Raw genomic sequence first — 90,791 nt, 5'->3', positions numbered from 1 at the left:
GGAGGAGGCGATACATCATGTGTTGCCCATTAAGCGAGAAGATCGAATATACCCGAGAGCCGTGAAGCCTAAGGCAAAGAAATACCCCAATAAAAAGAAAGCCAGTCAGCTTAACTGACTGGCATTACCCTTCCGGGCCTTTTTCGTTAGCCGGTATGAGGGCTTCACAGCGTCAGGGGCGAGATTGCGGTGTGATAATCCACGGCCATTGCAATGCTGATCGCGGTGATACTGACAATGGAAAACGCGAATACCTGCCTTGCCCAGCGCGTCATATCCACCCCGCGCTTGTACCCCCGCAGTGCCATTAACAACCACCAAAACCCGGTGCTGCAAGCTACCGCCATAAACGCTAATCCCGTATAGCCATTGATTGGCAACAGCAGCACAACCAGAGTGTAGAGCGCGATGTAAACCACGATCTGCCGTTTTGCGGAATCAATGCCCTGCGCCACAGGCAACACCGGAATACCGGCGTTTTTGTAGTCCTGATAGCGGAAGATAGCAATGGCGTAGGAATGAGGCATTTGCCACAGGCAGAACATGATCAGCAGGATAGCAGCACCGGAGTCAAACTGGTCGCTGACAGCGCAATAGCCAACCACAGGTGGAACTGCTCCGGAAAGGCTGCCGACAAGGGTGCCAAACACGGAATGGCGCTTCATGTAGAGGCTGTACACCCCAACATAAATCACAAAACCGAAGGCAGAAAAACCCAGCGCCAGTGAATTGGTAAACCAGGCCAGAATGCCAAAGCCAAGAATAGCCAGCGCAACGCCATGGGTGAGGGCAGCCAGTGGTGACATTTCCCCTGTGACGGTGACACGGCTTTTCGTCCGCGCCATCTTTGCGTCGATATCCCTGTCTATCACGTTGTTGAAGGCGCACCCTGACGCAACCACCAGTGACAGCCCGGTCAGCGTCGCCAACATCAGCGTAGGGTCAATCTGACCCCTGGAGGCCAGCAGGAATCCCCCGGCAGTGGCAATCAGGTTTCCCATGATAATGCCGGGTTTGGTTACCTTAAGATAACGGCGGAACATATGATTCTTTCCCTTGCTCAGTGCATCATCATGGCGTTGGACTCGTAGATAATCCAAACAGACAGACCCACTACCATCACGATAATCAATGCGCTGAACAGGAAAGATAAGCTGTTGGCTTTGCCTTCCTCCGTCACGAAGTTCAGGTGCAGGAAGTATTTCAGGTGCACCCAGATCTGGATGATAGCCATAGTGACGATAGTGGCCACCGTGGTGGGTTTTGTCAGCAAGCCCGTAGAAACCAGCCAGAACGGTATTGCGGTGAGAATGACCGACAGGACAAACCCAATAAGGTAATCCCGTGTGCCGGTTTGGCTATGGTCGCCTTGTTCCTGAAGTTCGAGTTCAAGAGATTGCGATTCATTGCTGCTCATTTATAGCGCCCCCATCAGGTAAACCACGGTAAATACACAGATCCAGACAATATCCAGAAAGTGCCAGAACAGGCTGAGACAGCTCAGCCGGGTGACGGTCTGCTTAGGCAATCCGCGGAACGAGACTTCGCCCATCATCACAGCCATCCAGATAAGTCCGGCTGTTACGTGCAGGCCATGCAAACCGACCAGCGAGAAGAAGGATGTCAGGAAGGCACTTTCCTGAGGGCCTTCACCATTGCTGATCAGGTGGTGGAATTCGTAGATTTCCATCCCGATAAACGTTGCTCCCAACAGGAAGGTGACAAACAGCCAACGCAGGGTTGTCAGCTTGTTCTGCCTGTTCGCTGCAATCATGGCGAAGCCAAACGTGATGCTGCTAAGGAGCAGGGCGGCGGTTTCAACCGCCACAAAGTTCAGGTCAAAGATGTCTTTGCCTGACACGCCACCAGCTGTGTTCATATACAACACGGCGTAAGTGGCAAAGAAAGAGGCAAACAACAGGCAGTCGGTCATCAGGTAAAGCCAGAAGCCAAACACATTGTTGCTGCCCGTGTCATGGTGCTCTTCGTGATGCGCGGCATCGGCACTGTGTGCGTCCAGTGCTGCCGAATGGGTGATACTCACGGGCGTCCCTCCGCGGTTGCATGGTTCAGGTGGGTGGACTCAATCTGGCTGATTTCGTCATTGAGCACGTAATAGTCCACATCAGACGTGTAACAGCGCTTGATAAACACGGTCACCGCGCCCAGCAGGCCGAATATCGCCAGCCACCAGATGTGCCAGATCATGGCAAAGCAAAAGGTGGTGAGTGCGGCGCTCATAAAGACGCCCGCCGATGTGTTTTTCGGCATGTGGATCGGTGCGTAGGAAGTTTGTGCCTGGTAGGCCAGTCCTTTCTCTTTGGCATCTGTCCATGCATCAATGTCTGTTACCACCGGAGTTTTGGCGAAGTTGTAGTATTGCGGTGGCGACGCCGTTGACCATTCCAGGGTATGGCCATTCCATGGGTCTCCAGTGGTGTCTTTCAGTCGCTCGCGGTTTTTGAAGCTCACAACAAGTTGGATAACCTGCGAAATCACACCGAACATGATGATAACGGCACCGATAAAGGCGATATAAAGCCAGATGTTCCAGTCTGGATTATCGGTATGGTTCAGGCGGCGGGTCATGCCTAGGAAGCCAAGGACATAGAGCGGCATAAAGGCGACAAAGAAGCCAACCAGCCAGCACCAGAATGAAACCTTGCCCCAGCGCTCATCCAGTCTGTAACCCATGGCTTTCGGGAACCAATAGGTGAAACCGGCAAGATAGCCAAACACGGCGCCGCCGATAATGGTGTTATGGAAGTGGGCGATAAGGAACAGGCTGTTATGCAGCACATAGTCTGCACCGGGAATCGCCAGCAATACGCCAGTCATGCCACCGACGGTGAAGGTGACCATAAAGCCGAGCGTCCAGAGAACCGGCGTGGTAAGGCGCAGCCTGCCGCGATAGATGGTAAACAGCCAGTTGAACAGTTTTACCCCGGTTGGCACGGCGATCACCATGGTCATGACACCAAAGAAGGCATTCACATTGGCGCTTGAGCCCATGGTGAAGAAGTGGTGCAGCCACACAATAAAGCCAAGGATGGAGATAGCACCACTGGCATAAACCATGGATTTATAGCCAAACAGGCGCTTGCCGGTGAAGGTTGAAATCACTTCAGAGAAAATCCCAAAGGCAGGCAAGATCAGGATGTACACCTCGGGGTGTCCCCACGCCCAGAAGAGGTTGATATACATCATTGCATTACCACCGGCTTCATTGGTGAAGAAGTGGAAACCCAGGTAACGGTCGAGCGTCAACATCGCGAGCACGGCAGTGAGGATAGGGAACGACGCTGCAATCAGGATATTGGCCCATGTGCATGTCCAGGTGAAGATAGGCATCTTCATCAGCGTCATGCCCGGCGCGCGCATTTTAAACACCGTCACCAGAAAGTTAACCGCCGTGAGCAGGGTACCCAAGCCCGATATCTGAAGCGCCCAGATGTAATAGTCCACCCCCGTGCTGGGGCTGAAGGAAAGCTCAGAAAGTGGCGGATAGGCAACCCAGCCGGTTTTCGCGAACTCACCCAAACCCAATGAGAGGTTTATCAGCACCGCACCGCCGGCAGTCAGCCAGAAGCTCAGATTATTCAGGAATGGAAACGCCACATCACGTGCGCCAATTTGCAATGGCAACACGATGTTCATCAGGCCAATCATGAATGGCATAGCCATAAAGATGATCATGATGACCCCGTGGGCGGTGAATATCTGGTCGTAGTGCTCAGGCGGCAAATATCCCGGATCGCCGCTGGTGGCCATAGCGAGCTGGGTTCGCATCATGATGGCATCGGCAAACCCGCGCACCAGCATGACGAGTGCGAGGGTGATATACATTACGCCGAGGCGCTTGTGATCGACAGAGGTGATCCAGTCACTCCACAAGGTGCCCCAAAATTTGTTCTTGGTGATAAAAACAACAAGCAGCAGCGCAGCAACCGCCACGACTGCCAAAGTGATCATGATAATCGGCTCATGATAAGGAATGGCGTCGAGAGACAGCTTTCCTAGCAAGTTCATAGTGACTCCTCGGCTTCACTTTCTTTATGGGCTGAATGCATGGCCTGGTGGGAATAGGCCATCTTTCCGTGGTCTTTCCCGTACTTCATGACAATGCTGTCAAACAGGCCTTGGTCGACGGAGCGAAAGTACTCAACAGGATGAAATTCGCTGGGTTTGGCGAGTTCAACATAGTCGGATTGCGTCAGCGGAGAACCGGAAGATTTCACCTTGCTGACCCAGGTATCGAACTCGTCGCGGGTAGTGGTGGCGACTGCATCAAACTTCATGCCGCTGAACCCTGAACCACTGTAGTTTGCGGAGAATCCTTCAAACGTACCTGGCTCATTGGCAATGAGGTGGAGCTGTGTTGTCATGCCCGCCATGGAATAGATTTGGCTTCCGAGCTGTGGAATAAAGAAGGAATTCATGGTGCTTTCCGAGGTGATTTTGAACTCAACCGGAACGTCGGTAGGGAACACCAGTTTGTTTACCGTTGCAATGCCCTGTTCTGGGTAGATAAACAGCCACTTCCAGTTAAGGGAGACCACTTCAACCGTCAGCGGCTTTCCTTTCCCTTCAATGGGTTTGTAAGGATCCAGTTCGTGGGTGGAGCGCCAGGTGATAGCGCCCAAAATCACGACGATAATGATAGGAATCGCCCAGACCGTGGCTTCAATTTTGGTCGAGTGCGCCCATTTCGGTGCATAGATTTCCTGGGTTCGGCTGTCTCTGTATTTCCATGAGAAATACAAGGTCATGACTATCACCGGAATAACAACCAGCAACATCAGAATGGTTGAAATAATGATGAGATATTTTTCGTCAATGCCTATTTGTCCTTTTGGATCAAGCACTCCGCCGCTACAACCGCTGAGTCCTAGAGTGAAAAAGATCAAGGCATGCGTTGTTAGTTTTCTGAATAACAAGATACTACCCTGTAACTGATGGGTTAATCCTAACCACGATGTGGCGCGAATTGGAATAAACGGCATGCTGTGTCGTTTAATTGCCAATTTTTCCCAGCAGCATTCGCAACGCCAGAATATTGATGGCGAAGTAAAACACTCAAGCTGGATTTATTTGGATTGGCTGATTGCTTTTGGTGAGAAATAGGCTGAATGCATAACTGGGTTATGAATTTCAGGCGCTAAAAATCTTCCGAAATAAAATGTGCAATCAGCAAATAAAGAGGGGCGGAGCGCGACAGCCGTGGGCTGATTGTATTGGCTGATCGAGGCTTAATGCCGGATATTTAATAGGGGTTTTGTTTTGGGTAACCCTGGCTAACCTGAACAGGAAAAAGTGAAGCAATAAAGCACAAAAACTTAAAACCAGCACTAAGGGTAGTTCAGATTGGGTTAAGGCTTGGCTGGCAAACAGGAAGTCGCTGGCGTGGCTGAGGCTTTGTCCAACAAGGGTTTCAATTTCAATAGCATCGAAAAATACATCATAAGAGAGGAAGACAAAGCTGAGTGCCATCAACACGATAGAAAGGCAGATGCTGCCCACGAGGGATTGGCGATTGGATACATCCGTGCAGGTCGGATGTATTGCCGATATTCCCTTGTGTGTGTTGGGTTGTGACACAGTGTTCTTCCTAAACGTTTATCAAACCTGATATGAAAAATTCAATGCCATTTGAATTCAACAACCGAGTATAAACTTCGATATGATTACTATCAATAAGTAAAGGGAGGGAAAGAAATTTAATTGTGGTGGTCGGAGTAGATATGCGTTCGTTGTTGTTATGAAACTTATTGAGTATAGAGTTAAGGGGTGGCGAATATATTTTCATGTAAGCAAATAATGTCAAAGAGGTATTATTTTTAGACTTGGTTAAATTAGCGATGAGTAATATTTTCATGCAATGCATGAGACTGTTAATGCTCCTCGAATATTTTTTTGCGTGTGAACTTGAGAGTGAGTAATTCTTTCCCCATATATCCTTTTTAGGAAGCACATTTTGGAAGAGTGATGGAACATTTGTTTGCTGTTGCGCTTTTTGCGATTTCTTCGTCAGTGACGCCAGGGCCAAACAACATCATGGTGATGACCTCGGGTCTCAATTTTGGTGTGAAAAAAAGTCTGCCTTTGCTGGTGGGGATCTGCATCGGTTTTACCGTAATGTTGCTTCTGGTCGGGATTGGCCTTTCAGCTTTGTTCGAATGGTTCCCGCCGCTACATTTCATCATTAAATGTGTGGGTGTCGCTTACTTGCTTTATCTGGCAGTTAAGATAGCCAGATCGGAAGGTGGGGTTGGCACCAATGAGCAATCTAACCCGCTTTCGTTTATGAATGGCGCGCTGTTTCAGTGGGTGAATGCCAAGGCGTGGGTTGTGGCAACGGGCGCCATCGCCGCGTTTACGTCTTCAGGAGAGTCATTCCTCGGCCAGAATCTGATGATTGCGATGACCTTCTTTGTGGTGTCTTTTCCTTGCGTCGGTGTCTGGCTGGTCTTTGGTTCTGTTCTCAGGCGTGTGCTTAATAGCCACGAGAGCCGACGTTGGTTTAATTACGCCATGGCTGGCCTACTTGTGTTGTCTGTTTTGCCAGTCTTGCAGGAGATTGCGGATACCTTGAATCCGTAAGTTTCCTGTCGACCCTTCGGGTTTAGGCAATCCATACAAAATCTTCACGAAGTTCATGGGTGTAACCAATTGAACGCCATTCGTCGCCGTTTTTCTCAACTAAAACCCCGCACCACCAACCATTGATGCAGGCAGCGAAGAAATGTGGGTCTTCAATGGGGTTATGAGCGCGGCTGTTTAGCAGGTCGGCGTAACTGTGAAAAGTGCTGGAGCTGATCCCTTGATATTGCGGCGCTTTAACGATGACCAATCCGGGGAAAGTGCGTCCATCGCTTTTTCTGATAAATTTCACATCTTCAGTTTGGCAGCTGGCTGCATCGGCATTTCGCCAAAAAGGTTCGACATACAGGGTGTAAAACTCATCGTAGGTTTTGTCGTGTTTTCTTAAATGCACAAAGTCACAGCCAAATATCGATTTAGCGACGTCCATCAGACCTTCACGACTGCCATCGTCGACTTCTTTCACTACGGAATAGCCCTTTACGCTCGCCACATAAGGCGGCTGTTTACTGATAAACATAGTGGCTGGCTCTATGTAATCTAGCTCGAAGAGTTTGAAGTAGGGCTTCATCATAGAATTAACCTCTTTGATATCAGTTATCTATAATGCTAGTTAAGGTTAAGGGAGAAATCCTTTGTATATCTGACTCTTTGTTTATTTCGTGCTCTCCACACGCTTTTTGGGAGACGTGTTAGGAATTACAGCCCAACCACAAAGGGTCGGGCTGTTGGTGAAAATCGATCAACGCAAGAGCTGCCATTGCTGCACTTGATAGCCGTGGCAGGAGAAGAAGTTCAGGTCTCCCTCCAGACACACACTGTCATTCACCGGGGCAATCAATTGCATGCTTGTGCCTGCAATCGTCCGGATATCAAATCTCTGACCTTGAGACGAAGTATGACAGTCATTGCTAGTAACTTTTGCAATGCCGCGGCCAAAGGTCGGGGCATTCAGGCAAACGGTTTGGCCATTTATTGATTGAGACAGTTCGCCGTTATTGAAATTCCAACCAGTGCCTTCGCTGTTGCAATCTGTCGTGGTGACATCACGGTTTCCGTCCAATGCCAGACACCTACCGCTGCGCAAGTTACGGAGCTTGAATTGATCTGAACCTGACAAAACTGTGCTGCTTGTCAGTGTGCTGGTAGATGACTCATTGCAGTTCGCTAATATTGCACCGTTGTCGCCAGCAGCATCTAAACAGAGCGCTTCCCTTTCTCCTGCGCTGTTAGTGAATAAGTACTCCAATTTTTGCGTACTGTCGTTAAAGTGCCATCGTGTATTTTCTGGCATGGTGGAGTAATGAGCCAGTGAGATGGAAGCACCAGCTGCATTTGATGAGGGAATCATTGCCAAAGTACCTTCGGGGTAGTTCGGGTTTAGCGAATACGCATAACGGGCTTTTGCGAGTGTGACAGGAAACGATGATGAACCACACACTCCCCAGCTGACGGAGTTATCACTGGCGGTATTCAGGCATTGTCCCGCACCGTTTTCGATGTATCCCGCAACAGAATATTGTCCTTCAGTCGCTTCATACTGTTTACATGCCCATGACTCAGGGTTGGTGGAAGAACCAATTGAGCAGGGATGGTTGGTGACAAATGACGATCCCCAATCGTGACTGAAATGATTGGCGACATCGCTGATGGTTTTCAGCGCTGTCTGCTCACTTAAGTTGGTTGGAAATGTATTGACGTTATACGTTTTGAAATATTTTACTTGAGATGGGTTAGAGGATGCGTAAGACGTGGCTCGAACTAATCGAGCAGCCATGATGTGGTCCGGATGTTGACCTTCCGCCGCATCGTCGCCAGGCAAACCCCAAGGGTCGAGAGTCAGTATTTCCGTTGGGTTCATCCAACTGATGATCTGGTTGAGTATTCCAAGAACGTTGTCCCACGAATAAACATTTTCAACCTGGAAACCGGTAATAGTATCAGCAACATTAATTGTTGTTTCGTTGTGGTCAGTATAAAGATGTGAAATGGTTGTTCCTACATCGGAAGAAGCAATAACATTACTTGAGTTAGGTAATCCCAACACCTGAACTTCTATTAATTGTCCTCCGGGTGTATTACCACTGAAGTCCCGGGAGAAAATATAGCGATGAACTTTATTGCCATTAATGTTATCCCATGATTGAGTCTGGTAAACGGAGGTGGAAAATTCTTGGCTTAAATAATCGGCATAAACAGCTTTTGCACCATTAATCCGGCCTTGATAATAGTAAGGGTCATTGGCGTTATAAGAAGGCGCACTACTTGGGGGCGTGATGTCAAAACCCGCATTAACATGAACGATTTTCAAGCATGCGCCATTATTTACGGCATCCCTGATATCCTCTCCCATAAAGTATCGGTCGTCATCAGCGTGTGCGACGACAATGAGCTTCCTTTCGTGCTGAAGACAGTAATTATAGTCAACCCATCTTCCGCCTATGTCTTGTGGCGAAAGGTCTGCAGAATGACTCGGAGAAGGGAATTGAGTCAGAAGAGTGGTGCCGGTAGGCAGTGTTTCACTCTGCACAGCAAAGGCTGACAGGAGAATAGGTAAAGCGATCGCATTCTTGTGCATCTACATTCCTTGGAACTTCTTGCTTTGAAAGAAGCCCTAAGAATTAATTCATAAACATCATGTTGCAATTCAAAATGATGCTGTAAAGTGGAAATTTTACACTTTGTCTCATTAATGATTCGTTCACCTCCATTTGATTAGTAGAGGTATGCTGTTAATTTATATGAATAAATTTGATTTATATGGTTTTAAACGGAAATAGCGAGTGGGTTGTTTTTCGCGTGGGAAGAGGGTGTTGCTTAAAATTGGACAAATGAAGCAAGTATGAGAATTTAATTTTCTAAAGCACAAAAAATAAAGGCAATGCTAATAGCATTGCCTTGGTATTTAAGTTAATTTAGTCGTCTTCGCACTCGATTTCACGTGCCACATGGTCACCGTTGATAATCACGCCTTCTACTTCCAGTCGGCAGTTGCCAATGCTGTCGAAGTTCAGTTCGTCGTCAAATTCGGTGTTGTTGTCGGTGTAAACTTTTACGCCGCCAATTTCAAAAGACAGTTCGGTGTCATCCAGGTTATCTGCATAGCCTTTCATTTTAAATTCGAACTTGTCCCAGTCACCATCAACGTCGCTGTCGTCTTCGAATTCAATTTCTTTGGCAAAGTTGCCTTTGGCGTTTGCAACATAGTCTACTTCAACTTCCATGCCCTCACGCAGCGAGTAGTTGTTGCAAATATCGCCATCTTCACAATCGTATTTGGTTGATTTATGAATTTCGAAGATACCACGGTAGTTCACTTCAAAACGGCTGTAGTCTTTATCAACCCAGGTTACGATGCCTTCAATTTCGCCGCGGCCATTTACACCACTGAAGCTTTTGATCATGATTTTTTCAGCAGTAACAGCTTCAACACCAAATGCATTTTCTTGTGTGCGGCCAAATACTTCTACCCATGCGCCATTACGTAGTTTTTTGGCATTGTTGATATCAGCGCCAGCAAACCAAACTTTCAGCGAGCTACCAACTTTGAAGCTCTTGTTGTTAAAGTCGATGTCCGAAATTCGGCCTTCAACTTCAACCATACCGTCCGCATCATATCCAAACTTTATAACAGACAGTACCTTGTAGCCTGCATTAGCGGTTGGCAGGGTAGAAACCATCACCCAGTCGCCGTTCTTGATTTGATTAGATAGGTTGCTGAAAGTCAGCGATACACCGCTGACTTTGAAAGTACCCAATTTGGGGTCGATTTCGGTGATTTTACCGGTGAAAGTCGGATCCAACTGAACATCTGAGCCACTTTTCGCGCTCATTGCTGCACGTGCGCCAGTGTTCAGGGAAACATTCATGTCAGCAGCCAGAATAGAAGCAGGAATAGATTGGTTGCGGTAGCTGACACTGCCAACCTGAAACTGCTGACCGTTAACGGTGATCGCAGAGCCAGAGACATTTTCGATTTTACCCTCTACAGCAGATAGAGCGCTTGGTTGCGTGCTGTTTTCACTGCCGCCTTCACCGCCGCCACATGCAGAAAGTGCCAAAGTAATAAGTGGTAATAGAGCGTAACGTTTCATTCAAAAGCCCTTACGAGAAAGAGTGCTAAAAGTGCCTGCGCAATCTAGCATTCCAATTGTTGGGAAATGTCTGGGATTTTGTCAGGTTTCTGTCAGGGGAGGTCCGTATGGCGAGAAAGTGGGCATTACACTCTCAAAGTGCCCGTAATATATGCGTTTTTTAAAAACAAATTGGACATTTTAAGCTATTGACTGTTTTGTTGGTTTAAATGTGAGATTTATATCTACTAATGAGAAAGGTGTGAATAATGACCGGATATCCATTGCTGTTATGTCCTGTGATGCATAAAACTGAGAGGAATTTCCATTGGTAGGACGAATACAGTATGTCGATGAGGCGAATAGCCTACAGCGCACCTTCAGGATTTGTGGCGGAGACCCGCCTAATAGATGGAGTTTATGTGGTCGAAAGACGCGCATTGCGTGATCGGCGAAAATTCAGTGCACGTCACCGTGGCTACGAACGCCGTAACAGTGCCGATCGCCGTGACTGTCCGGTGATTGACGAATTTATCTAAGATACCTAAACAACCTGAAGATTGAGGATTCAGCGAGCATCTTCAGGTCGTTTAGGTCTATTCCTTCCAGCTTAAATCTTGCCGCAATTGAACTGACCTGCGCACTCAGCCGTAATGGCTGAAAAAAGGGGACAGTTATGAAAACAAATATCCATGCCATTGCTGAACATACAGAGATCGAAAAACTCATCATTCACTCAATGGAGCAGAGTTTGTATCAGGCTTCTATTGTTGTTGGGGATGAAGAGCATTTTCTGTGTGATGTAAACGGTGAGCTACTCAGAACAAGATCGCTGGTGGAAATGCTGAACCTATGCCAGACGGTTAAAACAGACACCCGGGTACTCAGGCAAGACAGCGCCTACGATGAGATGGTAGGAACACCGCTGAAAGGCGAGAATCGTTTGGAGGTTGCGATTTCAGACATGCGCTTGTATTGAACAAAGCGCATTACTGTATCAAAACTGCCTCACCGTCGCGTTCCGCAACTTGTTAGGCTCTATAGCCATACTCGCTGAATCCTGTGTTTCAGGTAGTTTGAGTTGATGGGTCTTTACAGGGAGTGGCGAGATGCTAGAGCACGGTGTACGGAAATACGTGAGCGACAAACTGACGTCGATGGGGATAGACAGCGATCCTTACAGTACGGAGCCCACGCTTGTATTCCTGCTCGCTTCCATTGGTATAGCGGTGATCAGTTACCTCATCGTGCACAAGATCATCGTCCGCTCTGTAAACCTCATCATCAGCAAAAACAAAAACTCTTGGGCGAATAGCCTGACCAAATATGAGGTACTGGAAAAACTCGCGGCCTTGGTTCCTGTGATGATCCTGGATATATTTGTTCCGGTCATTCTTTCCCATCATCCATTCCTTTCAAAACTGACTGACCGTTGCCTTGGCATTACTGTGCTGGTGATGTTTGTCTGGATGATTTTTGCCTTACTGGATGCGCTGAACGACATCGCCTATAACCGGGGCATCAGCCGCCGGATGCCAATCAAAAGCTTCCTTCAGCTCATTAAACTTTTCACCTTTTTAGTTGCTATCGTTATCTCCATTTCGATCCTCGCTAACGAATCGCCGGTGATTTTCTTAAGCGGATTGGGCGTGGCGACCGGTTTGGTGATGTTGGTGTTCAGGGATACTATTCTGGGATTTGTGGCCGGTATCCAGCTTTCCGCCAACCGCATGGTCAGCCTGAATGACTGGATTCAGGTTGATGAGTATGGCGCCAGCGGTACGGTAGAAGAGATATCGCTGACGACAGTGAAAGTGCGAAACTTTGACAACACCGTCAGCATGTTGCCCGCGTATGCCTTGGTTCAGAATGCATTTATCAACTGGCAGGGGATGTCAGACTCCGGCGGCCGTCGGATCAAACGCTCGGTATTTATTGATGTCACATCAATCCGTTTCCTGACCGATGAAGAGATTGAAGCACTGAAAGAGATCCGCATTCTACGGGAGTTCTTGTTTGAACGAACCCGCGAGATCAACGAATTCAATGAATCGTTCAAAGATATTCCCCACAGCGCGAATCTGCGTCATTTAACCAATGTGGGTGTGTTCCGCGCTTACCTGGCAACCTACCTGCGTGCCAATAAAGATATTCATGACTACATGACCTGCATGGTGCGGCAGCTTGAACCAACGGCGCAGGGCTTGCCACTGCAGGTCTACGCATTTGTGAACAATACCGATTGGGTGTTTTACGAAGGGGTTCAGGCCGATTTGTTCGACCACATCTATGCCGTTATGCCCATGTTTGGTTTACGTCCGTTCCAGTCATTTGGCGGACACGATGCAATGAATATCGGGCTTGGGAATGTAGAGGCTGTCGGGCAAAAGCCAGAGGCTTAGTCGTAGGGTACAGATTGCCCGACAGCGAATTCGGTGAGCAGGATATCATCTAACCATATGAAATAAATCTTTATTCCAGATGATCTTCATTGGGATTTAAGAAATTTGCAGTGTACTGGTATTTCCGTTTGAGCTTATTGACGAAAGAGTCAAAATCAGACTCGCTGACTAAGCGCATATTAGTGTTATTTTGTGCCTGTCTCTCATCGCAATCAAAATCCGATTGAATCTTTTTCCGCACGATATACCCTTCAGAAAACAGATAGGAAATTGCCGCGCTTCAGTAGGTTACAGCTTAGGGTTGTCTATGACGATGAACGTTTTCTGGGAAAAAATTCAAAATTCGCTGTTACATTCACTCGACGATTTGATGGAGTTTCAAGAGCGTGTCTGGATAGTAAATATCCGCGAAAGCCAGATGAAAAATGAATCCTTTGTTGTCAGTGAAGATAGTTTCCGGGAACCCATGGAATGGATGGTCGATCAAGATTATCCGGACGATGTCCTTGAAGATCTGGAACTGCTTAAACCTTCCCAGTCTATCTGCTTTAAAGTTGGAAACGCTGAACACTGCATTATGCGTGTTAAGTAGCGCAATCTCTGATTTAAAGAAGGCATGGCGCGTATCGCCGTGCCTTTTTTGTGCAAGCTTTGCACCCTAATAGTACAGAAACCAAAAGTTATTATTAGACTTATCAAAATAAATTCCAATTTTTCATTGAGTTATAAAGTTGGCAATGGACTTGCAATACAGTAACTGTGCGTAGGTAGCATCGCCTACATACGTTACGTTTACTCCTTGCTGTCGTTGTTTGTTTCTCTATCCGGCCGGTAAATGCCTGGCCGGTAGAGAAACCTTCTTTTTCCTCAACATTCCGCTTGATTTTGCCCTTCCGATAGATACACTTCGCGCCTCAACGTGTGTCGAGAAAAGACTGAAATGAAAAAGGTAATGATGAGTGCCGCGCTGGCTTCAAGCGCGTTACTTTCGGGGTGCGTTACATTCCCGACGATCGAATCAGAACAAGTTAAAGTCGTCTGGGATGACGTCAATGCCATTCAGGGATGTGAACACAAAGGCACTGTCATCGGCTCAGAAGGTCACTTTTATGACTACTGGCTGCATGCAGACAAAGACATGGTTTGGGGTACCCTGAACCAAATGCGCGCGAAAACAGCAGAACAGGGCGGAAACGTACTTTATCTCTACAAACCTCTGGGTTTCCTCTCATCTGTCACCATGATTGGTAACGCTTACGCGTGTGAAGTGGACGCTGAGCCAGAAGCGGTAGAAGTGATCACTGAAACCAACGCTTCGCTGCAAGTCGCTGCGGGCGTACAGTAAACGCATCGTAAAACAAAACAGGCGCCTTTCACGGCGCCTGTTTTCTATCCAAATTTTGAGCGTTAATGGTGGCTAATCACGCCTGCATTGCTTCTGGTTGCGCCAGTTGTTCGCTTAGCCCTTTCGATAAACGTTTCACCGCCTCTTCCAGTTCGTCCGGCGTTGCATTGGTAAAGTTCAGACGCAGTGCAGAACTCGCCAGCTGGTGCTGTGGGTAGAACACTGGGCTTGGCACGACCGCCACACCGTTAGAAAGCAGGGATTTTGCCAGCGCGAACGTGTCGCATTGTGGCAGGGTTACCCAAACAAACATGCCGCCTTCAACCGGATTGATATCGCAGCCTTTCGGCAGATAAGTTGTCAGCGCATTGAACATTTTCTCGTAGCGTGTTTTATAAAGCGCACGGATGGTATCGATATGTGCGTCGAAATCTTCATGCTGTAACAGCCCCAGCAAAACCGCCTGCATCGGCACACTGGAATGCAAATCTGCACCCTGTTTGATTTTGATCAGCGGCTCCAGATAACTGCGTTTGCCGGTCACAATACCCACGCGCAGACCCGGTGAAGCAATTTTCGAAAATGAGCGCAATACAATCGAATGTTGCGGGCAAAAATCCGATACCAATGGCAAGGCTTCACCACTGAAACGCAGCTCACGGTAGGGCGCGTCTTCAATCAAGGCTACGTGGTACTTTTCACACAGCGCCGCTACCTGCTTGCGGGTTTCCAAAGACCAGCACACACCCGTCGGGTTGTGGAAATCCGGCACGGCATAGAACATCTTTGGTGCTTGCTCAGCAAAACAGGTTTCCAGCGCTACCAGATCCGGGCCGTGGGCATTTTGCGGCACGGTGACAATCTCAGCCTGAACCAGGCCAAATACCTGCATCGCGCCCAAATAGCTCGGGGCTTCCATTACCACTTTGTCGCCAGGGTTTACATAGGCACGGGCGATCAGATCCAGTCCTTGCTGCGAGCCGGTACAAGCCATCGCGATGTGGGTTTCTGGCAATTCAAAGTATCCGTTCAGGAACTCCAACAGTGGGCCATAACCGGCAGTCGCGCCGTATTGGAATACTTCGGGCATATCGCAAAGGCTTTCAAGCGTTGGCTTCATCAGCGCGATAGGGAAGGTTTTTTCATCCGGCAGACCGCCTGCCAGTGAAATGACATTTTTGTCAGACGCTGCCGCGAGAATTTCCCGGATGTAGGAAGAAGGGGTTTGCTGAAGCGCTGTTGCGATTTCCATGTTTGCACCTGAGTTATCTTTTTATTTTGTCTTTGCATCTTACAGCGCATTGCAGATTTTATGTTGTCCATTTATGCTCTTGAACATGTCCATTTATGCGATTTAAGGCCATGCACGCCCAGCATATTTCGCGCATCAATGATGTGCTGTATTTCATTCATAAAGATATCAGTCGGGATCTTCCTGCTAAAGAGCTGGCGCGGGTTGCAGCCTATTCAGAGCAGCACTTTCACCGCATCTTCAAAGCAGTGGTGGGAGAGTCAATTCACCAATATGTCCGTCGCACACGCATGGAGTTTGCTGCCAACCAACTGATGTTCGATCCGAAAACCTCGGTAGTGGATGTTGCCAGTAAGTGTGGATTCAGTTCAGTCTCCTCCTTTAGCCGCGCATTTAAAGCAACGTTCAATGTCGCCCCCGGCGAGTGGCGAAAGCACGAGTTTGATGACGGTGAGAAACCGTATTTGCGCGATCCGGAAGTGGCCGCGGGTTATCACCGCGTGGCTGGGCAGAGACTGCCGGAGCCCAAAATCATAGAAGTACCTGACCGTTTTGCTGCATATGTCCGCCATACCGGGTACAACCGCTCGATCAAAAATACCTGGCGGCTGTTGCGCGCGTGGGCAAAAACCGAAGGGCGGGACTTTTCAGCGCAGTTTGGCCTTCACCATTCCAACCCGGCTTGGGTCGAATTGGATAAATGCCGGTATGTGGCCTGCATTGCGATAGACAGCCCGGTAAAGGTGAGGGGAGTGGTGAATCAGTTGGTGATTCCCGGCGGTTTGCATGCGGTGTTCAGGTTAACCGGTGTGTATGGAGAACTTTTACCGCAAATCAGTAAGGTGCTGGAGCAATGGTTACCGTCTTCCGGATTCAAGCTCGGCGCGACGCCCGCTTATGTCCATTATCACCGGAATCACTTTATTGAAGAAGACGAGCGGTTTGAGCTCGATTTCTATTTGCCGATTGGGTTTTATTGATTGTTAGCGATAACCCCTCCCTAACCCTCCCCTTGAAAAGTGGAGGGGATCGAACAGAACACAAAAAAGCCTGGCGTCCAAGAACGCCGGGCTTTGTCTTTATAACGTGCTCTTACAGACCAACAATCAGGGAAACAGTTGTTGATACGATCAGCGCGCCAACCATTGGGATTGCAGTGCGTTTTACCAGTTCAAACGGTGATACGCCTGCCACACCTGCTACCGCAACAATTGCGCCAGTGATAGGCGACATTGAGCGTGCAATACCGGAAGCAAGTTGCATTGGCATCAGCATGGCGACTGCCGGTACACCCACTTTGCCCGCGATTTCCGGCACCATGGCGGCGAACGAGAAGAACGGTGCGTTACCGGAGCCCATCAGGATTGCAGCCAGCGTGATGATGATAACCATCAGGATAACCATGAGTGCTGGGGCAACGTTAGCGGCCAGTGCGCCTTCAATCACTGTGTCCAGCAGGCCAATGGTTTTCAGACCGTGTGCAAAGGTTTGACCCGCAATGACCAGAGTAACAACGCGCGCAAACTGGCGACCCATGCTGTCGAAGTAAATCAGGATGTCGGCAAAAACCTCTTTCGGGCTGCGACGGAAACCTTCGCACAGCATTGCGACGGCAATAGAAATCAACATTGAAGTCACAACGTCAATTTTCACTGTGTCCAGCATCATTGGGCTGAACAGCAGAATCAGCGCCAGTGGGATAATTGGCAGCAGGGCATACCAAGCTGGTGGATTCGCACCGTTTTCAGTTGCGTTGATATCTGTGTTTTCATCTGATGTTTCGCGAACGTCAAACCAACGCTGAACAAAGAAGTGCAGGATTGCGATGGTCAGCATCGTCGCGATGGCAACAGGAAGCTGATACGTGATGAAGTATTCGGTGACCGGCATGTCGGCGGTACGTGCCGCAAGGTTCACGTTGCCGGATGCAGGGCCCAAGTCCAAACACGCTGCAGTTGCGATTACCGCAGTCGCAGACATTTTACTCACGCCAAGGCGAACCAGAACCGGGTAGAGGGTTACCATCAAAAGCAGGCCCAGGCCAGATGCGCTTGGAATGAAAATGTTCAGGATTTGGCCAATGATGTAGCCCAGCGCCATTACCAGGTAAGGGGCTTTCAAGTAACCCAGTGGTTTGATTGCGATGTTAACCAAGGCACGGGAAGCGCCGATGTGGTCCATGTAGTGCGCGAAACCACCCACAGCCATGATGATAAGACCAAGGCCAGCCACAGTTTTGCTGGTGGTTTGTTTTACAAAGGTGAAAATATCGAGTGCTGCTGAACCGCTGGATGCAGATTCAGGCAGTGGCATTCCGGTATCAAACAAAATTCCGGCAGCCATCAAAACCATACCGCCTAGGAACAGCGAGGTTTGCGGGTTATAGCGTTTAACAATGAGGTAGCCTACGGCAAATATTACTATCAGGCTAATCAAGGTCGTCATGCATGCTTCTCCATAAACAAAATACGACACGAATACTTACCTGGCGTCTGAGAGAAACGCGGTCAGGTAACATGCCAATTTCCCTAACATTTCCAAGGAAATATTTGAGAGTCGATGGATATCTAACAGCACCCTTGAGATTGCACAACGGATTTCAGTTTGGTGAATTTTGCGATGATAGATTCATCAGTTGCGCTGATAAATGACATGAGCAGATAGCAATTGATTGCCATGTCAGTAACGGTAGGTTTCAAGGTGATGACAATCTTGTGATTTGTTTGGATGGATAATTTACTGATGGGTTGTGCGTTTGTGTGGTTTGGGTAAATGCTTACGGTGATGATTCACAATGTAGATTCGACGCTGGGTGTTAATGTCTTATTGGTTACACTGTAACGCCTTCCATTTGTCCCGACAATTATCCGGGTTGTGATTCCTCTCACAGCTGGCTTTTTTCAAAAGGAGTCTGGGTGGGTCGAGCAGTGAAAAAGATACATGCCAATAACATTCTCTTTGTGCCACAACAACATGAGAACCTGAATGCAGGACAAAAAAGGGGTGATTAAGCAAAAATCTAATCACCCATGGACACGCAGGATGCGCAATCGCTTGTTGCTCTTTTATGCCCCTAAAGGGGACTCGTTATTTCGGTGTTTCTTCTACAATTTCTTTATCCGGTTTTGCCATCCATTCCCGGCCTTTCAGCATGGCGAGGAAGTAAATCGGTGGCAGGATTTTCTCTTTCATATACCACGCCAAACGCGATGGACGGGTGCCGTCTATCAGCCAGGTCGGTAAGCTGGGTAGCAGCTTTCCGCCATAGCCAAATTCAGCAAGGATGATTTTTCCGCGCTCAACGGTGAGTGGACAACTTCCATAACCGTTATAAATAGCGCGGTCTTTCATCAACCCGCGATCGTGCAGCAGGTTTTGTGCTACCACCGGTGCCTGCATACGCGCAGCCGCAGCGGTTTTTGCATTCGGCGCATTCATTGCGTCACCTGCGCTATAGATGTTGGGGTACTTTTTGTGACGCAATGTGGACTGGTCAACGTCTATCCAACCTGCTTCATCAACCAGCGGACTGGCCCTGACAAAATCCGGTGGTGACTGTGGCGGCACGACATGGATCATATCGAATTCTTTGGTAACAAAGGTTTCTTTGTCGCCGTCCATCACTTTGAATACGGCAGTTTTTTCGTTGCCGTTGATGGAAACAAGCTGGTGACCGAAGTTCAGCTTGGTGCCATATTTCTCGACGTATTCCATCAATGCCGGCACATAGTCTTTTACTCCAAAGAGCACAGCGCCAGTATTGCAGAAGTCCACTTCAATGTCGGAAAGCACGCCTTCTTTATTCCAGTAATCACAGGAAAGGTACATGGCTTTTTGTGGCGCACCGGCACATTTAATCGGCATGGGTGGCTGGGTGAAAATCACTTTGCCTTTGCGCATCTTCTGCACCAGTTCCCAAGTGTAGGGCGCCAGATCGAAGCGGTAGTTGGAGGTGACGCCATTTTTCCCCAGCGTTTCTGTCAGGCCTTCAATCTTGTCCCAATCGAGTTTGATGCCGGGGCAAACAACGAGGTGTTCATATTGAACTGTCCGGCAACCGTCCAACAAAAGCTTGTTCTCTTCAGGCAAAAACGCCGCGACGGCTGACTTAATCCAATTAACGCCTTTAGGGATCAGTGATGACACTGTTTTTACCGTTTGATCCGGTTTAAAAACACCGGCACCCACAAGCGTCCAGCCTGGCTGGTAATAGTGAACGGATGCGGGGTCGACAATGGCTATATCAAGGTTGGGTGCGCGGGATTGCAGGCTTGAGGCAACCGCAATACCAGCAGCACCTGCACCTATAATGACCACTTCATGGGAAAAATCGACTTGGTCGGAGGGCGTTTTCCCACCGTTCAGTATCCGCTTTATGACGCCGTTCAGATCATAACCTGCATCTTTTGCACGGGTCAGGATCTCCTCAGGTTTGTAATTACCGGCATTTGAGAGCGCCCACAGCGTGATACAGCGGGTGCCTGTGCGGCAATACGCGAGAGTAGGGTGTGCCAGCGACTCCATCAGTTCACCGAACTGTTCAGCGTTCTCATCCGTAATTTTGCCGCTGGTGACAGGAAGGTAGTCGCAACTCATGCCCAGACGTTCCGCTTCAACACGGATTTCATCAAACACAGGTTGATCTGCCCCCTCACCATCGGGGCGGTTGCAGACGATGGACTTAAAGCCCATTTGTTGTATTGCTTCGAGTTCTGAAGCTTCTATCTGCGGGGCAACAGAAAACATCGGGGTCACTTTTCTAATGTCCATCGCTACCGCCTCCTTCTTACATGAGGTTGACTGGGATTTTGATGTATTGCTTGCCATTTTCTGACGGTTTGCCGAACTGGCCGTTTCTCATGTTGGCCTGCAACGATGGGAACAGCAGTTTGGGCACAGCCAGCGTGGCATCACGTGCTTCACGCATTGCAACGTAATCGGAAAGCGGCGTTTCGGGTTTGATCTGGATATTTTCTTTTTTCGCCTGACCAATGGTGATCATGTGCAGAGGGTCATCACCTTCTTTCGGGTAGTCGTGCCCCAAAAATACGCGGGTGCTATCTGGCAAGGTGTAAAAGCGCTGGATGGTGTTATAGAGCTGCTCTGCACTGCCGCCGGGGAAGTCGCAACGCGCGGTACCAAGGTGTGGCGCGAACATGGTGTCACCCACAAAGATGGCATCGCCAATCAGGTAAGTGGCACACGCTGGTGTGTGGCCGGGTGTATGCCAGACGCTCACATCCAGATTACCAATTTTGAACGTATCACCTTCATTGAACAGTTGGTCGTATTGTTCGCCGGTGAGTGGGGTGTCTTCTTCGTTATTGAACATTGGCACCCAAAGGTTCAATACCTTAACGATAGAAGACCCCATGGCAATTTTTCCGCCCAGGTTTTCCTGGAGGTAGTGGGCAGCGGTGATGTGGTCGGCGTGAACATGGGTTTCCAGAATCCACTCGCATGTCAGGTCATTTTGCTTCACGTACTCAATAACCCTGTCAGCACTGTCTGTACTGGATTTGCCCGCAAACTGGTCATAGTCCAGAACCGAGTCGATGATGGCGCAGTGTTTTGTCGCTTCATCGATCACGATATGAGTGAACGTAGCAGTTTGGTTGTCATAAAACGTCTCAATTTTCATCGCTTAACCTCTCTCGTTAAAGCAGTTCTTTAGTGATGATGACAATCGCAATGACTAGCGTGAAATACGCAAAGATCTTCTGAAGACTCTTACTGTCGAGCTTCGATGCAATCGAGGTCGACAGGAACATCCCGACAAAGGTGGCGACCAACATCAGAGGGATCATTGGCATTGCTATTTCAATGCCAGCCTGGATATCGCCGATAAAACCGATCAGGGATTTGAGGGCGATGATAAACAGGGACGCGCCAACGGCTTTTTGCATGGGCATGCCCATAAAGAGAACCAGCGCAGGAATGATCAGGAAGCCGCCGCCCGCACCCAAAATCCCGGTGACGATACCCACGACCGCACCTTCCAACATGATCAATGGCCAGTTGGCTTTGGCGTTTTCATCGGTAGCGTCTGGCGTTTCGCCCGCTGCATCCGCTTTTTGCTGTTTGTAGGCTTTTTTCAGCATTAGGGCGGCTGAGGAAAGCATCAACAGGGCAAAAAACACCATGATGGCGACGTTTTTGCTGATCACGAAAGGCGAAGTCATGAGTTGGTCGGGGATATTTGGCATTAAAAATGCGCGGGTCAGGTAGACGGCGGCGATAGAAGGGGCTGCAAAGGCAAGCGATGCAGGTACGTCTATCAATCCTTGTCTGAAATACCTAATGGCACCAAATGCGGCGGTAAGTCCAACAATCAAAAGGGAATAGCCGGTTGCGGTGTCCGGTGCTACCCCCATCAGGTAAACCAAAATAGGCACGGTCAGGATGGAGCCGCCTCCACCGATCACGCCCAGCACTATGCCCATTAAGCAGGCTGCTAAATATCCAATGAATTCCATGTGCTTCCCAATTTGGCCACTAAACTTAGATTAAATGCTCATGTCATATGTTCATTTACTATATTAGCGAAATCTAAAAAAGACAATATTGTTATATAAATGTGATTAAATGCGTGAGCTAAGCGTGTATATTTATTTCTCTATTGAACGAGGAAGGTCAGAATGAAAATCAATATATTCACAAACTTAACCTTCAGGGCGTTGATCTATCTTGCCCTTAATGAGAACCGGACAGTGAAAACGTCAGACATCGCAGAGGCCTACAACATCTCTTACAATCATTTAAAAAAGGTGATGTATGCATTGTCTGAAAATGGGTATGTGATTAGTGCGAAAGGGCGTTCAGGCGGATTCCGGTTATCCCGTCCAAAGGAAGCCATAAACGTGGGAGAGGTGTTCAGAACCACGGTTGAAGATGTGGCCATTGCAGAGTGTTTTGCGTCGCCGACAGATACCTGTGTGATATCTCCGGATTGCCGTTTTCGTCATATCCTGCAGGATGCGGCCTCCAAGTTTATTGGTGAGCTGGATAATTACAGCCTGGCAGATTTGGTACGCGGGCGGGAAGGCGCGTTGAGCCATCATTTGAACATCGAGATTCTCAGCGTGTAGCTGCCCGCGAGCAGCAACCTTCGCCCGGATGTTATAACCCGCGTTGGGTTTTCACTGTGTGCGACTGTGATTACACGTTGGGCAAACGGGAATTTTGCCCCAACTTTGGTACCCAATTGGCGTTTTATACCTCAGAACCACCGGATGCCGTTGAGATCTCCTTAGGTTCATTGGATGAGCCAGAGGCAGTTCAGCCTCAATATCATATTTGGTGTGAATATAAGGTGGGCTGGTTATCCATTGCCGACGGATTGCCGCGGTTTGACGACGCAGGGCCAGACGGTGTCTCGTCCCGTGAATAGCATCAATATCAAGACTTATTTTTGAAAACTTAAAAACAGGCTAAAAACGGCGAAATTGAATACACATACTGTGACCAGGGGGTAATAAACTGATTTCAGTTTGGTTAAGCTAGAAAAACAGATTTTTAGTTGCATTTCGGAACCTTACTTTGAATAGCGTCAAACGATTTTTCGGGCCACTTTACCCCATCGTGGCGACAGCCTTTTTAATCATCCTCCTTTTTACCTTTTCACGTTTCGCCCTCGCTTTCTGGCAACTCAGCAGGGTAAATGATGCCCAGGCGTGGAGTCATTTGTTCATCAGCGGCTGGCGTGTCGATATCGCGTCGGTTTGCTATTTGCTGATCCTTCCTGCACTCCTATCTGCATTGATTTCGGGCGACCATTGGCTTGGACGAATCTGGCAGTTTGTTCTGCGCTTATGGATCACCGCCGGGCTCTGGCTGGTAGTGTATATGGAAGTGGCAACGGTGCCTTTTATCATCGAATATGATTTGCGTCCAAACCGTCTGTTTATCGAATATCTGGTTTATCCCAAAGAAGTGTTCAGCATGCTGTGGAGCGGCTACAAGCTGGAGCTTTTCATTGGCACCGTCGTTTCTGTTGCTACTGTGGTGTTGGGCTGGCGTTGGTCGAAAAGCGTGGTCACCGGACTCTCGTATCCGAAATGGTACTGGCGTCCATTGATTGCATTGCTGGTGGTTGTGGTTGGCGTAGTGGGCGCACGTTCCAGTTTGGGACACCGTCCGTTGAACCCGGCGATGGTGGCATTTTCCAGCGACCCGTTAATGAATGATCTGGTGCTCAACTCGTCTTACTCGGTCATCTTTGCAGCCAAACAGATGAAGTCTGAATCTAACGCATTTGATTACTACCCGAAAATGGACAAGGACACCATCATCGAGGAAGTGAAGGCTAACATGACGGTACCCGCGCAGGATTTCGTTTCTGCTGAAGAGCCGACGTTAGCTATTCATCAGGCCACTTACCAAGGTAAACCGAAAAATATCGTCATCCTGTTGCTGGAAAGCCATGGTGCACGTTATGTAAAAAGCCTTGGTGGTGAGGACTTATCGCCGAATATCGATCAGTTGATACAGAAGGGATGGGCATTTACCCGCGCATACGCCACAGGCACCCGTTCTGTTCGTGGTATTGAAGCGGTCACCACGGGTTTCTCACCAACGCCTGCGCGTTCAGTCGTGAAGCTGGGTAAAAGCCAGACCCACTTTTTTACCATTGCAGATTTGCTGAAGTCCCGCGGTTACCACACCCAGTTCGTATACGGCGGTGAAAGCCATTTCGACAATATGAAAAGTTTCTTCCTGGGGAATGGCTTTTCGGATATGGAAGACCTTCCAACCTTCAAGGATCCGGAGTTTGTAGGGTCATGGGGCGCTTCGGATGGGGATTTGTATAACCACGCGGATGAACTGTTTACTGAACTGGAAAAACAGGACAAACCGTTTTTCAGCCTGGTGTTTTCATCTTCCAACCACACTCCGTTCGAGTATCCTGACAACAAAATCGTGCCTTTCAACGAACCCAAAAATACCGTTGAGAATGCGGTGGAATATGCGGATTTCGCGTTGGGTGAATTCTTCAAAAAAGCAAAGCGTTCAACCTACTGGGATGACACGGTATTTCTGGTTGTTGCTGATCACGATTCCCGTGCGACCGGCGACTTGCCTGTACCTATCGGCCATTTCAAAATCCCGGCGATTATTACTGGCGGCGGCATTGAGCCACGTATGGATGACCGCCTGATCAGCCAGCTGGATTTGCCGCCAACCGTGTTGTCTTTGGCCGGCATCAGCAGTACCAATCCAATGATTGGCCACGACCTGACTCAAGAAGTGCCCGCTGAAAAACAACGTGCAATGATGCAGCGGGACAAGAACTTTGGCTGGTTGACCGCTGACAACAAAGTGGTGGTACTTCGCCCTGAAATGGGAATTACCACGTACAGCTATGACCCTGAGACAGACAAGTTGCAGAGTGCGGAAGTGGATGCAGAAACAGTAAAGCAAGCCCACGCTCACGCCATGTGGGGCAGCCTTGCGTTTAACGAAGACTACTATAAAGCGCAAGCGAGCTACTGATAGATCGTCGTACCTGAAAAAAGACCGCCAATGTCAGGCGGTCTTTTTTTTGTATCTGTGTGTTGAGGCTATGCCATTTGCAGCAACTTCCCGCCGACATGGAAAGGATGTTCCGGGTGGTAACCTGCCAGACACATGGCATGCCAAAACATGGCCTGATTGGAGGTGACCAGCGGGCAACTTAATTCCTTTTCGAACATATTGATGTGTTTCATCACTTTCATGTTGGTGCAGGGGATGAAGATGGCGTCGGCCGGTTGTTTATCCAATAGCGCCTTTGCCCCATCCAGCAACGCTTGGACGCTAACCCGAGGAATGTTGGTGTCGTTATCAAGCTGGAAAGCACCGAACGCTGAAACGTCGAAACCTTCCCGATACATCGCCTGCCAAAATGGTGCGTTAACTTCTGTGGTGTACGGCGTCATCACGGCAACGTTTTGAGCACCCAGCGCTTGCAGTGCGGAGCAGCTCGCCCGCCAGGGGTTGGTAGCTGGTACGCCGGGGCGAAAATGGGTGAGTAAATCCTGAATGGTTTCGTCCCCAATCAACATGCTGGCTGATGTGCAGCCAAATGCCATGACATCCAGCTCCCAATCCGGTGCCACCATGGCGGCAGCATTCGCGATGCGCTGCTTCATGCCAGTCAGTTCGCTGACGGTCACCGTGCCACTGGCATACATTCTGGTGCTGTAAAGCTCAATTTCACCACCCACCAGCGGATGCCAGTCGGTTTCCAGTGTGTAGTCCGTGGAAAGCTGAACCAGGCCAATGCGGAGTGGGGCTCGCACGGTGCAAGGCTCAAAGGGGAAGGTTTGTTCAATCGCTTTGAAATCGGAAAGTGCATTCATAACCGAACCTCGTGCGGTATAAAGGGCGCAATTGCCCTTTAGCCATAACGATTAGAGACAGTGACGTTTAATCAGCCAGACGTTTTGCGGTGTAACCCGCAATGGCTGTGTCCTGCACGCCGGTGCCTGTCAGGTCGCACACAGTAATTTGCATGTCGTCCGTGCGCAGGTGTTTTTGCTCCGCAATCAGGGTGCCCAGCTCAAATATATGTTTGGGAAATTCGCCCTGAAAGTGGTGAAGCTCCCCAAGCGTCGCGGACTGTGACAGACGGTCGACGACAAAATAATCCGCCTTTTCCAGTATGTCGCTTTCCAGTTCCTGCTTGTGGGCATTGTCAGAACCCATCGCCGTGACATGAATACCCGGTGGTAAATCATCCCACGCCAGCAAAGGCTCTGTAGATGGTGTGGTGGTGACCACGATATGTGCTTCCGCGCAGGCTTCTTTGGCACTTTGGCAGACAATCACGTCCAACCCGTACTTTTCTGCCATCTTGGTGCGGTAGGCATTCGCTTTTTCTTCGCTTCTTGCAAACACGCGAACCTGACGGATAGGGCGAACCAGACGCAACGCGGCTACCTGCAATTCTGCCTGTAAGCCTGAGCCCATTACGGCGACCGTATTGGCATCGGCGCGTGAAAGCCATTTTGCGGCTAAGGCACCGGCAAGCGCTGTGCGGGTATCAGTGAGGTAGCCTTCATCAAGCAGAAGCGAATCGACCAACCCGGTTTTGGCAGAGAACAGCACCATCAGGCCATTCAGGCTTGGCAGACCAAGTTTCGGATTGTCGAAAAATCCCGGACTGATCTTGATGGCGAATGTGTCGTTGCCACGAATATGGGCCGTTTTAACATCGACTTCGCCATTGTTTTCCTCGATGTTCATACTGAGGATGGGCGGCATGGTAACCAATCCGCGACCCAACGCGGCAAAGGCTTCCTCAATCGCTTCCAACGCATCAAGATCCAACTGGGTGACCGATTCAATTTGCGCTTTGTTGTAGATTTTCATGCCTGATCCCCTCTCACCAATGCTTCCGCCTCTTTGTAGGTTTGCATGGCGACGTTCTGTCCACTCAGCACAAACACCACGTTTTTACCTGTCATATCCAGACCGTGTTGTTCAATGGCTGCCGGGCCAACGACTGCAGCGCCTTCCAGCAATTTTTTCTCTTCTTCAAGCATATACACCATTTCAGCGGCGATATGCTTTTCATCCACCAGAAAGGCTTCATCCAAGACCTGCTTCACCAACGGCAGGGTCAGGTTGTTGTTGAATCCAATCCCTCCACCAAGACTGTCGGCGAAGGACGGGTACTCGGTAACCTGAACTGGTTTTCCGGCTTCAAGGCTGGCGACCATGGCTGCGCCTTTTTCCATGGTGACGCCGATGATTTTAATGTCAGGATTAATGGTTTTGGCAACCAGCCCAATCCCACCAAGCAGGCCGCCCCCAGAGAGACCCGTGAAAATGACATCCACCTCCGGCAGATCTTCCAGAATCTCGATACCGATAGTGCCCTGACCTGCGACGATATCCGGGTGGTCGAAGGGGGAGAGATAAACCATGCCTTCTTCTGTTTCAAGGCGACCCGCTTCCATTTCAGCATCGTCCTGGGATTTGCCGATAATGCGCGCTTCTGCGCCAAGCTCACGGATGGCGTTTACCTTGTTTTCCGGCACCAGTTCGGACATGCAAATGATGGTTTTCACGCCCAGACGTTTACCGGCATAAGCAACAGCGCGGCCATGGTTGCCGGTAGAACAGGTCACGACACCGGCTTTGCGCTGTTCGTCGCTGAGCTTGCTCATGGCATAAGTGGCACCGCGCAACTTGAATGCACCGATAGGCTGGAGGGTTTCCAGTTTCAGGTAGGCGTTACAGTTAAAGCGTTTTGACAGGGCATCGGAACGCACGAGCGGGGTGCGTCTCACCCCGCCGTGAATGGCTTTCCGTGCCAAGTAGACATCACCGATGGTGACGTTAATCTTGTTTGTCATCCTTGGCTATTCTCCATTTTTGGTCAGATTACGCGGCTTTCCAGCTACCGCTGCTGACCAGATTGTCAGTGACTTTGTCAATGGCTTTTTTCGCACGGGCGACAATTTCATCAATGTCTGCGCGATCTACCACAAGCGGTGGCGCGAAGCCGAGAATGTCACCATGTGGCATTGCGCGGGCAATGAGACCTTGCTCCAGACACGCCGCGGCGATTTGTGGGCCGACTTTCAGGTTCGGGTCGAAATGCTCGCGTTTTGCCTTGTTGGATGAAAACTCCAGCGCATGCAGCAAGCCAATACCGCGGCTGTCACCCACCAATGGATGGTTGGCGAAGGTTGCCTGCATTTGCTGCTGGAAGTAAGCACCGGTGTCACGGGCATTCATGGTCAGGTTTTCGCGCTCGATAATGTCGAGATTGCACAGTGCCGATGCCGCCCCCAGTGGGTGACCGGAATAGGTGTAACCGTGGCCGATTGCGCCCCATTGGTCAGTGCCGTCTTCCAGCACTTTCCACACTTTCTCGCCAACCATCACGCCGGAAAGTGGCTGGTAAGCAGACGTCAGGCCTTTGGCGACGGTGATCAAATCTGGTTTCATGTCATACATGATAGAACCGAAATCCGCACCCAGTCGGCCAAAGCCACACACCACTTCATCAGAAATCAGCAACACATCGTACTTATCCAGCACTTTGCGGATTTCCTGCCAGTAACCTTCTGGTGGTGGCACGATACCACCGGTACCCAGCACTGGTTCGCCAATCATGGCAGCCACCGTTTCCGGGCCTTCCGCCAGGATCATTTTTTCCAGTTCGTCTGCGCAGTGTTTGGAGAACTCACGCTCTGTCATACCGTCATCTGCACGGCGGTAGTAGTAGGGCGCTATGGTGTGTTTGATGCGCTCAAGAGGCAGGTCAAAATGCGCATGGAACAGCGGCAGACCGGTCAATGAGCCAGACGCAATGCTGGAACCGTGGTAGCCACGATCGCGGGAGATGATTTTTTTCTTCTCTGGCAAGCCGCGTGCGTTGTTGTAGTACCACACCAGTTTGAGCTGGGTTTCGTTGGCGTCACTGCCGGACATGCCGTAGTACACCTTGCTCATGCCTTGTCCGGCCATTTTCAGAATGCGCTCAGACAGGGTGATCAGTGCCTCGTTGGTGTGACCCACATAGGTGTGGTAGTAGGCGAGTTTCTTCGCTTGCTCGTAAATCGCTTCGGCCATTTCTTCGCGGCCATAGCCGATGTTGACGCAGTAGAGTCCTGCGAAACCGTCAATCAGCTCAATGCCTTCTGAATCCTGAATACGGATCCCTTTGGCGCTGGTAATGATGCGGCCAGCCAAATCACCGTCGGCATATTGCTTGAGGTGGGTAGATGCATGAAAAACATTCTGGCGGTCGATTTCAAGCAGGGCTTTGGTATCAATTTGCTTTGTCATAATAAACTCCTTTTCGTTCTGTTTAGCATCCGCTGGCTGTATCTAAGCCGCCGAGACAGTAGTATTTGATTTCGCTGTATTCATCGAACCCATGACGGCTGCCTTCGCGTCCAAGTCCGGATTGTTTCATGCCGCCAAACGGGATGGGGTGGCCGGTCATTTTTACGCTGTTGACGCTGACCATGCCGAAATCCAGTCCGCGCATCAGTTTCCAGATATGGCGGATGTCGTGGCCGTAGATGTAAGCCGCAAGACCGTATTCGGTGTCGTTGGCGGCGATGATCACGTCATCCAGTGAGTCGTAGGCAATCACTCCGGCCACCGGGCAGAAGTTTTCTTCGCGGTAGACCGCCATGTCAGGCGTAACATTGGTCAGCAGCACCGGATTGAAGAAGTTTTCACCCGGCAATTTTTTCTGGTTGCCCACTACCAAAGTTGCGCCTTTTTCCAGGGCGTCATCCACCAGCATCTGCGCCTTTTCGACCGCCTGATGGTTTATCAGTGGGCCGATATCCACGCCGTTTAACATGCCATTACCGACGTTAAGTTTTTGCATACCGGTCGCAAAGGCTTCCACGAACTCTTCATAGTGTTCCCGAGGCACAAAAATGCGGTTAGCGGCAAGACAGTCCTGTCCGGAAGTCTGGAATTTGGCATCGATAGCCGCCTTTGCGGCTTCCTGAATGTCCATGTCCGGCAGCACGATAAACGGTGCATTACCTCCAAGCTCCATGGAGCATTTCTTCACTGTGTCCGCGCTTTGTTGCAGCAGCAGTTTCCCGACCCGGGTTGAGCCAGTAAAAGAGAGTGCCCGCACTTTGTCTGACGCACACAGGGTAGCGGAGATCATGGCGGCATCACCGGTGATCACGTTAAACACACCTGCGGGAATGCCTGCGCGTTCTGCCAGTTCTGCCAGTGCCAATGCTGAAAAAGGGGTTTCACTAGCGGGTTTCACCACCACGGTACAACCGATAGCAAGTGCCGCTGCGGCCTTGCGGGTGATCATCGCATTGGGGAAATTCCATGGCGTGATCAGTGCTGCAACCCCGATGGGCTCTCGAATGGTCGCCAGTTGCGCGTTAGCAATATGGCTTGGCATGGTTTCGCCATAAGCGCGGCGGCCTTCTTCGGCAAACCATTTGACGAACGATGCGCCGTAGTCGATTTCGCCGCGGGCTTCGTTCAGGGTTTTACCTTGCTCCAGCACCATTAAACGGGCTAGATCTTCACGGTTTTCCAGTAGCAGGTCGTGCCACGCCATTAATAGCTCCGCGCGTTTTTCTGCGGAGAAAGCACGCCATTTGCCAAAAGCGGCTTCGGCAGCGTTGATAGCGTTGTCTACCTGAGATTTCTTCAGCGCAGTGACATAGCCAATCACTTGGTCATCGGCGGGGTTGGTAACAGCAATATCTTGATTGCCTGCTACCCATTTGCCATTGATGTAAGCAAGCTGACGCAGCAGACGAGCATCTTCCAGATGCACCAATACAACGTCGTTTGCTTTTCCTTCATGGGGTAAATTCAGCGCGGCCATAACATGACCTCCCTTATTGGTTGAATCGTTGTCCTCAACTACAAGGTAAGTCTTTTTTTTGACATGAGTTTTCTGTTAGCCCGCTTCGCACTTGGTGTTTTTTTTATACCGGGGTGGTGGAAGTTGGTGTTTTTTCTGTTTCTGGAAATATCAGATTTTATTCAGTGTGTTAGAGAGGCTAACGGATAAGGTTTTCGTCGATTTCCAGTGCGTCACGCTGGTGTTTTATGGTTTTGGTGACGATGTAGGTGTAATAGCGTTCAATTTCCAGATCTGACATCAGCCAGCTATCTATCAAGCGCTGGTATTGGTCGATATCCTGCGCCATGACGCGAAGGATGTAGTCAACGCCACCACCGGTGGCAAAGCAGTCAGCCACTTCCGGGCACTCCTGCATCGCCTGTTCGAACCGTTTGAAGCTGGCGGCATCATGCTTACCTAGCGTCACTTCGACCAGTACAGGCGTTTTCTTTGAAAGGATGCTGGGGTTGATCTTCGCGCCATAGCCTTCAATGATCCCGGCCTCTTCGAGGCGTTTTACGCGCTCCCAACAAGGACTGATGGACAGGTTGATCGCTTCTGCAAGGTGAGACTTGGTGATACGCCCCTGTGTGGAGAGAATTTGCAGGATTTTGGTATCGTATCGGTCAAGTCGCATGGTTTCTCCGTGGGTCTTAAACAAGATGTCCCTCCCGCTTGACGGGAGGGAGTAGGTAGCAGGGTGTTGCTTCAGATGCTTTCTATAAGCGTGGCATAGTCTGCCGCTTATTGAAAATTCAGTGGCTTAATTACCGGAAAACTCTTCGGTGAGTGAGTCCAGTACCTCTTTACCGCTGTCACCTGTCATTTCAATGTATTGCTCGCGGATGTTCATGGAGGCTTTCTTGAATGCTTCGCGCTCATCCGCTGTCAGTTCAACCAGTTTGATGTCTGGCTTGGCCGCTTTGATTTTTTCCAATCGTGCAGCGTTGAACTCATCCTGGGTAGCGAAGATGTAGTCCGTCATCTCTGCCAGGGTATCATCCAGTGCTTTTTTCTTGTCGGCAGGCAGGCTGTTGTACCAGTCGTTGTTGGTGATCACCGTGGTGGTAAACTGTTGCTGGCCTGCCCAGATCAGGAAGTCGGACACTTCATAGAACTTCATTTCTTCGATCGCGAAGATAGGGTTGACCTGACCATCCACCATTTTCAGTTGTAGCGCGCCATAAACCTCTGAGTAAGGGAGTGGCGTAGGATCAGCACCAAAGGACTTGTAGGCTTCAACCAACATCGGTGAGGCCATTACGCGCATTTTGAAGTTTTCAAAATCACCCGGTGAGCGGATTTCCTTGTTGGTTGTCCAGACCATTTCGCCTTCCGGGTACATGGTCAGCAGTTTGAGGTTCTTGTCTGTCAGTTTGCCACCCAGAGTGCCATAAATGGTTGGGCTGCTGCTGAGGACTTTTTTGTTGACCTCGTTATCCTGGTTAAGCAGGTAAGGGATAGAGAACACCTGCATTTCAGGGACAAAAGAACCAAAAATACCCGGTGAGGCGTTGGCGAATTGCAGTACGCCGTTAGCTGTCAGTTCGGTCAGATCTTCCGATTGACCCAGTGTGCCGTAAGGGTAGACCTCTACCGTGACATCACCATTTGTTTTTTCTTCAATCAGTTTTTTGAACTGTTGCGCGTAAGCATCCTGCACTGAGCCTTGGATCTCTTCGAGGGCAAACTTCCAGGTATCTGCGATGCTTCCCGCAGAGAAGAGGATTGCCGCCAATGCTGCTGTGGCAGAGAGTGATTTCCAGCGATTGATTTTCCATTTCATGTCGTCACCTGTTTTGGTCAGGGATGAGTGGCAAACCAGACGTCCATCTGGCTCGTGATAAATCTGCGAGCGTGCAAAGGGTGCGGATCCGTCGTCCGCTACATTCACAGTCGTTTTAGCGCAAGGTTCTTTCGATCAGGTGACAGGTCTGGCGAGCACCGCGAAGGTATCGCCCAGCTCTACCTTTGCCAAATGCCGTCGCGCAGCAAGTATGCCGCCGGTGTCAGCAAAATATTCGGCTGGTGCCTGTCCTGTTCTTTCTGTTGAGTAAATACGGGCGATGAGATCTCCCTTTTGCACCTCATCACCGAGCGCAATGCACAGTTCCAAGATGCCGCTGTGCTCACTTTGCAGGTAACAACTGGCGTTGGGGATCTCAAGCTCTACCGGATCTGAGTCCGGCTCGATGTAGTTCTTTTTCAATATGCCGCTGTACACCAGAAAATTGTGAATGCCGGTGTCGGCCATTTTGATGGTTGCGGGTGAACTGGTACCGCCACCGTGCAGTTCGGTCGTGACGAAGACTTTTCCCTGACGCTCAACGGCAGTGTCATAGAGTTGGGTAGCATCCATCTCTTCCAGGTAAAAACAGTAGGGTGCACCAAACAGGCGGGCACCTTCAATACAACGCATTTCCTGGGCTTTGTTGTCCAGACGGTGCGCAGCAGCAAACGGAAGGATATCGAGGGTTTTTCCCCCTGAATGGATATCGAGTGCCACATCACAAAGCGGGATCAATACACGGTTGTAGTAGTCCGCCATTCTTTCGGTCATGGTGCCGTAAGGATGGCCGGGAAAGGAGCGGTTCATGTTGCCATTATCAATCGGCGAGACCCGGCTCCCCGCGACAACGGCAGGGTGGTTCATCATGGGGATAATGATGACCCGGCCCTGAATGTTTTCCTGTTTAAGTGTGCTACATAATTTGAGCAGGGAAGTGATGCCTTCGTACTCATCACCATGGTTACCGCCGGTCAGCAAGGCCGTCTGGCCTTCACCGTTTTTGATCACAGTGATCGGCGTCATGATTGCCCCCCACGCTGAACCGTCGTGGGAATACGGCAGTTTCAGAAAGCCATGTTGGGTGCCATCTGCATCGAAATCGACTGTCGCTGAGACTGAGCTTGGCGGTAATCTTTCCATGGTGCGCAGTTACCTTTCTCTTAGTGTTTGACAAACAGTTGCCGTGGGAAGTCACACAGGGTTTCTGCCCCGTATTTGGTGATCACAATGCTTTCCGTTGTCTCCATGCCCCAGTCATCCATCCAAAGACCGGGCATAAAGTGGAAGGTCATGCCTTCTTCGAGCACAGTGGTATCAGTAGCACGCAGGCTCATGGTGCGCTCGCCCCAATCCGGCGGGTAACTCAGCCCGATAGGGTAACCACAACGGGCACCTCCGCGGTCAAATCCGAATTTTTCCATGGTGGCGTTCAATGCGGCTGCAATGTCGCCACAGGTATTGCCCGGCCTGGCTACGGCCAACCCAGCTTCCAACCCTTCGTTGAGCGCTTCGTTAGCACGCTTGAAGTGGTCGGCAGGATCGCCAAGATAGATGGTGCGCGAAAGGGGGCAGTGATAACGGCGGTGAACGCCGGCCATTTCAATAAACGTCCCTTCGCCTTTCACGAAAGGACGATCGTTCCAGGTCAGGTGCGGGGCAGAAGCGTCTACACCGGATGGCAACAGCGGCACAATGGCAGCGTAGTCACCGAAATGACCATCATGGCCAATCACCGAGTGTTTATTGATTTCTGCCACCAGAATATGCTTCGGAAGGCCTGGTTCAATCAGTTCAAAGGCAACGCGGTGCATGTTTTCAACGATGCGGGCTGCTGCGCGCATGTAGTAAAGCTCTTGATCGGATTTCTGTGCTCGGCTCCAATTCACCAAGCCAGTGGCATCAACAAACGATGCGTTGGGAAGGTTTTCCTGCAGTGATTCGTAAGCCGTTGCGCTGAAGTAGTAATTGTCTTTTTCTACGCCGATGCGTCCGCGATCCCACAAGTGTTCCGGCAATACTGCATTTGCCAGATACTCCATGGGATGAAGCGGCGGATTCATCACGTAATGATCGGGGTAACCCACTACGTTTTTGTGGCTCATGTACACGGTGCGGCGTGCACCGTTTGCATCCTGATTGCGGCCAAACCACACTGGCTCTCCGCTGTGTCCAATCACAACACATTGCGGCACGTAAAATGACCAACCGTCGTAGCCGGTCAGCCAGGCCATGTTTGATGGATCGTGAACAATCAGTACATCCAACTCCCTCTTTTCCATGGCCGCGCGAACTTTCGCCAGCCGGACGCCGAACTCTTCAAGCGTAAAGTTAAGCACAACGTCACTCATGCCCCATATCTCCTAAAAATACCGCCCTAACAGGACGAACGTTGACACGACCAGAGTCATCGCCAGTCATCGGTATCGGAAAAAATTCGGGGTAGACATTTTTTCCAGAAAAATCGCGGTGACTGTTTTGCCTCCCAGCTTTTTTGTAATGTTCATTGCGGTGAGTGTAGTCCACTGACTTTCAAGCTATTAACATTACAAAGCAGTTCAATGTAAAACAATGTGAGTCAATGTAGCGAAAGTGTTTACATTTGAACTTACTTTACACTTACACTAGAGGTTAAAAATTGGTCAACAAAAATATTGAACTATGACAATCAAATTACACCTCGAATTAGCCCCTGGACTCCCGAAATACTTGGCGATCTCAAAAGCGATAACGGAGCAGATTTCTCAAGGGATTTTGATGCCTGGCACGAAATTACCCCCACATCGCGAATTAGCAGATCAATTGGATGTCAGCGTACAAACGGTGAGCAATGCCTATGCTCATGCTGAAAAGCAGGGGGCAGTGGAGGCTTGGGTGGGAAGCGGTACATTTGTCCGCAGTTTTTCCCAGGGTAAGGAAAGCGAGTTTATGCTGACGCAGGATGTGAAGGCCGATCAAAGCGTGTCAGACGTGATTGATATGTCCATTGCCCACCCGGTGTACACTCAGCAAATTACTCAGTTGTTCAATGAAACCCTGATAGACATTGCCCAGCAGGGAGATACAGCCCACCTTCTTGGGTCAGCCCGTCCGGTTGTAGGTCAGCGTCATCACATTGAAGCGGCGCAGATGTACCTTGCCAGCCAGAAACTCCATGCGGAAGCTGAGTGTATTCTGCTGACCAATGGCGCCTGCCATGGGTTGATGTTGGCGCTAGGAACCGCCATTTCCCCCGGTGATACAGTGGCGTGTGAAAGCCTGGTTGACCACGGCCTGATTGCACGCTCGAAGATCTTTAAATTCAAATTGTGTGGCATTGACATGGACGAGCAGGGGATTTTACCGGACGCTCTGGAAAGGGCGTGTCAGACCCGCACGATCAAGGCGCTGGCCTGTACCCCCAGCATGAATAACCCTACCAGTGCCCACATGGGATTGGCGCGCCGCGAAGCGATAGCGGAGATTGCGCGCCGCCACAACCTGATGGTGATTGAGGACGATGTCTACGGGGCACTTGAGCCAAATCGTTTGCCACCCATTTCCAGCTTGCTGCCGGAGCAGAGTTTCTACGTGACGAGCTTAACTAAAACCGTGGCACCGGGACTGCGTACGGGATTTCTTGTGGTGCCAAGACACCTTAAACAACATGCAGTCGGGCGTTTGGCGGCAACGAGCTGGATGGCGACGCCACTGCCTTTCGAGGTCGCAAGCCGCTGGATTGCTAATGGCTCAGTGGAGCGAATTACTGCTTTCCAGCGTCAGGAGTTTTCTTCCCGCCAACGGATGGCGGCCAGCAGCTTTTCTGACCTTTCCTACACGGCACATCCTTATGGACAGCACATTTGGATGACGCTGCCCAGTGAATGGCAAGCCGATAACCTGTTGGCAGCTGCACGGCAGGCGGGTGTGCAATTGACTGGCTATCAACCGTTTGCTTTGGAGTCTGAGCGGCAGAAAAATCATATCCGCATCAGTTTGGGGGCTGAAGCGAGTCGTTTCCGCATTAAACGGGGGCTACAGATCGTGGCTGACCTGATAAAAAGCGAGCCGCCACCTCCACATTTTCTGCTGTGAGGAGAAAATCAGAAAATATTCGCATTCATGACAATTGACTTGATTGACATGGCTGGATACGGTTTTTTACAACTATTTTACTTTTGGTGGTTGTAATTGCCGGGGTAAAGCCAGTCACTACAGGGAGGGGGTCATGCGCTTTTTCAAGCTGATCGACGACTGGATACGCAGACTCGAAGCGGGGATACTCATCGCCGCGATTTTGCTCATTGCATTGAACTCCATTATCAATGTATTTGGGCGATACATGTTTGGCCAGAGTCTCTATTTTTCTGAAGAACTCAATTACTTTCTCATCATCGCAGTGACCTTCATCGGCAGCAGCTATGCTGCCCGCCAGTCGCGTCACATCTCCATGTCTGCGTTTGTCGACACACTTCGTGGTAAGAGCCGCGCCTTCGCCATGATAGTGATCAATCTGGTTACTGCCTGCCTTTTGGCGCTGTTGGCCTGGTATGCCGTTGAATACCTAATGAAAGTCTCCTCCATGGGGCGTTTGTCGCCTGCACTGCGCTGGCCTCTGCACCTTGTCTACATTGTGGTGCCCATTGGTCTTGGCTTTACCTCCGTGCAGTTTTTGCGTCACACCATCGAATATGTTCAGGTGTTCCAAGGTAAACGGGAAATGCCTGCCATTTACCATGATGTACCGGATGTCGTTGCCTCTGAGGCACTTGAATCGGTTGAGGAGGACAAGAAATGACGACAGTATTGGTTATTGTCATGGTGGTGCTGCTCGCAATGGGTTTTCCTATGCTGGTTCCTTTGTTGGCGGCTTCGTTGGTGGGCTTTTTGGTCTATTTCGGCATGGGGCCGGATTTTATTATCCAGCAGATGTTAGCTGGGATTAAACCGGCAGCATTGATCGCAGTGCCCATGTTTATTCTGGCTGCTGATATTGTCACCCGTGGCGCCGCAGCAACCCGGCTTCTGGACGTGGCTATGGCGTTTGTTGGCCACCTAAAGGGCGGTTTGGCGATCACTTCGTCGGTCAGTTGTGCCATGTTTGGTGCGGTATCGGGCTCCACGCAAGCCACTGTGGTGGCGGTTGGCTCAATCATGCGGCCGAAAATGCTGCAAAAAGGCTACAAGGACAGCTTTGTCCTTGCGCTTATCATCAATGCTTCTGACTTGGCACTGCTGATCCCGCCCAGCATCGGGATGATTGTTTATGGTGTGGTGTCCGGTACATCGGTGGCAGAACTCTTTATTGCTGGAATTGGCCCTGCGATTCTCATCCTGCTGCTTTTCTCTGCGTACTGTTATTTTTATGCGAGCCGCAACGAAGTAGAAAGCATTGATGCAGCCAGTTGGGCAGAGCGCTGGCGAGCCTGCTCCAGAGCACTGTTACCTTTCGGTTTTCCGGTGATCACCATTGGTGGTATTTACGCGGGGGTTTTCAGCCCCACTGAGGCAGCCTCGATTTCTGTGCTGTACGCCATTGTGCTGGAAATGGTGATTTTTAAGAAAGTGAAATGGAGCGAATTGGGCGATATTGCGCTTTCCACCGGCCTTATTACCGCTGTGGTGTTTATTCTGGTGGCCGCAGGCGGCGCCTTTTCCTGGGTGATTTCCTTTGCCCGCATACCACAGGAAATCCTGGGTGGGATCGGGATTGCGGACGCCAGCCAGATTGAGCTGTTGATGATTATCTCGGTGGCATTCTTTATCGGCTGTATGTTTGTTGACCCCATTGTGGTGATGCTGATCCTGGTGCCTATCTTTGCGCCTTTTATCAAATCTTCTGGTGTCGATCCGGTGCTGGTGGGAGCAATTGTGACCTTACAAGCCGCAGTGGGCTCTGCAACGCCACCGTTTGGGTGTGACATCTTTACCGCAATCGCCGTATTTAAACGGCCCTATCTGGATGTGGTGAGGGGCACTCCACCGTTTGTCTTTATCCTGCTGTTTGTCTCCGTGCTGCTGATTTTCTTCCCGCAAATTGCACTCTTCTTGCGTGATTTAGCGTTTAGGTAAGAGTCAGGAGCCATGAGCCCTGAAGTAAGAACTCGAACCCCGTCGCACTGGCGGGGTTTTGCCATTTTAGGTATGGGATAGCCATCATGTTGTTATGACGCGGATTTGTGTAGGATACAGCTTCTTCAAACCTTCCTTGCTTTTCCATACAACCTGAAGGTGCGCGCATTGCGCTGGATACTTCATCTTCAGGTTGTTTGGGTATGTCTGTCACCCCTTCTTCGAGGTTTATATGGAAGTTTTATCCGGTGGAAGAAGCGATTCCATTTTCAAACAAAATGATACCGTTATCCGTCCCCTGAGTGTGCACTCCGCGACGGTACATCGACTTCTCACTTATCTGCATCAACAGGGCTTTAAGGAATGCCCTCAGTTTCTTGGGTGTGATGATAAGAATGAGACCCTGAGTTTTGTAGAAGGGGAGACGTATAACTATCCATTGCGCGGCGCTATTGCCAGCGATGAAGCGTTAATGTCAGCAGCCCGTTTGCTTCGTCAGTTTCATGATGCTTCCGCGACTTTTCTTCAACATGATCATCGAAAGCAACACTGGATGCTGCCATCCAGAGAACCTGCCGAGGTTGTCTGTCATGGGGACTTTGCGCCTTACAATGTGGCCTTGAAGGGACAAACAGTAGTGGGGGTGTTTGATTTCGATACCGCGCATCCAGCACCAAGGCTTTGGGATATCGCCTACGCAGTCTATTGCTGGGCTCCGTTTAAAACCCATCACATTGATAAGCTGGGTTCTCTTGACCAACAAATCGCCAGAGCCAAAATGTTTCTGGATGCTTATGGTGTTTCGGAGCAAGAGAGAGTGTCGCTTGTCAGCACCATGGTGCAGCGGTTGCATGCTTTGGTGACGTTTATGGTTAGGGAAGCGGAAGACGAGGATCCTGGATTCCAGATGAATCTCTCTGAAGGACATCATATAGCTTATTTAAACGACATTGAATATTTAAAATTGCATCAATCAAAAATTCAGATTGGGTTGATTTAATATTTTTATCAATGCTTATTGTGATGTGCTTTCCTTTAACTTTGGTATTTTGAGTTGTGTTTGTTTAATTACTGTGACTTTTTCTTTTATTAATTTTTCCGAGGTTTTTTTGCATAGTTATTTTGAGTGATTTTTAGTCAAAATTAGTTGGCTGAAATGTTGGTTTTTTGATTATTTTCAGCTGTAAATATTTTTATTTGAGACTTATTTTTCAGGGGGATATAATCCGCGCTCATTTTGTGGGCAAGCCCTGAATTTAAGTACTTTTTTATGCTGAAGTTGCCTTCTTTAAGGTCATGTTACGATACCTATGTACGTGACGTTTCAATTGTTTTTCTATTGCTTCTCCCGCTAACGATCTGTAATGCAATTTCAATATTCGTTGGTCATTTAGCAAACGTGGCTGGGTATCCTGAGATTACCAGTCACTTCTTTTATTTAAATACATTACTGATTGGTATTTACCCTTCTGCGTTATGCATCATTGCCACCTATTACCTTTCAGCAAAGCACAACGTCAACCCCATGGTTGTATTGCCATACGCATTGGTGATGTATGTGGCCATCTCTTTGTCCAATGGGCTGGTCGCGCAAAGCGGGCTTCCTAACAATTCATTGGTTGCTTTGCTGACGGCGATAGTGTCGGTGGTTTGTTGTGTCTCTTTCAGGCTATTTCCACTCGACCCGTCACGGTTAGATTTTGTTAGCGCCTTGTATAAACAGGTAGGGCACTTTTTTGTCTTCCTGTTGGTGACCATATGTTTCACCAAACTGACGGGTTTCATTATCTATGAATCGCAAATATTCAAAGAACACCTGACACTCAACCCGTTGACCTTTAGCGGCGGTCTGACTTACCAGTTTGTCCTTGGTCTGTTGGGCGCTGTTGGTATCAATGGTCACAACTTCTTGTTTCGCGCCAAACAACAGTTGTATGAAGATACACAAAGCAACATTGCTGCCTGGCAGGTGGGCGAGGAGCCGCTGAATATCCTTGGTCAGGGATTTTATGATGCGTTTCTGTCGTTGGGTGGTTCAGGTATTTCACTGAGTCTTTTGCTGTGCATTCTGTTCTTTTCCAAAGACAGACGCCATCTCACCCTGGCGCTGTCAGCATTGCCTCTTGTGATGTTTAACATCAACGAACTGCTGTTGTTCGGGTTGCCGATCATCTTCAACCCAACACTCATTATCCCGTTCATCCTTGTGCCTATGGTGGCGTTTGTGGTGGTGTATGTGAGTATGGCGATCGGGTTTGTCGAGCCGGTCAGTACGATTGTAGATTGGATGACACCGCCATTGATCAGTGGTTATCTGGCAACGCAAAACAGCTTTGGCGGGGTGATCCTGCAGCTGGTTGTTATTGGACTGGGTATTCTTATTTATCGTCCGTTCTACCTGAGCTATGTCGGAAAAAGTAGCCTGGACAGCAAGAATATGCTGCGCAAAGTGGAGATTGAGCGCAGTACGTTGAAGTCGTTTTTGGGCGACGTGAATACCTCTATGTCGAGCTATATCAGCAAGCATGAGGTGAGCAAGCGCGTCAGTAAAATGCTGAGCAGCGGTGAGTTTGTGATGTTCTACCAGCCACAGGTTCATTTGACGGACTCAGGCCACCTGGCATTCGAGTCATTGGTTCGATACCGTGATGAGCAGGGCAATATGCACTCACCGACCTTCATTCAGGATTTCCAGAACCTGGGTGCAATGGGGCAGCTGGACCAGATGGTTATCGACATGGTGCTGGCTGATATGGGCAAGCTGCCACTGGAATCTGGCTGCAAAGTGGCCGTGAACGTGTCTGCCGAAACGATTTCAAACCCTGACATTGTTGATTACATCGCTGAGCGCCTGAAGTACCACAAAGTGCCTGCGACGTCATTGGAGATTGAGATCACTGAAGAGGCTATTTTGGAGGACCATAACCAAATCAGTGAGAATATTCAGGCTCTGCAAACATTCGGCATTACGGTAGCGATTGATGACTTTGGCTCTGGCTATGCATCATTCCCTCACTTGTTGCAGTTCAACTTCGACAAAGTAAAACTGGACCGTTCTCTGCTGCTAAACGTAAAAGAAGAACGTGGTCAGAACCTGTATCAGCTGTTGGCGAAAATCAGCGAAGTGACCGGCTGCGCCCTGGTTGCTGAAGGGGTAGAGACAAATGCTGAGAAGCTTTTTGTGGCAAGCTGCGGTATCGATATTTGCCAGGGCTACTACTTCTCACAACCTTTACCGTTTGAAGAAGTCAGCGTTTGGATCGAAGCACACAGGGTGATTCACACGAGATTGGTATCGTAAACTTGGTATCGTAAAAAGAGAGGCCGCATTTTGCGGCCTCTCTTTTTTCAATTGGAAATTGTCCGGTTGCTCATTGGAAATCAAGCAACTCAACATCAAAAATCAGCGTTGAACCTGGCTTGATGATCCCCGCTGATGCATTGCCATAAGCCAAGGGAGCTGGGATGAAAAAGCGGGTTTTCTCACCTTTCTTCATCAGCTGTACACCTTCAGTCCAGCCTTTAATGACCTGATTCAGACCAAACTCAATAGGCTCACCACGCTGAACGGAGCTGTCGAACACGGTGCCGTCAATCAGTGTGCCGTGATAGTGCACTTTCACACGCGATGTTGCACTTGGGTGTGCATCACCTTCGCCTTCCTGAAGCACTTTGTACTGCAGTCCACTGTCCGTGGTAGTCACCCCATCTTCCTGTGCGTTCTGAGCCAAAAACGCTGCACCGGCCTGTTGATTTTCTTCAGCCAGTTTCTTGGCTTTTTGGCGGTTGAGAATAATAAATACAATCATCACCAGGATGACGAGGGGTAATGCAAAATCCATTGTTGTTCTCTCGATTACTGTCGGCATAGGCCAGGGAGCGGACATTATCCGAAAGGATGTGAGAAATTGGAATTAGTGACAGACAAAAAGCCCGCGCTTTGAGACAACGGAGCCACTTTTTCAAGGGATTGACCGTCTTTGGTGCAGTGTATGCCTTGAAAAAGCGCAAAAGTTTTGGCGTCGCAAGCTACTTTGCCGTATAGCGTTGATTTTATTACTGCCTACATTTAGGCATGGCTATTGCTCTGTGTTCAGTGTGCTGCCATAGCACGGCTTAACATCTTTAGTTAGCGCATTATTACTTTATTACTTTTTAGTTCACTCCGCTTTGCTGTTGCAGGCGGAGCTTTTTTTGCGTTTATGGAAGGGGGATGTTGGAGTGTCGGGTTTGTGATGTGTCTTCAAAATCACTGATATTAAAGGAAAATAATGGCGGTTCAGTTAGGAGGTGTGCAAATTGTCAGCAAGGTGTGATGACTTGCTCTAGTGCCAAAAAAAGTGCAAAAAAACGTAATTGAGTAGTTTGATTTTGAACGCCTGTACCAAAGTTCGAGTTTTTTATTCGCGTCGGAAATTAACTGGTGGGAAATTCTATGCCTAGTGAAAAACACCAACACCCAGACGTGGAGAAAAACAATATGAATAAAGGACTTAAGCTCACCGCTATTGCGGCGTGTGTTGCAAGTACGCTCGGCATGACCGCCGCAGTACAAGCAGCGCCGGCGCATGATAAAGCGGTTATCGGTTACCTGACGCAATGGGAAGCGTGGAAGGGCACTGATGCCGGCTTTAGCGTAAAAGGTGAAGCTACGCACCTTAACGTAGATATGGATATCTACAACATCCTGAACTTTTCGTTTTTTGGCGTTGCGAAAGATGGCAGCCTGCACAGTGGCGACCTTCGTAACAAGAGCATTTATCAACCAAATGCAGTTCAGGAACCAGGCCCACTATTGCACCCGGATGTCTACTCCAGTTGGGACTTCCACATCCTGTGGGGTGAGCTTGAATACATTCACGAGTACCCAGGAAATGAACCTTGGCAAGCGGAAGCGTTAGCGAAAGTTCAGGCGCAAGGTTTTGTAAAAGATGGACGTGGTTGGAAACATGAGCCAACCGGCGTAACTGGCCAAATGCCAATCCCACTGAAAAAAGCTGGCGGCGCGCCAGGCCTGATCGACCTCGCGAATGAAAAAGGCGTGAAGGTAATGGCATCTATCGGTGGTTGGAGTATGTCCAAGCACTTCCCAGAAATGGCGGCAGATCCTGTTAAGAAAGAACGCTTCCTAGCGGACATTGACCGACTCATCGCACTGGGCTTCCACGGTATCGACATCGACTGGGAATACCCAGGCTCTGGCGGCATGAACTTTACCGGTACTGACGCAGACTACGCAAACTTTGAACAGTTGATGGATGATATCCGTGAACGCATCGGGCCAGACCGTCTGCTGACAGCGGCATTCAAAGCGGTACCAGCGGCACTGGAAGGTTACAACTGGGAACGCCTGCAGCGCTCTATGGACTACTTCAACATGATGACTTACGACCTGAACGGTGGTTGGTCGAATGTTGCAGGTCATAACTCACCACTGTACCCGTACCCAGAAGAAGAGTTTGAAGGTTTGAACCTTGAAACACTGAAGAACTGGATGGTTGATGTTAAAGGTATCAACTCTAAGCAAATCAACTTTGGTGCGGCGTTCTACGGCCGTGGCGTTCAAACCACCGAAGCAGAAGCTTACGTTGGTGCGCCAACTGACAAACGCAACGTTAACTTCTCTGTTGATGGTCCAACGGTATCAGCGGTTGACCTGGACAACTGGAAAGTGTTTGAAGGTCAACCTAACTATAACTACCTCGTTAAGCAACCAGGTTGGGAGCACAAGTGGGATGCGAATGCCCAAGTGCCTTACGCTGTGAAAGGTAAATACTTCCTGAGCTACGACGACCCAGAAGCAATTCGCAAGAAGGCTGAATACATCGTCGATAACGATCTGGGCGGTATTATCGTTTGGCAGGTACATGGTGACATCAAGTGTGAAGGCAGCTTTGTTAACCACGGCAGCAAGCTGAAAGAATGTACTAACCTGCGTTCACCGCTGGCAGAGCAAATCGACCTGGTGTTCAGCAAAGAGATCGTACCGAACGAAGCGCCTGTTCTGACGGTTCCTGGTGCACAAAATATCGTTAGTGGCGGTGTGTTGAGCTTTGACGTTTCAGCTGTTGACAAAGATGGTGACAAGCTGACATTCAAAGCAGTGGGTGCTGAAGTGGCTGACAATGGCGACGGCACTGCAACTGTCACTTACAAAGCACCAAACACGTCTGTTGATATTACTGAAACTATTAATGTAACGGTTTCAGATGGTAAGAAGTCTGACTCTGCAAGTGTTGTTGTTAACGTAAAAGGCACTGGCGAACCAGTCAACAACGTGCCTGAGCTGACTGTACCTGCATCAGTGAACGTCAATGCGGGTGAAACAGCGACCATCAATGTTTCAGCGACTGACGCAGACAATGATGCACTGACCATCACGGCTGCACCTGGTGACCTTGTTCAAACAGGCAATAGCGCAGTTATCACTGTACCGACTGTTGAATCTGCAGAAGACACTGTTATTTCGGTTGTTGTCACCGTTACTGATGGTGTTGACAGCGCAGAAGCGACTGTGACCGTGAATGTGAAAGGTAAACCAGGCCCAATCGACAGCAACTGGGATCCAAACAAGGTTTACAACACAGGTGACAAAGTTGTTCATAACGGCATCGAGTACACCGCTAAGTGGTGGACGAAAGGTGAAGAACCTGGAACATCTGCAGTGTGGGAAGCCTTTGATGACGGTTCTGCGAAAGAGTGGAGCGCGGACAAGGTTTACAACGGTGGTGACCTGACTATCTACCAAGGTAACACTTACAAAGCGAAATGGTGGACGAAAGGTGATACCCCAGGATCACAGTGGGGTCCTTGGGAGCTTCAATAATCGCCCTCTAAAAAATCAGTAAAAAAAGCCCCGGCAAATGCTGGGGCTTTCTTTTTCAAGAGATTAAGCCTTGTTAGCCAACAGGGCTTCTTCTTCAAGTCTGCGGCGCTCTCGCACCAATTCGTTGAATTCGATACGTGCCTGCTGAGCACTTTCAGATGCCTGCAGTTTATGCTCTTTGGCTGCCATGGCTTCATCAGTAAGGCGTTGGATCTCGACCAATTGCTCTTCTGGAGCATCGCCAAGTTCAGCGCCAGATTCACCCCGGGCAAGAGCTGCTGCACGGATTTCTTTTTTCAGAACCCAGATAGCATTCAGCTTTTCGCGTTCTTCTTCAGCAGCAGCGATGGCTTCGTCTTTCAGGCGTTCAAATTTCGCCATGGCAATACCTTCGCGAGACCAAGGATCGACGTCCGGGAATTCCTCAATGTTGATCACAGGGTCAACGTAACCTTCTTGATGTGACAGGTCGAGCGTTGCTGCTTTCACACCGGAGATCATCAACATCACGGCGATTACCAGCAATGGCAGGCCACCGACGATCGCTGCGGTTTGCAGGGTAGCAAGACCGCCCATAAACATCAGTACCGATGGCATAAACGACAGAGTAAATGCCCAGAAAAGACGGTTCCAACGCAGTGGATCTTCCGTCACGTTGTTTTGCACCACGGAAGCCAGAATAAACGAAATGGAGTCGAACGTGGTTGCGGTAAAGATGATGCACAGAATCGTGAAGGTAGCGATGACCAGTGTGCTCATCGGCAACTGCTCAAGAATCGAGAAGATGGCTGTCGTTGCGCCTTTCTCATTCAGGATGGATACAACATCCAACTGACCGGAAAGCTGAAGAGACAGACCATAGTTACCCAGAATCATGAAGTACAGTGCGCAGCCCATTGAACCAAAGAAGATTGAACCTGACACCATTTGTTTGATGGTGCGTCCGCGTGAAATACGCGCGACAAACAGGCCCATACTTGGTGCAAATACCAACCACCACGCCCAGTAGAAAATGGTCCAGTCCTGTGGGAAATGCGTGTCTTCAAATGTGCCGTAGCCACCGAATGGTTCTGCCCATGTCGCCATAACAAAGAAGTTAGACAACATACGGCCAATGGAGTCCAGGCCGGTTTCGAGCATAAACAGGGTAGGGCCACTCACAAGGATGAAGGCCAGCAGTGCGAGTGCACCCCAGAAGTTGATGTTACTGAGAACCTTAATACCTTCATCCATGCCTTTGTAAGAGGAGTAGGCAAAAAGCGCGGTACACAGGAGCAGCACGCCAACCTGGGTAACTGTGGTGGAAGGAATACCAAACAGATAGCTGATACCTTCGTTGATTAGAGGTGCTGCCAGACCCAATGTTGTTGCTGCGCCGCCGAGCAAGCCAAAAATAAAGAGAACATCAATAAACTTGCCCCATTTACCGTGGCTGCGCGCCTCGCCGATAACAGGCATCAATGCTGATGATACTTTCAATACAGGCTGCTTGCGCACATAGAAGAAGTAAGCAATTGGCAATGCGGGGATCAGGTAGATAGACCAGGCAATCGGGCCCCAGTGGAAAATACCGTAAGTTGCTGCCCAGCGGACTGCTTCTTCGCTGCCTGCTTCCAGCTGGAATGGAGGGCTTTGATAGTAATAGGCCCATTCGATGGTACCCCAGTAGAGGATACTGGCCCCGATACCGCCACAGAACAGCATTGCTGCCCAAGAGCTAGTTGCAAACTCAGGTTTCTCGTCAGCATCCCCCAGTTTTATCTGGCCAATATCGCTGAACACGATATAAACCATAAAGAAAAAAGCGGCGATACCAAGAGCGAGGTAGAGGAAACCGAGCTTGTCGGTCATAAAGGTTTTTGCAATCGCAATCCACTCTGCGCCTTCTTCAGGCCAAATCAGAAGTGGAATGATCACTGAGAACAGAAGTCCCAATGCGCCAAAAAACGTCGGCTTATCGATAAGCTCAAAGTGCTTTTTCATTTTTTCATCCCTAAATACACAGTGCGTGTATGGTCATTTTTCTCCTATAGGGTGGCGCTATCAATTCGCACATTTTATCGTCGGCAGTGAATGTGCAAATCCAATTCTGCGTGTGAATGGTGGATTTTTTATTTAGCAGTAAAGGCGATATCAAAGGTATATGCTGGTGGCTTTGGTAACATGGATGCATCATTTTTTAGATGTGCTAGAAAGATGTACTTACATTTTTTTACAGCTGGTGCGCGCGCGTTTTATGGCATTCATAGACAAAGCCTGACCGGATCACACCTTTGAAATGAAAAGCGGCGAGTTTGTCTGTCAGGGCTAATACTCAAAGTTCACTCCACCAGTCAGTTGGTGGAGTTTTTCTTTTTGGGGATTTCACCATGATGAGCGAACAAAGAGCGCAGCTGGAGCAGCTCAAAGCGCATATCAATGACGAATTGATGTTACTGAAAGAACAAACCGACCCTGTAATGCTGGATCAGCAATCTTTTGGGCGGGTTTCGCGTATGGATGCGATGCAACAACATGAGCTGGCGAAGTCCAATTACCGTTACTATCAAACCCAGCTAAAGGAGGTGGAACTGGCGATAAAACGTATGGATGATGAGGAGTATGGCTATTGTGAAGAGTGTGGTGAAGAAATTCCAGCAGCCCGTTTGGCAGTCAAACCGGAGGTCAGGCTCTGTGTCAGTTGCCAGCAAAATCATGAATAACGTAATGCTTATTTGTATGTTGCCCCTTTTGGGGTTATCGCTCCCGGTTCAGGCTGAGATGCACCAGTCAGAGTATGTCGGTCAGGAAAGCAGGGCTGTAAAGTCCTTGTCGGACGAAGAAATTGCTGCGTTCAAACATGGGAAGGGATTTGGTTTGGCAAAAGACGCTGAGCTTAATGGCTATCCTGGGCCGAAGCATGTGTTGGATCTTGCCAAAGAGCTTTCGTTAACGGATGAGCAATTGGAAAAGACGCAGCAACTGTTTCTCGCCATGCGAAAAGAAGCAATAGATAAAGGTGAGCAATTGATTCAGGCAGAGGTAGTGCTCGATAGGGCATTTTCAGCCCGGGATGTAACCAGTGAATCCTTGCGGGATCAAACGGAGATTATTGCCGGATTGAAAGCAGAGCTTAGGTTTATCCATCTCAATGCACACTTGGCTCAGACAGCCTTACTTTCAGCCGAACAAATTGCGCTGTACAACAAGTTACGGGGATATCTGGCTGGAAGCCTTCATCACAACCACAAACACCACTGAAACAGCAAGGCTCACAAATATGTCCTGACGGATGGATATCAAACCTGCACCAAACGTCTGTTAGCGTATATGGTATAGATAGTAATACCTAAACTGTTTGATATTCAGCATGTTCAGCATGTTCAGGATGTTTCGCTAGTTTACCGGATCCCCTTCGCTGAAAAGGCACGGAGTTGCTATGCTCGCCCGCTACGTGGCCATCGTCTTAATATTGTTTCTCTCTGGCTGTGCGAACAATGTGTCGTCACCCTTGTTAACTGATCCCAACTGGAGCAGCGAAACGCTGGCCAATGGCTTTCGCTACCATCTTTACCCCATAGAGGGACAAGAGATTGAAATGCGGCTGATCGTCAATGTCGGCAGTTTGAGTGAACGGGAACAAGAAAGAGGTTACGCACATTTTATCGAGCATATGGCGTTCAACGGTTCGCGTCGTTTTCCCCACAACACGGTATTCGAAGAATTTGCGCAGGTCGGGGTGGAATTTGGACCGGATATTAATGCCATCACCGATTATGGCCGAACCATCTACCAGTTATCACTGCCGGACAACCAGTCGCTGCCCAAAGCGTTGGATTGGTTTCGGGATATTGGTGACGGACTCACCTTGGATGAAAGCGAAGTTAAAAGTGAAATTGGCGTGATTTTCGGTGAATGGCGCCAGGATGACAGACAAGATGCTTCCTGGCCGATGAAGCTTTACGAATCCACTTTGGCAGGTTCGCTTTATGCCAACCGCGATCCCATTGGAACGGAACTAACCCTGACCAATGCCACACCTGAAAGCCTCCGACGTTTTTATCGTCATTGGTATCAGGCCAATCAGATGCAACTGGTGGTGACTGGCGGCTTTGATGTCAATGAAACCGCCCAATGGATAGAAGATGAATTCGCTTCATTGCCGTCCAATAATCCTCAACCGGCGAAGCATGAATTGCCACCGCTAAACAGCAATGGCAAATACCCCACATCTTTGTTTGCGTCGAAAGGAGAGTCCCCGGCGATTGTTATCAGTATCCAAGGGGGGGAGGACAATTATCCGAATACCCTGGCCGCCCAACGTGCATTGTGGCAAAGATGGATGCTGCTCGACGCTATCCAACTGAGGCTTGAAGAGCAATTTGATCGCCAAGGTATTACCCATAATGGTCTGTTCATTGATTTTACCTTCTCGCCGGGTAAATCGGTGTATGAGCTGGTGGTGGACTTAAATGCAGCAGATCGTGAAGCCATGGTTGATGCATTGGCGCACAACCTTGCTGCATTGCGGGATAGCGGCATTACCAACGCAGAATATCAAGCGCTTGTCGAGCAGTACGCAGCGAACGTGCAGTTTGATGATATCCGGTTTCCGCTGGATGTGGCTGAAAAAGCGGTCAGCGATCTGTATTTCAACCGTTTGCCGCAGAGCCAGACCCAACTAGAAAGTAATTTTCGCCGCTTTTTGTCACTACTGAGTTTGGATGATATCAACCGTGAGTTGACTGCATTGTTGGATGTGGACAACCAGGCAATATCGCTGGTCTATGCCGCAGGTGAAGAAAGCGCTGATGCAGCTATATTGCAGCAATCCTATTTTGAGCAGGTGGCGAGACCCGGCGAGGCGGTGAATGTGACCTATGCTGACGTAGAGATTCCTGCACCGACAGTATCGCCTTCCGTCGCCGGAAAAATAACGGAACCAGCGCCCAGGCTGTTTGTATGGACGTTAGAAAATGGCCTCCCTGTACACTACTATCGCCTTGATGACAGCCAGTCCGAAACGCAAATGGTGTTGCAGGCCAAAGGAGGTATTGCATCATTGTCCACCAAAGAGCGGGCAGCGCTTGAGTTGATGTTTGAAACTTTCCGCAGCGGAAGTGTAGGAGACATCGGGGCGCCGGATTTCTCCCATTATATTGAATCTCTTGGCAGCATTATTGAACCCCAGGTTTACGGCAACAGCCACAACTACGCCTTATCGTCCCCCACGCCCGCGCTTTACGAGTCGCTCAATGCCCTGCGGTATCTACTTGAGGAAATTTCACCGAGTGAAGAGGCCTTCGAGCGAGAAAGAGAGCGCGTGTTGGCGCGGATATCAGAAGCACAAACGTCGCCTTACGATATGTTTATCCAGGCCACACTGACGTTGATTTATCCCAAACCTTCGTATGAATCACCACTCGCTGTCAGCGACTATCAGGCAGTGGAATATGTGGATGTAGTGGCGCTGTATCAAAAGCTGTTTGGCGATCTGGGACACTATTCTATATATGTTGCGTCAGACTTACCGCCTAACCATGTTCAGGCACTCACAGCCTCTTTGCTAGGAGGCATCCAAACACAAAGAAAAGAAACGATTCCGAAGGGTATACTCTACAACGCCAAAGGCGGGAAGATAGCGCGTGATTTATCGCCGGAGGATCGCACCTACATTGAGCGAATCTACATTTCCGCTTCATCGCCACGCACTGTTGAGTCTGTGTTTGCAGAAGATATGCTGAATCGTATCCTGCAGGCCCGTTACAATCGCCTGATCAGGGAAAAGTATTCCCTCAGCTACGATCCCTATGTTTCTTCCTGGACCTGGGATGGAGAAACAGTCGCAACCACCACCATGACAGCCCTGATCTCTCCGGAGCGTGAGGCAGAGTTAAACAGACTTTGGCCGGAAGTCGAACTTGAACTGGTGAAACCAGTGACAAGAGAAGAGAGGAATATTGCAGCAAGACAGTTGTTGAGAGACTTGTTTGATTCCCAGAGTGACCCTCAGTTTATGGTTGGTTCAATGGCAAGGTATGACTTATGGGGCTATGACGTGTCGGGGTATATCTACCCGGAAAAGGTTATTGAAAGGGTGGATGAAAATATACTGTCGTCGATGACAGAAACCCTGTTCGAAAACGGTGCTTTTTTTGAGAGCATTCTTCGACCCGCTGACAAATAAAAAACGCGCCCTTTTTTGAAGTGGCGCGTTATACCGTTCGCAAAGCCCTTAGTGGGTGGACTTACCGCCGAAGTATTTTTCCAGAATTTCAGGCGTCAACTCGCCTTTTTCTTCCAGTGCTTTCAGCTCAGCCGCAATGCGCTTTTGCTCTTCCAACGACGGCAACGGAATATCCGGTTCGCGTTCTGGGGCATCTTTAATCAGGTTTTCTAAATCGATCATTCGCTTACTACTCATCGTTAGTTTGCCCGTATTTTAAGGAAAAAGTGGCAAGAGTAGCAAGTGTCGAAGCAGGTATAACCAAACAACCTGAATATGCGGGATTCAGCGAAATTGACTGACGTTGTGATCGCGGCGTCATTCAACTCACCCGAAGGGAGGATATCAATTTCTTGTGTTTTCCTTCATTTTGTAACACTGTAACAAATAGCGTTCATGTTTCACGCGATGGAGAGTTTGGTTTGGCTAGCCAAAAAGCGCATTCATCTCATCGCAGAGTTAACTGGCTGGTTTCAGTCGGCAAGAACAATAAGAACAACAAGGATAGGTAGCTATGTCAGGAATAATTGAAGTCTATGTAGTGAATGCATTCGTTGAAGATAATCGCGGTGGAAACCCTGCTGGTGTTGTCATTAACGGTACTTCACTTACCGAGCCTCAAATGCAGTCAATTGCGGCAGAATTGGGCTATTCAGAAACCGCGTTCATCCTTCCATCCAAGAAAGCTGATTATAGAGTTAGATTCTTTACTCCCACCAATGAAGTCGATTTTTGCGGCCATGCGACTGTCGGTGCTTTTGCGACCCTGTTTCACCTAGGAAAGATCGACGCCGGTGAATACACCCAACAAACCGGCGCAGGGATTCTAAAAGTAGAAGTCAGTCCGGAAGGGCGTATCACAATGCAGCAGGTACTCCCACAGTTTGGGGACGAGTATGCTGCAGAAGACGTCGCTAAACTGCTGGGTTTGAGTGCAGAGGACATCCTTGCAACAGGGCTTCCTGTTCAGGCTGTATCAACCGGTCTAATGGATGTCATTGTTCCTGTCACAGATGAGCGTCAACTGCTGGAGATGACGCCGGACTTGGAAGCGATCAAAGCGTTTAATGCGCGCACTAAAACCGGCGCATTACACGTATTTGCGTTAACGCCGACGGAGTCTGATATTTCCGCCAAATGCCGGAATTTTGCCCCATTGCTCGGTATTGATGAGGAATCTGCCACTGGCAGTGCCGCGGGGGCGCTGGCTTCATACCTGCACATATTCCAGGGCGGGAAGTACCGTTACCTGTTCGAGCAAGGCGAGTTGTTGAATCGCCGTTCCTTGCTTTGGGCGAGTGTTGATTCTGACGGCGGGAAAATTACTGCTGTGCAGGTGGGTGGATTAAGTGACAAGCCACAGCGCATTCCTTTCAGGCTCGAAGCGGACGCCTGATAACCATCACCAAGAGGAAGTCAGACGACTTCCTCTTTCCTTTTGCTGCGTTTGCAATACTTGAGCCTCTCTATCTCCACAAAAACCCGCCATTTACCTCCTGTATTTAGTGGAAAAAGAAGGAAAATTGACGCAAGTGGTCTAATTTTTATAAAGGTGTCTAATTTATAGGAATCAGTCTGCGTGGCCGAGGTATTCTTCTCTTGTCAGCCGATCTTCGATAAAGAGCTCAAGCAGTGGGGCAGTGAACTCCTGTTCCGTGAAGGGCTTGAAAACAAATTCCCATCTATTGACGAGGACACAGCAACGTCGAGAATCCTCAGCGCCAATTTCCTTGCCAGTGGCGCCAAAAAAGATCAGCTGCGTTATATCGTCAGTTTTGGTGAATCATCGCTGCTGGATGAGATCCCGCTATCCATGCCGGCACAGCACCTGATCATTTCCATTACCGATGATTGCACGCCAACGCCAGAGATTGTCAGCAAACTGCGCGCCTATCGAACAGAAGGTTACCGAATCCTCATGGATGGCAAGGTGCTGGTTAACGACTGGCGTAACCACTTGGAGCTGGTGGACATCTTCAGTATCAGTATGGAACGCTCGAAAGCGGCTGAATGGGAAGAGACCATTGCTCGATATTCCCAGCAGGTTTTTCTGGCGAGGAAGGTGGAAAAGCAAGACGAGTTAGTCGCTGCGCAGAATGCGGGCTTTGCATTGTTTCAGGGCTACTTTTTTGAAAAGCCGCAGATCAAACGCTCAGAAGATATCGCCCCTTCGGTGATGTCTCTGCTTGATGTTTGCATTGTCATTAACAGAAATCCTGATGACATAGACACCCTGACGAAGGTGATCTCGAAAGATGTCTCTTTGCTCTACAAAGTGGTGGCGAGCGCAAATATTCTGGCGAAGACCAAAACCAACAAGATTGCCAACCCTCGTCAGGCCGTCGTGTATTTGGGTGTTCAGGCGCTCAGGCGCTTGGTGTCCTTGCTCATTATGTCCAATTTGAACCATCAACATGCGTCACAGCTGCAAAATACTTCCCTGACCCGCGCAACCTTCCTGTCGACACTGCCGTTTGAAGCCAGCGATTTCAATTCTGATGAAGCGTTTATTGTGGGCGCTTTCTCAATGTTGGATGTCATGTTGAGTAAACCCATGTCCGATATCGTTGATGTACTGGATTTATCTCAAAGTGTGAAAAACGCGCTGGTGAATAAAGAGGGCACTTATGGTCAGCTGCTGAGTCTTTGTCAGGACATTGAGCAGGGCAGGTGGAATGGGTTGCTGCATTGGTGTAACCAGTTATCTCTGAATGACAAAACAGTGACCAAGGTTTTCGACCAGGCCAGAAGTAGCATCGCCGACATCACGTCAAGTATGCAGGTATAACACTATGTTAATGATGCGCACCAAACTTGCTGTGATTTTGGTTGTCAGCGGCACGCTGATCCTGAGCCTTTTCGGTATCTATAACTACTACAAAACCCATGATCGCCTTTATGGCGAAATGGACTATGAAATCAATGCCATTGCGACCCGGCTTTCCCTCCGCTTGCCAAACCAGCTGTGGAATTACGATTTCGACGCCATTATCAATGATCTCCAGAGTGAATCGTTGTCGCGGTTTGTTTATCGCATTGAAGTGGTATCAAAGGATGATAATTTCCGTCATATCACGGCACCGAAAGACGGTCGTTTTGACAATGAATTCCGTCTGCGAAGCTTTCCCCTTATATACACAGAATTGAACGAACCGAACAAAGTGGGAGAGTTGATCATTTATGAAGACCCGCGCCCTATCGACAATACGCTGACGTCGGAAATTGTGTCTGGCATTGTTCAGGTGTTTTTGCTCGATCTGATGATCATGTTTTTGATCTGGAAGTATGCCCGTGCCATTAAAGAGATTGAGTCGAGCAAGAACTATCTCAATACCATTATTCACAGTTACAAAGACGGGTTAGTGGTCATGGCTGATGATCACAGGGTGACCACGCTCAATGAAGCGGCAAGAAGGATGTTCGAACTAGAGGACACGCCGCTGGAAAATGTCTCTCTTGCCCAGATCATTGCCAAAGTGGTGCCGGATTCGCGTGCGTATTTCTCACAGGCGCTATATGGATTTAATACCAAAAACCTCAATTACGAGTTAAACGGCGAGAAAAATAAAGTCATCGTGCAGGTTCGCTCAACACGCATTGATGTGGGAGAGCAGCAACTGCAGGCGGCGATTATCCGGGACATTACTGAGCAGCACCTGGATAAGATCAAAGTCTCCAAAGGCGCTGAACTCTTCTCGGCCGTAAAAGCGCTTCAGGATCAGTTCCTGACCAGTGAAGATTTTCATAATAGCTTTCGTGAAGTGCTGAAAATCCTCCTGAAAATTGGTGAAAGTAACCACGGTATTATCGTCGAGCTTGATTACGACTCTGCTAACAATTACCGCGTGTTGTCACAGACACGACTGATCGCCAACGGTTATGTATCGGAACAGTTCGTCAATGGTGTCATCACCAAAGTGATAGAAACCCAACAGGGTGATCGGAGCCTGCAATTGGCGGGGCTTTCTGCCGATAAAGGGAATCTCATCATTAACTCACTCAGTATGCCGCTTTTCCTGTCCAACCAGTTGGTGGGTGTGGTTTGTCTGTTTGATGAGTCCACCAATTATGATGAAGATCTTCTGAACTGGCTTGAGCCGGTTCTTTCCAGTTTGAGTGCGATGGTCAACTTTGCGCGCCAGAAAAACCTCAACGACCAGATCACCCAAGAAATGGTGCATGCCAAGGAAGAGGCGGAGCGCGCCAACGAAGCAAAGACCAATTTCTTAGCCATGATGAGCCATGAAATCCGCACGCCCATGAATGGCATTGTGGGTATGTCCAACCTGTTGAAAGAAACGCCGCTCAACCAGCAGCAGTCCTACTTTGTTGACACCCTGGTGCACTCATCCAATGCGTTGCTCAATATCATCAATGATGTGCTTGATTTGACCAAAATCGAAGCGGGCAAAATGCAGCTGATTGAACAGGAGAGTGAGCTTTCTGAACTGGTTCATGACGCGCTGGTGGTTTTCCACGCCAAAGCGGTAGAAAAAAGCCTTCGCTTGCATTGCCTGATCGAGCCTAATTTGCCGCGCTGGCTATTGCTGGATCCGGTTCGCTTTACCCAGATATTGCTCAACCTAGTGGGGAATGCGGTGAAATTCACCAAGCAAGGCTCTGTGATGGTGCACTTGAGCCGGGCACTGGATATGGAGCACCCAGTACTTCGCCTTGAAGTGAAAGATACCGGCATAGGCATTCCGGAAGACAACCTTGACGCCATATTTGAAAACTTTACCCAGGTCGACAATTCTTACTCGCGCTCCTATCAGGGAACCGGCTTGGGCTTGCCGGTTTGCCTGAAACTGACAGGGTTGATGGGGGGTGTCATTCGGGTGGTAAGTAAAGAAGGTGTGGGCACGACCTTCAGTGTTGATCTGCCGCTTAAAACTATTACAGGCAACAACGATACCCTTTACAGCGGTATGATCCTAAAACCTGAATTGCAGCAGGTGACGGCGCTAGTGGCGACCCGCGATGCCCAGCTCTATGCCGTTTTCAATGCCTACCTCAACAGTATTGGTATGCCGGTGAAGCAATATGACCCGCAGAGTGCACGCTCAGAAACGGTAGATTCCCAACACTTGCTCTTTATTGATGACAATATGATTGGTGAGATGCGTCCTGTGCTGAATCAGGCAGCGAATACCATTCTGATCAGCCATGACAGTGTTGTAGATGAACATGGCATGCCATGTTTGATAAACCCAATTAGCCCAATTGCTCTTTTCCACGCCTTGTCTGTGGATGGTGCGGTTGAAGAAAAAGAGGACTACGTGCTGTCAGAGACAGTCCGCTTTGATGGATTGAATGTTTTGATAGCAGAAGATCATTTGGTGAATCAGGACTTAATGGTATTGGTATTAAACGGGCTGGGGTGTAAATCAACCATTGCTGACAACGGTCTTGAAGCGTTGGAAAAACACCGCGCGACGCCATTTGATCTGATCTTGATGGACTGCCAGATGCCGGAAATGGACGGATTTGAAGCAACGGAAAAAATCCGCCAGTTCGATCCCAGTGTGCCAATTATTGCGGTCACCGCTAACGCACTTTCCGGTGACTCCGAACGCTGCTTACAGGCGGGAATGAATGCGCATTTGGCCAAGCCTTTCACCAAAGATCAATTGGTCAACCTGATGATGCTCTATGTACCGTCAACCCAGTCGGAGCTGCCCGAATTTGAAGACGCTGATAGCGCGATGTTTGAAGAAGAAACGTCTGATGCACCTGCAGCGCACATTGAAAACACGTTGGAGCAAAGCATCCAGTATCTGGATCTGGCGCAATTGAAAGACCAGATTGGTGACAGCGCTGAGATGATGCAGATGATTCTGGCTAAGTATTTAAAATCCCAGCAAGCAGATATTGATGCGTTTGAGGCGGCATTGAGGGATAACGATATTGCTGCCGTGCGAAAAATTGCGCATAGGATGAAAGGTGCAGCAGCGATGATTGGCGCCAAATCCTTCGCAGAGCTGTGCCTGAGTATAGAGAAATATGAGGCCAGTGAAAGTACAGACTTCCAGCCAATGTTTAGCCAGTTGAACCATCATGCGGATGCCATTGTAAAAGAAGTAGAGAGCCTTACAGCGGCTTGATTAAAAGATGCACGATATGGCGTGGTTTTCACGCCATTGTGCGTTTCTGTTTGTTCCCCCTGCCAATATCAACACCTTTCATATCCCCATCTGTTCCAACAAAATTTCATGCGTCCATGTCGTACTTTTACGGAAAATTCACCTGTATTTCATTGGCTTGTTTCATCCTAAAAACTTGTATGGGTTCACAGAATAAAATTGTCATTTTATCTTCGGTGAAAGCTTGAGAATTTTAAAATGCGAAATTTCAGTGAGTTAAGAGATAAAAATGGGTGTGGATAAATGATTTTTTATCCACAAAAACAGTTGATAAGTCGGTAGACTAGTTCGCTAATCGCTGAATCTATGCGGCTTCCGGAAAAGTCAATATGCAGGTTTTGAAAGGACTCAGGTTAGGCTTTTTACCCCGCTCATCAAACAGCAATATGCCACAAAATTTTTTACTTTTTATCCATACGGTGTTCGAGTTTTAGGGTACGGGTCAGGGCAAAGTAACCCAGCAATGCTGCCAGAATAGAACCGATGAAAATTGCAATCCGGGACAGATCAACCAAGCCTTGGTTTTCGGTTCCGGGGAAGGCGAGTGTGGTGATAAATATCGACATGGTGAATCCGATACCACATAGAATGGATGACGCGAACACATGGTGGAAGGTTAAACCATGAGGCATATTGGCTATTCCTGCTTTCACCGCAAGATAACAGGCTAACGTGATCCCCAAGGGTTTGCCGACAAGTAAGCCAACAGCAATACCTAATACCAGTGGTTCGAAAACCATACCCATACTGAAATTGGCTAACGGAACCCCAGAGTTGGCAAACGCAAAGAGGGGAAGGATGGCAAAACTGCTCCAAGGGTGAATGCCGTGTTCCAAATCCCGCAATGGACTACGTACCTTGTGTTCCCTGACACGAAGTGGAATAGAAAAACCGACGATGACCCCGGCCACGGTAGCATGAACGCCTGATTTCAACACAGCGACCCAAAGAATAGCGCCTACCAACAGGTAGGCTGTCAAACGCGAGACATTTTTTGCATTCATGTAGAACAACAGCGCACTAGCAAAAACCGCGAGCGTTAACGAGAACACGGAAAGGTCACTGTTAAAGAAAACAGCAATAATCACGACGGCGCCCAAGTCGTCTATTACCGCCAACGCCAACAGAAATACTTTCAGGTTGGCCGGTGCCCGCCTGCCAAACAATGCCAGCACACCCAGCGTGAAAGCGATGTCAGTTGCTGAGGGGATAGCCCAGCCTGCTAAGACGTCCGGGTTGTTGTGATTAAATAGCACAAACATGAGAACGGGGATGACCATCCCCCCAATGGCAGCAACGACGGGGAACATGGCGCGGCTAAAGCTGCGAAGCGCACCTTGAATTAGTTCTCTCTTGACTTCCAGCCCGACCAGCAGAAAAAACAGTGCCATCAGACCATCGTTGACCCACAGCAGCAGGTTTTTTTCGATATCTAAGTCACCAATTTTAAGGTGGACGGGCATGTCCAGAAGGGAAAAGTAGTAAGGCGCGAGAGGAGAGTTCGCTAACACCAACGCAGCAAATGCGCTGATGATAAGAATAATACCGGGTGCGGTTTCCGGCCGTAACAGGCTGGTATTCGATTGTGTCAAAACACTTCTCCACCAGAATGCGTCAACCATCAACGTCAGGTCGTTTAGTTATAAGTCTAATGAGAATCAGTGGGAAAGGGCAAAATATGGCTCTCTCATAGACGGGAAAGAGCCGAAAAATGTCGGCTTTGTCTCGAATCCTAAGAGCGGGCGACTTTTACTGAAAGCGTCAGGTCAAATACTGCCATGGGTTCATCACCATGAAGGGAGGGGCAAGTAGCAGTGATCCGGACGGGCTGGTTAACGCGCTCGCCGGTAGCGAGGGTTTCATCCAACATCTTGTCGATGAGTTTGCCGTCATTGCAGGTAAAAATGACATCGGCTTCCGGACGTTTTAAAAACTCTCCCGTCACAGCTTTGAAAGCCAGGGATATTCTTTTTCCGCGGGCTTCTGCTTTACTCATTGCCATAAAACCGCCCGCCACATCGGCACCCACTGCCAGGGTGCCAAAATACATGCTGTTTAGGTGGTTTTTGGTACGGCGCTTTAAGGGGATCAGTACTTTTACCTGCTCTTCATCTAGCTGCAGGATGCGTGGGCGGCAATACCAGATAAGCGGGACTTTAAAAAACCCGAACAATTTGAGCATTCGGTTGGCGTGGGCAAGTGACTGTTTCATGCTTCATCCTTGAGGCTATGATTTGCCTCCAACGTAATCGCTCAACTGGTCGGATGTCAATGTAATGATTGTGTTAACAACTGGCTATGTGATCAGACCAAGTAATTGGGCACGGCAGAATGCCACGATGGTTTTACTGTCCTGAATTTCGTTGCCAGCAATCATCGCCTTTACCTGCTCAATGCTGAATTCAACCACCTCAATCACTTCATCGTCATCCATTTCAGCGTGGCAAGGAGAAAGTCCCTTAGCTGCAAAGAGGTATTGCACTTCATTGCAAAATCCCGGTGCAGGCATGCTTTCTCCCAACGCCAGCCATTCCTTTGCCTGTAACTGGGCTTCTTCTGCCAACTCGCGTTGGGCGCACAAGGCAATATCTTCACCACTTTCCAGCGTGCCTGCGGGAAACTCGTAAATCCATTGCTTGATGGATGGACGGTATTGTCTGAGCAGTATCAGGGTGTTGTTGTCGGTAATGGGAATAATCAGTACCGCACCAGGGTGGGTAAGGGTGACATGCTTGGTTGTCAGGCCGTTTGGCAGCGTCAGTGTTTCTTCTTCCAGGGTAAAGCGTTTCCAGGCGAATAAAGGGGCAACATTTTCCATGGTGGATAACCAATGTGAGTGAATTTTGCCTTTACGTTATCTGGCTTGGGTTTTAATCAGAAAACCTATTGAGAAAGCCCTCAGAAAAATGTGATCAAGCACAATAAAAACTGCGAGCTAAAACAGAAATGTGGTAATATTCGCGCCAAATTTTGATGGGGTGTCGCTGGGTTCGTGATTTGAATCGGCTCGGTAACTCCCTGTAATGATGATTATTCTGGAGTAATACCTTGCAATTCGAAGACCTGGGCCTAGACAAACGCTTGTTAAAAACGATTGAACATTGGGGATTTAGCGCCCCGACTGATGTTCAGGCTGCGGCTATTCCTGTGGCCTGCGCTGGGAAAGATTTGTTGGCATCGTCTAAAACGGGCTCAGGTAAGACATTGGCATTCCTGCTTCCTGCCATGCAACGTGTGATGCGCGGTAAAGCGCTTAGCCGTCAAGGGCCGCGCGTTGTGATGCTGGCACCAACCCGAGAACTGGCTAAACAGGTATATGGTGAGCTGCGTAAGCTGGTGGCCGGTACCCAATACAAAGCTGCGTTGATCCTGGGTGGTGAAAACTTCAATGATCAGGCGAAAGAGTTCCGTAACAACCCTGTATTTGTCGTTGCGACACCGGGCCGTCTTGCTGATCACCTTGAACATCGTCATGTGAACATCGAAGGGTTGGAAATGCTGATCCTGGATGAAGCTGACCGTATGCTTGATCTTGGCTTTGCGCCACAATTGAATGCGATTAACAACGCGGCCAGCCACCGTCGCCGCCAGACGCTGATGTTCTCAGCAACGCTGGATCACCAGCAGGTGAACGATATCGCAGCGGACATGCTCAACGAGCCGAAACGTGTCGCGATTGGTTTTGTGAATGAAGAGCACAAGGACATCGAGCAGCGTTTCTACCTGTGTGATCACCTTGACCACAAACAGGCGCTTTTAGACCGCGTGATGGAAGAAGAGCAGTACCAGCAAATGATGGTATTCACGGCGACACGTGCGGATACTGATCGTCTGGCGAAGGTTTTCGTTGAACGTGGCATCAAAGCGGTAGCATTGAGCGGTGAACTGAGCCAAAGCGCCCGTAACCGCATCATGAACGAGTTCGAACGTGGTCTTCATAAAGTACTGGTAACCACGGATCTGGCTTCCCGTGGTCTGGATATTTCCAATGTTTCGCACGTCATTAACTTTGATATGCCAAAGCACGCTGAAGAATATGTTCACCGTATCGGTCGTACCGGCCGTGCGGGTAATAAGGGCGTTGCAATTTCTTTCGTTGGTCCGAAAGACTGGAACAGCTTTAAAAACATTGAAGGCTTCCTGGACAAGCGCATGAACTTTGCGATCTTTGAAGGTCTGGAAGGTAAATTCAAAGGTTTGAAGCCTAAACCTAAGAAGACGTTTGCCAAGAAATCATCTGGCAAAAAGCCTGTGAAAAAACCAGCAGCGAAGAAAACAGCTCCTCAAAACCGCGACAGAAGTTTCTATAAAGGGGTTTCTGTGGGTGAAGAAGTGTTCATGGTTAAGAAAAAGAAACCAGACGCTGAATAATTAGACAGAAGGCGCCTACATACGGCGCCTTTTTCGTGTTTAATTGCATGGTTTTTTTCAAACAAGGAGTTTTGATGCGCACTTTTCAAGTCAATGGTAAAACCATGGCATTCCAGGATGTCGGCAGTGGCCCGGTTGTTTTATTTGGTCATAGCTATCTGTGGGACAGCCAAATGTGGCAACCACAAGTGGAAGCACTCAGTCAGCAATACCGCTGTATCGTTCCAGATCTGTGGGCACACGGGCAATCTGAATCTGCACCGGATCAGACAAAAACTCTCCAGGACTATGCTGATGATATTCTCGCGCTGATGGATCATCTAGATGTTGAGTCGTTCAGTCTGGTTGGATTATCAGTCGGTGGTATGTGGGGTGTGGAACTTGCTTTGAAAGCGCCCCAAAGGGTGAAAAGTCTGGTGTTGATGGATACTTTCGTGGGTTATGAACCGGAAGTCACCAAGGCAAAATACTTCAGTATGTTTGATACCATCGAACAGATGAAAATGATCCCAGAGCCTATGAGCGATGCGATCGTACCGCTCTTTTTCTCAAACAATGCAGAAGCTGAACATCCAGACCTGATATCGGGTTTTCGCCAGAAACTGGCCTCGCTGCGTGGTGAAGCTGCGGTGGAAACCGTGAAAATTGGCCGTATGGTGTTCAATCGCCGTGATGCATTTGATGATATCGAAAAACTGACGTTACCGACTTTGGTGATGGTAGGTATGGAAGACAAGCCACGCCCGCCGCTGGAAGCCCAGTTGATGCATGATGCAATTGATGGCAGTCGTTATCAATTGATCCCGCAAGCAGGACATATCAGCAACCTTGAACAACCTGCTGTCGTGACTGAAGCCCTGCAACAGTTCCTGTCGGTAGTTTACGCGTAAGTTGCCCTGTGTATTAAAACCAGATGAAGCCAATATTCATCTGGTTTTTTCTATATTCCTCCCATTATCCATCCATCTGGTATCCAAGGTGTGTAACTGCAGATGTCGGACGTACAAACCCCACAAAAGTGAAATTGATATAGAGACATGTCACGCTTTTGGTACGCACTTCCTTTACAGGTTAAAAATTACCACTTCTCATCGAGATTTACGCCTTGGGCTTGGCTATAATCTCGCTCGAATTTGAAGATTGAACATTTTGCGGCAAACGGCATTACTCGGTGAGTATCACCATGCGCCCGTCCGTGTTGAGGAGTAGAAAGTGGAAACTGTACTGGTTATTGCGTTTGTTGTTGCTGCATTCTTTATCGTAAAGAAAGAGCGTTCAAACCGTCTGTAAAAAGAAAAAATAGCGCTGAACTACCTTTTTGATAATCATTATTTATTCAACGCTATCAATAAGTAAATGCACTGAATGAGAAAAGGAAAGCGGTTTTTTTCCTTCAAAAGTGCCAAAAAGAAAGCAGGGCTAGCCCCGCTTTTTTTATGTCTGTTATTCGCAGACGATGAGTGCGCCGTTGGCTGATGCTAACAGGTGAGATTGCATTGCGTGCTGGGCGTCAGGCTCGATACCAAACACATCGTAAATACCCGTCACTGTCCCTTGTTCTTCTTCACTGCTGAACAACATGCCCGCCGCTTTCGGATTGCCACCCTGCATGGCAACACAAAGCTCTACATGGATTCCGTCCGGGGTTGGGATATCAGTCAGCGAAACCTGGGACAAATACTCCATCAGGGTCTCACGCTCACTCTCCGGCCATTTCTGTGCCAACGTTATCGCGTATCTAACCATCAGTGGATGGCAGTCGACACGGTAGAAAGTATATCCATCAGCGTCGCTGTCTGGATGTGGATTGTTTACCAATTCTGGCTGCTTTTCTGCCGCTTTATATAGCGCGAGACCGGCTTTGCTCTCTTTCGTCGGAAACTGAGCCTGCTCGATATGGCTGGCCATCCAACTTTGTTTTTTGTGGAAGTGGGAGAGAACGGTTGAATCGCTCATTTTCGGCTCCTGAGCCTGCGCGGGAGTGCGTTTGTGGTTCGATAATAGCGCTGGAAAAAGAAATAACAATGCTGAATTCGTAAAACAGGAAAAAAGATTGTTCAGCTGAGCAAAGCTTAACCAGTTGATAATTGAGCTTTATGGGAAGGTTAGGGTATAAAATAGGAAATTCCAAAGGCTTAGGCTCGAAAATCAGGTTCCCCTTTTATGTCCCGACAACACCTGCAAACCCAGTTTTCAAAAATCTATACCTACTTTGAAGGTAAGGACAGCGATACCAACCTCGAGACCATGGCTGAGATCTTCAGCTGTACACGACGTAATGCGCGTATGGTGCTGGCAAAAATGTCTGAGCAGGGCTGGCTGAGCTGGGAACCTGCCGTCGGGCGCGGCAAACAGAGCCGTTTGTGCTTTCATCGCAGCGATACCGATCTTCAGATGAAGCGTGTGCGCGATTGGGTTAAAGAGGGGAAACTGGATGCTGCACTGGAAGAGCTGAACAACGACGCGGCGAAGCTGGCGCGTTTAATTCAGGAGCAGTTAGGCGTTTCAACCCAGGAAGGGAGGCAAATCATCCGTCTCCCATACTACCGCGCATTTCCATCGCTTAATCCAAGTAAGCCGCTTCGCCGATCTGAACAGCATCTTGTCACCCAGATTTTTAACGGCCTGACACGCATCAATGAAAGTACTGAATGCATTGAGCCGGATCTGGCACACCACTGGGAAGCGATAACACCATCGCATTGGCGTTTTTATCTCCGTCCCGCCGTGCGCTTTCATGACGGCAGCCTGCTGAGCGTGGATGATGTGATTTGGTCATTGGAATCTGTGCAGAACAATGCCTACTTTTCGAATATTAAGCACATTGCAGCACCGGCAGAGAATGTCGTTGACTTTGTTCTCCATAAACCGGATTGCCGATTTGCGGACACATTGGCGGTACCGCAGGCTTCTATTCAGTCAAAACAGGCGGCTGGCACTAAAGAGGCCGATCGGTTTCCTATTGGCACCGGCCCCTACCGCGTTGCGGAAAATAATGATCGTCAGTTGGTGCTCAAAGCTCATGATGAGTATTTCGGCTTCCGCGCACTGACAGACGAGATTGAAATCTGGGTACTCGACAGTGCGGCCATGTGTTACTTGCAACCCAGCGCTTCACTTGACCCGACAGCACTGGAGTCAAGGCAGGGTGCATTGCATTCGGGCACCAATGAAAGGTTGGAGCTGGATGAAGGCTGCAATTATCTGTTGCTGAATCGCCGTAACGGTATTGCCAAAGATCCTGAGTGGGCGGCGTATATCAGCCAGCGTGTGTCGTCACTGATGTTGCTCCCACACTTGGCGCAAAAGGGAATTGGCGAGTACCGCCTTACAAATGCTTATGGCTTGATTCCAGGTTGGATTCACACCGCCATTTCCTCTGTGACAGTGTCACCTCCTTCACAGCGTCACTTGCGGTTAGTCCATCAAGCAGACAACCCACTTTTCCCGCTTTTGGCCGATGCATTGAAAGATATGTTGGCTGAAGACGGCATCGCACTGCAAATCGATGCCGTGTCGTATGAAGAAATTATGCAGCCAAGAAACACCAAAAAAATCGATATCTGGTTGTGTGGTATGAGCCTGGGGTCAAAGCGGCGTGATGCGATTTTGCCTTGGATGATGAATTTCGAACACATTTCTGCAGCCATGCCAGAAGCAGAATTTGCTGAACTTGTCAGCGCGATGGATGACTGGCGTTCAACGGCTGATATGCCATTTGACGCGGAATCAGTAGGTCGGAAACTGGTCACGTCCGCCCAGCTTGTTCCGATGTTCCATATCTGGCTGGGCGTCGTTGAAGGGCGCGATCTGGAAGATGTTGCCTCCAACAAAGTCGGGTGGTTCGATTTTAAAGCCGTCTGGCGTAAGCCTGAACTCTAAAGATCATTAAGAGTGTTAGCACCCATCAGAAAAACGCAAAAGCGGCGATCAGCAGCAACGGAAGCGTGATAAGAGTAAAGAAGTTACCGAAAAGCACCATAGACGCCACTTTATCCGGGCCAACGTTAAACCGCTCTGCAAACAGATAGTTCATGACCGCAGGAGGCAGCATGGCAAAAAGCAGCAGCATTCTCAGGTGTTCTGATGGAAGTGGGATGAAGAAGTAAATCACGGCAAACGTGATAGCGCCTGTGACCAGACTAAGCACGGTGCTTAACACACCAACACCAAATCCTGACCATTGAATGCCCGTCAACTGCACCCCGAGGGAGATCAGCATAACGGGCACCGCCGCATTCCCAACCAGGATCATCGCTTCATTTAAAGGTGTCCATACCTGGATATCAGCAAAGTTAAACACCATTGCAAGCATCGCTGCTACCAGGATCGGCATTTTGAGTATGTGCTGGAAACGGTATTCGCTGTTGCTGAGCAGAGCGAGCCCAACGGTGATATGGAGCATCATCGAAACCACAAAAAGCAAAATTGCTGGTGCCTCAGCACTTGCGCCAAATGCATACCCAAACAGGGGAATGGCAAGATTACCGCTGTTGCGGAACATCTGAGGTGGGCCCCAGGTTTTAAATGGCAATTTGAGCAGCCCGCTGATCGGCACCATGAGCACGCCGGGGAGAAGTACAGCCACGATCGCAGCAATAAACATGGATGTTTGGTCACTACCCAACGGCATGACAGATAGCGTTGTGAAGATAAGGCAGGGCACCATTAAATCAATGTTGATCCGGTTGATGTGGCGCATGTCCGGGCGAAAAGCTTTACCGACAAAAAAGCCCGCAGCCACAACGGCAAAGACCGGAAACAATATACTGATGACTTTCTCGAGCATCCTTGCCCCTATTTAAATTGAGTCTCGGTTTGAGCGTGGGTACAGACAGTAAGGCGAGTGTGTGCTGAGCCAAAACCGGTAACCATTCCTTGCTTACTGCGGTTTCAACAGCTTGATAAAACACTGACAACTGTTTCAGTGTATCGCCAGATCATTGATTGGCAATGCCCAAAATTGAAAATAGCCTGAAACGTTTACAGTGAATAGGCTGCGGTCAACAGCATGTATTTATATAGAGGGATCCCATCCCGTTGGCGATGCAGGGGGTGGAAAATCCGCAGTTTGCCATCATTCAGGTGGCATTCCTGGGCAATGTCTTCGGCAAAATGATGGTCCGCATCCATCAGTTTGACGCCCTGTGATGCATAGTCATCACGGTGGATGGGTTGGTGACCGAGCCACCAGCATGGAACAGACTTGCTGGCCGACGAACGGTCAACCCAGTGATCGGCAACAATAATCAGGCGCTTTTCTTTGCCAGAAGAAGTATCCAGGTGTTCAAGTGCCCAAAGGGTATCTTTTACCAGTGCTTTGCGGCAGGCGGTATTGGCACTGATTAGCCGGTGCGCGACAAGATAAATTTGGTGTTCGGGGGCGTCGATGCGAAATACCGGCTGTTTTAAAGCCGCCTCTTCCATTTGGTGGTATGTGGCTTCAATGTCGAGGTTGTTATAACCATGAATGAACCGACGAGCCAACGCCTTGCCGAGATGGCTTTCTTTCATGCCTCGGTTGTGGATGGTCGGATAATGGTGTTCACAAAAACTCAGGCAGTCTGATTGAAAATCCCTGAGGCTTTGCGAAATGAGTTCATCCAGCAAAAATGCCCACTCCAAAAATAATCATAACTACATAGGGTTACCTAAAGTATGGCAAAAAAAGAGAATTTGCTATAACTGGATATGCTATTTGTGCAGGACATACGCTCTGTGGGGGAATGCTGCGCTATGTTCTGTGGGCAATGGGGCGGGCAAAGATGCGTTTGAGTGAACGCCAACGAAAAGAGAGCAGTGCAAACGCCAAAATAATGTACAGCGATGGCTCCAGAATTTCTGATTTTTGCGACCAGTAAAAATGAATAGGGGCCAGCAACAGCACGAGGTAAACCCAATTGTGCAGTGACTGCCATTTAGCCCCCATTTTGCGCTGGATCGCGGCGGTGGAAGTGACGGTTAGTGCGAGCAAAATTACCCAGCAAACAGCGCCGACGGTGAGGTAGGGACGAGACACGATCTCCTCACCCATCAGGGCAAGGTTGAATGAGAGATCCAGAGCAAAGTAAGTCAACATGTGCAACGTCGCCCAAAAGAAGGTGTAAAGCCCCATTACCCGGCGGCATCGCACTAACATGCCTTGTTTGAAGTAACGGGCGACTGGGCTGATGAGCATGGTGAGCAACAGGGTATTTAACGCAGCCAGCCCGGTAAAATGGGTAATACCGTCGACGGGATCCGCGCCAAATGCCTGAGACAGCGTCAACCATACCAACTGGGCAAGAAAGCCAAGGCTGACGCCATGAATAAGCACTTTAATCCAAACAGTGTGCTTGAGGGTTAAACGCATCAGAAATTCGATCCCAAATCCATACCACTATAAAGGCTTGCCACTTCGTCTTGGTAGCCATTAAACATCGCCGTAGGCTGACGACGGGAGCTGAATAAAGAGCCTTCACCGATAAAGCGCTCGGATGCCTGGCTCCAGCGTGGGTGATCCACCTGTGGATTCACATTGGCATAAAAGCCGTATTCGTGTGGGGCGAGTAAATTCCAGGTAGTGGGTGGCTGCGACTCCAGCAGATGGATTTTCACGATTGATTTGATACTTTTAAATCCGTATTTCCAGGGCACAACCAAGCGTATCGGTGCGCCGTTTTGTGGAGCCAGCGTTTGGCCATAGAGACCTACGCTCAGCAAAGTTAACGGATTCATGGCTTCATCCAGTCTGAGACCTTCTACGTATGGGTAGTCTATCCCGCCACCTGCCATCCGGGAGCGTTGGCCGACCATTTGCTCGGGGTCATACAGTGTTTCAAATGCAACGTATTTAGCGCTGCCTAGTGGATCCGCCTCTTTGAGCAATGCAGCAAGCGAAAAACCAACCCAAGGGATATTCATCGACCACGCTTCAACGCAACGCATCCTGTAGTAACGATCTTCCAGTGGGAAACGCTTAATCAGATCTTCATAACCCAATTTGAGTGGCTTATTGACCAAACCTGTGACTTCAAGTGTCCACGGGTTAACGGTAAAAGACTGGCTGTTTCGCACCGGGTCACCTTTGCCAGTACCAAACTCATAAAAGTTGTTGTAGGAAAGCACTTTACTTTCAGGGGTCAGTTCCAAGTTGGTATCCATCGTGCTTTTAGATGCAGTCAGTGGCGTGCGCGCAAAAATAACCTCTTCAGATGCCTTTTCTTCGTCGCCACCACCAAAGATGTCGAAAATGTTCGCATGTGATTGGGCAGCGAATGGCAGTGACGCCGTCACAATACCCAGCTTTTTCAAAATCTCACGTCGGGACTTGTACACTGACTCGGGTGTCAGATCGTTCTCCTTGACTGCGGATTTTTTGGATAATCGGATCAGCATCAGGTTACTCCATCTTCAATTAGCGGGGGGACAGCATTGCCCCATTGCTAGTACAGACCTATATAACGTTGAACTTCTTTCATTAGTTTACGTTTTCCGTGAAAAATCGTTGTCTGGTGAATAGCAACTGTGATGAAACGCAGATAGAGCGGTGAATTGTAGGTAAAAAATGCAAAAAATAGTTATATTCCAAACGTTTGTTACCTGAACATTTGCTATCGCGTTGAAAAGGAATTTTTTAATGAATGGACCGATAAAACGGTTGCTCCTGTCTCTTGCATTGTCTCTTCCTGCTGCAACTTCCATGGCACAAGGCCTTTCTGCAGGCGTATTTCTGGGTTCGCCTATGTCTGGCGTGACGGTGTCACAATATGATTTGCGACTTTCATTTGGTGTCAAAGATCTCGGCGTTGCCGTGGACAGGGTTTGGAATCTTGGGGAGTGGTTGGCCCGGCCGGATTTGAGCTTGATGTATGGTTATACAGGGGCGTTGTGGGTTGATGATGACAACCATAAATGGGGCCCAAGGGCTGGCGTTGGCATTGCGATGCCAATGGGAACAGGCAACATTGAATTATATGGCGAGGCAGGCTCAACCTGGTACTGGCAAGATGATGCGACGTTCAAGTTTGAAGGTACATTTGGCTTGAGAGCCTATTTCTGATTTGACCACCCATTTGCATTCAAACCTAGAGCGCGCCGAAAGGCGCGCTTTACGTTTTGTAGCACCGCTGAGAAATTTACGCGAATAACTGTGGCTATTGAAGGGGATACCCATCAGTAAAGATTCGCTGTCGTGTTATGTTTGATATATGTTTATACACGCAATAAATGTCTACCGGAGAATCAACGCAAGATGAAAGCCATGCGCAAATTGTTACCGCTATTGTTGAGTTCTGTTTTGTCGACCACAGCATTGGCAGTCGAATACCCTTGGCCAGAATCAGATACGCGTTTGATTGGCGATAACCCTGTACATGTCGTTCAGCCCGGTGAGCATATGGAGCAGATAGCCAAGCAATACAATGTTGGTTTTCTCGCGTTATTGTCTGCCAATCCAGGGGTTGACCCTTATCTGCCCGAGCCGGGCACCTTTGTCACCATTCCTCAGCAATTGATCCTGCCGGAAGTGGATTACGATGGCATCGTTATCAATCTGGCAGAGTTACGGCTTTACTACTTTGATAAAGCTGAAAAGAAACTGAATATATTCCCGATTGGTATTGGCCGTATTGGCCGGGACACGCCGGTGATGAAAACCAAGATCAGCCAGAAGCGCGAAAACCCAACCTGGACACCGCCGCTAAGTCTGCGCAAAGAGTATTTGGAAGAGCGCAACATCGTATTACCGGAAGTAGTTCCTGCGGGGCCTGAGAACCCACTCGGTACCCATGCATTGCGTCTGGCATATGGTTCAGGCTCTTACCTCATCCACGGAACAAACAAAGACTTTGGTATTGGGTTGAGGGTGAGTGCCGGTTGTATCCGCATGCGCCCGGACGATATTGTTTGGCTGTTCGACAAAGTGTCAGTCGGGGAGAAGGTGCGTGTTATCAACGAACCGGTCAAAACGGCCTATGAACCTGATGGTACTGTTTATATCGAGGCACACCGTCCCTTGTCAGAAGACGAATCAGAGGCGGGGAAACGCTTGTTGACCAAGCCGGATGAACGCACAGATGACTGGCTGAAGACAAATCACAAAAACGTGAGCCGTTACCGTGCGGCGTTAGCGGTGCAGTCTGGAATGCCTATACAGGTAGGAAACACAGTGGCACCCTAAGAGGGTGCCACTGAATTACAATAAAACAATAAGCGCAGTGAATTACTTGGTGTAAGACTGCGCCATGTTGTCGATGCGCTCGTTAGCGCGAGCTGCTTCGTCATAAGCCAGTGCTGAAGCAGCTGCTACATCAGCAACGTCGCCTTGTAGTGCGGAAACTTGGTTGGAAAGAGAATCTACTTTAGACGACAGGTCAGCAACGCTTTGCTCAAGAGCCGAATTGTTTGAACAACCAGCCAGTACTGCACTGGAAGCGATTGCTGCTAACGCTAAGAGACGAATTTTCATAGTTAAAACCTCATCATTTTTGTTGGGTTGCTTTACTGCTTATAAATTAACCTGTTAATAACTGGCTGCAGTATAAACATAGACTGCGTTTTACTATTCTGCCGCCTGCCGCACCCTTCTGTGCGCCTCAATGTTGATACAGCTTAAAAAACTAAGCCTCACTTAAGCATAAAAGTTTAGAACTTTGGCAATTTATTGACCAGAGCCGTTACTGTGTTTCATTTTTGCGCCACCCATAATGACACGGATGGGAACATTTTGCGTGATTTTTGAACCGTCTGAAAATACCAAAGTTAAAGCAATAGATTCACCGGGATTCAAAGGCTTGTCCAAATCGAACAACATGACGTGCAAACCGCCTGGTTTCAGAATGGTTTCGCTTTGCTCCTCAATGGCAATCTCTTTTACCTGACGCATTTTCATCATGCCGTCTTTTTTAATGTGAGTGTGCAGTTCGACTTTTCCTGCTGCAGGCGTAGAAGCCTCAACCAACGCAATGGCCTTATCGCTGGTGTTCACCAACGTCATAAATGCGGCGCTGTTCGGCGCGTTCGGAGGTGTTGCTCGGGCGTAAGGGTCAACCACCTCAATGGCTGCCATCGCATTGAACGAAAGGGCTCCAATCAGAGCGCCGAATACCTGGGCTCGAAATTTCATTACCAACTCCTTTTCGGTAAATAATTATTGTGTTTGAGTTTGTGCTGTTAGACGGATGATAGGTTCTGAAACCATATTTGGATTCAGGGTATGAGGTACCTTTTCCAGTAACTCACCATTTGGCTTTACGAAATAAAAATAGGAGCTGTGATCAACCGCGTATTCCATGGCTGAATTTTCCAACTCGGTAATTTGGTAAAGCACGCCATATTTTTTGGCGAGCGCCGCTGTGTTTTCTTCAGAGGTACTGCCGCCTTCAATGCTAGGGTGAAAATATCCTGCGTACTCTTTCACTTTTTCTCCGGTGTCGCGTTTGGGATCAAGTGAAATAAAGACAGGGCGAACTTCGGAAAGTGCATCTTCCGGTACAGATTTTAGCGCCGCAGTCATAATAGCAAGGGAGGTTGGGCATACATCGGGGCAGTGTGTGTAGCCAAAATAGAGGATTCTGATCCTGTCGTCAGTCGTATCAAAAATATCGATCGTTTCATTGCCGCTTTGCAAAAGCCCGATATTACCAACGGGCTGAGCCTGGGTTGGTGATTCCATCATGTAGCGGGCACCAAATCCGGCGATCAAAGCCGCGACAAGAACAAAGATTTTGAGTTTCATCGAGCCATCCTTACATCGACTGGTAGCGAAATGGATTCATCGGGGCTGGATATGGTGCCGCGCCACGTCATTTTTGCGTCCATACAGATTGGTAGCATCAACTCCCCAGAGTAAGAGCCTGCATTGTTCTGAGACAGTTTGAGCTTATAAACGCCCATATTCATTTCCACACCTTCCAGCTCCAACATCAAATGGTCTGGCTTGTCACCCACCAGTTCGACATCCAAATTGCTTGGCAACAGAGGTTTTGCAAAATCATCCGACAGGGTGACAGATGCATTGTCAAATTGGCAGGGTACGGTGCTGAGCATGCAATCTGGCTTGGGCATTGAAAGTGCGTGCTTTTGTACAAACAGGATTTTGTCAGCAATGACAAATCCTGCTGCCAGACAGGCGAGAAGCGCAAATATTTCCAGTGCGCGGCGGCGATGAGGGGTACCTAAGACTTCCATGGCACAGTTCAAGTAGACAAAGAGAAGCAAATCATAGCAGGTCTGAATGTGATTCTATGTGAGAAACGTCTTGAATTGATGGGACTCTGGTTCGGTTTAAGGCAATTTTACATTGTTTTAAAATTAAAAAAGGGCTGCAATTTGCAGCCCGGGACTAAATGAAGAGAAGTATCACTCAGCCAGTTTTTCAGAGACTTTTTCCAGCCCGATCACCAGGGCAAAACCCAGAATCATCATGGCAATGGCAATACCCAGTTGTGCAGATTGTTGGGTCACTGCTTCAAATGCGCCTGGAGTCAGCACTTTTTCTACCAATGGGACTTGCTCACCGGCAGAATTCACACGGAAACTGACCACTTCTTTCCATGGCCAAACCTTGCCCAGCGCACCAATCAACAGACCGGTCAGGAATGCAATAGTCAGACTGCGGTAGTTGCGAAGCAGCCAGGAAAGTACGTGAGAGAATGAAAGAATTCCCACCAGACAGCCAAGTGCGAACAACACAAGGATAGGCAGGTTGAAGCTTTTTACTGCGTCGAGTACCGGCGCATACATACCTAGTAGAAGCAGGATAAAGCTTCCAGAAATGCCCGGTAGGATCATTGCACAAATGGCAATTGAACCGGCGATAAACACGGTCAACATGTTGAAATCCATTGAAATCGGACTGGCAACGGTAATGCCATAAGCGAATACAGCACCGCCGACTGCAAGCAGGATTTCACCTACTGACCAGCGCTCCACCTGCTTGATCATATGCAGCGCAGAGGCAACGATCAGGCCAAAGAAGAATGACCATATAACGATCGGGTGTTCGGTCAACGCATAAGAAACGGCTTTCGCCAAAGTCAGGATTGCAGTCAGGATACCTGCCAGCAAAGAACACAGGAATGTGCCGTTAACATGACGCCAGACTGCTGAGAAGCCTTCTTTGCGCCACAGTGAGAAAATGGAAGGGTTTACGCGACGGATGCTTTCGAGCAGTGTGTCGTAAATGCCGGTAATAAACGCAATGGTACCGCCGGATACACCGGGAACAACGTCCGCGGCGCCCATCGCCATTCCTTTGAAAAAGGTTAAGATATTCTGCTTCATTTTTTGAACTTGCTAGCCAGACGAAAAAAATGACGGCCATTATAACGGCTCTTCATCAAACAGCGATGAAATCCTTCAGTTTTTCAACGCCCATTGATAGGCAGTTGCGAGCTGGCGCTTTCCGTCGGCAATGATTGGGTCTCCGTGAATAGGAAGAATATGGTCAAACGGCCAGGTCAGTATTTCCTGCAGTGACCAACGCAACAATTTCAGTTCTTGGGTGCTGAACTGATAGGAGAGAGGGACTGTTGCCTGTGTGTCACACCCGCGAACTTTACCCATCAACCTGCGCATGGATGACCCCTCACTAAGGCGCATCAGACTTTCACCCATTAACAGTGTGCGGCTGACAGGATCGCACATGACCACTTCTTCATTTTCAACGTTGCCACGGATAACGGTATGGAAAAGCTGACCTTCCCAGCGCGAGGATGTCGCGGAGTTTAATAGCCCGTCAAAGCCGATATCGGTACGTTTGGCGTCAAGCCCCGGCGCCGCATAGAAATACGCTTCCGGATATGCAAGCCACCAATCAGACAGGGTGTTGTGCAAATATTGGTTCACTGTGGTGACGCAACTCACCTTGCCAAGCTTTTCGAGGCTTAGCATCAGTGGTTTGTTTAAATCACAGGGATTGTGCACAAGCAGTGATTTATCAGCCAACCGCACCACAGTCATGCGTTGGCCGATATTTACGCCCATTCGCCTGTAGTCTGTGACATGGTGCCAAACATGATCCGCATGCCATTCAATCATTTAAATTCATCCTTGAATTTACGCACTTTTCTTCGCCACTTTAATACGAAAATTCTTACTTAGATATAAGTGAAAACCTCTCCAATCCACAATTTTTTCCACTCCTATTGAATATTCATTTATCAATAAATCGCTCAATAAAGCTGCGCGAACTAATGACTGTTTAATCACATTCTGATTTTTTGCCACCAGAACCGGAATTTTAGAGTGATCTTCATCATGATTTTTTGCCTCTCCAATGCCTAACTTACATCCGACCCGACGCGCAAGCAGTGATTACGTGTTCGCGGGTTACAGCTTTTCTCACCCGCACTCAGCCTGCCATATCAAGCATGTTCAAAAAATTCGAATAACTTGTTTGTTTTCTCCCCGTGTTTTTACTTAATGCGCTTGTTTACACTGATTTCAACAAAGGAGTTTGACCATGAAAATCAGAACCGTAAACCGCATTATCCGCTCCCATCCATCACAAGATGGGGACGGTGTAAAAATCAGCCGTGTTCATGGATTTAACGATGCGGCTTTCAGTCCGTTTTTGATGATTGATGAGTTGAAAAGTGAACACCGTGAAGACTACATTGGCGGATTTCCACCGCATCCTCACCGCGGTATCGAAACCCTGACCTATATGCTGAAAGGGCATTTCCAGCATAAAGATCATATGGGCAACGTGGGTGAGCTTCAGTCCGGTGGCGCGCAGTGGATGAGTGCCGGGAAAGGGGTAATCCACAGTGAAATGCCAATCATGAGCGATGGCGAATTGCATGGCTTCCAAATCTGGATCAACCTGCCTGCTGCCAAAAAGATGCTGCCAGCGCAATATCATGACTTTCAGTCGCCTGAGATCACCGAGCATGGTTCAGACAACAATCTGTTGCGGGTGATTGGTGGTGAGCTAAGTGTCGATGGTCAGGTTGTGGTAGGGCCATTACAGAAAACCGGCGTAAAAACGGCGGTTGCAGATTGGCGCGCTGTGCGCGGTGAAACAACACGACTTGAACTGCCCGCAGAGTTTCAGGTTAACCTTTATGTTTACGCTGGCGCGGTGTCTATTGCGGGCGAGGAGATCCCTCAGGGTCATTTCGCCAATTTGGGCGGTGGTGATGTCGTTGAGCTCATGGCAACGCAGGACGCCGGTGTGATTCTGTTAGCCGGTCAACCCATCGATGAGCCCGTTGTGCATTACGGACCTTTCGTTATGAACTCAATGGCCGAGATCAACCAGGCTATTGAAGATTATCAAAATGGCCGTTTGACTGACTAAGCGTTGATAAGCCGCGGGATCCTTTATCTGGATTCCTGTGGCTTATACCCAAAAGACCAGAAGAAGCGCGCTGAATCCTGCATCTTCAGGTTGATTGGGTATATATCCAGTTAGCTTCACGAAAGGCAAAACTTGCGTTAACAAGATATTGAATAATGTTAACGCTTTTGGTTTATTTAGGGTGTTGCCTTTTGCGGAGCTTTCCTCTTGCTACCTGTTATCGCCCACGCTGCCGAGACTGTGCTGCTAGTTACCGGTATTGTTGCGCTCGTCAGAAGTGCATTTCAGTACGCCTCACGTACACAAAACTGGCGGCAACTCAATGTGGTTCTGTTCCAGATCAATTCGCTCTCTCCTTCAGAAATGCGCTGGTGGTACGTGGCCATCGTAAGCCTTTTCCTCGGTGCAATGCTGCGGGTGCTCTCTTTCGCCTTCCCGCAAAATGGCTAACCATTTCGGGTAACAGGTATCTGTAGCGTCTCTATCCAGGGTGTATTTGTCTAAAGCCATTGCAATAAAAGTGTGATGTGTGTGTACTAGGGTCATTCTCTGATACACTCAGTTTTTGTGCAGTGCAGAAAAAGGATGCTATGCCAAACGTTACACCGATTACGCTTTCAATTGCGCATATCAATGACACCCATTCCCATTTTGAACCGACGCCGCTTTCCCTTGCCGTTAACGGGCTGGATGAACGTATCTATGCTGCGGTAGGTGGATTCCCGCGAATTTCCTCAGTGGTTAAAGCTTTCAGAGAGAGTGCGAAAAACGACTCTGATGGCTTTCTGTTCCTTCATGCCGGTGACTGCTTCCAAGGCACGCTTTACTACAGCTTGTTTAAGGGCGATGCCAACGCCACCTTGCTGAATATGTTGGGGCTTGATGCCATGGCGCTGGGTAACCATGAACTTGATCTGGGTAATGCCCCGGTTTCACGGTTTCTGGACAAGATCACTTTTCCGCTGCTGGCCGGTAACTGGGATGTCAGTGAAGAAGTAGAAAAGCCTTTCCCCGTGAAGGGTAAAAGGCAGTTGATGCCATACAATCCTGAAGCACAACGTGCAGAGGTACTGGTAAAACGTATCGGTGATCAGAAGGTGGCTATCTTCAGTGTGGCGCTGGATAAAATGGCAGACATAGCCATGCCGGATCACGACACACCCTTTGTTGATTCCAAACAAACGGCGATCAATACCATCCGTTATATCCACGAAGAGCTTAAAACGCCCCATATCGTATTGCTCAGTCATCTTGGTTATGCACAAGACCAGAAACTGGCGGAAGAGGTGGACGGTATTTCGGTTATTGTGGGCGGACATAGCCACGTATTGCAGGGAGATTTCAGCAATGTGGGTCTTGGTGACATGGGACCGTATGGCCACAAAGTGAATGACACGCTAGTGGTTCAGGCCGGTTGTCATTCCCTGGCTATCGGCAAGCTGAAAGTGTCGTTGGATAAACACGGCAAAGTCGTTTCTTATGAAGGGGGTAACTTCTTGATGCTGGGTAGAAGCCTGGCAGTTGATGCTTCCTGGGATCAATCCCTGCCTAACGGTGCATTTAAAGATGCCAAGGCATACTTACTGGCACAGCCTAACGTTATCCACTGCCGTGGTGATGAAGAAATCAAAAAAGTGATCAACGAGCGTTACCGTCCGGCTGTGGATGAATTAAAGCGTGACGTTGTCACTACATTGCCAAGCAGATTACGGCATATCCGGGTTCCTGACGATAAAGGGGGCAGTGAGATAGCGCCTTTGGTGTGTGAAGCCATGATTTACTCCGCAAAGACCCGTGGTGTGAATGCAGACTTTGCCATTCACAATGCCGGTGGTGTGCGGGTGAGTCTGGAAAAAGGAAAATTAACAGCTGCTGATGTCGCTGGCCGGTTGTTGCCGTTTGCTATCGATTTGATGCTGTACCATGCAACCGGGCTACAGATAAAGCAGGCATTGGAAGGCGCGATAGATAATGCGCTCAACAATGGTGTGGAAGGGACGGGTGATGGAAGCTTCCCTTATACCGCAGGCCTTCGTTACAACTATGTCTGCGATCAGCCAAAAGGGCAGCGCATTGCGCAGTTGGAAGCCCAACAGGAAGATGGCTCTTGGTTGGCTGTTGATTTGGAAAAAACATACCTCGCGGTATCTTCTGCTTATACCTCACAGGGTAAAGAAGGGTACGACGCGCTGAAAAACCTGCGAAAGCAGCCAACATCTCTGCATGTCACTTTGGCTGAAAGCTTCATTGAGTTCGCCCGAACCAAAGGGGAGCTGGTGGCGCCTTCAAGTATCCTGTCGCGATACAAGCCCTGCACTGACTGTGCCTCGACCAACCCGCGTTAAGGCAAAATGATAAAGGCGACAATACTGTCGCCCTTATTACCTGATAATTCACTATTTTTTCGTTTCCTGTCACATTTATTACAAAATGTGCCTATTTTTTGCATGGTTATTGGATAAATGGCGGATTTTTGCCGTCATTAGTGTAGCGATTTAATAGTGCTCAACCTTCTTGGCAAGCGGTCGATACAAGTAAATGAGGGTTGATACCTTTAATCCAATTCCATAAAAGCGGCAAGAACAGCATTGCCCTGGGAGGAAAAATGGTAGAAAAACGCGATTGGTTAGATTTCGGGTTAATCGCATTTTGGCTGATTGCCTGGGCGTCACTGGTGTACTTTGTACCAAACGGCGGCGTGTAAATAATATGCCTTGAGCCGGGCCCGCTCAGGCGTAATTCTCACACAACAGCGACACTCTCATATCTCCCACGCTGTCATGCTTTGGCGGCGCGTTTACTATCCCTTTTCAACATGGCTTTTACAATCATGGGTTGCATGTATATCGGCAATTGCAGGGCGCCTATCAGGGGAAGATAGAGCGGACCTAGAAAAGCGCCGGCGACAGAGTAAGTCAACAATACGTTGCGGTTACCCGAAGTGATTGCAGCGACAAATGCTTCATCTTTTCCTTTCCGCCAGTAAAGCACTAATCCAATAATGAAAAATAATATGCATATTGCAAATGCCAGTATCAGCATGGCAATAGCAAAGTCGCGTTGTTCGTCCCAAAGCCACCTGAATTGTCCGGTGAGTCCAAAAGGAAAACTGAAAACCAGCAAAATGGTGAATTGGGCAAGTTTGGTATGCACCCGGGACAATTTCTCGTGGGCGACGTTTTGATGAATAAAGTAGGAAATGGCCATCGGGCCAATAATAAAAATGACCAAGCGAAGTGTGTAGCTTTGCAAATCCAGTGAAAAGGCTTCGCCGCTGAAGAGAAACATATTGATATAAAGCACTAATGGCATAAGCAAGGTGCTGGTAATGGTAAATGCCATTGCCTTTAGGGGCGGAAATCCGACGGAACGAACAATCGCAGGAGTAGCAAACAGGCTACCGGTGGCGCAAACCGCGGTCATTGCCAGTAAGAGATCGCGGTCGGCATTAAAAATAAATCCAAAAGCGCAGATGATGACCGTAGTGAAAATGGTGTGGACGCAGGCATAGCCCCATGCATCAAGGTTGAAAATGGCTTGGACCAACGCGCGTTGATCGATACCCATTAGGGTAAATAGCATTAATGCGAACAGCACATAGGGTAAGTAGGGCAGAGCGGCTGAGGATAGCGCAGGAAACAGAAAACCAATGACTGCGGCCATGCTAAGAAAGAGTGAAGAGTGTTTACTGATTAATGCTAACAAAATCGCCTCAAATGCGGGTGTTAAAGCGAGATGTTAGCAGAATGAAAATGGTGTGATAAATAATTATTAATAATGCGTTGTTGTGAGGTGTCGGTTGGAGGAATTAGAAAAATCTGCGTGATAACGTCATTTATGAGAGCTTGTCATTATATGATCCATTAGAAAAACTAATGTAATGACATAATTTTAGTCATTTAATAAGTAAGTCGAAAATGGCTAGAATTTACGCAGTAAAGACAATCACATAGTGAGGCAATGATGACACAGTTAGTCAATATGGATTCATCCATGGTTGCAACTGGCAAAGTGCAAAAAAACTATGCGGTTTCTTTCAAAGGACTGATCGCCCATGCGATGGACGTATTTCGCAAACATGATGTGAGAAAAGCAACACGCGCCACCAACGAGTTGCCAGATCACATCAAACGCGATATCGGGCTGATCCGCTAACGTTCTACACTGCTCTTTAATACAGTTCCGTAAAGATAGAAAAGCGTTGGTTTTATACCAGCGCTTTTTTCTTTTCTGCCTCAGAACGTTTTTCTCTCCTTATTTCCTTCTCTCCTTAATGTTTTCCCTCCTTGAAATAACCGCATTTTCGTCGCGTGTCACTGGACAAGCAGAGTCGTGTTCGTCACTATAAATTGTTTAATTACAAAGACAGAAGGTGAAAGGCAGTGGGACTTTTTGATTGGTTGTTTGGAAGTAAAGAAGCATCCGCAAAGCAAGTGGAACCAACCGAATACAAAGGCTTTTTGATCTATCCAGAACCAAAACCAGAAGGTGGGCAATTTCGTGTTGCAGGCCGCATCTGCAAAGAAGTGGACGGCGAGTTGAAAACTCATGTTTTTATCCGCTCAGATATTCTGCCATCGGATGAAAGTGCCAAGGATCTTATGCTACGAAAGTCTCAATTATTTATCGATCAGATGGGCGAAAGGATGTTTTGATATAAAACCAAGTCGCGCGGAAATGCTGGTAGCAATGGGCATTCTCACGTGATTGGATGCAACAAGTGTGGGTTTCACCGGCGTTTGTTGTTTTGTCTGGATTTAGCGTCTTTTGGGTGAGTCCGGGCTTGAAATACACCAGGGTTCGTATGGATACGAATTTTCGCAGGATATGTGTTCGAAATTGATGTAACTCTATGAATTAAATTGTTTTTGTAGGTATCTTTAACGGGAGGTATGACCTCCGTCCATCAATAAATGGCGTTATTTTATTACCAAAAGTCATTAAAATTGGCTCGTATATAGCTTGATTATTGATTATTTTGGTTTTTTTCCTACAAAAGTGCTTGATTAAGCTTACCCAGTTCGTTACAAACAAATTACTTTTACTGCCAATAGTCAGGGATTAGCTATGCAAATTGGTGTTCCAAAAGAAATACTTGCGCATGAAACGCGAGTGGCTGCCACCCCAAAAACGGTTGAGCAGCTCATCAAAATGGGCTTCGACGTTGTCGTTGAAAATGGTGCGGGTCAACTTGCCAGTTTTGACGACGCTTCCTTTATAGAAGCAGGAGCTAAAGTGGCTGATGCCGACACTGTTTGGCAATCAGACATCATCTTTAAAGTGAATGCCCCTCTCAAAGACGACGAGAAAGGCATTGATGAAATCGACCGCATTAAAGAAGGGGCAACCCTCGTCAGCTTTATCTGGCCCGCTCAGAACGAAGTTTTGATGCAACAACTCTCCTCGAAAAATATCAACGTGATGGCAATGGATGCCGTACCACGTATCTCCCGTGCACAGGCACTCGATGCCCTAAGCTCCATGGCTAACATTGCTGGTTATCGCGCAGTGGTTGAAGCAGCGCACGAGTTTGGTCGTTTCTTTACGGGTCAAATTACTGCTGCCGGTAAAGTCCCACCTGCGAAGGTTTTCGTTGCAGGTGCGGGGGTAGCCGGTCTGGCTGCTATCGGTGCTGCGGGTAGCCTTGGTGCTATAGTTCGTGCCTTTGACGTTCGTCCTGAAGTAAAAGAACAGGTCGAAAGTATGGGCGCAGAGTTCCTGCAGGTTGACTTCCAGGAACAATCCGGTAGCGGCGACGGTTACGCAAAAGAGATGTCGGATGACTTCAACAAGAAAGCGGCTGAACTCTATGCTCAGCAAGCGAAAGACGTTGATATCATCATTACCACTGCACTGATCCCTGGCCGTCCGGCACCAAAACTGGTGACCAAAGAGATGGTTGATTCGATGAAAGCGGGTAGCGTTATTGTCGATTTGGCTGCTGCGAACGGTGGTAACTGCGAGTACACAGAAGCTGACAAAGTGGTTGTTACTCCTAACGGCGTAAAAGTCATTGGTTATACCGATATGGTCGGCCGTCTTCCAACTCAATCTTCACAGCTTTACGGTACCAATCTGGTTAACTTGATGAAGCTGCTGTGCAAAGAGAAAGATGGCAACATCAATATCGACTTTGAAGATGTGGTACTTCGTGGTGTCACCGTGATTAAAGACGGTGAAGTCACTTGGCCTGCGCCACCTATTCAGGTTTCTGCACAACCTCAAGCCAAGCCTCAAGCTAAACCTGTGAAAGAAGAAAAGGTTGAAGAACCAACATCACCCGTGAAAAAGCTGGTAGGTCTGGTTGCTGCGTTGGGTGCATTTGGTTGGGTGGCATCAGTGGCACCTCCTGCTTTCCTCTCGCATTTCACTGTATTCGTTCTGGCTTGTGTCGTGGGTTACTACGTAGTGTGGAACGTTACTCATGCACTGCACACACCGCTGATGTCTGTAACCAACGCAATTTCAGGCATTATCGTTGTGGGCGCGCTACTTCAGATTGGTCAAGGTAATGGCGTGGTTTCGTTCCTCGCCTTTATTGCCGTACTCATTGCAAGCATAAACATTTTTGGTGGCTTTACGGTAACCAAACGCATGCTTGAAATGTTCCGTAAAGATTAATAGGAGTAGCAAAGAATGTCTGCAGGACTAGCACAAGCGGCATATATCGTTGCTGCACTATTTTTTATACTGAGCCTTGCTGGCTTATCAAAGCAAACTTCAGCGCGATCCGGTAACTATTTCGGCATTGCCGGTATGACCATTGCGTTGATCGCGACCATCTTTGGCCCGTACTCTCAAGGTCTGACTTGGATCATTCTTGCAATGATCATTGGTGGTGCAATCGGTATCTACTACGCAAAGAAAGTAGAAATGACCGAAATGCCAGAACTGGTTGCTGTTCTCCACAGCTTTGTGGGTATGGCGGCAGTTCTGGTGGGTTACAACAGTTTCCTTGAGCCACCAGCGTACTCAGGTGAATTTGCCCATACAGAGCATGTTATTCACTTGGTAGAAGTGTTCCTGGGTGTGTTCATCGGTGCGGTAACCTTTACCGGTTCTATCGTGGCGTTCGGAAAGCTGCGCGGTATTATTTCTTCATCGCCACTGAATTTGCCTCACAAACACAAAATGAACTTGGCAGCCGTTGTTGTTTCGACACTGCTGATGCTTCACTTTGTGAATGCCGATGGCAGCATGTTTGCGCTGATTGTCATGACACTGATCGCATTCGCCTTTGGCTACCATTTGGTGGCATCTATCGGTGGTGCGGATATGCCGGTTGTTGTGTCTATGCTGAACTCCTACTCAGGTTGGGCTGCAGCGGCGGCAGGTTTCATGCTGGCGAACGACCTATTGATCGTGACCGGTGCTTTGGTTGGTTCTTCTGGTGCGATTCTGTCTTACATCATGTGTAAAGCGATGAACCGCTCGTTCATCAGCGTTATTGCAGGTGGTTTTGGTCAGGAAGTGTCAACATCAGAAGATGTTGAGTACGGTGAGCACCGTGAAGTATCAGCCGAAGAAGTGGCGGAGATGCTGAAAGAGTCGCGCTCAGTCATCATCACCCCGGGATACGGCATGGCAGTAGCACAAGCTCAGTACCCAGTGCATGAGATCACTGAAAAACTGCGTGCCAAAGGTATCAATGTTCGTTTCGGTATCCATCCAGTTGCGGGACGTCTGCCTGGTCACATGAACGTTCTGCTTGCTGAAGCGAAAGTGCCTTACGACATCGTGCTGGAAATGGATGAAATCAACGACGATTTCCCGGAAACAGACACAGTACTGGTTATCGGTGCGAATGACACCGTCAACCCGGCGGCAATGGAAGACCCAGGTAGCCCAATCGCAGGTATGCCGGTACTGGAAGTTTGGAACGCGAAAAACGTAATCGTCTTCAAACGTTCCATGAACACAGGTTATGCAGGTGTACAGAACCCGCTGTTCTTTAAAGAAAATACCGCTATGTTGTTTGGCGATGCGAAAGCTTCAGTAGACGCAATTTCCAAAGCAATTTAAGTCGCGGTATTACGTAAAACTCCAAAAGGTCGGCATTAGCCGGCCTTTTTTGTATACGAACGCATCACACACACGTTTACTCTTACAAAGTACTGACATTCGTAAATATTTTGATGGTAATCTCCCGGCATGCGATCGATCCTACTCGTTTTATTAACGCTGCTGAGTTTTCAGACTACCGCGGCAGAATCTTTCCCTGAACAGCTAAATGCCTTCAGGTCTAAGCTATTGGCAGAGCAACCTGTCGATTCTTTTGCCCTGAATGCGATTCACAGTGAATACCCTAAACCACTGTTATTGACTGATAGTCTCTTGCCTCAGTCCACAAACTATCCGCTGAAAGATCTTAAACGGCTTTATCAATCTGCTGAGAAGTGTAAAGGTCCATGGCCTGTTAGCCCTTTGGTGACTGATCCTCTGGTATTTACACGGGCACTGTGTTTTAACACCCAACTCCCATCTGTTTGGTTTTCCCGCTCAAACCTGATCCATCCGGGTGGCGGAAGCTATGCAGCCAAGTTTGTAGAAAAATTCCCGGAACGACGTGAAGAGCTATTACGTTTCTTCCACATAAAGGAAAGGCCATTGGCTGCGCCGGATACTTTGCTCGGTAAACTGCAGCGCATGTCAGAAAACGGAATCAATGCACTCAATGGTGGGGCAGAGTCGATTCTGAGTGGGGAAGAGCTTTGGATGCGCGATGGTGGCGTTTACAAAGTCTATGACTCAGACACCTGGTTACCGTTACTTGAGAAGAGTGATCTTCTGGCATCCCCAACCGATGGCGGCGGATACTGCCTGTCACGTATCGGCAATGTCTGCTGGAATATAGAGCAGGCACCATCTTATTGGTCATCACTCGTGATCGCACTGGTGGTAATCAACCTGCTGTGGATTGCAGGATGGGTGTTTAACCGTTGGACGGTAAAACGCCGGCTGATGCAAGAAAGAATGCTGGTGTTGCAGATCCTTACCCATGAACTGCGTACACCTATCGCCAGTCTTTCGATGACAGTTGAAGGTTTTCGACGCAAGTTTGATAGTCTGCCGGAGCCCCTTTACGACGAATTCCGTCGTCTGTGTGAAGATTCCCGACGACTGAAGCAACTGGCTGAAGCGAGTAAAGATTACCTACAATCCAACCAACAACAGCTGGTGCGAGAAAGCATTCCGTCGCTGGAAGAATGGCTGAGTTATTTGTGTGAAGAGCGCGAAGTGACCCTGCACATCGAAAAAGATGGGCCAGTTGCTGTGAATATTTATTGGTTGACGACATCGCTCGACAACCTTATAAGCAACGCTAAAAAATATGGTAAAAATCCGGTAGAGGTTTTTGCCGAGATCAAAGACGGTTTACTGATCATCAAAGTTCAGGATCAAGGAAGTTTGACCGCAAAAGACTGGAAGACAATACGCAAACCATTTGTCAGTGAAAGAGGCCTTGGGCTAGGGCTGACAATTGTAGAAGCCATGATTGAGAGAATGGGTGGTAAACTATCGCTGTTTGGACCACCCACGACATTTATACTGGAGATACCTTGTGACCCAACAAACGACTCTATTGCTCGTTGAGGATGACGCAAACCTGGCGGACGGCTTGCTGGCCAGCCTGGAACAAAATGGATACAAGTGCCTGTACGCAGATTGCGCGCGTAAAGTAGAAGCTTTGTGGGCAGACGCTGATTTGGTCGTGCTCGACAGACAATTGCCGGAAGGCGATTCGATGGAATGGTTACCTAACTGGAAAAAACTGAAAGACGTTCCAGTTATCATGCTGACCGCAATGGTGTCAGTTCGCGATCGTGTTGGCGGGCTGGACTCAGGTGCGACAGATTACATGACCAAGCCTTTTGCAGAAGCTGAATTACTGGCGCGTATCCGCGTGCATTTGCGAAAGCCTGTTTCAGATACTGAAGCTGTTTCTGATGAAATTGTTGTAGGAAAGCTGCGGATCAATCCGTCAACACGCACTGTTATTTGTTCAGAATGCGAAGTTATACTCACCCGCACTGAATTCGATTTGCTAGCGTTTTTGGCAAAGAATGCTGGCCGGGTGTTCACCCGTGATGAACTGCTCGATCAAGTGTGGGGCTACAACCATTACCCTACAACCCGTACAGTGGATACCCATGTGCTCCAGCTTCGTCAAAAATTGCCAGAAGTGGAAATTGAGACACTGCGTGGTGTTGGCTACAGGATGAAACACAACTGATGCATCGCGCCGTATTTTTCTTCACCCTTTTGGCAATGCCAGCCCTGGCACAGGCTGCATGGTTTAGCGGCTCGGATGCGCTCACCTCAGCGCATCAAAAGCTCTTGGAGGGAAATACGGCAGCGAGTTTTGATGCCATGGTTGAAGCGTGGCAACAGGACAAAACCGATACCGAAGAGCGCCACCTTACCGAGTTGCTCTCCCTTGCTATCACTGAAGATTGCGGGCGAAGCTTGAGTACACTGTCGCTGCCAAGTTGGTTGCAAAGCGTTGTGATACGTCGTGAAACCGTTCAGACCCCAAACCGTGTTTACTACCAGTTTTCGATCTACGGACATTCGAAGCAGGGTGTATCTAACGTTTCATTTTCCGAGTGGCCGGAAAAGGCGCTGATTGACCAAAAAATTGGTGAACAAAACGCCAACGATTTTAAGCTGGATATACTGGGCTTATCCCGCGCTGTGCCTGCAGGTCTCTACAAGCTGGAAGTCACCTCGAAAGAGGGCGAAGTGTGGTCTTCCTGGGTGCTGGTTTCGCAGCCTGATCCAATCCAGAAAATCAGTTGGAAAGACAGCCGTAGCTGGCGCATTGCGCCGCCTACCGATTTGAAGAGCACTTGTCGCCGACCATTCCTTTCAATGAACCTGTATCAACAGGACAATGACGGTAATCCGCCAATTTGGTCAGAAGACAAAGATAAAAACCTGCCTACCTCATTGCCAGAAATAGACGTTCCAAATGGACAGTACTGGTTTTCAGTCGCTTTGATCGAAAGGCGTTGGCAAGGTGCAATCTCCTTTGAAGAAGTCCAGCGAATTGCACGTTATATCGATTTTCCTGATATTGACCTGCGCGAATTGTCATTCAAAGGCAATTGATAACCACTATTATCTAACCCGCTAATATCTGCGCCTTATCAAAGCTTTAACATAAAGGGTTGAGAGGCGTCACACCTTAAGCACTTGTTTCCTTTCTGATACTTAACCTCAACTAGTATCAACGATAGCAATCTGCACCCAATACGCATTTTTCTGCGTGCCGGTTCTCATCAAATGTATCTAGAAACGGAATTTCTATTATGAAAAAGAGCTTGTTATCGATAAGTCTTGCCCTCGCGGCCTCCCCAGTTCTTGCTGCAAATTACAGCATTGATTCACGAATCGATGCGATGGGAGGGGCGGGTACTGCCGCTGCTAACTATTTAAGTGCCGGTTTTCACAACCCGGCTTTGGTTGCCATGGAACCTGAAAGTGCTTTTGGTGTGCTGTTTCCCGTTGTTGGCGTTCAATTCAGGGATCCAGATGAGTTGATTGATGCCCTTAACGACTTCGGTGATGTATACCAACGTTTTGAGACCGATCCAACCAATGACAGTAACCGCACTGCGGCAGCAAATGCGCTTCGCGGACTGCAAAACAAAAATGGTTACGTTAGCGGAGGCATTGGCGGTGCGATAGCGATTCCTACTTCAACCATTTCAGGCAACTTTTTTGTGAAAGGGTACACCGAAGCGGTTGTGATGCCAGAGGTGGATGACGGTGATATTGATAATATTGAAAATCCGGTTCTCGACCCTAATGGTGATTACACTCTGAATTCGAAAGGCCGCGTATTGGCATTTGGCGTCGTTGACGTGGGTTTGGCACTGGCAGGTAACATTGACATTCTGGGGCAGCGAATCGCGCTGGGCGTTACGCCGAAATCACAGAAATTTTATACCTATCACTATGAAGTGTCGGTACAGAGTTTTGATGACAGCCAGTGGGATAATGATGCAAACCAGACTGATGAAAGCGCCTTTAACGTCGACCTTGGTGCTGCCTGGCAAACAGGCCCGTTCCGCGTCGGTTTTGCTGCCAAGAACCTCGTTTCCCATGAAATCAAAACAGTGAATTACACCCGTGAATACACCTATCACATTGAACCGCTTTATACCTTGGGTGGTGCATTTATCACGGATCTTTTTGTTGCTACCATTGATGTCGATCTTAATAAGCAGAAACGTTTCAGTGCACCAAGCGGCCCTGCGATTAAAGACGACACGCAGTTGATCCGCCTGGGGACCGAGTTTAATGCCTGGGGGTGGGCGCAATTACGGGCGGGTTATATCAACGACCTTGAGGACACGTTGGATGGTGCATTAACACTGGGTGTTGGCTTGTCGCCGTTTAATACAATCCACTTTGATGTTGCTGCACAGCTAATCGACAGCAATAGTTATGGCGGTTCGCTACAACTGGCATTTACCTTCTAAGCCAGTTAGCAGTAGAATGTGCGCCTTTCAAACGATGTATAGAGGCTGTACATGAACAATATGCCAACTTTGAACCATGCTGAGCAGCAAGAAGCAGCAGATCGTATTCACGCTTTGATGGCGGAAGGCATGAGTAGCGGCGAAGCCATTATGATTGTGGCTAACGAGATCCGCGAGCGAGAAGCAGCGAAAAAAGATGATTAATGTGAAAGCGGCCATTATTTGGCCGTTTTCTTTTTTTATAAGCGCGCTAATCTAGTCACAACTGTTTTCAAGGTCATTGGCCCCCGCGGAGGTTGGTTTAGCGTTGAATAATCGATTGTTGATGGCGAAGAACTTTGCCCGCGCCCGTCATGAAGGGCAACGCTATGGCGAGTTTCCTTATCACGTTCATTTGGACGACGTCGAGAAACTGGCTCAACCATTTGGGATCAACGCTATGGTTGTGGCGCAGCTCCACGATATTCTCGAAGACACCACCACCAGTTTTGATGAGTTAGTCACAGACTTTGGCGAGCTCGTTGCTTTAGCGGTCAGCTATCTGACTGATCCGGTTGGCGGTGATCGAAAAAGTAAGAAGAAGCAACTTTACCAACGGTTCACAACGCTTGACCCTGTTGAAGAAGCCGCACGTTTGGCGCTTATCGTGAAAGCGTGTGATCGACTGGCAAATGTAAAAGCGAGCCGTCTGTTCCATCCTCCAAAATATGCCCTTTACCAGTCTGAGCACCCAGAATTTCGCAAAGCTGCTTACCGCGTGGGTTTGTGTGAAATGGTCTGGTGGGAGTTGGATATGCTGGTCGAAGTAGGCGATAAAATAGGGCGGTACTAAAAGATCCCATTACGGTTATTCATCCAGCGATAAAAAACGCTCCCAGTTGGGAGCGTTTCTGATCTCAAAGGCTAGCTGTCACTCTTCGTCGTAGATAGTCGGGATTGGTTGGCGTTTATGTTGAGTGGCTTTATAAATACTGACCAAGCGGGAAGTGACACGTTCTTCAACCGGCTTGCCTTCCAGAAAGTCATCAATTTCTTCGTACGTCAGTTGCAGCGCATCTTCATCCGCTTTTTGAGGAGACAGCTCTTCCAGGTCTGCGGTTGGCGTTTTAATGACCAGTACATCTGGGGCGCCCATGTGGGCAGCAAGTTGGCGAACCTGACGTTTGCTCAAACCGAACAGAGGGGCAAGGTCGCAAGCACCATCTCCAAACTTGGTGTAGAAGCCTGTGATATTTTCTGCTGAGTGGTCAGTTCCCAGTACCAACCCGCCAACGAGGCCGGCAATTTCATACTGCGCAACCATGCGGGCACGGGCTTTTACATTCCCTTTTACAAAATCCACTTTCGCATTGTCAGCAGGAATAAGCCCTGTGCCTTCCAGTGCATCCAATGTAGACGCATGCAGACCATCAACTCCGGCTTTGATATTCACACTGACAGATTGGCTTGGGCGGATAAAGCTCAGCGCCAGTTGTGCTTCGTCTTCATCTTGCTGAACACCATATGGCAGTCGAACAGCAATGAATTGATAGTCTGTCGAGCCTGCTTCTTCGTTCAGTTGCTCAACAGCAAGTTGCGCCAGACGACCGCAAGTAGATGAGTCAACACCGCCGCTGATCCCCAGA

General features: G+C 48.7%; 82 protein-coding genes (1 of these 82 cut by a window edge). 40 read left to right on the top strand and 42 right to left on the bottom strand.

Annotation, left to right across the window (positions count from 1 at the left end):
- Positions 1 to 164: 164 nt before the first annotated feature.
- The 5 genes from cyoE to cyoA are packed head-to-tail and all read right to left on the bottom strand — an operon-like array spanning position 165 to position 4,904.
- Positions 165 to 1,043, bottom strand: a complete 879-nt coding sequence (gene cyoE / locus KU854_RS02310) for a heme o synthase (RefSeq protein ID WP_218356858.1) — start codon at positions 1,041 to 1,043, stop codon at positions 165 to 167.
- 17 nt (positions 1,044 to 1,060) lie between these two features.
- Positions 1,061 to 1,417 carry a cytochrome o ubiquinol oxidase subunit IV gene (gene cyoD, locus KU854_RS02305; protein WP_218356857.1) on the bottom strand — a complete coding sequence of 119 codons (357 nt, stop codon included), beginning with the start codon at positions 1,415 to 1,417 and terminating at the stop codon, positions 1,061 to 1,063.
- Entirely contained in the window at positions 1,418 to 2,038 is a 621-nt protein-coding gene (gene cyoC, locus KU854_RS02300; RefSeq protein ID WP_418885831.1) for a cytochrome o ubiquinol oxidase subunit III, read from the bottom strand.
- Positions 2,039 to 2,040: 2 nt separating this feature from the next.
- Positions 2,041 to 4,023 (bottom strand): cytochrome o ubiquinol oxidase subunit I, encoded by a 1,983-nt coding sequence (gene cyoB / locus KU854_RS02295; RefSeq protein ID WP_218356881.1) that lies wholly within the window; start codon positions 4,021 to 4,023, stop codon positions 2,041 to 2,043.
- A 2-nt stretch (positions 4,024 to 4,025) separates the two neighbouring features.
- A complete protein-coding gene (gene cyoA, locus KU854_RS02290; protein ID WP_336245221.1) occupies positions 4,026 to 4,904 on the bottom strand; it encodes a ubiquinol oxidase subunit II in 879 nt (292 codons plus the stop codon).
- Between the two features lie 97 nt (positions 4,905 to 5,001).
- Here cyoA and KU854_RS24735 point away from each other — a divergent pair, with 97 nt between their 5' ends.
- The gene (locus KU854_RS24735; RefSeq protein ID WP_255555338.1) at positions 5,002 to 5,124 is read left to right on the top strand and encodes a hypothetical protein; all 123 of its coding nucleotides are present in this window, start codon (positions 5,002 to 5,004) and stop codon (positions 5,122 to 5,124) included.
- Between the two features lie 63 nt (positions 5,125 to 5,187).
- Here KU854_RS24735 and KU854_RS02285 read toward each other — a convergent pair whose 3' ends face one another.
- Complete coding sequence (locus tag KU854_RS02285) at positions 5,188 to 5,598, bottom strand: hypothetical protein (protein WP_218356855.1); 411 nt, start codon at positions 5,596 to 5,598, stop codon at positions 5,188 to 5,190.
- A gap of 387 nt (positions 5,599 to 5,985) precedes the next feature.
- Between KU854_RS02285 and KU854_RS02280 the strand changes: the two genes are divergently transcribed.
- Positions 5,986 to 6,600 (top strand): LysE family translocator, encoded by a 615-nt coding sequence (locus KU854_RS02280; RefSeq protein ID WP_218356854.1) that lies wholly within the window; start codon positions 5,986 to 5,988, stop codon positions 6,598 to 6,600.
- A gap of 22 nt (positions 6,601 to 6,622) precedes the next feature.
- Here KU854_RS02280 and KU854_RS02275 read toward each other — a convergent pair whose 3' ends face one another.
- From KU854_RS02275 to KU854_RS02265, 3 genes are all read right to left on the bottom strand, one after another.
- Positions 6,623 to 7,174, bottom strand: a complete 552-nt coding sequence (locus KU854_RS02275; protein ID WP_218356853.1) for a hypothetical protein — start codon at positions 7,172 to 7,174, stop codon at positions 6,623 to 6,625.
- A gap of 168 nt (positions 7,175 to 7,342) precedes the next feature.
- A complete protein-coding gene (locus KU854_RS02270; RefSeq protein ID WP_218356852.1) occupies positions 7,343 to 9,178 on the bottom strand; it encodes a ricin-type beta-trefoil lectin domain protein in 1,836 nt (611 codons plus the stop codon).
- Between the two features lie 337 nt (positions 9,179 to 9,515).
- Positions 9,516 to 10,694 carry a DUF5666 domain-containing protein gene (locus tag KU854_RS02265; RefSeq protein WP_218356851.1) on the bottom strand — a complete coding sequence of 393 codons (1,179 nt, stop codon included), beginning with the start codon at positions 10,692 to 10,694 and terminating at the stop codon, positions 9,516 to 9,518.
- Between the two features lie 655 nt (positions 10,695 to 11,349).
- On the opposite strand from KU854_RS02265, the gene KU854_RS02255 reads away from it, so the two are divergent.
- From KU854_RS02255 to KU854_RS02240, 4 genes are all read left to right on the top strand, one after another.
- Positions 11,350 to 11,652, top strand: a complete 303-nt coding sequence (locus KU854_RS02255) for a DUF6482 family protein (RefSeq protein ID WP_218356849.1) — start codon at positions 11,350 to 11,352, stop codon at positions 11,650 to 11,652.
- Between the two features lie 130 nt (positions 11,653 to 11,782).
- Positions 11,783 to 13,075, top strand: coding sequence for a mechanosensitive ion channel family protein (locus KU854_RS02250; protein WP_054778667.1), 1,293 nt, complete (start codon positions 11,783 to 11,785; stop codon positions 13,073 to 13,075).
- Between the two features lie 307 nt (positions 13,076 to 13,382).
- Entirely contained in the window at positions 13,383 to 13,667 is a 285-nt protein-coding gene (locus tag KU854_RS02245; RefSeq protein WP_054778668.1) for a hypothetical protein, read from the top strand.
- Positions 13,668 to 14,015: 348 nt separating this feature from the next.
- Positions 14,016 to 14,420: a DUF4156 domain-containing protein gene (locus KU854_RS02240; RefSeq protein ID WP_054778669.1), complete on the top strand. Its 405-nt coding sequence runs from the start codon at positions 14,016 to 14,018 to the stop codon at positions 14,418 to 14,420.
- A 76-nt stretch (positions 14,421 to 14,496) separates the two neighbouring features.
- Here the strand turns inward: KU854_RS02240 and KU854_RS02235 are convergent, their stop codons facing one another.
- Complete coding sequence (locus tag KU854_RS02235) at positions 14,497 to 15,672, bottom strand: aminotransferase-like domain-containing protein (protein WP_218356848.1); 1,176 nt, start codon at positions 15,670 to 15,672, stop codon at positions 14,497 to 14,499.
- Positions 15,673 to 15,782: 110 nt separating this feature from the next.
- On the opposite strand from KU854_RS02235, the gene KU854_RS02230 reads away from it, so the two are divergent.
- Complete coding sequence (locus KU854_RS02230; protein WP_218356880.1) at positions 15,783 to 16,652, top strand: AraC family transcriptional regulator; 870 nt, start codon at positions 15,783 to 15,785, stop codon at positions 16,650 to 16,652.
- A 112-nt stretch (positions 16,653 to 16,764) separates the two neighbouring features.
- On the opposite strand, the gene dcuC is transcribed toward KU854_RS02230, so the two are convergent.
- The 4 genes from dcuC to KU854_RS02210 form a co-directional block, all read right to left on the bottom strand.
- Positions 16,765 to 18,117, bottom strand: a complete 1,353-nt coding sequence (gene dcuC / locus KU854_RS02225) for a C4-dicarboxylate transporter DcuC (protein WP_218356847.1) — start codon at positions 18,115 to 18,117, stop codon at positions 16,765 to 16,767.
- A 642-nt stretch (positions 18,118 to 18,759) separates the two neighbouring features.
- On the bottom strand, positions 18,760 to 20,442 hold the full coding sequence (locus KU854_RS02220; protein WP_218356846.1) for a bifunctional protein tyrosine phosphatase family protein/NAD(P)/FAD-dependent oxidoreductase: 1,683 nt from the start codon (positions 20,440 to 20,442) through the stop codon (positions 18,760 to 18,762).
- Positions 20,443 to 20,458: 16 nt separating this feature from the next.
- Positions 20,459 to 21,313, bottom strand: a complete 855-nt coding sequence (locus KU854_RS02215; RefSeq protein ID WP_218356845.1) for an MBL fold metallo-hydrolase — start codon at positions 21,311 to 21,313, stop codon at positions 20,459 to 20,461.
- Positions 21,314 to 21,329: 16 nt separating this feature from the next.
- Complete coding sequence (locus KU854_RS02210) at positions 21,330 to 22,148, bottom strand: sulfite exporter TauE/SafE family protein (RefSeq protein ID WP_218356844.1); 819 nt, start codon at positions 22,146 to 22,148, stop codon at positions 21,330 to 21,332.
- A gap of 162 nt (positions 22,149 to 22,310) precedes the next feature.
- On the opposite strand from KU854_RS02210, the gene KU854_RS02205 reads away from it, so the two are divergent.
- The 3 genes from KU854_RS02205 to KU854_RS02195 all read left to right on the top strand — a co-directional run bounded on the left by KU854_RS02205 (position 22,311) and on the right by KU854_RS02195 (position 25,164).
- Complete coding sequence (locus tag KU854_RS02205) at positions 22,311 to 22,760, top strand: RrF2 family transcriptional regulator (RefSeq protein WP_218356843.1); 450 nt, start codon at positions 22,311 to 22,313, stop codon at positions 22,758 to 22,760.
- 56 nt (positions 22,761 to 22,816) lie between these two features.
- Entirely contained in the window at positions 22,817 to 23,062 is a 246-nt protein-coding gene (locus KU854_RS25120) for a GFA family protein (protein WP_218356842.1), read from the top strand.
- A gap of 149 nt (positions 23,063 to 23,211) precedes the next feature.
- Positions 23,212 to 25,164 (top strand): LTA synthase family protein, encoded by a 1,953-nt coding sequence (locus tag KU854_RS02195; protein ID WP_218356841.1) that lies wholly within the window; start codon positions 23,212 to 23,214, stop codon positions 25,162 to 25,164.
- A gap of 68 nt (positions 25,165 to 25,232) precedes the next feature.
- Here the strand turns inward: KU854_RS02195 and KU854_RS02190 are convergent, their stop codons facing one another.
- From KU854_RS02190 to doeA, 9 genes are all read right to left on the bottom strand, one after another.
- Positions 25,233 to 26,012: a maleate cis-trans isomerase family protein gene (locus KU854_RS02190; protein ID WP_218356840.1), complete on the bottom strand. Its 780-nt coding sequence runs from the start codon at positions 26,010 to 26,012 to the stop codon at positions 25,233 to 25,235.
- Between the two features lie 67 nt (positions 26,013 to 26,079).
- Positions 26,080 to 27,024 (bottom strand): cyclodeaminase, encoded by a 945-nt coding sequence (locus KU854_RS02185; protein ID WP_218356839.1) that lies wholly within the window; start codon positions 27,022 to 27,024, stop codon positions 26,080 to 26,082.
- A complete protein-coding gene (gene eutB, locus KU854_RS02180; protein ID WP_218356838.1) occupies positions 27,021 to 28,013 on the bottom strand; it encodes a hydroxyectoine utilization dehydratase EutB in 993 nt (330 codons plus the stop codon). Before eutB ends, KU854_RS02185 begins: the two co-directional genes overlap by 4 nt.
- Before the next feature lie 28 nt (positions 28,014 to 28,041).
- On the bottom strand, positions 28,042 to 29,454 hold the full coding sequence (locus tag KU854_RS02175; protein WP_218356837.1) for an aspartate aminotransferase family protein: 1,413 nt from the start codon (positions 29,452 to 29,454) through the stop codon (positions 28,042 to 28,044).
- 22 nt (positions 29,455 to 29,476) lie between these two features.
- Complete coding sequence (locus KU854_RS02170; RefSeq protein WP_218356836.1) at positions 29,477 to 30,991, bottom strand: NAD-dependent succinate-semialdehyde dehydrogenase; 1,515 nt, start codon at positions 30,989 to 30,991, stop codon at positions 29,477 to 29,479.
- 178 nt (positions 30,992 to 31,169) lie between these two features.
- A complete protein-coding gene (locus KU854_RS02165; RefSeq protein ID WP_218356835.1) occupies positions 31,170 to 31,649 on the bottom strand; it encodes an Lrp/AsnC family transcriptional regulator in 480 nt (159 codons plus the stop codon).
- 126 nt (positions 31,650 to 31,775) lie between these two features.
- On the bottom strand, positions 31,776 to 32,798 hold the full coding sequence (locus KU854_RS02160) for a TRAP transporter substrate-binding protein (RefSeq protein ID WP_218356834.1): 1,023 nt from the start codon (positions 32,796 to 32,798) through the stop codon (positions 31,776 to 31,778).
- A gap of 135 nt (positions 32,799 to 32,933) precedes the next feature.
- The gene (gene doeB / locus KU854_RS02155) at positions 32,934 to 33,941 is read right to left on the bottom strand and encodes a N(2)-acetyl-L-2,4-diaminobutanoate deacetylase DoeB (RefSeq protein ID WP_218356833.1); all 1,008 of its coding nucleotides are present in this window, start codon (positions 33,939 to 33,941) and stop codon (positions 32,934 to 32,936) included.
- Between the two features lie 20 nt (positions 33,942 to 33,961).
- Positions 33,962 to 35,149, bottom strand: a complete 1,188-nt coding sequence (doeA, locus tag KU854_RS02150; protein WP_218356832.1) for an ectoine hydrolase DoeA — start codon at positions 35,147 to 35,149, stop codon at positions 33,962 to 33,964.
- 310 nt (positions 35,150 to 35,459) lie between these two features.
- Here doeA and ehuR point away from each other — a divergent pair, with 310 nt between their 5' ends.
- From ehuR to KU854_RS02125, 5 genes are all read left to right on the top strand, one after another.
- Complete coding sequence (gene ehuR, locus KU854_RS02145; protein ID WP_255555336.1) at positions 35,460 to 36,872, top strand: MocR-like ectoine utilization transcription factor EhuR; 1,413 nt, start codon at positions 35,460 to 35,462, stop codon at positions 36,870 to 36,872.
- Between the two features lie 133 nt (positions 36,873 to 37,005).
- Positions 37,006 to 37,575 (top strand): TRAP transporter small permease, encoded by a 570-nt coding sequence (locus tag KU854_RS02140; RefSeq protein WP_218356830.1) that lies wholly within the window; start codon positions 37,006 to 37,008, stop codon positions 37,573 to 37,575.
- Complete coding sequence (locus tag KU854_RS02135; RefSeq protein ID WP_218356829.1) at positions 37,572 to 38,849, top strand: TRAP transporter large permease; 1,278 nt, start codon at positions 37,572 to 37,574, stop codon at positions 38,847 to 38,849. Before KU854_RS02140 ends, KU854_RS02135 begins: the two co-directional genes overlap by 4 nt.
- Before the next feature lie 232 nt (positions 38,850 to 39,081).
- Positions 39,082 to 39,849 (top strand): phosphotransferase enzyme family protein, encoded by a 768-nt coding sequence (locus KU854_RS02130; RefSeq protein WP_218356828.1) that lies wholly within the window; start codon positions 39,082 to 39,084, stop codon positions 39,847 to 39,849.
- A 270-nt stretch (positions 39,850 to 40,119) separates the two neighbouring features.
- The gene (locus KU854_RS02125) at positions 40,120 to 42,150 is read left to right on the top strand and encodes an EAL domain-containing protein (RefSeq protein WP_218356827.1); all 2,031 of its coding nucleotides are present in this window, start codon (positions 40,120 to 40,122) and stop codon (positions 42,148 to 42,150) included.
- Between the two features lie 70 nt (positions 42,151 to 42,220).
- On the opposite strand, the gene KU854_RS02120 is transcribed toward KU854_RS02125, so the two are convergent.
- On the bottom strand, positions 42,221 to 42,691 hold the full coding sequence (locus KU854_RS02120) for an FKBP-type peptidyl-prolyl cis-trans isomerase (protein ID WP_218356826.1): 471 nt from the start codon (positions 42,689 to 42,691) through the stop codon (positions 42,221 to 42,223).
- 638 nt (positions 42,692 to 43,329) lie between these two features.
- Here KU854_RS02120 and KU854_RS02115 point away from each other — a divergent pair.
- Positions 43,330 to 45,675 (top strand): glycosyl hydrolase family 18 protein, encoded by a 2,346-nt coding sequence (locus KU854_RS02115; protein ID WP_218356825.1) that lies wholly within the window; start codon positions 43,330 to 43,332, stop codon positions 45,673 to 45,675.
- Between the two features lie 63 nt (positions 45,676 to 45,738).
- On the opposite strand, the gene KU854_RS02110 is transcribed toward KU854_RS02115, so the two are convergent.
- On the bottom strand, positions 45,739 to 47,658 hold the full coding sequence (locus KU854_RS02110) for a BCCT family transporter (RefSeq protein WP_218356824.1): 1,920 nt from the start codon (positions 47,656 to 47,658) through the stop codon (positions 45,739 to 45,741).
- Between the two features lie 386 nt (positions 47,659 to 48,044).
- Between KU854_RS02110 and KU854_RS02105 the strand changes: the two genes are divergently transcribed.
- From KU854_RS02105 to KU854_RS02095, 3 genes are all read left to right on the top strand, one after another.
- Positions 48,045 to 48,377 (top strand): TraR/DksA family transcriptional regulator, encoded by a 333-nt coding sequence (locus tag KU854_RS02105; protein ID WP_255555335.1) that lies wholly within the window; start codon positions 48,045 to 48,047, stop codon positions 48,375 to 48,377.
- Positions 48,378 to 48,483: 106 nt separating this feature from the next.
- Entirely contained in the window at positions 48,484 to 48,915 is a 432-nt protein-coding gene (locus KU854_RS02100; RefSeq protein WP_218356823.1) for a hypothetical protein, read from the top strand.
- Between the two features lie 178 nt (positions 48,916 to 49,093).
- On the top strand, positions 49,094 to 51,841 hold the full coding sequence (locus tag KU854_RS02095) for a M16 family metallopeptidase (RefSeq protein ID WP_218356822.1): 2,748 nt from the start codon (positions 49,094 to 49,096) through the stop codon (positions 51,839 to 51,841).
- A gap of 48 nt (positions 51,842 to 51,889) precedes the next feature.
- Here KU854_RS02095 and KU854_RS02090 read toward each other — a convergent pair whose 3' ends face one another.
- Positions 51,890 to 52,063: a restriction endonuclease subunit S domain-containing protein gene (locus KU854_RS02090; RefSeq protein WP_054778682.1), complete on the bottom strand. Its 174-nt coding sequence runs from the start codon at positions 52,061 to 52,063 to the stop codon at positions 51,890 to 51,892.
- 331 nt (positions 52,064 to 52,394) lie between these two features.
- Here KU854_RS02090 and KU854_RS02085 point away from each other — a divergent pair, with 331 nt between their 5' ends.
- The 3 genes from KU854_RS02085 (at position 52,395) to KU854_RS02075 (ending at position 57,984) form a co-directional block, all read left to right on the top strand.
- The gene (locus KU854_RS02085; RefSeq protein ID WP_218356821.1) at positions 52,395 to 53,276 is read left to right on the top strand and encodes a PhzF family phenazine biosynthesis protein; all 882 of its coding nucleotides are present in this window, start codon (positions 52,395 to 52,397) and stop codon (positions 53,274 to 53,276) included.
- A 183-nt stretch (positions 53,277 to 53,459) separates the two neighbouring features.
- Entirely contained in the window at positions 53,460 to 54,668 is a 1,209-nt protein-coding gene (locus KU854_RS25015; protein WP_218356820.1) for an EAL and HDOD domain-containing protein, read from the top strand.
- A gap of 4 nt (positions 54,669 to 54,672) precedes the next feature.
- Complete coding sequence (locus tag KU854_RS02075; protein WP_218356819.1) at positions 54,673 to 57,984, top strand: ATP-binding protein; 3,312 nt, start codon at positions 54,673 to 54,675, stop codon at positions 57,982 to 57,984.
- 440 nt (positions 57,985 to 58,424) lie between these two features.
- Here the strand turns inward: KU854_RS02075 and nhaA are convergent, their stop codons facing one another.
- From nhaA to KU854_RS02060, 3 genes are all read right to left on the bottom strand, one after another.
- Entirely contained in the window at positions 58,425 to 59,615 is a 1,191-nt protein-coding gene (nhaA, locus tag KU854_RS02070) for a Na+/H+ antiporter NhaA (protein ID WP_255555333.1), read from the bottom strand.
- Positions 59,616 to 59,755: 140 nt separating this feature from the next.
- Positions 59,756 to 60,235 carry a DUF4442 domain-containing protein gene (locus KU854_RS02065; RefSeq protein WP_218356817.1) on the bottom strand — a complete coding sequence of 160 codons (480 nt, stop codon included), beginning with the start codon at positions 60,233 to 60,235 and terminating at the stop codon, positions 59,756 to 59,758.
- 84 nt (positions 60,236 to 60,319) lie between these two features.
- The gene (locus tag KU854_RS02060) at positions 60,320 to 60,841 is read right to left on the bottom strand and encodes an NUDIX hydrolase (protein WP_218356816.1); all 522 of its coding nucleotides are present in this window, start codon (positions 60,839 to 60,841) and stop codon (positions 60,320 to 60,322) included.
- 230 nt (positions 60,842 to 61,071) lie between these two features.
- Here KU854_RS02060 and KU854_RS02055 point away from each other — a divergent pair, with 230 nt between their 5' ends.
- Positions 61,072 to 62,394, top strand: a complete 1,323-nt coding sequence (locus KU854_RS02055; RefSeq protein WP_218356815.1) for a DEAD/DEAH box helicase — start codon at positions 61,072 to 61,074, stop codon at positions 62,392 to 62,394.
- 74 nt (positions 62,395 to 62,468) lie between these two features.
- The gene (locus KU854_RS02050; protein WP_054778752.1) at positions 62,469 to 63,284 is read left to right on the top strand and encodes an alpha/beta fold hydrolase; all 816 of its coding nucleotides are present in this window, start codon (positions 62,469 to 62,471) and stop codon (positions 63,282 to 63,284) included.
- Between the two features lie 553 nt (positions 63,285 to 63,837).
- On the opposite strand, the gene KU854_RS02045 is transcribed toward KU854_RS02050, so the two are convergent.
- Positions 63,838 to 64,350 (bottom strand): hypothetical protein, encoded by a 513-nt coding sequence (locus tag KU854_RS02045; protein WP_218356814.1) that lies wholly within the window; start codon positions 64,348 to 64,350, stop codon positions 63,838 to 63,840.
- Positions 64,351 to 64,557: 207 nt separating this feature from the next.
- On the opposite strand from KU854_RS02045, the gene KU854_RS02040 reads away from it, so the two are divergent.
- Entirely contained in the window at positions 64,558 to 66,276 is a 1,719-nt protein-coding gene (locus KU854_RS02040; protein ID WP_218356813.1) for an SgrR family transcriptional regulator, read from the top strand.
- A gap of 25 nt (positions 66,277 to 66,301) precedes the next feature.
- Here KU854_RS02040 and KU854_RS02035 read toward each other — a convergent pair whose 3' ends face one another.
- The 4 genes from KU854_RS02035 to msrP form a co-directional block, all read right to left on the bottom strand.
- Positions 66,302 to 67,183, bottom strand: a complete 882-nt coding sequence (locus tag KU854_RS02035) for an AEC family transporter (RefSeq protein ID WP_054778687.1) — start codon at positions 67,181 to 67,183, stop codon at positions 66,302 to 66,304.
- A gap of 194 nt (positions 67,184 to 67,377) precedes the next feature.
- Complete coding sequence (locus KU854_RS02030; RefSeq protein ID WP_255555332.1) at positions 67,378 to 68,019, bottom strand: hypothetical protein; 642 nt, start codon at positions 68,017 to 68,019, stop codon at positions 67,378 to 67,380.
- A gap of 109 nt (positions 68,020 to 68,128) precedes the next feature.
- Positions 68,129 to 68,746 (bottom strand): protein-methionine-sulfoxide reductase heme-binding subunit MsrQ, encoded by a 618-nt coding sequence (gene msrQ, locus KU854_RS02025; protein ID WP_218356812.1) that lies wholly within the window; start codon positions 68,744 to 68,746, stop codon positions 68,129 to 68,131.
- Positions 68,746 to 69,771 (bottom strand): protein-methionine-sulfoxide reductase catalytic subunit MsrP, encoded by a 1,026-nt coding sequence (msrP, locus tag KU854_RS02020; RefSeq protein WP_218356811.1) that lies wholly within the window; start codon positions 69,769 to 69,771, stop codon positions 68,746 to 68,748. The genes msrQ and msrP overlap by 1 nt, the downstream gene beginning before the upstream one ends.
- Positions 69,772 to 70,012: 241 nt before the next feature.
- On the opposite strand from msrP, the gene KU854_RS02015 reads away from it, so the two are divergent.
- Together KU854_RS02015 and KU854_RS02010 are read left to right on the top strand one after the other, a co-directional pair.
- Positions 70,013 to 70,435 (top strand): hypothetical protein, encoded by a 423-nt coding sequence (locus tag KU854_RS02015; RefSeq protein WP_255555331.1) that lies wholly within the window; start codon positions 70,013 to 70,015, stop codon positions 70,433 to 70,435.
- Between the two features lie 201 nt (positions 70,436 to 70,636).
- Positions 70,637 to 71,554: a L,D-transpeptidase family protein gene (locus KU854_RS02010; protein WP_418885828.1), complete on the top strand. Its 918-nt coding sequence runs from the start codon at positions 70,637 to 70,639 to the stop codon at positions 71,552 to 71,554.
- A gap of 42 nt (positions 71,555 to 71,596) precedes the next feature.
- Here KU854_RS02010 and KU854_RS02005 read toward each other — a convergent pair whose 3' ends face one another.
- The 6 genes from KU854_RS02005 to KU854_RS01980 all read right to left on the bottom strand — a co-directional run bounded on the left by KU854_RS02005 (position 71,597) and on the right by KU854_RS01980 (position 75,414).
- The gene (locus KU854_RS02005; RefSeq protein WP_054778690.1) at positions 71,597 to 71,842 is read right to left on the bottom strand and encodes an LPP leucine zipper domain-containing protein; all 246 of its coding nucleotides are present in this window, start codon (positions 71,840 to 71,842) and stop codon (positions 71,597 to 71,599) included.
- A 192-nt stretch (positions 71,843 to 72,034) separates the two neighbouring features.
- Positions 72,035 to 72,499: a copper chaperone PCu(A)C gene (locus tag KU854_RS02000; protein WP_218356809.1), complete on the bottom strand. Its 465-nt coding sequence runs from the start codon at positions 72,497 to 72,499 to the stop codon at positions 72,035 to 72,037.
- Between the two features lie 24 nt (positions 72,500 to 72,523).
- A complete protein-coding gene (locus KU854_RS01995) occupies positions 72,524 to 73,111 on the bottom strand; it encodes an SCO family protein (protein WP_218356808.1) in 588 nt (195 codons plus the stop codon).
- Positions 73,108 to 73,563: a hypothetical protein gene (locus KU854_RS01990; protein WP_218356807.1), complete on the bottom strand. Its 456-nt coding sequence runs from the start codon at positions 73,561 to 73,563 to the stop codon at positions 73,108 to 73,110. Before KU854_RS01990 ends, KU854_RS01995 begins: the two co-directional genes overlap by 4 nt.
- A 171-nt stretch (positions 73,564 to 73,734) precedes the next feature.
- The gene (locus KU854_RS01985) at positions 73,735 to 74,658 is read right to left on the bottom strand and encodes a polyprenyl-phosphate transporter (RefSeq protein WP_218356806.1); all 924 of its coding nucleotides are present in this window, start codon (positions 74,656 to 74,658) and stop codon (positions 73,735 to 73,737) included.
- A 75-nt stretch (positions 74,659 to 74,733) separates the two neighbouring features.
- Complete coding sequence (locus tag KU854_RS01980) at positions 74,734 to 75,414, bottom strand: DUF4336 domain-containing protein (RefSeq protein ID WP_218356805.1); 681 nt, start codon at positions 75,412 to 75,414, stop codon at positions 74,734 to 74,736.
- A gap of 424 nt (positions 75,415 to 75,838) precedes the next feature.
- Here KU854_RS01980 and KU854_RS01975 point away from each other — a divergent pair, with 424 nt between their 5' ends.
- The 3 genes from KU854_RS01975 to KU854_RS01965 all read left to right on the top strand — a co-directional run bounded on the left by KU854_RS01975 (position 75,839) and on the right by KU854_RS01965 (position 79,023).
- The gene (locus KU854_RS01975) at positions 75,839 to 76,678 is read left to right on the top strand and encodes a pirin family protein (protein ID WP_218356804.1); all 840 of its coding nucleotides are present in this window, start codon (positions 75,839 to 75,841) and stop codon (positions 76,676 to 76,678) included.
- A gap of 207 nt (positions 76,679 to 76,885) precedes the next feature.
- Complete coding sequence (locus tag KU854_RS01970; RefSeq protein ID WP_218356803.1) at positions 76,886 to 77,128, top strand: hypothetical protein; 243 nt, start codon at positions 76,886 to 76,888, stop codon at positions 77,126 to 77,128.
- Between the two features lie 140 nt (positions 77,129 to 77,268).
- Positions 77,269 to 79,023, top strand: coding sequence for a bifunctional metallophosphatase/5'-nucleotidase (locus KU854_RS01965; protein ID WP_218356802.1), 1,755 nt, complete (start codon positions 77,269 to 77,271; stop codon positions 79,021 to 79,023).
- Between the two features lie 433 nt (positions 79,024 to 79,456).
- Here KU854_RS01965 and KU854_RS01960 read toward each other — a convergent pair whose 3' ends face one another.
- On the bottom strand, positions 79,457 to 80,383 hold the full coding sequence (locus tag KU854_RS01960; protein WP_218356801.1) for a hypothetical protein: 927 nt from the start codon (positions 80,381 to 80,383) through the stop codon (positions 79,457 to 79,459).
- A 258-nt stretch (positions 80,384 to 80,641) separates the two neighbouring features.
- Here KU854_RS01960 and KU854_RS01955 point away from each other — a divergent pair, with 258 nt between their 5' ends.
- The 10 genes from KU854_RS01955 to KU854_RS01910 all read left to right on the top strand — a co-directional run bounded on the left by KU854_RS01955 (position 80,642) and on the right by KU854_RS01910 (position 89,998).
- Positions 80,642 to 80,833, top strand: coding sequence for a hypothetical protein (locus tag KU854_RS01955; RefSeq protein ID WP_218356800.1), 192 nt, complete (start codon positions 80,642 to 80,644; stop codon positions 80,831 to 80,833).
- 227 nt (positions 80,834 to 81,060) lie between these two features.
- Positions 81,061 to 81,333, top strand: coding sequence for an HlyU family transcriptional regulator (locus KU854_RS01950; protein ID WP_218356799.1), 273 nt, complete (start codon positions 81,061 to 81,063; stop codon positions 81,331 to 81,333).
- A gap of 412 nt (positions 81,334 to 81,745) precedes the next feature.
- Positions 81,746 to 83,299 carry a Re/Si-specific NAD(P)(+) transhydrogenase subunit alpha gene (gene pntA / locus KU854_RS01945; RefSeq protein ID WP_218356798.1) on the top strand — a complete coding sequence of 518 codons (1,554 nt, stop codon included), beginning with the start codon at positions 81,746 to 81,748 and terminating at the stop codon, positions 83,297 to 83,299.
- Positions 83,300 to 83,314: 15 nt separating this feature from the next.
- Positions 83,315 to 84,700 (top strand): Re/Si-specific NAD(P)(+) transhydrogenase subunit beta, encoded by a 1,386-nt coding sequence (gene pntB, locus KU854_RS01940; protein WP_218356797.1) that lies wholly within the window; start codon positions 83,315 to 83,317, stop codon positions 84,698 to 84,700.
- A gap of 129 nt (positions 84,701 to 84,829) precedes the next feature.
- Complete coding sequence (locus tag KU854_RS01935) at positions 84,830 to 86,272, top strand: ATP-binding protein (protein ID WP_218356796.1); 1,443 nt, start codon at positions 84,830 to 84,832, stop codon at positions 86,270 to 86,272.
- Entirely contained in the window at positions 86,241 to 86,912 is a 672-nt protein-coding gene (locus KU854_RS01930; protein ID WP_218356795.1) for a response regulator transcription factor, read from the top strand. The genes KU854_RS01935 and KU854_RS01930 overlap by 32 nt, the downstream gene beginning before the upstream one ends.
- Positions 86,912 to 87,790: a DUF2861 family protein gene (locus tag KU854_RS01925; RefSeq protein ID WP_218356794.1), complete on the top strand. Its 879-nt coding sequence runs from the start codon at positions 86,912 to 86,914 to the stop codon at positions 87,788 to 87,790. Before KU854_RS01930 ends, KU854_RS01925 begins: the two co-directional genes overlap by 1 nt.
- A gap of 200 nt (positions 87,791 to 87,990) precedes the next feature.
- Positions 87,991 to 89,166 (top strand): conjugal transfer protein TraF, encoded by a 1,176-nt coding sequence (locus tag KU854_RS01920; RefSeq protein WP_218356793.1) that lies wholly within the window; start codon positions 87,991 to 87,993, stop codon positions 89,164 to 89,166.
- Positions 89,167 to 89,217: 51 nt separating this feature from the next.
- Positions 89,218 to 89,370: a YoaH family protein gene (locus KU854_RS01915; protein ID WP_218356792.1), complete on the top strand. Its 153-nt coding sequence runs from the start codon at positions 89,218 to 89,220 to the stop codon at positions 89,368 to 89,370.
- A gap of 103 nt (positions 89,371 to 89,473) precedes the next feature.
- On the top strand, positions 89,474 to 89,998 hold the full coding sequence (locus tag KU854_RS01910; RefSeq protein ID WP_218356791.1) for a nucleotidyltransferase family protein: 525 nt from the start codon (positions 89,474 to 89,476) through the stop codon (positions 89,996 to 89,998).
- 78 nt (positions 89,999 to 90,076) lie between these two features.
- Here the strand turns inward: KU854_RS01910 and nadE are convergent, their stop codons facing one another.
- Positions 90,077 to 90,791: the 3' portion of an ammonia-dependent NAD(+) synthetase gene (gene nadE / locus KU854_RS01905; RefSeq protein WP_218356790.1), read on the bottom strand. It continues 122 nt past the right edge of the window; 715 of the gene's 837 nt are visible here — the last part of the coding sequence; the start codon falls outside the window, past its right edge; the stop codon is at positions 90,077 to 90,079.

This window comes from Enterovibrio paralichthyis (assembly GCF_019209835.1).
Lineage (GTDB): Bacteria > Pseudomonadota > Gammaproteobacteria > Enterobacterales > Vibrionaceae > Enterovibrio > Enterovibrio paralichthyis.
The sequence above is the reverse complement of the archived record's forward strand: the minus strand, read 5'-3'. Positions and strand labels throughout refer to the sequence as shown.

Bases quoted from the DNA above. Each gene is read 5' to 3' on its own strand.
- cyoE (WP_218356858.1), bottom strand. From the start codon at position 1,043: ATGTTCCGCCGTTATCTTAAGGTAACCAAACCCGGCATTATCATGGGA.
- cyoD (WP_218356857.1), bottom strand. From the start codon at position 1,417: ATGAGCAGCAATGAATCGCAATCTCTTGAACTCGAACTTCAGGAACAA.
- KU854_RS24735 (WP_255555338.1), top strand. From the start codon at position 5,002: ATGCTGTGTCGTTTAATTGCCAATTTTTCCCAGCAGCATTCGCAACGC.
- KU854_RS02280 (WP_218356854.1), top strand. From the start codon at position 5,986: ATGGAACATTTGTTTGCTGTTGCGCTTTTTGCGATTTCTTCGTCAGTG.
- KU854_RS02275 (WP_218356853.1), bottom strand. From the start codon at position 7,174: ATGATGAAGCCCTACTTCAAACTCTTCGAGCTAGATTACATAGAGCCA.
- KU854_RS02270 (WP_218356852.1), bottom strand. From the start codon at position 9,178: ATGCACAAGAATGCGATCGCTTTACCTATTCTCCTGTCAGCCTTTGCT.
- KU854_RS02265 (WP_218356851.1), bottom strand. From the start codon at position 10,694: ATGAAACGTTACGCTCTATTACCACTTATTACTTTGGCACTTTCTGCA.
- KU854_RS02255 (WP_218356849.1), top strand. From the start codon at position 11,350: ATGAAAACAAATATCCATGCCATTGCTGAACATACAGAGATCGAAAAA.
- KU854_RS02250 (WP_054778667.1), top strand. From the start codon at position 11,783: ATGCTAGAGCACGGTGTACGGAAATACGTGAGCGACAAACTGACGTCG.
- KU854_RS02245 (WP_054778668.1), top strand. From the start codon at position 13,383: ATGACGATGAACGTTTTCTGGGAAAAAATTCAAAATTCGCTGTTACAT.
- KU854_RS02240 (WP_054778669.1), top strand. From the start codon at position 14,016: ATGAAAAAGGTAATGATGAGTGCCGCGCTGGCTTCAAGCGCGTTACTT.
- KU854_RS02235 (WP_218356848.1), bottom strand. From the start codon at position 15,672: ATGGAAATCGCAACAGCGCTTCAGCAAACCCCTTCTTCCTACATCCGG.
- KU854_RS02230 (WP_218356880.1), top strand. From the start codon at position 15,783: ATGCACGCCCAGCATATTTCGCGCATCAATGATGTGCTGTATTTCATT.
- dcuC (WP_218356847.1), bottom strand. From the start codon at position 18,117: ATGACGACCTTGATTAGCCTGATAGTAATATTTGCCGTAGGCTACCTC.
- KU854_RS02220 (WP_218356846.1), bottom strand. From the start codon at position 20,442: ATGGACATTAGAAAAGTGACCCCGATGTTTTCTGTTGCCCCGCAGATA.
- KU854_RS02215 (WP_218356845.1), bottom strand. From the start codon at position 21,313: ATGAAAATTGAGACGTTTTATGACAACCAAACTGCTACGTTCACTCAT.
- KU854_RS02210 (WP_218356844.1), bottom strand. From the start codon at position 22,148: ATGGAATTCATTGGATATTTAGCAGCCTGCTTAATGGGCATAGTGCTG.
- KU854_RS02205 (WP_218356843.1), top strand. From the start codon at position 22,311: ATGAAAATCAATATATTCACAAACTTAACCTTCAGGGCGTTGATCTAT.
- KU854_RS02190 (WP_218356840.1), bottom strand. From the start codon at position 26,012: ATGAATGCACTTTCCGATTTCAAAGCGATTGAACAAACCTTCCCCTTT.
- KU854_RS02185 (WP_218356839.1), bottom strand. From the start codon at position 27,024: ATGAAAATCTACAACAAAGCGCAAATTGAATCGGTCACCCAGTTGGAT.
- eutB (WP_218356838.1), bottom strand. From the start codon at position 28,013: ATGACAAACAAGATTAACGTCACCATCGGTGATGTCTACTTGGCACGG.
- KU854_RS02175 (WP_218356837.1), bottom strand. From the start codon at position 29,454: ATGACAAAGCAAATTGATACCAAAGCCCTGCTTGAAATCGACCGCCAG.
- KU854_RS02170 (WP_218356836.1), bottom strand. From the start codon at position 30,991: ATGGCCGCGCTGAATTTACCCCATGAAGGAAAAGCAAACGACGTTGTA.
- KU854_RS02165 (WP_218356835.1), bottom strand. From the start codon at position 31,649: ATGCGACTTGACCGATACGATACCAAAATCCTGCAAATTCTCTCCACA.
- KU854_RS02160 (WP_218356834.1), bottom strand. From the start codon at position 32,798: ATGAAATGGAAAATCAATCGCTGGAAATCACTCTCTGCCACAGCAGCA.
- doeB (WP_218356833.1), bottom strand. From the start codon at position 33,941: ATGGAAAGATTACCGCCAAGCTCAGTCTCAGCGACAGTCGATTTCGAT.
- doeA (WP_218356832.1), bottom strand. From the start codon at position 35,149: ATGAGTGACGTTGTGCTTAACTTTACGCTTGAAGAGTTCGGCGTCCGG.
- ehuR (WP_255555336.1), top strand. From the start codon at position 35,460: ATGACAATCAAATTACACCTCGAATTAGCCCCTGGACTCCCGAAATAC.
- KU854_RS02140 (WP_218356830.1), top strand. From the start codon at position 37,006: ATGCGCTTTTTCAAGCTGATCGACGACTGGATACGCAGACTCGAAGCG.
- KU854_RS02135 (WP_218356829.1), top strand. From the start codon at position 37,572: ATGACGACAGTATTGGTTATTGTCATGGTGGTGCTGCTCGCAATGGGT.
- KU854_RS02130 (WP_218356828.1), top strand. From the start codon at position 39,082: ATGGAAGTTTTATCCGGTGGAAGAAGCGATTCCATTTTCAAACAAAAT.
- KU854_RS02125 (WP_218356827.1), top strand. From the start codon at position 40,120: ATGCTGAAGTTGCCTTCTTTAAGGTCATGTTACGATACCTATGTACGT.
- KU854_RS02120 (WP_218356826.1), bottom strand. From the start codon at position 42,691: ATGGATTTTGCATTACCCCTCGTCATCCTGGTGATGATTGTATTTATT.
- KU854_RS02115 (WP_218356825.1), top strand. From the start codon at position 43,330: ATGAATAAAGGACTTAAGCTCACCGCTATTGCGGCGTGTGTTGCAAGT.
- KU854_RS02110 (WP_218356824.1), bottom strand. From the start codon at position 47,658: ATGAAAAAGCACTTTGAGCTTATCGATAAGCCGACGTTTTTTGGCGCA.
- KU854_RS02105 (WP_255555335.1), top strand. From the start codon at position 48,045: ATGATGAGCGAACAAAGAGCGCAGCTGGAGCAGCTCAAAGCGCATATC.
- KU854_RS02095 (WP_218356822.1), top strand. From the start codon at position 49,094: ATGCTCGCCCGCTACGTGGCCATCGTCTTAATATTGTTTCTCTCTGGC.
- KU854_RS02090 (WP_054778682.1), bottom strand. From the start codon at position 52,063: ATGATCGATTTAGAAAACCTGATTAAAGATGCCCCAGAACGCGAACCG.
- KU854_RS02085 (WP_218356821.1), top strand. From the start codon at position 52,395: ATGTCAGGAATAATTGAAGTCTATGTAGTGAATGCATTCGTTGAAGAT.
- KU854_RS02075 (WP_218356819.1), top strand. From the start codon at position 54,673: ATGTTAATGATGCGCACCAAACTTGCTGTGATTTTGGTTGTCAGCGGC.
- KU854_RS02065 (WP_218356817.1), bottom strand. From the start codon at position 60,235: ATGAAACAGTCACTTGCCCACGCCAACCGAATGCTCAAATTGTTCGGG.
- KU854_RS02060 (WP_218356816.1), bottom strand. From the start codon at position 60,841: ATGGAAAATGTTGCCCCTTTATTCGCCTGGAAACGCTTTACCCTGGAA.
- KU854_RS02050 (WP_054778752.1), top strand. From the start codon at position 62,469: ATGCGCACTTTTCAAGTCAATGGTAAAACCATGGCATTCCAGGATGTC.
- KU854_RS02045 (WP_218356814.1), bottom strand. From the start codon at position 64,350: ATGAGCGATTCAACCGTTCTCTCCCACTTCCACAAAAAACAAAGTTGG.
- KU854_RS02040 (WP_218356813.1), top strand. From the start codon at position 64,558: ATGTCCCGACAACACCTGCAAACCCAGTTTTCAAAAATCTATACCTAC.
- KU854_RS02035 (WP_054778687.1), bottom strand. From the start codon at position 67,183: ATGCTCGAGAAAGTCATCAGTATATTGTTTCCGGTCTTTGCCGTTGTG.
- msrQ (WP_218356812.1), bottom strand. From the start codon at position 68,746: ATGCGTTTAACCCTCAAGCACACTGTTTGGATTAAAGTGCTTATTCAT.
- msrP (WP_218356811.1), bottom strand. From the start codon at position 69,771: ATGCTGATCCGATTATCCAAAAAATCCGCAGTCAAGGAGAACGATCTG.
- KU854_RS02015 (WP_255555331.1), top strand. From the start codon at position 70,013: ATGAATGGACCGATAAAACGGTTGCTCCTGTCTCTTGCATTGTCTCTT.
- KU854_RS02010 (WP_418885828.1), top strand. From the start codon at position 70,637: ATGCGCAAATTGTTACCGCTATTGTTGAGTTCTGTTTTGTCGACCACA.
- KU854_RS02005 (WP_054778690.1), bottom strand. From the start codon at position 71,842: ATGAAAATTCGTCTCTTAGCGTTAGCAGCAATCGCTTCCAGTGCAGTA.
- KU854_RS02000 (WP_218356809.1), bottom strand. From the start codon at position 72,499: ATGAAATTTCGAGCCCAGGTATTCGGCGCTCTGATTGGAGCCCTTTCG.
- KU854_RS01995 (WP_218356808.1), bottom strand. From the start codon at position 73,111: ATGAAACTCAAAATCTTTGTTCTTGTCGCGGCTTTGATCGCCGGATTT.
- KU854_RS01990 (WP_218356807.1), bottom strand. From the start codon at position 73,563: ATGGAAGTCTTAGGTACCCCTCATCGCCGCCGCGCACTGGAAATATTT.
- KU854_RS01985 (WP_218356806.1), bottom strand. From the start codon at position 74,658: ATGAAGCAGAATATCTTAACCTTTTTCAAAGGAATGGCGATGGGCGCC.
- KU854_RS01980 (WP_218356805.1), bottom strand. From the start codon at position 75,414: ATGATTGAATGGCATGCGGATCATGTTTGGCACCATGTCACAGACTAC.
- KU854_RS01975 (WP_218356804.1), top strand. From the start codon at position 75,839: ATGAAAATCAGAACCGTAAACCGCATTATCCGCTCCCATCCATCACAA.
- KU854_RS01965 (WP_218356802.1), top strand. From the start codon at position 77,269: ATGCCAAACGTTACACCGATTACGCTTTCAATTGCGCATATCAATGAC.
- KU854_RS01955 (WP_218356800.1), top strand. From the start codon at position 80,642: ATGACACAGTTAGTCAATATGGATTCATCCATGGTTGCAACTGGCAAA.
- pntA (WP_218356798.1), top strand. From the start codon at position 81,746: ATGCAAATTGGTGTTCCAAAAGAAATACTTGCGCATGAAACGCGAGTG.
- pntB (WP_218356797.1), top strand. From the start codon at position 83,315: ATGTCTGCAGGACTAGCACAAGCGGCATATATCGTTGCTGCACTATTT.
- KU854_RS01935 (WP_218356796.1), top strand. From the start codon at position 84,830: ATGCGATCGATCCTACTCGTTTTATTAACGCTGCTGAGTTTTCAGACT.
- KU854_RS01925 (WP_218356794.1), top strand. From the start codon at position 86,912: ATGCATCGCGCCGTATTTTTCTTCACCCTTTTGGCAATGCCAGCCCTG.
- KU854_RS01920 (WP_218356793.1), top strand. From the start codon at position 87,991: ATGAAAAAGAGCTTGTTATCGATAAGTCTTGCCCTCGCGGCCTCCCCA.
- KU854_RS01915 (WP_218356792.1), top strand. From the start codon at position 89,218: ATGAACAATATGCCAACTTTGAACCATGCTGAGCAGCAAGAAGCAGCA.